This window comes from Methylobacterium sp. Leaf108, assembly GCF_001423265.1.
Classification (GTDB): Bacteria; Pseudomonadota; Alphaproteobacteria; order Rhizobiales; family Beijerinckiaceae; genus Methylobacterium.
In genome coordinates, this window is the sequence record NZ_LMND01000001.1 from 616,587 (window position 1) to 727,115 (window position 110,529).

The 110,529-nt window shown below is 71.2% G+C and carries 111 protein-coding genes and 2 pseudogenes (2 of these 113 running past the window's edge); 60 read left to right on the top strand and 53 right to left on the bottom strand.

The features are described from left to right. The 3 genes from flgF to ASF39_RS02890 all read right to left on the bottom strand — a co-directional run. Window positions 1-102: the start of a flagellar basal-body rod protein FlgF gene (gene flgF, locus ASF39_RS02880; protein ID WP_056280897.1), read on the bottom strand. It extends 636 nt beyond the left edge of the window; 102 of the gene's 738 nt are visible here — the first part of the coding sequence; its start codon is at window positions 100-102; its stop codon lies beyond the left edge, outside the window. Between the two features lie 5 nt (window positions 103-107). Continuing rightward, entirely contained in the window at window positions 108-1,337 is a 1,230-nt protein-coding gene (locus tag ASF39_RS02885; RefSeq protein ID WP_056280899.1) for a DUF1217 domain-containing protein, read from the bottom strand. Between the two features lie 118 nt (window positions 1,338-1,455). Then, window positions 1,456-2,028, bottom strand: coding sequence for a hypothetical protein (locus ASF39_RS02890; RefSeq protein ID WP_082494303.1), 573 nt, complete (start codon window positions 2,026-2,028; stop codon window positions 1,456-1,458). A gap of 247 nt (window positions 2,029-2,275) precedes the next feature. On the opposite strand from ASF39_RS02890, the gene ASF39_RS02895 reads away from it, so the two are divergent. From ASF39_RS02895 to ASF39_RS21600, 4 genes and pseudogenes are all read left to right on the top strand, one after another. Then, window positions 2,276-2,578: a PilZ domain-containing protein gene (locus tag ASF39_RS02895; RefSeq protein WP_056280900.1), complete on the top strand. Its 303-nt coding sequence runs from the start codon at window positions 2,276-2,278 to the stop codon at window positions 2,576-2,578. 350 nt (window positions 2,579-2,928) lie between these two features. Further along, window positions 2,929-3,309: pseudogene (locus tag ASF39_RS20145) on the top strand (flagellin); the annotation flags it as partial. 88 nt (window positions 3,310-3,397) lie between these two features. After that, a pseudogene (locus ASF39_RS20935) lies at window positions 3,398-3,960 on the top strand (flagellin); the annotation flags it as partial. A 566-nt stretch (window positions 3,961-4,526) separates the two neighbouring features. Continuing rightward, window positions 4,527-5,258, top strand: coding sequence for a flagellin (locus ASF39_RS21600; protein ID WP_244472257.1), 732 nt, complete (start codon window positions 4,527-4,529; stop codon window positions 5,256-5,258). A gap of 84 nt (window positions 5,259-5,342) precedes the next feature. Here ASF39_RS21600 and ASF39_RS02910 read toward each other — a convergent pair whose 3' ends face one another. From ASF39_RS02910 to ASF39_RS02920, 3 genes are all read right to left on the bottom strand, one after another. Next, entirely contained in the window at window positions 5,343-7,247 is a 1,905-nt protein-coding gene (locus ASF39_RS02910) for a KUP/HAK/KT family potassium transporter (RefSeq protein ID WP_244472239.1), read from the bottom strand. A gap of 306 nt (window positions 7,248-7,553) precedes the next feature. Further along, complete coding sequence (gene bioD / locus ASF39_RS02915) at window positions 7,554-8,228, bottom strand: dethiobiotin synthase (RefSeq protein ID WP_056280907.1); 675 nt, start codon at window positions 8,226-8,228, stop codon at window positions 7,554-7,556. After that, window positions 8,225-8,998: a ferredoxin--NADP reductase gene (locus ASF39_RS02920; RefSeq protein WP_056280909.1), complete on the bottom strand. Its 774-nt coding sequence runs from the start codon at window positions 8,996-8,998 to the stop codon at window positions 8,225-8,227. Before ASF39_RS02920 ends, bioD begins: the two co-directional genes overlap by 4 nt. A gap of 470 nt (window positions 8,999-9,468) precedes the next feature. Between ASF39_RS02920 and ASF39_RS02925 the strand changes: the two genes are divergently transcribed. The 10 genes from ASF39_RS02925 (at window position 9,469) to hisS (ending at window position 21,536) form a co-directional block, all read left to right on the top strand. After that, window positions 9,469-10,179, top strand: coding sequence for a Tim44/TimA family putative adaptor protein (locus tag ASF39_RS02925; protein WP_055880958.1), 711 nt, complete (start codon window positions 9,469-9,471; stop codon window positions 10,177-10,179). Between the two features lie 42 nt (window positions 10,180-10,221). After that, window positions 10,222-11,388 (top strand): MltA domain-containing protein, encoded by a 1,167-nt coding sequence (locus tag ASF39_RS02930; protein WP_056281141.1) that lies wholly within the window; start codon window positions 10,222-10,224, stop codon window positions 11,386-11,388. Further along, complete coding sequence (locus ASF39_RS02935) at window positions 11,385-12,065, top strand: Smr/MutS family protein (protein ID WP_055880955.1); 681 nt, start codon at window positions 11,385-11,387, stop codon at window positions 12,063-12,065. The genes ASF39_RS02930 and ASF39_RS02935 overlap by 4 nt, the downstream gene beginning before the upstream one ends. Window positions 12,066-12,306: 241 nt before the next feature. Further along, on the top strand, window positions 12,307-13,644 hold the full coding sequence (rho, locus tag ASF39_RS02940; RefSeq protein WP_055880952.1) for a transcription termination factor Rho: 1,338 nt from the start codon (window positions 12,307-12,309) through the stop codon (window positions 13,642-13,644). Between the two features lie 228 nt (window positions 13,645-13,872). Beyond that, the gene (gene mnmE / locus ASF39_RS02945; RefSeq protein ID WP_056280912.1) at window positions 13,873-15,177 is read left to right on the top strand and encodes a tRNA uridine-5-carboxymethylaminomethyl(34) synthesis GTPase MnmE; all 1,305 of its coding nucleotides are present in this window, start codon (window positions 13,873-13,875) and stop codon (window positions 15,175-15,177) included. Between the two features lie 98 nt (window positions 15,178-15,275). Continuing rightward, window positions 15,276-17,156 carry a tRNA uridine-5-carboxymethylaminomethyl(34) synthesis enzyme MnmG gene (gene mnmG / locus ASF39_RS02950; RefSeq protein ID WP_056280913.1) on the top strand — a complete coding sequence of 627 codons (1,881 nt, stop codon included), beginning with the start codon at window positions 15,276-15,278 and terminating at the stop codon, window positions 17,154-17,156. After that, window positions 17,156-17,791 carry a 16S rRNA (guanine(527)-N(7))-methyltransferase RsmG gene (gene rsmG, locus ASF39_RS02955; protein WP_056280915.1) on the top strand — a complete coding sequence of 212 codons (636 nt, stop codon included), beginning with the start codon at window positions 17,156-17,158 and terminating at the stop codon, window positions 17,789-17,791. The genes mnmG and rsmG overlap by 1 nt, the downstream gene beginning before the upstream one ends. Beyond that, window positions 17,788-18,630, top strand: coding sequence for a ParA family protein (locus ASF39_RS02960; protein WP_055880940.1), 843 nt, complete (start codon window positions 17,788-17,790; stop codon window positions 18,628-18,630). The genes rsmG and ASF39_RS02960 overlap by 4 nt, the downstream gene beginning before the upstream one ends. 57 nt (window positions 18,631-18,687) lie before the next feature. Continuing rightward, window positions 18,688-19,578 (top strand): ParB/RepB/Spo0J family partition protein, encoded by an 891-nt coding sequence (locus tag ASF39_RS02965; RefSeq protein ID WP_056280917.1) that lies wholly within the window; start codon window positions 18,688-18,690, stop codon window positions 19,576-19,578. A gap of 434 nt (window positions 19,579-20,012) precedes the next feature. Next, window positions 20,013-21,536, top strand: coding sequence for a histidine--tRNA ligase (gene hisS, locus ASF39_RS02970; protein ID WP_056280918.1), 1,524 nt, complete (start codon window positions 20,013-20,015; stop codon window positions 21,534-21,536). A gap of 21 nt (window positions 21,537-21,557) precedes the next feature. Here hisS and holA read toward each other — a convergent pair whose 3' ends face one another. The 16 genes from holA to ASF39_RS03045 all read right to left on the bottom strand — a co-directional run bounded on the left by holA (window position 21,558) and on the right by ASF39_RS03045 (window position 39,020). Then, a complete protein-coding gene (gene holA / locus ASF39_RS02975) occupies window positions 21,558-22,586 on the bottom strand; it encodes a DNA polymerase III subunit delta (protein WP_056280920.1) in 1,029 nt (342 codons plus the stop codon). Window positions 22,587-22,608: 22 nt separating this feature from the next. Then, window positions 22,609-23,145, bottom strand: coding sequence for an LPS assembly lipoprotein LptE (lptE, locus tag ASF39_RS02980; protein ID WP_056280922.1), 537 nt, complete (start codon window positions 23,143-23,145; stop codon window positions 22,609-22,611). Window positions 23,146-23,406: 261 nt separating this feature from the next. After that, window positions 23,407-25,986: a leucine--tRNA ligase gene (gene leuS / locus ASF39_RS02985; protein ID WP_056280924.1), complete on the bottom strand. Its 2,580-nt coding sequence runs from the start codon at window positions 25,984-25,986 to the stop codon at window positions 23,407-23,409. A gap of 266 nt (window positions 25,987-26,252) precedes the next feature. Then, complete coding sequence (locus tag ASF39_RS02990) at window positions 26,253-27,161, bottom strand: hypothetical protein (RefSeq protein ID WP_056280925.1); 909 nt, start codon at window positions 27,159-27,161, stop codon at window positions 26,253-26,255. Further along, window positions 27,158-29,212 carry a glycosyltransferase gene (locus tag ASF39_RS02995; RefSeq protein WP_055880914.1) on the bottom strand — a complete coding sequence of 685 codons (2,055 nt, stop codon included), beginning with the start codon at window positions 29,210-29,212 and terminating at the stop codon, window positions 27,158-27,160. Before ASF39_RS02995 ends, ASF39_RS02990 begins: the two co-directional genes overlap by 4 nt. Continuing rightward, window positions 29,209-31,233 (bottom strand): glycosyltransferase family 4 protein, encoded by a 2,025-nt coding sequence (locus ASF39_RS03000; RefSeq protein ID WP_056280927.1) that lies wholly within the window; start codon window positions 31,231-31,233, stop codon window positions 29,209-29,211. Before ASF39_RS03000 ends, ASF39_RS02995 begins: the two co-directional genes overlap by 4 nt. Further along, window positions 31,230-31,967 (bottom strand): hypothetical protein, encoded by a 738-nt coding sequence (locus tag ASF39_RS03005; protein ID WP_056280929.1) that lies wholly within the window; start codon window positions 31,965-31,967, stop codon window positions 31,230-31,232. Before ASF39_RS03005 ends, ASF39_RS03000 begins: the two co-directional genes overlap by 4 nt. Window positions 31,968-32,120: 153 nt before the next feature. Beyond that, window positions 32,121-33,017, bottom strand: coding sequence for a diguanylate cyclase (locus ASF39_RS03010; protein WP_056280931.1), 897 nt, complete (start codon window positions 33,015-33,017; stop codon window positions 32,121-32,123). Between the two features lie 102 nt (window positions 33,018-33,119). Then, a complete protein-coding gene (locus ASF39_RS03015; RefSeq protein WP_056280934.1) occupies window positions 33,120-33,533 on the bottom strand; it encodes a hypothetical protein in 414 nt (137 codons plus the stop codon). A gap of 193 nt (window positions 33,534-33,726) precedes the next feature. Then, the gene (locus ASF39_RS03020) at window positions 33,727-33,981 is read right to left on the bottom strand and encodes a hypothetical protein (RefSeq protein ID WP_082494307.1); all 255 of its coding nucleotides are present in this window, start codon (window positions 33,979-33,981) and stop codon (window positions 33,727-33,729) included. 191 nt (window positions 33,982-34,172) lie between these two features. After that, a complete protein-coding gene (locus ASF39_RS03025) occupies window positions 34,173-34,364 on the bottom strand; it encodes a hypothetical protein (RefSeq protein WP_056280936.1) in 192 nt (63 codons plus the stop codon). Window positions 34,365-34,501: 137 nt separating this feature from the next. Beyond that, window positions 34,502-34,825: a hypothetical protein gene (locus ASF39_RS03030; RefSeq protein ID WP_055880893.1), complete on the bottom strand. Its 324-nt coding sequence runs from the start codon at window positions 34,823-34,825 to the stop codon at window positions 34,502-34,504. Then, a complete protein-coding gene (locus tag ASF39_RS20940; RefSeq protein WP_156387536.1) occupies window positions 34,815-34,976 on the bottom strand; it encodes a hypothetical protein in 162 nt (53 codons plus the stop codon). The genes ASF39_RS03030 and ASF39_RS20940 overlap by 11 nt, the downstream gene beginning before the upstream one ends. A 267-nt stretch (window positions 34,977-35,243) precedes the next feature. Continuing rightward, window positions 35,244-37,496 carry a xanthine dehydrogenase family protein molybdopterin-binding subunit gene (locus ASF39_RS03035; protein ID WP_056280938.1) on the bottom strand — a complete coding sequence of 751 codons (2,253 nt, stop codon included), beginning with the start codon at window positions 37,494-37,496 and terminating at the stop codon, window positions 35,244-35,246. Window positions 37,497-37,509: 13 nt separating this feature from the next. Further along, the gene (locus tag ASF39_RS03040) at window positions 37,510-38,517 is read right to left on the bottom strand and encodes a xanthine dehydrogenase family protein subunit M (protein ID WP_056280939.1); all 1,008 of its coding nucleotides are present in this window, start codon (window positions 38,515-38,517) and stop codon (window positions 37,510-37,512) included. Further along, window positions 38,514-39,020, bottom strand: coding sequence for a (2Fe-2S)-binding protein (locus ASF39_RS03045; protein ID WP_055880882.1), 507 nt, complete (start codon window positions 39,018-39,020; stop codon window positions 38,514-38,516). The genes ASF39_RS03040 and ASF39_RS03045 overlap by 4 nt, the downstream gene beginning before the upstream one ends. A gap of 213 nt (window positions 39,021-39,233) precedes the next feature. On the opposite strand from ASF39_RS03045, the gene ASF39_RS03050 reads away from it, so the two are divergent. Continuing rightward, window positions 39,234-40,619, top strand: a complete 1,386-nt coding sequence (locus tag ASF39_RS03050; protein ID WP_056280941.1) for a M20/M25/M40 family metallo-hydrolase — start codon at window positions 39,234-39,236, stop codon at window positions 40,617-40,619. A gap of 248 nt (window positions 40,620-40,867) precedes the next feature. Here the strand turns inward: ASF39_RS03050 and ASF39_RS03055 are convergent, their stop codons facing one another. The 4 genes from ASF39_RS03055 to ASF39_RS20155 all read right to left on the bottom strand — a co-directional run bounded on the left by ASF39_RS03055 (window position 40,868) and on the right by ASF39_RS20155 (window position 47,146). Next, window positions 40,868-44,329 carry a YhaN family protein gene (locus ASF39_RS03055; protein ID WP_056280942.1) on the bottom strand — a complete coding sequence of 1,154 codons (3,462 nt, stop codon included), beginning with the start codon at window positions 44,327-44,329 and terminating at the stop codon, window positions 40,868-40,870. Beyond that, entirely contained in the window at window positions 44,329-45,564 is a 1,236-nt protein-coding gene (locus ASF39_RS03060; RefSeq protein WP_056280944.1) for a DNA repair exonuclease, read from the bottom strand. Before ASF39_RS03060 ends, ASF39_RS03055 begins: the two co-directional genes overlap by 1 nt. 494 nt (window positions 45,565-46,058) lie before the next feature. Further along, window positions 46,059-46,274 (bottom strand): hypothetical protein, encoded by a 216-nt coding sequence (locus tag ASF39_RS22175; protein WP_244472240.1) that lies wholly within the window; start codon window positions 46,272-46,274, stop codon window positions 46,059-46,061. Continuing rightward, window positions 46,274-47,146, bottom strand: coding sequence for a serine dehydrogenasease (locus ASF39_RS20155; RefSeq protein WP_082494308.1), 873 nt, complete (start codon window positions 47,144-47,146; stop codon window positions 46,274-46,276). The genes ASF39_RS22175 and ASF39_RS20155 overlap by 1 nt, the downstream gene beginning before the upstream one ends. Before the next feature lie 984 nt (window positions 47,147-48,130). Between ASF39_RS20155 and ASF39_RS03070 the strand changes: the two genes are divergently transcribed. The 3 genes from ASF39_RS03070 (at window position 48,131) to ASF39_RS03080 (ending at window position 51,174) form a co-directional block, all read left to right on the top strand. Continuing rightward, on the top strand, window positions 48,131-48,658 hold the full coding sequence (locus tag ASF39_RS03070; protein ID WP_056280948.1) for a hypothetical protein: 528 nt from the start codon (window positions 48,131-48,133) through the stop codon (window positions 48,656-48,658). Further along, complete coding sequence (locus tag ASF39_RS03075; protein ID WP_056280949.1) at window positions 48,648-49,883, top strand: terminase family protein; 1,236 nt, start codon at window positions 48,648-48,650, stop codon at window positions 49,881-49,883. The genes ASF39_RS03070 and ASF39_RS03075 overlap by 11 nt, the downstream gene beginning before the upstream one ends. Before the next feature lie 130 nt (window positions 49,884-50,013). Further along, complete coding sequence (locus ASF39_RS03080) at window positions 50,014-51,174, top strand: phage portal protein (RefSeq protein ID WP_056280951.1); 1,161 nt, start codon at window positions 50,014-50,016, stop codon at window positions 51,172-51,174. Here the strand turns inward: ASF39_RS03080 and ASF39_RS03085 are convergent. Together ASF39_RS03085 and ASF39_RS03090 are read right to left on the bottom strand one after the other, a co-directional pair. Beyond that, window positions 51,156-51,566: a type II toxin-antitoxin system VapC family toxin gene (locus tag ASF39_RS03085; protein WP_056280953.1), complete on the bottom strand. Its 411-nt coding sequence runs from the start codon at window positions 51,564-51,566 to the stop codon at window positions 51,156-51,158. The two genes, ASF39_RS03080 and ASF39_RS03085, sit on opposite strands and share 19 nt — an antisense overlap. Then, the gene (locus tag ASF39_RS03090) at window positions 51,563-51,742 is read right to left on the bottom strand and encodes a type II toxin-antitoxin system VapB family antitoxin (protein WP_056280955.1); all 180 of its coding nucleotides are present in this window, start codon (window positions 51,740-51,742) and stop codon (window positions 51,563-51,565) included. Before ASF39_RS03090 ends, ASF39_RS03085 begins: the two co-directional genes overlap by 4 nt. A gap of 83 nt (window positions 51,743-51,825) precedes the next feature. On the opposite strand from ASF39_RS03090, the gene ASF39_RS03095 reads away from it, so the two are divergent. From ASF39_RS03095 to ASF39_RS03110, 4 genes are all read left to right on the top strand, one after another. After that, on the top strand, window positions 51,826-52,344 hold the full coding sequence (locus ASF39_RS03095; protein WP_056280957.1) for an HK97 family phage prohead protease: 519 nt from the start codon (window positions 51,826-51,828) through the stop codon (window positions 52,342-52,344). Continuing rightward, a complete protein-coding gene (locus tag ASF39_RS03100) occupies window positions 52,341-53,606 on the top strand; it encodes a phage major capsid protein (protein ID WP_056280960.1) in 1,266 nt (421 codons plus the stop codon). The genes ASF39_RS03095 and ASF39_RS03100 overlap by 4 nt, the downstream gene beginning before the upstream one ends. Window positions 53,607-53,786: 180 nt before the next feature. Then, the gene (locus tag ASF39_RS03105) at window positions 53,787-54,890 is read left to right on the top strand and encodes a hypothetical protein (RefSeq protein WP_056280962.1); all 1,104 of its coding nucleotides are present in this window, start codon (window positions 53,787-53,789) and stop codon (window positions 54,888-54,890) included. A gap of 2 nt (window positions 54,891-54,892) precedes the next feature. Further along, window positions 54,893-55,138, top strand: coding sequence for a hypothetical protein (locus ASF39_RS03110; protein ID WP_055880845.1), 246 nt, complete (start codon window positions 54,893-54,895; stop codon window positions 55,136-55,138). A 65-nt stretch (window positions 55,139-55,203) separates the two neighbouring features. Here the strand turns inward: ASF39_RS03110 and ASF39_RS03115 are convergent, their stop codons facing one another. Together ASF39_RS03115 and ASF39_RS03120 are read right to left on the bottom strand one after the other, a co-directional pair. Further along, window positions 55,204-55,500 carry a hypothetical protein gene (locus ASF39_RS03115; protein WP_055880842.1) on the bottom strand — a complete coding sequence of 99 codons (297 nt, stop codon included), beginning with the start codon at window positions 55,498-55,500 and terminating at the stop codon, window positions 55,204-55,206. A gap of 2 nt (window positions 55,501-55,502) precedes the next feature. Next, entirely contained in the window at window positions 55,503-56,267 is a 765-nt protein-coding gene (locus tag ASF39_RS03120) for a Crp/Fnr family transcriptional regulator (RefSeq protein ID WP_055880838.1), read from the bottom strand. 233 nt (window positions 56,268-56,500) lie between these two features. Here ASF39_RS03120 and ASF39_RS03125 point away from each other — a divergent pair, with 233 nt between their 5' ends. After that, window positions 56,501-57,187, top strand: coding sequence for a Crp/Fnr family transcriptional regulator (locus ASF39_RS03125; protein ID WP_162240568.1), 687 nt, complete (start codon window positions 56,501-56,503; stop codon window positions 57,185-57,187). A 9-nt stretch (window positions 57,188-57,196) separates the two neighbouring features. On the opposite strand, the gene ASF39_RS03130 is transcribed toward ASF39_RS03125, so the two are convergent. From ASF39_RS03130 to ASF39_RS03140, 3 genes are all read right to left on the bottom strand, one after another. Next, the gene (locus ASF39_RS03130) at window positions 57,197-58,165 is read right to left on the bottom strand and encodes a PAS domain-containing protein (protein ID WP_056280966.1); all 969 of its coding nucleotides are present in this window, start codon (window positions 58,163-58,165) and stop codon (window positions 57,197-57,199) included. A gap of 402 nt (window positions 58,166-58,567) precedes the next feature. Next, window positions 58,568-59,431: a trypsin-like serine protease gene (locus tag ASF39_RS03135; protein WP_055880827.1), complete on the bottom strand. Its 864-nt coding sequence runs from the start codon at window positions 59,429-59,431 to the stop codon at window positions 58,568-58,570. Window positions 59,432-59,559: 128 nt separating this feature from the next. Beyond that, complete coding sequence (locus ASF39_RS03140; protein WP_056280968.1) at window positions 59,560-60,312, bottom strand: trypsin-like serine protease; 753 nt, start codon at window positions 60,310-60,312, stop codon at window positions 59,560-59,562. A 30-nt stretch (window positions 60,313-60,342) separates the two neighbouring features. Here ASF39_RS03140 and ASF39_RS03145 point away from each other — a divergent pair, with 30 nt between their 5' ends. The 8 genes from ASF39_RS03145 to ASF39_RS03180 all read left to right on the top strand — a co-directional run bounded on the left by ASF39_RS03145 (window position 60,343) and on the right by ASF39_RS03180 (window position 64,149). Then, on the top strand, window positions 60,343-60,912 hold the full coding sequence (locus ASF39_RS03145; protein ID WP_056280969.1) for a phage head-tail connector protein: 570 nt from the start codon (window positions 60,343-60,345) through the stop codon (window positions 60,910-60,912). Between the two features lie 26 nt (window positions 60,913-60,938). Then, a complete protein-coding gene (locus ASF39_RS03150) occupies window positions 60,939-61,289 on the top strand; it encodes a head-tail adaptor protein (protein WP_056280971.1) in 351 nt (116 codons plus the stop codon). A gap of 41 nt (window positions 61,290-61,330) precedes the next feature. Beyond that, window positions 61,331-61,804 carry a DUF3168 domain-containing protein gene (locus tag ASF39_RS03155; RefSeq protein ID WP_055881327.1) on the top strand — a complete coding sequence of 158 codons (474 nt, stop codon included), beginning with the start codon at window positions 61,331-61,333 and terminating at the stop codon, window positions 61,802-61,804. A gap of 24 nt (window positions 61,805-61,828) precedes the next feature. Beyond that, on the top strand, window positions 61,829-62,236 hold the full coding sequence (locus ASF39_RS03160; RefSeq protein ID WP_055880815.1) for a phage major tail protein, TP901-1 family: 408 nt from the start codon (window positions 61,829-61,831) through the stop codon (window positions 62,234-62,236). Next, on the top strand, window positions 62,236-62,562 hold the full coding sequence (locus ASF39_RS03165; protein ID WP_055880812.1) for a gene transfer agent family protein: 327 nt from the start codon (window positions 62,236-62,238) through the stop codon (window positions 62,560-62,562). Before ASF39_RS03160 ends, ASF39_RS03165 begins: the two co-directional genes overlap by 1 nt. Next, window positions 62,559-62,780, top strand: a complete 222-nt coding sequence (locus tag ASF39_RS03170; RefSeq protein ID WP_055881324.1) for a phage tail assembly chaperone — start codon at window positions 62,559-62,561, stop codon at window positions 62,778-62,780. The genes ASF39_RS03165 and ASF39_RS03170 overlap by 4 nt, the downstream gene beginning before the upstream one ends. 14 nt (window positions 62,781-62,794) lie before the next feature. Next, on the top strand, window positions 62,795-63,370 hold the full coding sequence (locus tag ASF39_RS03175) for a phage tail tape measure protein (protein ID WP_056280974.1): 576 nt from the start codon (window positions 62,795-62,797) through the stop codon (window positions 63,368-63,370). A gap of 137 nt (window positions 63,371-63,507) precedes the next feature. Continuing rightward, a complete protein-coding gene (locus ASF39_RS03180; RefSeq protein WP_055880806.1) occupies window positions 63,508-64,149 on the top strand; it encodes a DUF2460 domain-containing protein in 642 nt (213 codons plus the stop codon). Here ASF39_RS03180 and ASF39_RS03185 read toward each other — a convergent pair. Together ASF39_RS03185 and ASF39_RS03190 are read right to left on the bottom strand one after the other, a co-directional pair. Continuing rightward, window positions 64,130-65,089 carry a pyridoxamine 5'-phosphate oxidase family protein gene (locus tag ASF39_RS03185; protein ID WP_244472242.1) on the bottom strand — a complete coding sequence of 320 codons (960 nt, stop codon included), beginning with the start codon at window positions 65,087-65,089 and terminating at the stop codon, window positions 64,130-64,132. The two genes, ASF39_RS03180 and ASF39_RS03185, sit on opposite strands and share 20 nt — an antisense overlap. A 27-nt stretch (window positions 65,090-65,116) precedes the next feature. Continuing rightward, window positions 65,117-65,731, bottom strand: coding sequence for a glutathione S-transferase (locus ASF39_RS03190; protein ID WP_056280976.1), 615 nt, complete (start codon window positions 65,729-65,731; stop codon window positions 65,117-65,119). Window positions 65,732-65,870: 139 nt separating this feature from the next. Between ASF39_RS03190 and ASF39_RS03195 the strand changes: the two genes are divergently transcribed. Genes ASF39_RS03195 through ASF39_RS03205 form a run of 3 tightly spaced genes read left to right on the top strand, consistent with a single transcriptional unit; the run spans window position 65,871 to window position 68,127 of the window. Beyond that, complete coding sequence (locus tag ASF39_RS03195; protein WP_055880798.1) at window positions 65,871-66,779, top strand: LysR family transcriptional regulator; 909 nt, start codon at window positions 65,871-65,873, stop codon at window positions 66,777-66,779. An 11-nt stretch (window positions 66,780-66,790) separates the two neighbouring features. Then, complete coding sequence (locus tag ASF39_RS03200; protein WP_056280978.1) at window positions 66,791-67,672, top strand: DUF2163 domain-containing protein; 882 nt, start codon at window positions 66,791-66,793, stop codon at window positions 67,670-67,672. Beyond that, on the top strand, window positions 67,669-68,127 hold the full coding sequence (locus ASF39_RS03205; RefSeq protein WP_055880790.1) for an NlpC/P60 family protein: 459 nt from the start codon (window positions 67,669-67,671) through the stop codon (window positions 68,125-68,127). Before ASF39_RS03200 ends, ASF39_RS03205 begins: the two co-directional genes overlap by 4 nt. A 19-nt stretch (window positions 68,128-68,146) precedes the next feature. Here the strand turns inward: ASF39_RS03205 and ASF39_RS03210 are convergent, their stop codons facing one another. Together ASF39_RS03210 and ASF39_RS03215 are read right to left on the bottom strand one after the other, a co-directional pair. After that, on the bottom strand, window positions 68,147-68,428 hold the full coding sequence (locus tag ASF39_RS03210; RefSeq protein WP_055880788.1) for an XRE family transcriptional regulator: 282 nt from the start codon (window positions 68,426-68,428) through the stop codon (window positions 68,147-68,149). Continuing rightward, window positions 68,425-68,766, bottom strand: a complete 342-nt coding sequence (locus ASF39_RS03215; RefSeq protein WP_055880785.1) for a type II toxin-antitoxin system RelE/ParE family toxin — start codon at window positions 68,764-68,766, stop codon at window positions 68,425-68,427. The genes ASF39_RS03210 and ASF39_RS03215 overlap by 4 nt, the downstream gene beginning before the upstream one ends. A 74-nt stretch (window positions 68,767-68,840) precedes the next feature. Here ASF39_RS03215 and ASF39_RS03220 point away from each other — a divergent pair, with 74 nt between their 5' ends. Next, window positions 68,841-72,749, top strand: coding sequence for a glycoside hydrolase/phage tail family protein (locus ASF39_RS03220; protein WP_056281146.1), 3,909 nt, complete (start codon window positions 68,841-68,843; stop codon window positions 72,747-72,749). Between the two features lie 38 nt (window positions 72,750-72,787). Beyond that, the gene (locus ASF39_RS22180; RefSeq protein WP_056280979.1) at window positions 72,788-74,548 is read left to right on the top strand and encodes a DUF2793 domain-containing protein; all 1,761 of its coding nucleotides are present in this window, start codon (window positions 72,788-72,790) and stop codon (window positions 74,546-74,548) included. 37 nt (window positions 74,549-74,585) lie between these two features. On the opposite strand, the gene ASF39_RS03230 is transcribed toward ASF39_RS22180, so the two are convergent. Next, window positions 74,586-74,777 (bottom strand): hypothetical protein, encoded by a 192-nt coding sequence (locus ASF39_RS03230; RefSeq protein ID WP_056280981.1) that lies wholly within the window; start codon window positions 74,775-74,777, stop codon window positions 74,586-74,588. A gap of 81 nt (window positions 74,778-74,858) precedes the next feature. On the opposite strand from ASF39_RS03230, the gene ASF39_RS03235 reads away from it, so the two are divergent. The 21 genes from ASF39_RS03235 (at window position 74,859) to ASF39_RS03335 (ending at window position 93,390) form a co-directional block, all read left to right on the top strand. Then, entirely contained in the window at window positions 74,859-75,551 is a 693-nt protein-coding gene (locus ASF39_RS03235; RefSeq protein WP_082494313.1) for a lysozyme, read from the top strand. Between the two features lie 36 nt (window positions 75,552-75,587). Continuing rightward, window positions 75,588-76,121, top strand: coding sequence for a hypothetical protein (locus tag ASF39_RS03240; protein WP_055880776.1), 534 nt, complete (start codon window positions 75,588-75,590; stop codon window positions 76,119-76,121). An 18-nt stretch (window positions 76,122-76,139) separates the two neighbouring features. Beyond that, window positions 76,140-76,508 carry a hypothetical protein gene (locus ASF39_RS03245; RefSeq protein WP_244472243.1) on the top strand — a complete coding sequence of 123 codons (369 nt, stop codon included), beginning with the start codon at window positions 76,140-76,142 and terminating at the stop codon, window positions 76,506-76,508. A gap of 40 nt (window positions 76,509-76,548) precedes the next feature. Continuing rightward, window positions 76,549-76,761, top strand: a complete 213-nt coding sequence (locus ASF39_RS03250; protein ID WP_056280983.1) for a hypothetical protein — start codon at window positions 76,549-76,551, stop codon at window positions 76,759-76,761. 87 nt (window positions 76,762-76,848) lie between these two features. Then, window positions 76,849-77,217, top strand: a complete 369-nt coding sequence (locus ASF39_RS03255; protein ID WP_055880770.1) for a PepSY domain-containing protein — start codon at window positions 76,849-76,851, stop codon at window positions 77,215-77,217. A gap of 55 nt (window positions 77,218-77,272) precedes the next feature. Beyond that, the gene (locus ASF39_RS03260) at window positions 77,273-77,950 is read left to right on the top strand and encodes a response regulator transcription factor (protein ID WP_055880767.1); all 678 of its coding nucleotides are present in this window, start codon (window positions 77,273-77,275) and stop codon (window positions 77,948-77,950) included. A gap of 136 nt (window positions 77,951-78,086) precedes the next feature. Continuing rightward, the gene (locus ASF39_RS03265) at window positions 78,087-78,605 is read left to right on the top strand and encodes a hypothetical protein (RefSeq protein WP_055880765.1); all 519 of its coding nucleotides are present in this window, start codon (window positions 78,087-78,089) and stop codon (window positions 78,603-78,605) included. Window positions 78,606-78,945: 340 nt separating this feature from the next. Next, entirely contained in the window at window positions 78,946-79,713 is a 768-nt protein-coding gene (rfbF, locus tag ASF39_RS03270) for a glucose-1-phosphate cytidylyltransferase (protein WP_055880763.1), read from the top strand. A 173-nt stretch (window positions 79,714-79,886) separates the two neighbouring features. Continuing rightward, window positions 79,887-80,993: a CDP-glucose 4,6-dehydratase gene (gene rfbG / locus ASF39_RS03275; RefSeq protein ID WP_056281148.1), complete on the top strand. Its 1,107-nt coding sequence runs from the start codon at window positions 79,887-79,889 to the stop codon at window positions 80,991-80,993. Then, window positions 80,990-82,219: a class I SAM-dependent methyltransferase gene (locus ASF39_RS03280; protein ID WP_055880760.1), complete on the top strand. Its 1,230-nt coding sequence runs from the start codon at window positions 80,990-80,992 to the stop codon at window positions 82,217-82,219. The genes rfbG and ASF39_RS03280 overlap by 4 nt, the downstream gene beginning before the upstream one ends. A 5-nt stretch (window positions 82,220-82,224) precedes the next feature. After that, a complete protein-coding gene (locus tag ASF39_RS03285; protein ID WP_056280986.1) occupies window positions 82,225-82,758 on the top strand; it encodes a dTDP-4-dehydrorhamnose 3,5-epimerase family protein in 534 nt (177 codons plus the stop codon). Then, the gene (locus ASF39_RS03290) at window positions 82,755-83,666 is read left to right on the top strand and encodes an NAD(P)-dependent oxidoreductase (protein ID WP_056280987.1); all 912 of its coding nucleotides are present in this window, start codon (window positions 82,755-82,757) and stop codon (window positions 83,664-83,666) included. The genes ASF39_RS03285 and ASF39_RS03290 overlap by 4 nt, the downstream gene beginning before the upstream one ends. Before the next feature lie 116 nt (window positions 83,667-83,782). Next, window positions 83,783-85,201 (top strand): sensor histidine kinase, encoded by a 1,419-nt coding sequence (locus ASF39_RS03295; protein WP_055880752.1) that lies wholly within the window; start codon window positions 83,783-83,785, stop codon window positions 85,199-85,201. 94 nt (window positions 85,202-85,295) lie between these two features. Continuing rightward, a complete protein-coding gene (gene ccmI, locus ASF39_RS03300; RefSeq protein WP_055880749.1) occupies window positions 85,296-86,861 on the top strand; it encodes a c-type cytochrome biogenesis protein CcmI in 1,566 nt (521 codons plus the stop codon). Window positions 86,862-87,014: 153 nt separating this feature from the next. Further along, window positions 87,015-87,539, top strand: a complete 525-nt coding sequence (gene ccmE, locus ASF39_RS03305) for a cytochrome c maturation protein CcmE (RefSeq protein ID WP_055880747.1) — start codon at window positions 87,015-87,017, stop codon at window positions 87,537-87,539. Between the two features lie 31 nt (window positions 87,540-87,570). Continuing rightward, window positions 87,571-89,574, top strand: a complete 2,004-nt coding sequence (locus ASF39_RS03310) for a heme lyase CcmF/NrfE family subunit (protein WP_056280989.1) — start codon at window positions 87,571-87,573, stop codon at window positions 89,572-89,574. Beyond that, window positions 89,571-90,035: a cytochrome c-type biogenesis protein gene (locus tag ASF39_RS03315; protein ID WP_056280991.1), complete on the top strand. Its 465-nt coding sequence runs from the start codon at window positions 89,571-89,573 to the stop codon at window positions 90,033-90,035. The genes ASF39_RS03310 and ASF39_RS03315 overlap by 4 nt, the downstream gene beginning before the upstream one ends. 184 nt (window positions 90,036-90,219) lie before the next feature. Continuing rightward, the gene (locus ASF39_RS03320) at window positions 90,220-90,576 is read left to right on the top strand and encodes a hypothetical protein (RefSeq protein ID WP_056280993.1); all 357 of its coding nucleotides are present in this window, start codon (window positions 90,220-90,222) and stop codon (window positions 90,574-90,576) included. 204 nt (window positions 90,577-90,780) lie between these two features. Further along, the gene (locus ASF39_RS03325; RefSeq protein ID WP_056280995.1) at window positions 90,781-91,452 is read left to right on the top strand and encodes a DUF1007 family protein; all 672 of its coding nucleotides are present in this window, start codon (window positions 90,781-90,783) and stop codon (window positions 91,450-91,452) included. Continuing rightward, window positions 91,443-92,456 carry a nickel transporter gene (locus ASF39_RS03330; RefSeq protein WP_055880734.1) on the top strand — a complete coding sequence of 338 codons (1,014 nt, stop codon included), beginning with the start codon at window positions 91,443-91,445 and terminating at the stop codon, window positions 92,454-92,456. The genes ASF39_RS03325 and ASF39_RS03330 overlap by 10 nt, the downstream gene beginning before the upstream one ends. Before the next feature lie 184 nt (window positions 92,457-92,640). After that, window positions 92,641-93,390 carry a hypothetical protein gene (locus tag ASF39_RS03335; RefSeq protein WP_056280997.1) on the top strand — a complete coding sequence of 250 codons (750 nt, stop codon included), beginning with the start codon at window positions 92,641-92,643 and terminating at the stop codon, window positions 93,388-93,390. Between the two features lie 8 nt (window positions 93,391-93,398). Here ASF39_RS03335 and ASF39_RS03340 read toward each other — a convergent pair whose 3' ends face one another. Then, a complete protein-coding gene (locus ASF39_RS03340) occupies window positions 93,399-93,983 on the bottom strand; it encodes a histidine phosphatase family protein (protein ID WP_056280999.1) in 585 nt (194 codons plus the stop codon). 242 nt (window positions 93,984-94,225) lie between these two features. On the opposite strand from ASF39_RS03340, the gene ASF39_RS03345 reads away from it, so the two are divergent. Further along, window positions 94,226-95,248 carry a tyrosine recombinase XerC gene (locus tag ASF39_RS03345; RefSeq protein ID WP_056281002.1) on the top strand — a complete coding sequence of 341 codons (1,023 nt, stop codon included), beginning with the start codon at window positions 94,226-94,228 and terminating at the stop codon, window positions 95,246-95,248. Here the strand turns inward: ASF39_RS03345 and ASF39_RS03350 are convergent. From ASF39_RS03350 to gloB, 12 genes are all read right to left on the bottom strand, one after another. After that, a complete protein-coding gene (locus ASF39_RS03350) occupies window positions 95,202-95,924 on the bottom strand; it encodes a glutathione S-transferase (RefSeq protein ID WP_056281004.1) in 723 nt (240 codons plus the stop codon). The two genes, ASF39_RS03345 and ASF39_RS03350, sit on opposite strands and share 47 nt — an antisense overlap. A gap of 63 nt (window positions 95,925-95,987) precedes the next feature. Further along, window positions 95,988-97,388 carry a dihydrolipoyl dehydrogenase gene (lpdA, locus tag ASF39_RS03355; RefSeq protein WP_056281005.1) on the bottom strand — a complete coding sequence of 467 codons (1,401 nt, stop codon included), beginning with the start codon at window positions 97,386-97,388 and terminating at the stop codon, window positions 95,988-95,990. Between the two features lie 117 nt (window positions 97,389-97,505). Further along, window positions 97,506-97,796, bottom strand: coding sequence for a DUF2442 domain-containing protein (locus ASF39_RS03360; protein ID WP_055880718.1), 291 nt, complete (start codon window positions 97,794-97,796; stop codon window positions 97,506-97,508). Next, on the bottom strand, window positions 97,793-98,044 hold the full coding sequence (locus ASF39_RS20165; protein ID WP_082494314.1) for a DUF4160 domain-containing protein: 252 nt from the start codon (window positions 98,042-98,044) through the stop codon (window positions 97,793-97,795). The genes ASF39_RS03360 and ASF39_RS20165 overlap by 4 nt, the downstream gene beginning before the upstream one ends. A gap of 247 nt (window positions 98,045-98,291) precedes the next feature. Further along, window positions 98,292-99,602 carry a 2-oxoglutarate dehydrogenase complex dihydrolipoyllysine-residue succinyltransferase gene (gene odhB, locus ASF39_RS03365; RefSeq protein WP_056281008.1) on the bottom strand — a complete coding sequence of 437 codons (1,311 nt, stop codon included), beginning with the start codon at window positions 99,600-99,602 and terminating at the stop codon, window positions 98,292-98,294. Window positions 99,603-99,667: 65 nt separating this feature from the next. After that, window positions 99,668-102,661 (bottom strand): 2-oxoglutarate dehydrogenase E1 component, encoded by a 2,994-nt coding sequence (locus ASF39_RS03370; RefSeq protein ID WP_056281010.1) that lies wholly within the window; start codon window positions 102,659-102,661, stop codon window positions 99,668-99,670. A gap of 153 nt (window positions 102,662-102,814) precedes the next feature. Then, window positions 102,815-103,699 carry a succinate--CoA ligase subunit alpha gene (gene sucD, locus ASF39_RS03375; RefSeq protein ID WP_056281012.1) on the bottom strand — a complete coding sequence of 295 codons (885 nt, stop codon included), beginning with the start codon at window positions 103,697-103,699 and terminating at the stop codon, window positions 102,815-102,817. Further along, on the bottom strand, window positions 103,700-104,089 hold the full coding sequence (locus ASF39_RS03380; RefSeq protein WP_156648294.1) for a hypothetical protein: 390 nt from the start codon (window positions 104,087-104,089) through the stop codon (window positions 103,700-103,702). Between the two features lie 5 nt (window positions 104,090-104,094). Continuing rightward, window positions 104,095-105,291 carry an ADP-forming succinate--CoA ligase subunit beta gene (gene sucC / locus ASF39_RS03385; RefSeq protein WP_055880707.1) on the bottom strand — a complete coding sequence of 399 codons (1,197 nt, stop codon included), beginning with the start codon at window positions 105,289-105,291 and terminating at the stop codon, window positions 104,095-104,097. Window positions 105,292-105,407: 116 nt separating this feature from the next. Beyond that, window positions 105,408-106,370, bottom strand: a complete 963-nt coding sequence (gene mdh, locus ASF39_RS03390; protein ID WP_055880704.1) for a malate dehydrogenase — start codon at window positions 106,368-106,370, stop codon at window positions 105,408-105,410. Between the two features lie 309 nt (window positions 106,371-106,679). Then, on the bottom strand, window positions 106,680-107,300 hold the full coding sequence (locus ASF39_RS03395; RefSeq protein WP_338011763.1) for a TetR family transcriptional regulator: 621 nt from the start codon (window positions 107,298-107,300) through the stop codon (window positions 106,680-106,682). 287 nt (window positions 107,301-107,587) lie between these two features. Then, window positions 107,588-108,367 carry a hydroxyacylglutathione hydrolase gene (gene gloB / locus ASF39_RS03400; protein WP_056281016.1) on the bottom strand — a complete coding sequence of 260 codons (780 nt, stop codon included), beginning with the start codon at window positions 108,365-108,367 and terminating at the stop codon, window positions 107,588-107,590. A gap of 150 nt (window positions 108,368-108,517) precedes the next feature. Here gloB and ASF39_RS03405 point away from each other — a divergent pair, with 150 nt between their 5' ends. Together ASF39_RS03405 and ASF39_RS03410 are read left to right on the top strand one after the other, a co-directional pair. Then, window positions 108,518-109,252, top strand: coding sequence for a class I SAM-dependent methyltransferase (locus ASF39_RS03405; RefSeq protein WP_055880701.1), 735 nt, complete (start codon window positions 108,518-108,520; stop codon window positions 109,250-109,252). A 4-nt stretch (window positions 109,253-109,256) separates the two neighbouring features. Next, window positions 109,257-109,943 carry a MarC family protein gene (locus ASF39_RS03410; RefSeq protein WP_056281018.1) on the top strand — a complete coding sequence of 229 codons (687 nt, stop codon included), beginning with the start codon at window positions 109,257-109,259 and terminating at the stop codon, window positions 109,941-109,943. Window positions 109,944-109,974: 31 nt separating this feature from the next. Here the strand turns inward: ASF39_RS03410 and ASF39_RS03415 are convergent, their stop codons facing one another. After that, entirely contained in the window at window positions 109,975-110,280 is a 306-nt protein-coding gene (locus ASF39_RS03415; protein ID WP_056281020.1) for a DUF6883 domain-containing protein, read from the bottom strand. A 35-nt stretch (window positions 110,281-110,315) separates the two neighbouring features. Then, on the bottom strand, window positions 110,316-110,529 hold the 3' portion of the coding sequence (locus tag ASF39_RS03420) for a DUF4926 domain-containing protein (protein WP_056281022.1). The gene runs 56 nt beyond the window's last position; 214 of the gene's 270 nt are visible here — the last part of the coding sequence; the start codon falls outside the window, past its right edge — the gene reads right to left on this strand; it ends in the stop codon at window positions 110,316-110,318.

A 110,529-nucleotide genomic window follows, 5' to 3' on the forward strand; every position in this document is an offset into this window, starting at 1 on the left:
GTAGCCGGCGGTGGAGAGGTTGGCCACGTTGTTGGCCACGGCGTTGAGGCGCTTTTCCAGGTTCACCTGGGCCGAGAGCGCGACGTAGAGTCCGTTCTGCACCGCGCTCAGCCCCGCGACCGGTTCTGGAGCGCGCTCAGGAGCAGGTCGGCATCGAGCCCCTGCGAGGCGCTGCTGCCGTCGAAGAGGGCCAGGATGGGATCGCCGGCGGTGTTGTTCTGCGCGTCCCAGATCGCGGTGAACGTTTGGATGAAGCGGTCGAGCTTGACCGGGTCCTTGAAGCTCGCGACGTCGACCTTCTCCTCGATGATCGCCGCCTGGCGGGCGATGGCCTCGGCCGAGCCGCCGTCGGGCAGGCCGAGCACGGTCTTGACCACCTGCGAGAGGGCGTCGTCGCCCAGGATGCCGAAGCCGCTGCTCACGGTCGGCGCGATGCGCGAGAAATAGAGGGCGAGGCGCACGCCGGCGTCCTCGGCGCCCGCGTCGACCTCGAGGCTCTGGCGCAGGTAGGCGTCGGTGACGCTCTTGGCCTTGGCGTCGAGGGGCAGCGCGGTGCCGAAGCCGAGGTCGAAGGCGGTCCGGCCGGGGCCCGAGAGCGCCACGTTGGCCACCGCCACCGTCCGGTTGGCGCCGGCGGGGTAGCTGACGTAGGCCGCCCCCGAGAGATCGTTGGCGGACAGGCTGTTGTAGGCCGTGGTCTCGAAGAACAGGTTGTTGCGCACGCCCAGGCCCGCCTTGACCTTGCCCTTCAGCCCGGCCTCGCCCGAGGCCTCGATCCGGGCGTTGATGGCCTCGACGATCTGCGCGCCCGAGACGGATGCCAGGTCGAGGCCCGGCCTGGCCAGGGTGTCCTTGTTGAGGACGATCGTGATCGAGCGGGTGGTCGACGCGTCGAGCTGGCTGGTGAGCGAGAAGCTGGCCTCCTTGCTGCCGGAGAAGTCGAACACGTCGGAGATGTCGAGGGCGCCGCTCAGCTGCGCCGGCGTGGTGGCGAGGCCGCTGGCCTTGGCGCCCTGCGCGAAGTCGAAGGCGCTGGCGAACGCCTTGTAGCGGCTGTCGTTGAGGCGGTTGGCGAAGCTGGTGGCGCTGGTCACGCCCTCGGTCACCACCTTGCGCATCAACGCCTTGGCGTAGGTCATCTCCTCGAGCCCCATCGCCTTCATGGCGTAGGCATAGAGGCGCTGGTCGCCGAACAGGTCGTCGACGGATTTCACCTTGCCGATGTTGGCCTCGAAGTAGGCGGTCTCGCGGGCGACGTCGGTGGTGGCGGCCTTGCGCGCCAGGGAGAGGTCGAGGTCCCGGGCGATCAGGCGGTAGCTGAAGGAGGTGTTCAGCATCGGACGGCCCCCGCGGACGCGGACGCGCCGGCGTCGGGGTGGTGGAGGGCCATGGTGCGATCCGGGTTGGCGGCAACGCCGACGGTATGATGGGGGAACGGCCGTGCCGGGGAAGGGCTCACAGCGGGGTCGGGCCGATGATGGTCTCGGAGGTCACCACCACCCAGCCCGCGCCGGTCTGGCGGATCGAGATCACGCGGCCGGCGCCGGGCAGGACGGCGCCCGGGACGATCTGCCGGAGGCCGCTGGGACCCTCCACCAGGGCGGTACCGTCGCCGACGCGGCGCAGCACGTACGGGCGCCCGGACACGGCGGCCAGGGGCGTCGCGCCCGCCTCCGCAGCGGCCGGGACGGCGCGGTCGGGCAGCGAGCCGGTGGTGAGGGGGTCGAGGTCCACCGCCGCCGTGCGGACGGGCGAGACACTCTTCTTCCAGGCGAACCCGTTGGCGATCGGCGGCACGATCTCGCGGACGTCGTAGCCGTTGGGGCTTCCGGCGATGGAGACGGCGGCCCATCCGCCGCAGACCGCGGCCAGGACGAGGCAGCCGCCGATGGCGGTGCGCTCCAGGGCCGCGTCGCGGGCCCGGCGCAGGATGGTGGCGCTGGCCGAGGGGCGGCGCACCGCGGCCTCCCTCGCCGTCGTGGCGAGGTGAGCGGCGGCGCCCTTGCGCAATCCTGGTGAGAAGGCCATCGCGGTCGACGTCCCTGTGGTATTTCCGATCATATGATTAACGGTCTCATGGTTAATGGCCCGTTAAGAGGGTGCCCTGCGGCCCATCCGGCGTCGTGGCCCTGTGCGTGCCGGCCGGCCGGCGCCGGCGCGCCTGCCGCGGACCCTATCCCCTTGTCGCCGCATGATGTTTTCGCGCCGCGGGATTCCCCTTTCGCGCCGCCTGCTGTAAGGCGCGCCTCCTGGGGCGGGAACGGAAAGACGGGCGATGACGGACGACCGTGACGGAGCGGGGCAGCACAGGGCGCTCGTCCAGCGCGGGCCCCGGCGCCAGCGGGTGATGCAGCAGGCCCGCGTCCTGTTCGGGCGCGAGACCCTGGCCTTCTGCGTGGTGCGCGACCTCTCGCGGGACGGCGCCAAGATCCGCCTCGTGCGGCCCGTCGCCCTGCCGGCGACGTTCGAGCTGATGATCGCCGCCCACGACCTGCGGGTCTTCGAGGTGGAGCTGCGCTGGCAGCGCGGCGAGTTCGCCGGCGTCGCCTTCCTGCGCCGCCTCGGCGCGGGGGCCTGACGCGATACCGCCCCCCGCCGCCCTGTGGATGGACGCGGCCGTCGCGGCGCCCTTTCGGAGGCGATGTCGCCCGGCTTAACCCGTTGCTAACGCGGACACGCCAATGTGAACACATCGGCGGCCGGTCCTGTTGGCTATAGACAAGATCACGCCGGTGACTTCGCAGTGGATAGGTCGACGAGACCTAAGACATGATGTCGTTCCACTGGTCCGGTGAAAATCCGGGATGTCAAGCGCCCGCCCTCGACTGCGCCGACACCGTTCCGGTGTCGAACGGGACGGCTGCGCTCGTGTAGGCCCGAATTCCGCGCCCTTCCCGCAAATTTCACGCTTCCGGAAAAACCCCCGCCATGACCAGCCTGCTCACCAACAATGCGGCGATGACCGCCCTGACGACCCTGAAGTCCATCAACCAGTCGCTCGACATGACGAGCAACCGGGTCTCCACGGGCCAGCGCGTCTCCACCGCCTCCGACAACGCCGCCTACTGGTCGATCGCCACCACCGTCCGCACCGACAACGCCTCGCTSGGCGCCGTGAAGGACTCCCTCGGCCTCGGCTCCTCGGCCGTSGACACCGCCTACAACGGCCTCAACAGCATCATCGGCGACCTGCAGAACATGCGCGCCAAGCTGCAGACCGCCCTGCAGCCCGGCGTCGACCGCGCCAAGGTCCAGACCGAGATCGTACCCTGGCCATCCGCCGGCAAACCCCCTAAATGCGGGCGAACGNCCGGTGTCGAACGGGACGGCTGCGCTCGTGTAGGCCCGAATTCCGCGCCCTTCCCGCAAATTTCACGCTTCCGGAAAAACCCCCGCCATGACCAGCCTGCTCACCAACAATGCGGCGATGACCGCCCTGACGACCCTGAAGTCCATCAACCAGTCGCTCGACATGACGAGCAACCGGGTCTCCACGGGCCAGCGCGTCTCCACCGCCTCCGACAACGCCGCCTACTGGTCGATCGCCACCACCGTCCGCACCGACAACGCCTCGCTSGGCGCCGTGAAGGACTCCCTCGGCCTCGGCTCCTCGGCCGTSGACACCGCCTACAACGGCCTCAACAGCATCATCGGCGACCTGCAGAACATGCGCGCCAAGCTGCAGACCGCCCTGCAGCCCGGCGTCGACCGCGCCAAGGTCCAGACCGAGATCGACGCCATCCAGGAGAAGATGAAGGCCACCGCCAACTCGTCGAACTCCAGCGGCCAGAACTGGCTCTCGGTGAACTCCGACACCGGCACCAACCCCGCCTACCAGGCCGCCCCGAARGTCATCGCCGGCTTCGCCCGCGCCACGGACGGCACCATCAACTTCTCCGAGATCACCGTCGATGTGAACGCGATCAAGCTCTACGACACCAACTCGGCCAGCGTTCAGACNCGGCTTCGCCCGCGCCACGGACGGCACCATCAACTTCTCCGAGATCACCGTCGATGTGAACGCGATCAAGCTCTACGACACCAACTCGGCCAGCGTTCAGACTGCCGCCACCGCCGCCCGGGTCACCGCCGGCCAGGCCCTCGTCGGAAAAATCGACCTGAGCGGCGGCCAGGGCGTCCGCTTTTCCATCGCCCTCGACGGTGGTGCCGCCCAGGACATCGTCCTCGACCGGGCGAGCATGGCCGCCGCCGTCCCCGACCTCGCCGCCGTCGGGGCGCCGGACATCGTGCGCGGGATCAACAACCAGATCGCGGCCAACGCCGTGCTGCGGGGCCATGTCAGGGCCAGCCTCGACGATGACGGGCGCCTGACCTTCGAGACGACTGCGGCGGGCGGCGCCAGGAGCCTCGCGATCGACCGGGCCGGCGTCGGGACGCCTGGGTCCGGGGGCAACCTCCTCGCCAACGGCGGCTTCGAGAGCGACCTGGCGGATTGGACGCTCGGGGGCAACACGTCGCTCGTCTTCACGAACGGGACGGCGCACAGCGGCGCCAAGGGCCTCGCGATGGGGACGGTCGGTGGCAGCGCCGTCCTGAGCCGGACCCTCGCGACGGTGCCCGGGGAGACCTACGTCATCGATTTCTGGCTCCGCAACGCCGGCGGGACGCCCAACCAGTTCAAGGTCTCCTGGGACAGCACGGTACTCGCCTCGCACGTCGACGTGCCGGCCCAACCCTATACGCACTACCAGTTCACCGTGACGGCGAGCGCCACCACGTCAGCCCTGGCGTTCGAGGCGCGCCAGGACCCCAGCTACTGGTATCTCGACGACATCGCCGTGACGACGTCGGGCGCCGACATCACGCTGGGGTTCGGGACCGGGGCCGCGGATCACCGAACCGGCCGTGGGACCGATGCGGTCGCCGGGGCTCGCAAGGGCATCCTCGACTCCCTCTCGGGCGGCACCTCGATCGACACCATCGACATCGGCGCCCTGCGCGGCACGGCGGGCGATGCCGCACTGAAGGCCGCGATCGCGCAGGTCGAGCGGGCGCTGGCCGAGGTGACGGACGCCGGCGCGAAGCTCGGGGCCGGCAAGACCCGGATCGACGGGCAGAAGGCCTTCGTGGGCTCGCTCATGAAGGCCAACGAGCGCACCCTCGGCATCCTGGTCGATGCCGACATCGAGGAGGAATCGACGAGGCTGAAGGCGCTTCAGACCCAGCAGCAGCTGGGCGTGCAATCCCTCGGCATCGCCAATTCGGCCAGCCAGGCGTTGCTCGCCCTGTTCCGGTGAGCGGGCCAACGCTTCACCCGCCTCGGGATCCAGCGCCGTCAAGGGGGCGCACGACCGCTCGCGTGAGAGCGCAGTGGGCCGCCCTCAGATCTCGATTTCGGTGCCGACCTCCACCAGTTGCCGGGTCGGGATGCAGAACTGCGTACCGGTGCGCTCGGCGTTGCGCAGCAGGAACGCGAACACGTGCTCGCGCCAATGGGCCATGCCGCGGCGGTCGCTCTTGGGGATGATGGTCTCGTGGCCGATGAAGATCGTCAGGTCGTCGAGGAAGGCGGCGTCGAGGTGGCCGCTCTCCACGGCGCAGCGCAGCCCGTCGGGAATCGAGGCCTCCTCCATGAAGCCGTAGCGCAGGACGACGCGGACGATCTCCGGCGACAGTGCCGCGATCTCGGCCCGGCGGGAGCGCGGCACCACCGGCTCCTCCTCGTAGCGGGCGGTGACGATGAGGACGCGCGCATGCAGCGCGTGGCTGCGCTCGACGAAGCGCGAGAGGTGGAGCGGAATCCCGCTCGTGGCCGAGGACAGGAAGGCGGCGTTGCCGGGCAGGGCGATGGGCGGCGCGTGCCGCATGCGTTCGAGGAACGCGGGCTCGGGCTCGCGTAGAACCGTCCGGGCCTCCTCCACGAGGCCGTTGCCCTTGCGCCAGGTCAGCATCAGGAAGGCGACCGCGAAGGCCAGCGCCAGGGGAAACCAGCCACCCTCGAACAGCTTGACGCCGTTGGCGGCCAGGAACACCGCGTCGATGGCGAGGAAGAAGCCGTTGACCGCCAGCACCGCCACCGGGTTGAAGCCCCAGCGCAGGGCGACGAGGGCGGCCAGCAGCGTGGTGATCGCCATCAACGCCGAGACCGCGATGCCGTAGGCGCCCGCCAGCGCGTCCGAGGATTCGAACACCACCACCGCCGTCAGGGTGGCCGCCGCCAGGAGCCAGTTCACCACCGGCACGTAGATCTGGCCGCGCTCCTCGCGGGCGGTGTGGATCACCCGCATCGGCGGCAGGAAGCCGAGCTGAATCGACTGCTGAGTGAGCGAGAACACGCCCGAGATGATCGACTGCGAGGCGATCACCGTGGACACGGTCGCCAGGGCGATGAGCGGGTAGTGCGCCCAGTCCGGCGCGAGGCGGTAGAACGGGTTGGCGATGGCGTCGGGCTCGGCGAGCAGCAGCCCGCCCTGGCCGACGTAGTTGATCGTCAGGGCCGGCAGCACGAAGCCGAACCACGCGATCCGGATCGGCCGGGCGCCGAAATGGCCGAGGTCGGCGTACATCGCCTCGCCGCCGGTGACCGCCAGGAAGGCGGCGCCCAGCATCAGGAAGCTCACCTTCCAGCCCGCGAGCAGGACGTAGTCGATGGCGGCCATCGGGTTGAGGGCGGAGAGAATCTGCGGCGACTGCAGGATGCCGCCGATGCCGAGCAGCGCCAGCACCGAGAACCACACTACCATGACGGGCCCGAAGATGCGGCCGATGAAGGCCACGCCCTTGCTCTGGACGAGGAAGAGCCCGACCAGGATCGCCAGGGTGATCGGCACCACGAAGGGGCTCAGCCCCGGCGCGTCGACCTTGAGGCCCTCCACCGCGCTCAGCACCGAGATCGCCGGCGTGATGGCGCCGTCGCCGTAGAGGAGGGCGGCACCGACGAGGCCGGTGACGAGGATCAGCCCCTGCCAGGAGCCCGGCCTGGCATGGCGGGCGCCCAGCAGCGCCAGCATCGCGACGATGCCGCCCTCGCCGCGGTTGTCGGCGCGCAGGATCAGCACCGCGTACTTGAGGGAGACGATGAGGATCAGCGCCCAGACGATCAGCGAGACCGCGCCGACGACGGCCGCGGCCTGGGGCGGCGCCCCGCCGGAGGCCGCCCGCACCGCCTCCTTGAAGGCGTAGAGCGGGCTCGTGCCGATGTCGCCGTAGACGATGCCGAGGGTGGCGAGCAGCACGGCCGGACCCGCGAGCCGAGGCTTCGCACCGGTGGAGGAGGAGTCGGTCACGGGCAGCGCTCCGGTCGTCGTCGATCCGTGCGGATACAACGCAGGATCGACGACGCCCGGCGAGGAAAATCTGCGCGGCGGAGGGCCGGAGTCACCGATTTTTCGAGCGGCGTCCCTTTCCCCTCGCGGGGAGGGGTTCGCGGTGGGGGTGGCCGGGCGACCCTCGGTCAGGGCCCCGCGGAACCAACCCCGGCCCCGCAAGGGGAAGGGGAAGGGGAAGAGGAAGCGAAGTGCGTTCCGTTCGCAGGCGACGACGCCACTCGTCGGGACATCCGAGCAGGGACGTGGGCCGCCTGGCTGTCGCCGTCACACCAGCGCCAGGAGCCCCGCCGGACATGCCGCACCGCGCGCCAGGGCCAGCACCGGCACGCCGCCGGCATGGCGGGCGATCGACCCGGCCACCGTCTCCACGGGGACCGGCGCCTCCTCGCTCTCGCAGACCACCGCGCAGGCGAGGCGCATGCCGCGCCCGCGCAGGGTCTCGATCGCCGTGAGGGCGTGGCTGATGGCGCCGAGGTAGGAGCCGGCGACGAGGACGGCCGGCAGGTCGAGGGCCGTCAGCCAGTCGAGGCCGGTGGCCTCGGGCGTGACCGGGCTCATCACCCCGCCGACCCCTTCGATCAGCACCGTGGTGCCGTCTGGTGCCTCGGCGATCCGGCCCCGGCACCAGGCGACGAGGTCGTCCAGCGCCAAATGCCGGCCCTCGCGGGCGGCGGCGAGATCGGGGGCGAGGGGAGCCGCGAACCGCCAGGGCGAACAGGCCGCCACCGTCTCGGGCGTCACCGGCAACCCTTGCGCGGCCAGCAGGACGGCGGTGTCGCTCGACGCGAACGCCGGATCGTCGAGGGGCGCGACCCCGCTGGCGACGGGCTTGAGCGTGAGGACGCCGCGTCCCGCGTCCCGCAGGCCCCGCGTGAGGGCGGCGGTGAGATAGGTCTTGCCGATCCCGGTGCCGGCACCGGCGACGAAGACGGCCGTCACTTCTCGACGAAGGCCTTCTCGATCACGTAGTGCCCGGCCTCGCCGTGGTTGCCCTCCTCGTAGCCGCCCTCGGTGAGGAGCGTCCGGGTGTCGCGGATCATGTCCGGCGAGCCGCAGAGCATGAAGCGGTCGGTCTCCACCGACATCGGCGGCAGGCCGATATCGGCGAACAGCTTGCCCGAGGTCATCAGGTCGGTGATGCGGCCGCGGTTGCGGAACGGCTCGCGGGTGACGGTGGGGTAGTAGATCAGCTGCGCCGCGATGGTATCGCCGAGGAATTCGTGGTTGGGCAGCTCCTGCGTGATGGTCTCGCCATAGGCGAGCTCCTGCACCTGCCGGCAGCCGTGGACCAGCACGACCTTCTCGAAGCGGTCGTAGGTCTCGGGGTCCTTGATGATCGACATGAAGGGGGCGAGCCCGGTGCCGGTGCCGAGGAGGTAGAGGTGCCGGCCGGGCATCAGGTTGTCGAGCACCAGGGTGCCGGTGGACTTCTTGCCGACGATGATCGGGTCGCCGACCTTGAGGTGCTGCAGCTTCGAGGTGAGCGGGCCGTTGGGCACCTTGATCGAGAAGAACTCCAGCTCTTCCTCGTAATTGGCCGAGACGACGCTGTAGGCGCGCAGGAGCGGGCGCCCCTCGACCTCGATGCCGATCATCACGAACTCGCCGTTGCGGAAGCGGAAGGCGGGATCGCGCGTGGTGCGGAAGGAGAACAGCGTGTCCGTCCAGTGACGGACACTCAGCACGCGCTCCTCGTTGAACTTGCTCATCGGCAGACCGGTCCCACACCCTATACTGTGTCGTGGCGTCTTTTCGCAGGTGCGAGGGGCACGTCAAGCCGGGCCTGCGTCGCATTCGGGCCAGGCATGTCCGGATCGGTCGCCGTTCCGGGCGGCGAGGGCATCGCCCCGTGCGCCCGCGTCGCTCCGGAGAGTGGACCGGAGGGGCCGGCCACACCATATGCGTGGGAGCCCCGGTCGGGTCGCAGGGCCGGTTCCCGGGGATCGGGGCTGCGGCTCGATCCTTGCGCCCGCCTCGGCTAAGAGCCACAGACGACATCCCCCGCCGTGCTGCCAGCGTCGGTGGGACTTTCCTCGGACGAGGAGCGTTTCGTGAAGGGTCCGGCGCACGCGAGGGTGCGGACGTCGGGGTTCGATCATGGTGCCGGGATCCCGGGGCGGGATCTCGAACGGGCGCGACACGCGCGGGACAACAGCTGACGGCCACGAACGGATCGGTGATGCAGGATTCTCTCGACGCGACGACCCTGATCTTCCTCGCGCTTGCGGTGTTCGTGATCTGGCGCCTGCGCTCGGTGCTGGGCCAGAAGACGGGCACGGAACGCTCGCCGTTCAAGCCGGTGGATCGCAACCAGACGCCCGCCGCCCGCAAGGAGGGCGACAACGTCGTCCGCCTTCCGGGCGCCGACCGGGCGGCTCCCCCGGCGCAGGCGGCGGCCGCGCCGCGGGACTGGCGCGGCATCGCCGAGCCCGGTTCGGCGGTGGCCGGCGGCCTCGAGGCGGTGCTGCAGGTGGAGCCGGGCTTCGACCCACGCGCCTTCCTCGACGGCGCCCGCAGCGCCTACGAGGCCATCGTGATCGCCTTCGCCAAGGGCGACCGCAAGACCCTGCGGATGCTGCTGTCGCGGGAGGTCTGCGAGGGTTTCGAACGGGAGATCACCGAGCGCGAGGCCCGTCGCCACGTCCTGGAGACCACCTTCGTCTCCCTCGACAAGGCAGAGATCGTCGCCGTCGAGGTGAACAACCGCGTCGCCCAGATCACCGTGCGCTTCCTGTCGCACCTGATCACCGCCACCCGCGATGCCGACGGCAAGGTCGTGGACGGCAGCGCCGAGGCGGTGGTCGAGGTTCCCGACGTGTGGACCTTCGCCCGGACGCTCGGCGGGCGCGACCCGAACTGGCAGCTCGTCGCCACGGAAGCGGGCGCCTGACCCTTCCCCGTGGCCGGACCGTCTCAGCCTCTCCTCGCCGGGATCGTCCTCTCCCTGGTCTCCTGCGCCCCCGCCGCCGCGCAGACGCGCGTCGGTGATGCCGTGCTCGAACCCGTGGCCGCATCGAGCCTGCCGGGCTTCCCCGGCACCGACGCGGCACCCGCCCTCGACCATTTCCGCCGCAGCTGCGCCGCCGACCCGGTGCCCGTCGCCGCCACAGTGCAGGGCGACCCCGAGGCCCTCGCCGCCGCCTGCCGCAGGGCGCAGGACGTGGTGCCCGAGGGCGCGGCCGCGTTCTTCTCTGAGGCCTTCGACGCCTACCGCATCCTGCGGACCGACGGGCAGGGCGGTCAGCGCAAGGCCGGTTTCCTCACCGGCTATTTCGAACCCGAACTGACGGGCTCGCTCACGCCGAGCGCCGACTTCCCGACCCCGGTGCTCGCCCGCCCCGACGACCTCGTCAGCCTCCAGCCCGGCGAGACCCTGCCGGGCCTCGACCCGGCCCTGCGGGCCGGGCGGCGGGGCGCGCAGGGGTTCGAGCCCTATCCCGACCGGGCCGCCATCGAGGACGGGGCGCTGGGCGGCCTCGCCCGGCCGCTCCTCTACCTGCGCGACCCCGTCGACCTCTTCGTGCTCCAGGTCCAGGGCTCGGGGCGGGTACGTCTGCCCGACGGCGGCGCCGTGCGGGTGCTCTACGACGGCCGCAACGGCCGGCCCTACACCTCCATCGGCAAGCGCATCGTCGCCGAGGGCCATCTGCCGCTCGAGGGGTTGACGCTCGCCCGCTGGACCGGCTGGCTGCGGGCCAACCCCGAGACGGCACGCCGGCTGATGCGCGCCAACGCCTCCTACATCTTCTTCCGCCTGAGCCCGGTGGCCGACCCCGGCTTCGGCCCGCCCGGAGCGGCGGGCGTGCCGCTGGTGCCGGGCCGCAGCCTGGCGGTGGACGCCACCCTGTGGCGCTACGGATTGCCGTTCTGGCTGGAAGGCCCGCTGCCGGGAGGCACCGCCCCCGGCCGCCTCGTGGTGGCGGCCGACACCGGCTCGGCCATCGTCGGACCGGCGCGGGGCGACCTCTACCTCGGCACCGGGGAGGCCGCGGGCGTCGCCGCCGGCAACCTGCGCGACGCCGTGGGCTTCGTGGTCTTCCTGCCCAAACCTTCGCCCAAACCCTCGTCCGACACCCCGCCGAAGTCCCCTCGGCCATGAGGCCGCCCCGCCGCCCCCGTCCCCTCACCGGCGAGGAGGCCAGCCTGTGGAACGCCGTCGCCCGGCTGATCACGCCGCTGCAGGGCAAGGCCGTGCAGGGCAAGCTGCTTCACGGCAAGATGGTCTCGGGCAAAATGGTCTCGGGCAAGGCGACCCCGGGCAAGACCGTCTCGGGAACAGCGCCTCGCGGCGAGGCCCCGCCGGCCGAGGCGCGGCCGGTGTCCCCGGTGAAGGTCGCGCCGCCCCCGCCCCAGCCGCGGCAGAAGCGCGTCGCGGTGAAGCCGACGCCCCCGCCCGCGGCGCCCGCGCCGGTGGCGAGGCCGATCCCGCCACCGGCCCCCGGCCTGGAGCGGCGCACCCGTCTCGCCCTGCGCCGGGGGGCGCTCCAGGTCGACGCCCGCATCGATCTGCACGGCCTGTACCAGGCCCAGGCCCACGGGGCGCTGGTCGGCTTCCTGATGCGGGCCCAGGCCTCCGGGCACACCCACATCCTCGTGGTCACCGGCAAGGGCGGTCCCTCCTACGACGACGCCTTTTCCGAGCGCGGCGTGCTGCGCCGCTCCGTTCCCCACTGGCTGCGGGCACCGGAGTTGCGCGGCGTCGTCCTCGGCTTCGAGGAGGCCGCCCGCCACCACGGCGGGGCAGGGGCCTTGTACGTCCGGCTGAAACGACGCTGACGGGGACTTGAGCGGCAGCTCGAATCGCGGTACGCACAGCTCCCTCCGGTCTATGCCGAGATGTATCCCGCGAGCCCCAGAGGCCACCGCAGGCGATGCGCGGACCCAGAGTGGTCCGATGAACCGCGCCGAACCGGCGCTCGGCACCTCCCCGAACCATCCTTCTTCCGTGTTGCGCGTAGCCTCTGTCGGTCGTCCCCTCCCAGTCGGGTTTTCCCGTCCCAATCGGCTCTCGATTCCCATGACCTCACACACCGATGCCCTCATTCCCGCGGAACCGCAGGCCGAGGGCGCCGTCATCGCCCTCGACGCCCATCGCGAGGTCAAGCTCCAGGACCTCAAGTCCAAGACGCCCACCGACCTGATCGCCTTCGCCGAGGAGGTCGAGGTCGAGAACGCCTCCACCATGCGCAAGCAGGAGCTGATGTTCTCGATCCTGAAGCAGCTGGCGGCCAAGGAGGTCGAGATCATCGGCGCCGGCACCGTCGAGGTGCTGCAGGACGGGTTCGGCTTCCTGCGCTCGTCGGAGTCGAACTACCTGCCGGGGCCGGACGACATCTACATCTCGCCGACCCAGATCCGCCGCTTCGGCCTACGCACCGGCGACACCGTCGAGGGCCCGATCCGCGGCCCCAAGGACGGCGAGCGCTATTTCGCGCTGCTCAAGGTGAACACGATCAACTTCGAGAACCCGGAGAAGATCAAGCACAAGGTCCACTTCGACAACCTGACGCCGCTGTTCCCGACCCAGCGCTTCAAGCTCGAACTGGACGCTCCGCCCAAGAAGGATTTCAGCCCTCGGATCATCGACATCGTCGCTCCCATCGGCAAGGGCCAGCGTGCCCTGATCGTGGCGCCGCCGCGCACCGGCAAGACCGTGCTGATGCAGAACATCGCGCAGTCGATCACCATCAACCACCCGGAGTGCTACCTCATCGTGCTGCTCATCGACGAGCGCCCGGAGGAGGTCACCGACATGATCCGCTCGGTGAAGGGCGAGGTCATCGCCTCGACCTTCGACGAGCCGGCCACCCGCCACGTCCAGGTCGCCGAGATGGTGATCGAGAAGGCCAAGCGCCTCGTCGAGCACGGCCGCGACGTGGTCATCCTGCTCGATTCGATCACCCGTCTCGGCCGCGCCTACAACACCGTCGTGCCGTCGTCGGGCAAGGTGCTCACCGGCGGCGTCGACGCGAACGCGCTGCAGCGCCCCAAGCGCTTCTTCGGTGCGGCCCGCAACATCGAGGAGGGCGGTTCGCTCTCGATCATCGCCACCGCGCTCATCGACACCGGTTCGCGCATGGACGAGGTGATCTTCGAGGAGTTCAAGGGCACCGGCAACTCGGAGATCATCCTGGACCGCAAGGTCTCGGACAAGCGCATCTTCCCGGCCATCGACATCACCCGCTCGGGCACCCGCAAGGAAGAGCTGCTGGTGGCGCCCGATTCCCTCAAGAAGACCTACGTGCTGCGCCGCATCCTCAACCCGATGGGCGTCACCGATGCCATCGAGTTCCTCATGGACAAGCTGCGCCAGACCAAGAGCAACAACGACTTCTTCGACTCGATGAACACGTAAGATGGACTAAATCCCTGGTGAAATTGAACGCTTTCGCAGGGAAAATAGATCGTTAGCCGGTCGAAGGAGCTCTCCCTCCCATCCGGGGAGGATTAGGGGGTGGGGGTGGTTCGGCCGGCCTGCGCGACAGGGTCGCCTAGCCGCGCCGCCTCCGACGCCTCCCCGCAAGGGGGCAATCGGGGCAGGAGACGAAGCCCGACGGTTCATCCCTCCGACCGAAGCCGCGCCATGGCCGACGCCACCATCTTCGCCCCCGCCAGCGGCCATGGCCGCGCCGCCGTCTGCGTCGTCCGCATCAGCGGCCCTGAAAGCGCGGCCATCCTCGTCGGGTTGATCGGCGACCTGCCGCCCCCTCGCCGCCTGTCCCTGCGCACGCTGCGCGATGCCGCCGGCGATGTCCTCGACCGGGCCATGGTGTGCTGGATGCCGGGGTCGGCGACCTTCACCGGCGAGGACATGGCCGAGCTCCACCTCCACGGCGGTCTGGCGGTGCGCGCCGGCGTGCTGGCGGCCCTGGCCGCCATTCCGGGCTGTCGGCCGGCCGAGCCCGGCGCCTTCACCCGCCGCGCCGTCTACAACGGCCGCATGGATCTGACCGAGGCCGAGGCCGCCGCCGACCTGATCGAGGCGGAGACGGACGGTCAGCGCCGCCAGGCCCTGCGGCAGCTCGATGGCGCCCTCGGCCGCCAGGTCGCGGACTGGCGTGCCCGGACGATCGACCTGCTCGCCTCGACGGAGGCCGCCCTCGACTTCTCTGACGAGGGCGATGTCGACGACGTTGGGCTCGATGCCGCCCTGTTCGGGCAGGCGAGGGCGGTCCGCGATGCGATCCACCGAGCCTTGGCGGATGGACGCCGCGGCGAGCGCCTGCGCGAGGGTTTCGTCGTGGTGCTGGCCGGAGCCCCGAACGCCGGCAAGTCGACCCTGCTCAACGCGCTGGCCCGGCGCGACGTCGCCATCGTGTCGGAGGTGCCAGGCACCACCCGCGATGCCATCGAGGTCCGCTGCGACCTCGGCGGCCTGCCGGTGCTGCTCGTGGACACCGCCGGCCTGCGGGAGACCGCCGACGCCGTCGAAGCCGAAGGCATCCGGCGTACCCGAGGCCGGATCGAGACAGCGGACCTCGTCGTGTTTCTCGCCGCCGCCGACGACGATGCCGCCGGCTTCGAGCCCGCGCCTCCGGCCGCGCTGCGCGTGTGGACGAAAGGCGATCTCGGGATCGGCGATCGGACCGGCCTCGCGGTTTCGGCCCGGACGGGGGAGGGGGTCTCGGACCTGCTCGATGCCATCCAGCAGCGGGCCGCGGCGGCGCTGCTCGGCGGTGAGACGCTGATCACCCGCGAGCGCCACCGCGAGGCCCTGACCCGCTGCCGCGATCACCTCGATAGGCTTTTGGCGGCGGCCGCGCTACCGCCGGAACTCGTCGCCGAGGATCTGCGTCTGGCGGTCAAGGCGCTTGGCGAAGTCGGTGGTCATGTCGGCGTCGAAGACATCCTCGACCGCCTGTTTGCCGGCTTCTGCATCGGGAAGTAAGATGCATCGGGAAGTGAGGCCGCTTCGCATGGCCGATGTTTCACGTGAAACATCGGCCGTCTGTTGACGCCATCGCGCTCGGCCGCGTACTCACCGGCATGTCCCTGAACCGTTCCGATTCCGCCGATGTCATCGTCGTGGGCGGTGGCCATGCCGGCACCGAGGCCGCCGCAGCGGCCGCGCGCACCGGTGCCCGTACGATCCTCGTCACGCATCGAGCCGCCACCATCGGCGCGATGTCGTGCAACCCGGCCATCGGCGGGCTCGGCAAGGGCCACCTCGTGCGCGAGGTCGATGCCCTCGACGGTCTGATGGGCCGGGTCGCGGATGCGTCGGGCATCCAGTTTCGTCTCCTCAACCGGCGTAAGGGACCGGCCGTGCGCGGGCCGCGCACCCAGGCCGACCGCAAGCTCTACGCGGCGGCGATGCAACGGGCCATCGCCGAGACCGCCGACCTCACGGTGATGGAGGCCGAAGTCGCCGACCTGACGGTCGAGGCGGGGAGGGTGGCCGGCGTCGTCCTGGCGGATGGCCGCACCCTCGCTTGCGCCGCCGTCGTCATCACCACCGGCACCTTCCTGCGCGGGCTGATCCACATCGGTGAGGTCCAGATTCCCGCCGGACGGGCCGGCGAGGCGCCGGCGCTGGGGCTCGCCGGTACCCTGGAGCGCCATGGGTTCCGTCTGGGCCGGCTCAAGACCGGGACGCCGCCACGCCTCGACGGCCGCACCATCGATTGGGCCGGCCTGGAGATGCAGGCCGCCGACGCGGACCCCGTGCCGTTCTCCACCCTCACCGAGCGGATCACGGTGCCGCAGATCGCCTGCGGCATCACCCGCACCACCCAGGCGGTCCACGACCTCATCCGCGCCAACCTGCACCGCTCGCCGATGTATTCGGGCGGGATCGCCAGTCGCGGCCCGCGCTATTGCCCGTCCATCGAGGACAAGGTGGTGCGCTTCGGCGACCGCGAGGGCCACCAGATCTTTCTGGAACCCGAGGGGCTCGACGATCCCACCGTCTATCCCAACGGCATCTCCACGGCCCTGCCCGAAGAGGTCCAGCACGCCCTCATCCGGCTGATCCCGGGGCTGGAAGGGGCGGACATCCTGCGGCCCGGCTACGCCATCGAGTACGATTACGTCGACCCGCGCGAACTCGACACCTCCCTGCAGGCGCGGCGCCTGCCCGGCCTGTTCCTGGCCGGGCAGATCAACGGCACCACCGGCTACGAGGAGGCGGCCGGGCAGGGGCTGGTGGCCGGCCTCAACGCGGCGCGCCTTGCCGGCGGATCGACCCCGGCGGTGTTCGACCGGGCCGAATCCTACCTCGGCGTGATGATCGACGACCTCGTCACCCATGGGGTGAGCGAGCCCTACCGGATGTTCACCTCGCGCTCGGAGTACCGGCTGTCCCTCCGGGTCGACAACGCCGACGAACGGCTGACCCCGCGCGGCCTCGCGTTCGGCTGCGTCGGCAACGAGCGGGCCGTGCATTTCGCCCGAAGCCAGACCACCCTGGAGGCGGCCCGCACCCTGCTCGACACCTGCGCGCTGACGCCGTCGCAGGCCCGGGCCCACGGCATCACCCTCAACCAGGACGGCATCCGCCGCAGCGCCTTCCAGCTCCTGTCGCATCCCGACATCGAGTGGTCGCGGCTGGTCGCGGTCTGGCCGGACCTCGCGAGCGTGCCGCCCCGCATCGCCGACCGGTTGTGCACCGACGCGACCTATGCGGTCTATCTCGACCGGCAGCGCGCCGACATCGCCGCGTTCCGGCGCGACGAACAGGTGAGCCTGCCGGCCCGGCTCGACTATGCCGCCATCCCCGGCCTCTCCAACGAGATGCGGGTGAAGCTCGAAGCGGTGCGGCCGGGCACCCTTGGGCAGGCGGCCCGCATCGAGGGGGTGACGCCGGCCGCCCTGACCCTGCTTGCCGCCCACGCCCGGCGCTCCGTCCCAGCCATGGCCGGCGCCTGATGGCCCCGTCCGACCGCGACCGGGTCGTCGCACAGGCCGGTGTTTCACGTGAAACAGCGGCCGCCCTGGACCTGTACGTGGCGCAGCTGCGGCGCTGGCAGGGCGTGAAGAACCTCGTCGGCCCGGCCACCCTCACCGAGGTCTGGACGCGACACGTGGCCGACTCGCTGCAACTGCTCGCCATCGCGCCCGAAGCGAAGACCTGGCTCGACCTCGGCTCCGGGGCCGGCATCCCGGGCCTGCTGCTGGCCATCGCCGGGCGCGAGCGCGACGGGTTCCGGGTCGATCTCGTCGAGAGCAACGCCCGCAAATGCGCCTTCCTGCAGGAGACCGCACGCCTCACCAAAGCCCCGGCCCGCGTCCATGCCGCGCGCATCGAGGCCATCATCGCGGACCATGCCGGCGTGGCGGTGGTCTGCGCCCGCGCGCTGGCTCCGCTGCGCCAGTTGCTCGCTTGGACCGAGCCCCTGTTGACAACCGGCACCACCGGCCTGTTTCCGAAGGGTCGTGACGTCGATGCGGAATTGACCGAGGCCGCGCAAGAGTGGAGATTCGTTTACGATCTTGTGCCGAGCCGAACCGAGTCGGACGCGCGCATCGTGCGCGTCACCGCCCTCTCCCGCGTGGATCCATGACGAATTCCTCGACTCTCCCGTCCGGCACTTCGTCGGAGCGCCCTCTGCGCATCCTCGCCCTCGCCAACCAGAAGGGTGGCGTCGGCAAGACCACGACGGCGATCAACCTCGGCACGGCGCTGGCCGCCATTGGCGAGCGCGTGCTGGTGATCGACCTCGACCCGCAGGGCAACGCCTCCACCGGGCTCGGGATCGACCGGCGCTCGCGCAAGGTCTCGACCTACCATGTGCTCGCCGGGGAGGCCTCGCTGGCCGATGCGGTGGTGGCCACCGCCGTGCCGCGCCTGCTGGTGGCGCCCTCGACGATGGACCTGCTCGGCCTCGAGATGGAGATGGCCAGCGCACCGGACCGGGCGCACCGCCTGCGCCAAGTGCTCAAGAGCGTCGGCGAGCCCGGCGCCACCGAGGGCGTCACCTACGTCCTGATCGACTGCCCGCCCTCCCTCAACCTGCTCACCATCAACGCCCTGGCCGCCTCGGATGCGGTGCTGGTGCCGCTGCAATGCGAGTTCTTCGCGCTCGAAGGGCTCAGCCAGCTGTTGCGGACCGTCGAGCAGGTGCGCGGCGCCCTCAACCCGCGCCTGACCATCCAGGGCATCGTGCTCACGATGTTCGACCCACGCAACAACCTCTCGGCGCAGGTGGTGGCCGACGTGCGCAGTTTCATGGGCGACAAGGTCTACGAGACCATGATCCCCCGCAACGTGCGCGTCTCCGAGGCGCCCTCCCACGGCAAGCCGGTGCTGCTCTACGACCTCAAATGCGCCGGCAGCCAGGCCTACCTCCGCCTCGCCTCGGAGATCATCCAGCGTGAGGGCCGGCTCCCGCAGGCGGCCTGACGACCATCGGTTAAGTGTTTGACAATGTTGCGTAAAGAGGAGCGGAAGCGGGTGGCGATGGCGGATGACGTAGTGCGGCCCCGGCTCGGTCGCGGCCTCGCGGCCCTGATCGGCGATTTCGGCGGCGACGAAGGCGGCAAGTCCCACGAGCAGCGCAAGGTCGCGGTGGAGTTCCTGCGCCCCAATCCGCGCAATCCACGCAGGCGCTTCAACGACCCCGAGCTCGACGAACTCGCGACCTCGATCAAGCTGCGCGGCATTATCCAGCCGATCGTGGTAAGGGCGCTGGCGGGCGTGCCGGACACCTATGAGATCGTGGCCGGGGAGCGCCGCTGGCGGGCGGCCCAGCGCGCCGGGCTGAACGAAGTCCCCGTCGTCACGGTGGAGATCGACGACCGCACCTCCCTCGAATACGCGATCCTCGAGAACGTCCAGCGCGCCGACCTCAACGCCATCGAGGAGGCCGCCGGCTACGAGCGGCTGATGAGCGAGTTCCGCTACAGCCAGACCGAACTCGCCGAGATCCTCGGCAAGAGCCGCAGCCACCTCGCCAACACCCTGCGCCTGCTCCAGCTCTCGGCGGCGATCCAGGAGCGGGTGGTGGCCGGCGAGATCACCGCCGGCCATGCCCGCGCCCTGCTCTCGGTCAAGGACCCGGAGGCGGTGGCCCGCCGGATCGTGGCCGAAGGCCTGTCGGTGCGCGACGTCGAGGCCCTGGCCGCCTCCGAGACCCAGGAGGGCGACACTGTCCGTCCGGGTCGCCCGCGCAAGGCGCCGGAGGCCGAATCGGCCCACCGTTCGCTGGAGGTGGCGATGGCCCGGGCCCTCGGGGTGCGCGTCTCCCTCAAGCCCAAGGGCACCGGCACCGGCGAGATCCGCATCCGCTACGAGTCGGAGGCCGAGCTCGACGACCTGTGCCGGCGGTTCAAGATCTCGGCGGAGGGCTGAGGCGGTCCCACCTACGGTGGGCGATCGCATCCTTCCTTCACGGGGCAGACGGTTCGAGACTGCGCGCGTCCTTCCCCCTCCGCGGGGGAGGGTGGCCCGCGAAGCGGGTCGGGCGAGGGGAGCCACATGTCCGGAGAGGTCGCTTCCCTCTCCCGCAGAGGAAGAGAGACGGCGGGGCGGCGCTTGCCCGCCCAATCGGCGCGCGATAGAGCCGAACACGTCTTTCGACTTGTCGGACTCCGCGTGATCCGAACCGGTCCCTCATCCTGAGGTGCCCGCGGCGGCGGGCCTCGAAGGAGACCTTCAGTGCGCTGCGTGGTCCCTGAAGCCCTCCTTCGAGGCCGCTTCGCGGCACCTCAAGATGAGGGGTGCGGGCTGGGCTGATCGACCACCGTTCCGATGCCTTTCACCCCTCCACAGATGAAGCGACACCCATGGCCCAGGCCGATTCCAAGAAGGTCGACATCCTGAAGCCCCGTCTGCCGCGGGGCCTCGTCGACCGCCGGGCCGACGAGATCGCCGCACAGGGGCGGATGCTGGAGACGATCCGGGCGAGCTTCGAGCTCTACGGCTTCGAGGCGCTGGAGACCCCGTTTATCGAGTACACAGAGGCACTGGGCAAGTTCCTGCCCGACCTCGACCGCCCCAACGAGGGCGTTTTTTCGTTCCAGGACGACGACGAGTCCTGGCTGTCGCTCCGCTACGACCTCACCGCGCCGCTGGCCCGGCACGTGGCCGAGAACTTCGACGCGCTCCCCAAACCCTATCGGAGCTTTCGCAACGGTTACGTCTTCCGCAACGAGAAGCCGGGGCCGGGGCGCTTCCGCCAGTTCATGCAGTTCGACGCCGACATCGTCGGCGCCGGGTCGGTGGCGGCCGACGCCGAGATCTGCATGCTCATGGCCGATACGCTCGACAGGCTCGGGCTCGCCGGCCGTTACGTGGTCAAGGTCAACAACCGCAAGGTGCTCGACGGCGTGATGGAGGCCATCGGCCTCGCCGGCCCCGACAAGGCCGGCCAGCGCCTCACGGTGCTGCGGGCGATCGACAAGCTCGACCGGCTGGGTGCGGACGGCGTGCGCCAGTTACTGGGGCCGGGCCGCAAGGACGAGAGCGGGGATTTCACGAAGGGCGCGGGGCTCGACGAGGCCGGCATCGCCCGGATCCTCGCCTACGTGTCGTTCGAGGCGGCCCCCCATGTCGGCGGCGATCGCATCGCCTTCTGGGACCAGTTCTTCGGGTCGTGGAAGGACGTCGTGGGGACATCGGAGACGGGCCACGAGGGCATCGCCGAACTGCACGCGATGATGCGTCTGTGCGAGGCCGGCGGCTACGGCTCCGACCGCATTCGGGCCGACCCCTCCGTCGTGCGCGGCCTCGAATACTACACCGGCCCGGTCTACGAAGCCGAACTGACCTTCCCCGTCACCAACGAGGCCGGCGAGACCGTGCGCTTCGGCTCGGTGGCGGGCGGTGGGCGCTACGATGGGCTCGTCGGGCGGTTCCGGTCCGAGCCGGTGCCGGCCACCGGCTTCTCCATCGGCGTCTCGCGGCTGTTCTCGGCGTTGCAACTTACCGGGAGCCCGCTGCTGCAGGGCCGGCCCAAGCCCGGTCCGGTGGTGGTCCTCGTGCTGGATCGCGAAAACATCGCCGACTACCAGCGCCTCGTCGCGCGGCTGCGGGGGGACGGCATCCGGGCCGAGCTCTACCTCGGCAGCTCCGGCATGAAGGCGCAGATGAAGTACGCCGACCGGCGCGGCAGCCCCTGCGCCATCATCCAGGGTTCGAACGAGCGCGAGGCCGGCGAGGTCCAGATCAAGGATCTGATCGAGGGCGCCAAGGCGGCGCAGGACATCGCCAGCAACGCCGAATGGAAGGCCGCCCGGCCGGCCCAGTTCTCGGTGAAGGAGGACGAGATGGTGGCCCGGGTGAAGGAAGTCCTGGCCCGGCACTTTTGAGACCGACCCCGGCCCTCTCGATCACCCGCGCCGTGCCGCCTCCGTGGCGATGCGAAGGAGGGTGCCCGAGGCCTGGGCGTGGGCCAGTTCCGCATCCGACCGCCGGCAGGCGAGCACGGCCTCCTGGAGCAGGCGCAGGACGTGCCGCAGGGCGGGGGGCGACCAGCGGGCGAGCTGCGTCTCGACGATGGGCTTGCGCTTGAAATGCAGACCGCGCCAGGTCGCCACCATGGCGCCGGCGCTCTGGCCCTCGTTGGCGAGCCGGGTCGAGAGCAGGGTGAGAGCGTGGCGCAGCGCGCTGCCGAGCATCACCGAGGGGTCCATGCCCTCGTGGCGGAAGCGGCGGTAGTCACGCTCGACCTCGGCGGTGCGGCCGGCGAAGGCGGCATCGATCAGCGTGTTGAGGACGCTGCCGGCGACATCGCTCACCACCGCCTCGACGTCGTCGAGGCTGACCTGGCCCTGGCCCTGGGCGTAGAGGGCAAGCTTTTCGATCTCGCCGAGGCTGGCGCGGCGGTCTCCGCCGAGGCTCGCCGCCAGCACCTCCCGGGCCTCGCGGGCGATGCGCAGGCCGCTCTCCTGCAGGGTGCGGTCGATGAGCTCGGCCAGCGCCCGCTCGTCGTCGGGGTAGCAGGGCAGGGCCAGCGCCCGCGCCGAGCGTTCGCACAGGGTCCGCAGCGGGGCGGTCTTGGCGAGGTCGCCGGCCTCCACCACGATGCGGGTGTCGACGAGGGGGGCGCCGAGCACCGCCTCCACGGCGGGCGCATAGTTCCGGCTGCCCGGCCGCACCCAGATCGTGCGGGCACCGCCGAACAGGCCGACCGTGCCGGCCTCGTCGGCGAGGCGTCCGGCGTCCTGCGCCAGGGTGTCGCCGTCGATCTTGACGAGGGCGAAGGGGTCGGCCGGGTCCGCCACGAAGGCCTCGGCCAGGCGCTTGGCCCGGTCGAACACCATGCCGGTGTCGGGGCCGTAGACCAGGATGACGCCGATGCGCGGATCGAGCCCGCGCCGGATCAGGCCCTCGACCTCGTGGGCCTTGACGATCGTCATGGGAGGGGCGGGGCTCGGCGGATCAGGGTTTCGTCACCAGCACGGAGGCGAGCCGGGTCTTGATCTGCTCGGAGAGCACCTTGGCCAGCCGGATCTCGGCGTCGCGGGCGGCGCGCAGCGAGGCGAAGCGCTGGATCGAGCGGTCATAGGTGGCGGTGCCGGTGGCGACGCCCTCGGTGATGATCTTGGTGCCGTCGAGGTTCTCCAGGGCGTACTTCACCGTGCCGATGATGGTGCCGGCCTCGGCCCGGCCGGTGGTGGAGGAGACGATCGGGGTCTGCACCGACTCGCTGCCCTGCATCTTCAGGCGGTAGCGCTTGGGCGCGGGCGTGCCCGATCCGTCGAGATCGAAGATCAGCTCGCTGCGCAGGTAGTGCCCGATCCGCTCCTGGCCCTGGGCCATGGTGATGTCGTCGACCTGGATCGAGGCCAGCAGCGCCGACATCGACTCGCCGGACGCGGTCGGGCCGTAGAGGGGGCGGAAACAGGCCGACAGGGAAAGGGAGAGGGCGCCGACAAGGGCGATCCGCACCGCCATCCGCTTCGTCACACGCATCATGCTCGCCATCGTCCCGGCTGGAGTCCCGCGACCCCGTCTTACGGCGATCGGCGGCTTCGCGTCACCCGTATAAGGCCCCAAGCTTTACGATTCCCCTGCGGCGGCACGAGGGCGGCAGCCGACCCTGAGGAGCGGCTCCGGGACGATCACGGTCGGTCATCCCATTTCCGGTTGATCACGTCGTGATGCGGACATGGGTTTGGCTCAGGTGCCGTGCGGGCTCGGTAATACGGTTCACGATCGATCTAAGCGAAAACCGTATCACACCACCAGGTTCACGATCCGGCCCGGCACCACGATGACCTTGCGCGGCGTGCGGCCCTCCAAGGCCTTCAGGACCGCCTCGACGGCCAGCACGAGCGCCTCGACCGCCGTGGCGTCAGCGCCCGCCGGCACGGTGACGTCCGCCCGCTTCTTGCCGTTGATCTGGACGGGCAGGGTGATCTCGTCCTCCACCAGCAGCGCGCGGTCCACCACCGGCCAGGGCGCCTGCGCCGCCAGGCCCTCGCCGCCGAGCGCCGACCAGCATTCTTCGGCCAGATGCGGCATCATCGGGGCCACGAGCTGCACCAGGATGCCCGCCGCCTCCCGGGCCGCAGCCTGGGAGATCCCGCTCTTCAGGGCTTCCTCCAGCGCGTTGGCCAGGGTGTAGATATGGGCGACGCAGCGGTTGAAGCGCAGGCGCTCGACATCCTCTTCCACCGCCGCCAGGGCCTTGTGGGCGGCCTTGCGCAGGATGGCGTCGGCCGGGCCAGCGGCGCCCGCGATAACGGCCGCCTGCGAGACGAGGCGCCAGACCTTCTGCACGAAGCGACCGGCGCCCTGCACCCCGTCCTCGGTCCAGATCACGTCGCGCTCAGGGGGCGAATCCGAGAGCATGAACCAGCGCGCGGTGTCGGCACCATAGCTGGCAATGATGTCGTCGGGGTCGACCACGTTCTTCTTCGACTTCGACATCTTCTCGATGGCGCCGATGGCCACCGGCGCCGATGTTTTCACGTGAAACGCCTTGCGCTCCCCGTCGAGCGTCTCGAAGCGGATGTCGGCCGGCGGCACCCAGGCCCCGGCCTCGTCCTTGTAGGTCTCGTGGACGACCATGCCTTGCGTGAACAGCCCGTCGAAGGGCTCCGACACGCCGGACCAGCCGGTGGCCTGCATCGCCCGCATGAAGAAGCGGGCATAGAGCAGGTGTAGGATCGCGTGCTCGATGCCGCCGATGTACTGGTCCACCGGCAGCCAGCGGTCGACCTGCGCCCGGTCGGTGGGGGCGTCCGCCAGCCAGGGGGCGGTGAAGCGGGCGTAGTACCAGGACGAATCGACGAAGGTGTCCATGGTGTCGGTCTCGCGCCGGGCCGCCGCGCCGCAGCGGGGGCAGGGCACGTTGCGCCAGGCGTGGTCGCGCTCCAGCGGGTTGCCGGGCACGTCGAACGAGACCTCCTCGGGCAGGGTCACCGGCAGGTCGGCCACCGGCACGCCGACCGGGCCGCAGGCCTCGCAATGGACGATCGGAATCGGGCAACCCCAGTAGCGCTGGCGCGAGACGCCCCAGTCGCGCAGGCGGAACTGCACCTTTCGCGATGCGACGCCCTGCGCCTCGAGGCGGTCGGCCACGGCCTTGAAGGCGTCGCCGGTGCTCATGCCGTCGAGGAAGGCCGAGTTGATCATCCGGCCGTCGCCGTCGAACGCCGTGTCGGTGATCACGAAGCTGGCGGCGTCCTGTCCCTCGGGGCAGACCACCGGCGTGTTGCCGAGCCCGTATTTGTTGGCGAAGTCGAGGTCGCGCTGGTCGTGGGCCGGGCAGCCGAACACGGCGCCGGTGCCGTAGTCCATCAGCACGAAGTTGGCGACGTAGACCGGCAGCAGCCAGGACGGGTCGAGGGGGTGGCGGACCTTGAGCCCGGTGTCGAACCCGAGCTTTTCGGCGGTGTCGATGGCGGCCTGGGCGGTGCCGGTGCGGCGGCACTGCTCGATGAACGCCTGCAAGTCGGGCGCGCCGGCGGCGACCGCCGCCGCGATCGGATGATCCGCCGCAACCGCCAGGAATTTGGCGCCGAACAGGGTGTCGGGGCGGGTGGTGTAGACCAGGATGCCGCCGTCGCGGCCGTCGAGGTCGAACCGGACCTCCAGCCCCTCGGAGCGGCCGATCCAGTTCTTCTGCATCACCCGGACCTTCTCGGGCCACCGCTCCAGCCCGTCGAGGGCGTCGTAGAGGTCCTGCGCGAAGTCGGTGATCTTGAAGAACCACTGCGTCAGCTCGCGGCTCTCGACCAGCGCGCCCGAGCGCCAGCCGCGCCCGTCGATCACCTGCTCGTTGGCCAGCACCGTGTGGTCGACCGGGTCCCAGTTCACCTTGGCCGTGCGGCGCGTCACCAGCCCCTTGTCGAGGAAGTCGAGGAACATGCGCTGCTGGTGCTTGTAATAGCCGGGCTCGCAGGTGGCGATCTCGCGGCTCCAGTCGAGGGACAGGCCCATCGCCTGCAACTGGGCGCGCATGCTGGCGATATTGGCCAGCGTCCAGTCGCGCGGGTTCACGCCCCGCTCCATCGCCGCGTTCTCGGCCGGCAGGCCGAAGGCGTCCCAGCCCATCGGGTGCAGCACGTTGAAGCCGCGCGCGCGCTTGTAGCGGGCCACCACGTCGCCCATGGCGTAGTTGCGCACGTGGCCCATGTGGATGCGCCCGGACGGGTAGGGGAACATCTCGAGCACGTAATAGGTCGGGCGCGGGTCGTCGTTGCGGGTCCGGTCGATCCCGGCTTGCGCCCAGGCCGCCTGCCAGCGCGGCTCGGCGTCCTTGGCGTTGTAGCGCTCGGGCGGGGCGGGGACGGTCGGGGGAGCGGTCATCGAGACTCGGGCGCCAAGGCGTTGGGAGGGCATGATCGGGGGCGGGATGTCGCGCCGGACTAGCACGGAAGGCCGGGGGGTCAACACGCCGGTGCCGGCGGGGCGCGTCTCGGCACCGGAAACGGCCTCCCGCCGTCGATCCCACCCCGTGCGGCCTCGTCCCGAAGCGGAGCGAACGCCGCTTCGCCGAAAGGGCCCCCGACCTCGATCCGCGTTCCCGCCCCTTCTGTCGAAGGTCTAGGCGTCCCTGGACGAGGTCGCGGGGATCACGCCAACTCGCGCACGGCGAGGCAGCCGGGCGGGAACGAGGCCTTGAGCCGGGGGATGTCCGGGGCGAGGTCCCACAGCCGCGCCTCGGCGTAGCGCACGAGGGTGGTGCCGTCGGCATCCCTGGCGCCGTGGAAGCAGGATTCCAGGGTGAGCGCCAGGGTCGGGTTGGGCGGGTGCAGCCGCAGGCGCATGTCGATCTCGATGGCGAGGCTGTCGAGGGCGGAATCGGCGAAGGCGGCCAGATTGTGCGTCAGGACATCGACCTCGGACCCGTCGAGGGTGAGGAGCAGGCAGATCCGGGCCGCCGCCTGGGTGCAGGCGGCCACCGGCGCGTTGCGCAGGAGGCTCAGGCAGAAGCGCGGGATGCGGGCGTTGGGATAGGCCCACTGCCGTCCCTCGGGCACGCCGCGCAGGAAGACCGCGTCGAGCGGCCGGGCCAGGGACGGGCTGGCGATGCGCCGTTCGGCCCGCCCGTCGGTGCGGAAATGCAGGAGCGGGTTGGCGCCGGCCCTGGCCACGTCGGGATAGCGGGCGAGATAGGCCACCGTGCTGAAGGCCGGGCTCGGATCGAAGCCGGCCTTCACCCCGAGGCTCATGTAGTGCCGCACCGGATCGAGGGCGGTGGGCCCGCTCTGGTCGCGGTAGTAGGCGGTGTCGAAATCCGCGCTCGGGTTGCGGTCGGCCGCAGCACCCGACCGGACGAAATGCAGGTACGGGTCGAGGCCCGAGGCGACGACGTCCTGATAGGTGCGCTCGTAGAACACCGCATCGAACAACCTCGGCACCGGGCCGAGGGTGGCCCGCCGATAGGCGGCGGTGACGAGGCGGATGGCGCGCCGGCGGAGCGAGGCGTCGGTCGTGTGTGGCTCGGTCTTACGGGAGTCGGTCTTAAGGGAGTCGGTCATGCGAATGTCGGCGCCTCGCAGAGCCGTCTCAGGAGGGTGGCGTAGGGGGCGGGCGCGCAGTCGATGCGCAGGCGCTCGAGGCCGGCCCGCTGCACGGCCTCCCAGGTGGCGCGGTCCTCGTGCAGGTGGACCAGGGCATCGGCGAACCCCTCCGGGTCGCGCCAATCGCGCACGCGGTAGCCGGTGCCCTCCGGCCAGCCGATCTGGTCCGCGAGGATCGGCGTGACCACCCCCGGCAGGCCGCGCGAGACCGCCTCGTGGACCTTGTGCGGGATGCCGGCGGCAAAGCGCGTCGGGGCCACCGAGACCCGGGCGGCATCGAACAGCGGGCCGGGATCGGCCACCCGGCCGTGCACGGTCACGCCCGGCCGGGCCAGACGCTCGGCCACGGCGGGCGCCACCTGCCCGACCACGTCGAAACGGGCCTCGGGCAGCCGGCGGCGCAGGCGCGGCCAGACCGCGTCGAGAAGCCAGACCAGGGAATCGACGTTGGGCTCGTGGGCGAAGGCCAGGGACCCGATGAACAGGAATCCGTGCCGCCCCGCGAACCCGGGCGGGTCGGGGCGCGGCGCCAGGGCGTGCCCGAGCACGGCGGCATTGGCGCGTCCGTAGCGGGCGACGAGGCCGGCCTCGGCCTGCGAGACGCAGACGACGTGATCGGCGCGAGGAAAGTTGCGGGTCTCGCGCCTCGCCTCGCGGGCGAGAGTCGCGGCGTTGGCGGCCTCGCCGTTCAAGGCGGCGGTGACGAAGGCGCGCACGGCGAACAGCGCCTCCGAATCGAAGATCACCCGCGAGCGTCCGACCCGGCGCAGGGTCAAGCCGAGGTCGTCGACGATCTGGCACACGAGGTCGATGTTGGCCGGGCGGCTGACCCAGAGCACGTCGTAATAGTCCGGCCGCTCCTGGATCAGCTTGGCGATCCCCTCGGGGCCGCAGGGGTCGATGACCTCGATGCGGGTGGAGAGGTCGCGGCGGCGGGCGGCCGGCTCCTCGCCCGTGCCGAACACCGAGCAGAAGGTCACCGCGTAGCCGAGGTCGGCCATGGCGTTGAGCACGCCGTTGGCCCGGGGCAGGCCGGCCCCGAGGTCCTGGTGCGGGGTGAAGTCGTCGACCACCAGCACGCGCAGGGCGAAGGCGTCCTGGTCGCGGCCGCCGAACCCCCGGCGCTGCGGGCCCTGCTCGAACAGCCAGGCCCCGTGCCGCTCGCGGAACAGGGCGCGGTTGCGGTCGAGCAGGCGTTCGACGTCCTCGCGCCGGGGCGAGGTGGCGTTCTCGACGTGGATGGCGGTGGCGCGGGGCTGGTAGACGACCCGCCGGCCCTTCTGCAGGACCCGCACGCACAGATCGGTGTCCTCGAAATAGGCCGGCGCATAGCGGTCGTCGAAGCCGCCGAGTTCCTCGAACAGCGCCCGCTCGATCAGCAGCACCGCCCCGGAGACGTAGCCGACGTCGCGCGCGAACCCGGCCTCGGCGGCGAAGGGATCGGTCCAGCCGCGACCGTAGGGATGGGTGACCTGCTCGTCGTCGCGAAAATTCGCGCCGGCCTCCTGCAGGATGCCTCCGGGGAAGACGAGGCGTGCGCCGACGATGCCGACCTCGTCGAACTCCTCGAGGGTGTCGACCAGCGCCTTCATCGCCCCCGGCATCAGGTCGATGTCGGGGTTGAGGAACAGGATGTGGGGGGCCCGCGCCAGCGCCGCCCCGGCGTTGCAGGCCGGCCCGAAGCCGACGTTCTCGGCGTTCTGCACCACGCGCGCACCGTCGAGGCGGGAGAACAGCGTGCGCGTCTCGGCATCCGAGGCGTTGTCGACGACGATCACCTCGAAGGCGACCCCGGCGAGGTCCTGCTGCGCGGCGAGGCGGTAGAGGGTCAGCGCCAGGAGCGGGCCGGCCCCGTGCGAGACGATCACCACGCTGACCCGGGGCGCGGCGACATCGCGAAAGCCGATGCGCACGTCGTTGAGCGCCAGGTGGTTCCAGATCAGCGCGGCCTCGACGAGGGCGACGCGGCGGCCGGCGGCGGGATCGACGGTGTCGATGGTGATGGTCATGGCGGGCTTCCGGGCCCGTTGGGGCCGGCGAGGTCAAGCACGCCGATCATGTCATCGGTAAGGACGAGAATGCGGTCGCCGGGGACGGCCTGGGACAGGTCGTGGTCGAGGCGCAGGGTGGCGGGCACCGGGGTCAGCTCGTCGCGGCGCCGGGCGGTGAAGGCAGCGCCCCATCCGGCCGCCGTCTCGGCGAAGGCCGCCCCCATGCGCTCGCCGGCCGACAGCCCGGCCCGGTCGACGGCGAAGACCGCGGCTTCGCGCGGTGCCGTCAGGAAATGGCTCGGGACCACGGTGGCGAGGAGGAGCATGCCGTCGCAGATGCCGACGAGACGGGCCTGTGCCCGCCAGTCCGGCTCCGCCTGCGACAGCAGCAGGGCGAGATCCTCGCGCACGGCCCGCGGCAGCGCCCGGTCGCGGACCCATTCGGGGGAAAGGGCGAGGCGGCGCTCGCAAAAGCCGGCGTCGGAAAGAGCGGCCGCGGTCCGGGGTGCCGTCGCATCGGCGGCCGTCGCGAACCAGCGCCGGCGAGAGGGCGAATAGGCACGGGCGGCGGCATCCGCTCCGGCCGGCACGCGCTCGGTGGCGACGAGGCGGCCGTGGTCGGGATGCTCGCGCAGGGCCGAATCGAGGGAGTCCAGGCCGCTGAGCACCACCGTCCCGAACCGCTGGACCGCCACGGGCTCCGGGGCGGGATCGGCCGGCGGGGCCGGCGGCGGCGGGACGGGTTCGGCGGAGGCCGGCTTCGGCTCCCCGCCGGAGAACATCGCGGCGTAGGGTCTCGTCACGCGATCGGTCATGTCGCCGGCCTTGGCGAGCCAGCCCCGGAGCCGGGTCCGCTCGGGCACCGGCCCGTCGCGGGACGGCGCCCGCCAGTCGCGGATCATCGCCACGAGGTCCGTCTCGGCGGCCTCGGCGCGGGCATTGTAGGTGGCGAAGAGGTCGGCGCAGGCCCGGGCCAGGACCGCGAGGCCGGCCGCGTCCCCGGCGAGGGACAGAACCTGCGCCTTGACGTCCTCCGCCCCCTCGCAGCGATGGGCCGGCACCAGCGGATCGAACCCCTCGAAGCCGACCACGGTGCCCACCACCGGCACACCGAAGGACAGGGCCTCGGCCACCTTCATCTTGAGGCCGGTGCCCATCAGCATCGGCGCCACCACGAGGTCGACCTCCTCGTAGAAGGCCGCGACCGAGGGGACGTAGCCGGCCAGGCGAACCCCGGCCGGGACGGGCCCGGCGAAGCTCGCGCAGATCTCGCCCGCGATCACGAGTTCCGGGCGCGCTGGCGTCCAGCCCTCGGCCCAGGCCTCGACGAAGCGGGTGATCGAGACGCGGTTGGGATCGTTGCCGTGGCCGATGAAGCCGATCCGCGCCAGGCGCGACGGGGTGCGGAAGGGAGCTTCGACGAGGAAGCGCGGCGGCAGCAGGTGCACCCGGCTCGCGGTCAGGGCGCGGAAGTGGGCGGCCTCTTCGGACTGGATCGCCAGCACGATGTCGGCGCGGTCGAGGCCGATCGTCTCGTTGGCGGTATCGGTGTAGAAGAAGTTCGGCTCGGCCCGGAACGGGCGGTATTGCCGCTGCCGGTCGGCGAAGCGGTCGTGGGTGTCGATCAGCGTGAGGACGCCGGGCGGGACGGCGGCGAGCGCGCGCGACAGGAACACGTAGTTGACGAGGACGGTACGGGTCTCGGGGTGGGCCGCCAGGTACCAGGCGACGAAATCGCCGACCGCCTCGGGGCACCAGTCGTCGATGCCGAAGCAGCGCGCACGCGTCTTGAGGGGGATGGTCTCGTCCGCCTCGATCAGGAAGCTGCGCTGGAACGACGCCGCCGTGGCCACCATGTCGGTGGGCGGATGCTGGCCGAACCGCCGGTAGATCTGGTCCTCGTGGGCGACGTAGGCGAGGTCCACGGCAAAGCCGGCCCGCTGCAGGGACTGGCAGGTGGTCACGAGGCGGCGGCGGTTGCCCGCGCTCGTGGGGAAGGGCGGCATCGGCGCCAGGACGAGGATCGTGTCCGCACTCATCGCGGGGCGGGGGCCGCCACGATGCGGGCGGTGGAAAAGCCCGCCTCCGTGAGGAGGATCGCCCGGTCGGGCCGCGTGCGGCACGGCCGCCCCCAGACGGTGTCCAGGGTCAGATCGGTGCGGACGTCGCCGCCCGGCCGCACCCGCGCTGAGGCGACCCGGGCACAGGACAGATCGCCGTCCCCACGCAGGAGGAGGTAGTTCGGCACCGAAAAGCCCGCCAGCGTCACCGTCGAGGCGCCCTCGCCCGACACGGTCAGTTCCGGGGCCGTCTCCGGCACCGGCAGGGCGTCGATCACCGGCCGCAGCATCGGCAGGAGCTTCGATAGCGGCCCCACCGTTTCGGGCACGATCGCCGAGAGGACGGCCACGCACAGCGCCTCGCGCTCGACGGCGGTGAGGGCCTGGGCGGTGCCGGAGCGGGGAACGGCGATGGCGAGATCGTGGAAATGCGTCGCCAGCGCCAGTTCGCCGGCCTCGCGCAGGGCGGTGGCGGCATCGGGACCGGCCAGGACCAGGAGCGCCACCGGTGCCTGCCCCCCGCTCCCGGCCTCGCCCATGCCGGCGAAGGTCCAAGTCACGAGGTCGAGGCCGCCGGGCGCCAGCACCGCCAGCGGGATCGGCAGCGAGGTCGAGACGGGATAGCGGCACACCACGACGTGATCGGTGATCGGCCAGATCTCACCGCCGACACGGCGTGCGGCCTGCGCCGCGGGTTCGGCGAGGCTCGTCATGCATCATCCTCGCGCTGTGCGACGGAACGCCGGGAGATATCGGCGACATCGGCCAGCCGCTTGCACGACCGGGCGGCGCCCCGTCAACCACCTTGGCTCGCGGGCGACTAGGCGTGCCGACCGCAAGGCACACGGGCGGCGGCGTCCGTCCGCTCAGCCGGCCCGCTCGAGGAGGAGATCGGTGGTGGCGGAGACGACGCGGTTGCGCCCGGCCACCTTGGCTTCGTAGACGGCGATGTCGGCCCGCTTGATCATGCCCTCGACGGTGTCGCCCTCCGACCATTCGCTGACGCCGAAGCTGCAGGTGACGCGGATGGGTGTCTTGGCGCCCCGCAGCCGCAGGGACTCGATGACGAGGCGCAGGCGGCCGGCGGCGGCTTCGGCCTCGGCCAGGGTCTTGTTGGGCAGCACGATGGCGAATTCCTCGCCGCCCAGGCGCCCGACGATGCCGTCGGCGGCCAGTTCGCGGGCGACGCTCTGCAGGGCGGTGTCGCCGACGTCGTGGCCGTGCTCGTCGTTGATGCGCTTGAAGAAGTCGATATCGGCGATGATGGCGCTCATTCGGCCGTGGTTGCCGACGCGCTCGGCCGCCTCGTGGACGCGCTTGAGGAAGGCTCGGCGGTTGAGGAGGCTGGTGAGGGGATCGGTGTCGGCGAGCCGGATCAGTTCGCTCTGCATGGTGGTGAGGCGCTCGGCGGCGCGCAGGCGGGCGTGGAGTTCCTCGGCGCCCGGCGGCTTCTCGATGAAGTCGTCGGCCCCGCTGTCCAGCGCCTCGGCCAGATTGCGCGCGTTGCGGGCCGAGGACATGGTGATGACGTAGAGCGGGCGGTTGGCCTCGGCCAGGAGGCGGGCCGACCAGCACAATTCGAGCCCGCTCAGGGGCCGGACCTCGAGGCTGGTGATGAGCACGCGCACCGAGGCGGTCTGGGTGACGTAATCGAGCGCCTCGGCGGAGTTCGTGAACACGCCGACCGTGTGACCGTGCGGTTCCAGCAACCCGGCGACGATCTTGAGCACGACGCGGCTGGAATCGACGATGACGATGTGCATGGCGTCCGGATCTGTCCGAGGGAGACGATTCCCTCTCAGACTAACCGCAACACCTTAATGGGTTGCCAAATCCGCCCGACGACGGTCCCGATGCAGCCCCAATCAGCGCCGGGGCACCGAGACCGAGATCACGCGCGCGCCGCCGCCGTATCCACGACGGGCATCGTATGCGACGCCCGGACGGCTCGTACGGTCGTCGCCGGCAAGGCCGCTCCTGCGGGCGGGCGCATCGATGACGTAGACGGTGGGGACACCGGCGGGCGCGGCACGGATTCCGCTCGCGGTGGGAATGCCGTAGGTGCCGTAGCCCCAGGCGGGCGGAACGATGTCGCTGGGGGACGGAAACCGGGTGAGGGGGGCGCCGATGTAGTCGCCCCGGATCGCCGGCTCAGCGAATCCATGGCCGTAGGACGGGCCGTAGACGACCGAGCGGGAGCCGCCGTAATAGCCCTGCGCCGACACGCTGGCAGTGGCGCTGGCCAGGACCAGAACCGAACCGAGCGCCCTTAGCGACATCCGTTGCGACCACCTCATACGCCGTACTCCTGCCCGCGCGGTAAGGATTGCTTAACCCAATCCATGAACCCTGCGAGGGAGAGAGTCGTTCCAAACGGCACCATAGCGCCAGGGGCGAAGACTGCGTAGGCGAACGTGGTGGGACGGGCTTCGCGGTGGGACGACGCCAGGTCGGCGGACGAAAACGGCCGGCTCAGCGGCAGGTGGTGACGCGGCGCACGATCCAGCCTTCGCCATCGACCCAGAGGCGGCGGCGGGCACGGCTGCAATTGGCGGCGTCGTCACCGGTATCGGGCGAGAGCGCCGGCTGGGTGTCGGCGCTCGACACCTGGGCGACCTTGGTGGTGACCGCCTCGGAGGCGGCCGTGGCGGGCTGAACGCCGGCCAGGGCAAACGCCATAGCGACGCCCGCCGCGAGGGCGGCCAGGCTCGTGTTCTTCGCGCTCATGATCTTCTCGTCCGCCTGCCTTGACCTGGAAACACCGCATTCGGCGCTCCGGCGATGACCCGGCCCGTCACCGGCTCCAGATCGTCCCGACCGTCGGACAAGTAAAGCGCGAAAACCGTATTCAGTTGCAGAACGAACGCGGTTACCGGCGATAAATATCGCGCCGCGTGCGGCACGACACCGGATGCCTGTTATCGCGGCACCGAAACCGGGGTCCGGGGGGTGCCGTCGTGGCCGGCGGTGACGCTCAGCATGGGCAGGACGACGGCGATCTGAAGCGCATCGGTGGTGCCGATCGGCGCGGTCGCCACCCATGCGCCGAGCCCGAGGGCGAGGGACAGCGCCAGGAGCGACGCCTCGACGCCGCGATAGAAACCGTCCATCCGAACTCTCCCCGCGCGGCCCCGGCCCTGACGTCGCGCCACCGGAGAGTCTAGTCGGGGAGGGTTAAGAGGAACCCCACCGACCCGTGCGATGCCGAGGCCGCAGGAACCCACGGTTTCAGCCGAAGGAGACGGCGTCAGGCCTGGCCCATCGTGGCCATCTGGGCGAGATCCTGCGACGGCGGTTGCAGCAGGGCGGCGGCGAGCTGGGCTTCGAGCACCACGAGATCGCCGTCCGGGTCCGGCTCCCAGCCGCAGGCGCAACCGCCGGGGCCGTCGTGAGCCTGCGCCATCTGGCGGTAGAGGGTCCCGATCGTGCGGGCGGCCACCTGCAGGGCGTCCATCGGCGGCAAGGGACCGCGATGCAGCACGGTCCAGAACGCCCGCCGGATCGCCTCGTCGAGGTCGGCCCGGGTCGCGGCGGCGGCGGCACACGGCCGATTCACGCGATCAGCGGCCATGGCGGACCTCCCGCGCGGGCGCCAGCGCGGGGTCGGCGCCGTCGCGGTCGATGAACCCGGCGAGGCGGTGGAGGCGCAGGTCGAGGCAGGAGCCGTCCCACCACGCGATCTGCCCCCACTGACGGATCGTCGTCAGCACCCGTTCCACCATTCCGGCCTCCGTCGATCACCCGTTCCGGCGACCTGAATGAAGACCGATCACAGCAAGATCAAGCAGCGATCGCAATATTGGAATTCCTATAGATTGTAATGCTTATATCGTCGACTGGCGTCGATCGAGAACGATTCCACTCTACCCATAAAATACCTTGCGGCCCTCCACATTCGAAGCGCGGAGCCACGGCGCGCACGAAAAAGGCCGGACCGGACGAGGTGTCCGATCCGGCCGGTGGCAGGGCCGACCCGGTGACGATGGATCTCAGTCGATGAGCTTGTCCACGGTGATGGGCAGATCGCGGATGCGCTTGCCGGTGGCGTGGAACACCGCATTGGCGATGGCGGCGGCCGTGCCGACGATGCCGATCTCGCCCAGGCCCTTCACGCCCATCGGATTGGCCTTGTCCTCCTCCTCGACGAAGATCACGTCGAGGTTCTGGATGTCGGCGTTCACCGGTACGTGATACTCGCCAAGGTTGTGGTTCATGAACCGGCCGATGGTGTGGTCGAGCATCGACTCCTCTTCGAGGGCCGAGCCGATACCCATGACGACGCCGCCCAGGATCTGGCTGCGTGCGGTCTTGGGATTGATGATCTTGCCCGCCGCGATGGCCGAGACCACGCGGGTCACCCGCACCTGGCCGAGGTCCTCGTCGATCTTCACCTCCACGAAGATCGCCGAGTGGGTATAGGCCGCGAACTCCTTGGCGTGGCCGGAGTCCGGCCCGGCGGACTCGGTCGCCTCGACCTTGTCGACGGCACCCGCCGTCATGGCGTCGACGAGCGAGACGCTGCGCGACGGGTCCCCGGCCACCGCGATGCGGCCGCCCTCGAAGACCACGCGGTCGAAGTCGACGTTGGCCAGCGGCGAGTCGTCCATGGCGCGGGCCATGGCGAAGACGTCGGCGGCGATCTTGCGGCAGGCCTTCATCACGGCGGTGCCGGACGAGGCGGCGGTCCAGGAGCCGCCGGCCACGGGCGCCTCGGCCAGATCGGTGTCGCCGAGCTTGGTCGTGACGTCCTCCATCGGCAGGCCCAGCACTTCGGCGGCGATCTGCGTCAGGATGGTGTAGGTGCCGGTGCCGATGTCGCCGGTGGAGTTGCCGACCACGAGCTTGCCGTCCGAGGTCAGGGTCGCCTGGGCGCTCGACTGCTGCATCAGGGCTTCCCACACGCCGGTGGCCATGCCCCAGCCCACCAGCTCGCGCCCCTCCGTCATGGAGCGCGGCTTCGGGTTGCGCCGCTCCCAGCCGAAGCGCTCGGCCCCTTGCGCGTAGCAGGCGCGCAGGGCCTTGGAGCCGAACGGCTTGCCCTCGGTGCGGTCGCGCTCGGAATAATTGGCCAGGCGCAGCGCCACCGGGTCCTGGCCGGTGGCATAGGCCAGCTTGTCCATGGCGATCTCGAGGGCGAGGACGCCGGTCACCGCGCCGGGCGCGCGCATGTCGGCCGGCGTGTAGGTGTCGATCTGCGCGAGCTTGTAGCTCAAGGCGACGTTGTCGCAATCGTAGAGGATGGCCGACCAGTTGACGACGACCTCCTGGTAATCCTCGAAGCGCGAGGTGCCCGAGAGGGCGTCGTGGCGCAGCGACTGGAGATTGCCGGCGGCATCGGCCCCGAGGCTGACGCGCTGGCGCACGTCGGGGCGGTAGCCGAAGGTGAACATCTGGTCGCGGGTCAGGGTCACGCGCACCGAGCGTTCGAGGTCGCGCGCGGCCATCACGGCGAGGAAGAGCTGGTATTGCGGGCGCAGGCCGATGCCGAAGCCGCCGCCGAGGTAGGGATTGAGCACCCGCACCTCGTCTTTCTTCATCCCGAACACCGCCGCGATGTAGCCCTGGCTGTTCGAGACGCCTTGGATCTTGTCGTAGACGGTGATGCGCCCGTTACCGTCCCAGACCACGGTGGAGGCGTGCGGCTCCATCGGGTTGTGGTGCTCGACGGCGAGGCGGTAATCGTTGGAGAGCTTCACCGGCGCGGCCTCGTAGGCCGCCGTCGCGTCACCCCAGGGCTGGGGCGGCGGCTTGATCCCGGCGCGCTTCTTTGGCGGGTCGTAGGCGAATTCGGCCTGGGCATCGACGTCGGTGGCCGGCACCTCGGCGGCATAGGCGACCTTCACCAGCGAGGCGGCATGGCGGGCGGTCTCGAAGTCCTCCGCCACCACCAGGGCGACCGGCTGGCCGCTGTAGTGGATCACGTCGTCGTAGAGCGCCCGGAACGGCGAGCCGGGGGGCGCCACCGCGTCGCGGTAGTTGTAGTCGAGCCAGGCCGTGCGCGGCCGGTTCTCGTGGGTGAAGACCTTGATGACGCCGGGCACCGCCTCGGCCTCGGCCGTCTCGATGGCGGTGATCCTGCCCTTGGCGATGCCGCCGGAGACGACGTAGCCGTGGGCGAGGTCGGGGGCGGCGAACTCGCCGGCGTATTTGGCAAGGCCCGTGACCTTGGCCGGACCGTCGACGCGGCTGTGGGCGGTGCCGACGTAGCGGTCGGTGCCGGTGGAGCTGATGGTGGTGACCATGAGGCTGTGACCTTTACGCGATGCGCTTGTCGGAGATCGACTGGGGCGTGCCGGCGGCGGCCTGGGAGAGGCCGCGCACGATGGCGCGTCGCGCGAGTTCGACCTTGAAGGCGTTGCCCGACTGGGGCTCGGCCTCGGCGACGACGATGGCGGCGGCGGCCTCGAAGGTCTCCGCCGTCGCCGGCTTGCCCCGGAGCGAGGCTTCGGCTTGCGGGTTGCGCCAGGGCTTGTGGGCGACGCCGCCCAGAGCGAAGCGGCCCGCCCGGATGGTATCGCCGTCGAGATCGAGCACGGCCGCCACCGACACGAGCGCGAAGGCGTAGGAGAGCCGGTCGCGCAGCTTGAGGTAGGTGTAATGCGAGGCCGCATCCTGCTCCGGCAGATCCACCGAAAGGACGATCTCGTCGGGTGCCAGGGTGGTGTCGATGTGGGGCGTGTCGCCCGGCAGACGGTGGTAGTCGGCGAACGGGATGCTGCGCTCGCCGCCGGGGCCGGCCACCCGCACCACGGCGTCGAGGGCGGCCAACGCCACGCACATGTCGGACGGGTGCGTGGCGATGCAGGCGTCGCTGGCCCCGAAGATCGCGTGGATGCGGTTGACGCCGCCGATGGCCGGGCAGCCGCTGCCGGGCTCGCGCTTGTTGCAGGGCGTCGCCTCGTCGTAGAAATAATAGCAGCGGGTGCGCTGGTTGAGGTTGCCGCCGGTGGTGGCCGCGTTGCGCAATTGGCCCGACGCACCGGCCAGGATCGCGTTGGCCAGGACGGGGTAGCGCGCCACGATGCGCGCATCGTAGGCGGCCGTGGCGTTGGTGACGAGGGCGCCGAGGCGAAGCCCGCCCTCGTGCTCCTCGATGGCATCCAGCGGCAGGCGAGTGATGTCGACGAGGCGTCCTGGCCGCTCGACGTTGTACTTCATCAGGTCGACGAGGTTGGTGCCCCCGGCGATGAAGCGGCCGCCGCCGGCCACGGCCTGCAAGGCCTCGGCCACGGTGCCGGCGCGGACGTAGTCGAAGCGGTTCATCGGGCGGCTCCCGACTGCATCACGTCCTCGATGGCGTCGACGATGTTGGTGTAGGCGCCGCAGCGGCAGATGTTGCCGCTCATCGCCTCGCGGATCTCGTCCCGCGACCGGGCATGGCCTTCCGCGATCATCCCGGCCGCGGAGCAGATCTGGCCGGGGGTGCAATAGCCGCACTGGAAGGCGTCGTGCTCGACGAAGGCGGCCTGGAGCGGGTGCAGGGTGCCGGCTTCGGTCAGGCCCTCGATGGTGGTGACGGTGGCGCCGTCCTTCATCACGGCCAGCGCCAGGCACGAATTGATGCGCTTGCCGTCCACCAGCACCGTGCAGGCACCGCACTGGCCGTGATCGCAACCCTTCTTGGTACCGGTCAGATCGAGCCGTTCGCGCAGCAGATCGAGCAGCGTCGTCCAGGGGGCGACCTCGAGGGTGCGGACCTCGCCGTTGATCGTCAGGCTGATGCCGACGGTCTCCATGGCCCGGGGTGAGCCGCTGTCGATGAGCATGGGCGATCCGCTGTTTGCTTCGGTCGGATGGTCTGCGCGCGACAAGCGGGCGGACCGGGGTCGTGCGGCGGGGCCCGGTGGCGGGCCGCTCGGCGCAGTCGATAACAGTTCCAGTCTGCGCCCTGTTCCCCCGGGCCGGACGGGGCCACGGTTTACGGCCGGCCCCGGCCTCGGCTACGCCTTCTCGAAACGCACCCCGATCAGGATCCCGCCATGGCCGCGCTCGACCCCGTGCTCAACGACATCGACCACGATCTCGACAACGCCCTCGCGCGGCTGTTCTCGTTCCTGCGCATCCCCTCGATCTCCACCGATCCGGCCTATGCCGGCCATTGCCGCGAGGCCGCCGCCTGGCTGGAGGGCACCCTCGCGGCGATCGGCTTCGAGACCGGCATCCACGAGACCAGCCTGCACCCGGTGGTGCTGGCGCATGCGCCCAAGCCCGGGAAGCCGCACGTGCTGTTCTACGGGCATTACGACGTGCAGCCGGTGGACCCGCTGTCCTTATGGGAGACGCCGCCGTTCGAGCCGCGCATCGCCACCGATGCCGCGGGCGAGAAGCGGATCGTCGCGCGGGGCGCCTCCGACGACAAGGGCCAGGTGATGACCTTCGTCGAGGCCTGCCGCGCCTGGAAGGCGATGGAGGGGGAGCTGCCCTGCGGCGTCACCATCCTGATCGAGGGTGCCGAGGAGAACGGCTCGCAGGGCCTGCCCGAATGGGTGGCGGCGAACCGGGACAAGCTGGCCGCCGACATCGTGCTCGTGTGCGACACCTGCATGTGGAATCCCACGACGCCGGCGATCACCACGTCGCTGCGCGGGCTCGCCTATTTCGAGGTCAAGGTCACCTGCGCCGACCGCGACCTGCATTCGGGCTTCTTCGGCGGGGCCGCCGCGAACCCGATCCACGTGCTCGCCAGGATCATCGCCGACCTGCACGACACCGAGGGCCGGGTGACGCTGCCGGGGTTCTACGAGGGCGTGCGCGAGACCCCGCCCGAGATCCTCGAGCAGTGGCGCGGCCTCGACCTCAGCCCGGAGACGTTCCTGGGGCCGATCGGCCTGAGCCAGCCGTCCGGCGAGCGCGGGCGCATGCTGATCGAGCAGATCCAGTCGCGCCCGGCCTGCGACGCCAACGGCATCATCGGCGGCTACACGGGCGAGGGCACCAAGACGGTGATCGCATCCCAGGCCAGCGCCAAGGTCTCGTTCCGCCTCGTGGACGACCAGGACCCGGAGGTGCTGGCGACCACCTTCGAGGCGTTCGTGCGGGAGCGCATCCCCGCCGACTGCTCGGTGGAGGTGGTCTGCTACAAGGGCTCGCGGGCCATCAGCCTGCCGTTCGACATGCCGGAACTCGACATCGCCAAGGCGGCACTGGCCGCGGAATGGGGGGTGGCCCCCGTCACCATCGGCGCGGGCGGCTCGATCCCGATCGTCGGCGACTTCAAGCGCCTGCTCGACCGCAACACCCTGCTCATCGGCTTCGGCCTCGACGACGACCGCATCCATTCGCCCAACGAGAAGTACGACCTGCGCAGTTTTCACAAGGGCACGCGCTCGTGGGCGCGAATCCTGGGGGCCTTCGGGGGACTCTGAAACCCTCCCCCCGCGGAGCGACCGTATTCGCACATCCCCGAACGCCGTCCTGGCTCGTCCCACCCTCTCCCCTCATCCCGAGGTGCCGGAGCGAAGCGGAGGCCTCGAAGGAGCCCTCCAGATACCGCTGTGCCCTCTGGAAACCTCCTTCGAGGCCCGCTGACGCGGGCACCTCAGGATGAGGTGGCGGGTGGGAGAAATGCGTGCATCCGATAGCCCGTTGAAGGGGGAAGGGTTGGCGCGCCCCCTCACATCGTCACGACATCGACCCCATCGCCCAGCCGCGCGCGGGCGAGGTCGGCGACGTGGGCGTGGTGGGTGAACAGGATCGGCTGGATCGTCCCGCCCACCGCGGCCAGGGCCTCCAGGCCGTGGCCGGTGCGGGCGTCGTCGAAGGTGATAAAGAGGTCGTCGCCGATGAAGGGGGCCGGCTCGCCGCGGGCGGCGTAATCCTGCAGGTAGGCGAGCCGCAGGGCGAGGTAGAGCTGGTCGCGGGTGCCCTCGCTCAGGCCCTCGACCGGGACCGAGCCGCCGTCGGCCCGGCGTCCGGTGAGGCGGGGGGTGTCGGCCTCGTCGTACTCCTGCGCCAGCCCGGCGAAGGCGCCCCCGGTCAGGCCCGAAAACAGGTCGCCGGCCCGCGACAGAAGCGGGTCCTGCTGTCCGGCCCGGTGGCGGCCGATGGCGGTGCCGAGCATGAGGTGGGCGAGCTTGAGCACCGCCCACTGCCGGGCGTGGACCTGCAACTCGGCCTCCGCCGCCTTGCGCTGGGCGACCGCGAGTTCGGCGCCGGTCCCGCCCTCGAGCTCCTGCCGGCGGCGCTCGCCCCGGTCGCGGTCGGCGAACACGACGCGGCCCTCCTGGTCGTGGGCCTCGTCCTCCATGGCGATACGGGCGAGCGCCGCCTCGATGGCGTCGGGCGAGGTCGCCACGAGGTCGTCGCGCAGGCTCGCCTCGGGCAGGCCGTCGGCGGCGCGGGTGAGTTCGGCCCGGCGGGCGGCGAGGTCGGCCCGCAGCCGGGCGCGGGCCAGGAGGCGGCCCTGCAGGATCTCGATCGCGGGGACGGCATCCGCACCGAGATCGGGCCGGTAGCCGGCAAGGTGTCCGGTCAGGGCCACTTCGGCCCGGGCGAGGTCGGCGTTGGCGATCTCCACCCTGCGGGCCGCCTCGTCGCAGTGGCGCGTCAGCGCGGTGCGGCGCGCCTGCGCATCGCGGGCCTGCTGCAGCCGGCCGTGCAGGGAACGGATCGCGGCGCTCGGCGCCATCTCCGACAGGTCGAGGGCGACGGCGGCCAGGAGTTCGGCCACGGTCGCGGCATAGGTCTCGCGGTCGCGGCGGATGCCGGCGACCCGGCGGGCGAGGGTGTCGTGCGCGTCGAGGGCGAGCGGCACCGCCCGCCAGGCCTCAAAGGCGCCCTCGGCCTCGGCGAGGCTGGCGGTCGCTGTGAGACCGACGGCGGCGACGGCCTCACCCCAGCCCGCCGCCCAGGCGGTGCGGCCGGCGTCGGCTTCGCCGAGGGCGTCGCCGAGCCGGGCGCGTTGCGTCGCAGCCGCCCGCAGCCGCGCCTTGGCCTCGCGGCCGGCCTCCCACAGGCCGGCGAGCTCCGTGATGCGGTCGTCGAGCCGCGCCAGGAGGAGCGCCGGCGGCAGGGTATCGAGACCGGACAGGCCGGCGCGGGCGGCCAGATCGACCAGGGGCGTCCGGCACGCCTCGATGCGACGCGAGAGGGCCGCGATTTCGTTTTGCCGGCTCTCCAGGACCTGCTGGCCCTCGATGAGGTTGACCGCCTCGCCGAGCCAGACCGCCATTTCGGCCGGCGGCAGCGGCAGGATGCCGGCCGGGGCCCAGGCGGCGCGCCAGTTGTCCAGCGCCTGGGAGGCCTCCGCGGCGATCTCGTCGAGGCTTGCGCGGGCGCCGGCCTCCTCCTCCTCCTCGGCCGCGAGGCGGCGGTGGTCGGCGGCCTGCTCGGCGACGCGGGCGGCGTCCAGGGCGAGGTCGTCGGCCATGCGGTCGGCGGCCGCGACGGCGCGCTCGTAGCGGGCGATGGGGTCGGCGCCGGCCGTGCCGGCGCGCAGCGGGGCGAACAGGTCGTCGCGCTCCTGGCGCAGGGCGGAGAGATCGACGAGCGAGGGGATCGGCCGGCCGGCCTCGCGGCGCAGGAGCCGGGTGCGGGTCGCCGCCACCGCCTTGCGGGCGGTGGCGAGGGCATCGGAGGCGCGCAGGCGCTCGCGCTCCTTGGCCTCCATCAGGGTGCGGAACCGCGCCACCGTCTCGGGCTGGGGCAGGGGCGCATCGACCAGGGCGGCGGGGTCGGTGACGGCGGGCGAGAGGCGGGCGGCCTGCCCGGCGAGCAGCCGCGCCTCGTGCCGCACCGCCGCATCGAGGGCGTCGCGCCGGGCCAGATCCTCGCGCAAGGGAGCCAGCACCTTGAAGGCGGCGCGCAAGGGGCCCGGATCGACCACCACCCCCTCGGCCTCCACCGCGCGGGCGAGGTCGGCTTCCTCGGCGGTGGCCGCGGCGAGGTCGCGCCGGAGCCGGGTGAGCGTGGCCTCGCGCTCGCGGCCCTCGCGGACCAGGGCGTCGATGCGGGCGCGGGCGGCGTCCGAGGGCTGGCGGGCGGACAGGGCGGCCCGGTCGGGCAGGCCGACCCGGATGGCCAGGCGGTCGAGGTCGGCCGCGGCCCGGTCGGTGTCGGCCTGGATGCGGGTGAGATCGACCCCGTCCTTGTCGAACCGGTCGATGCCGCGGAACCGCTCGAGGATGTCCTGGTCGCGCGCGATCACGCCGGCCTCGACGGTGACCGCGTCGCGGTCGGCGCTGGCATGCGCCAGGGCGGTGCGGGCCCGGGCCTGTTCCGCCCCGGCCGAGCGCAGGGCCGAGAGGGCGTCGCCGAGGCGGTCGATCCAGTCCGGGCTCGCCTCAACGAGGTCGGGGTCGGCCTCCGCCTCGGCCGAGATCGCGTCGATGGCGGCCACCAGGGGGGCGACGCGCTTGAGTCGTTCGAGCCGGGCGCGCTCGCGGGCGATGGCCTCGCGGGCGTCGCGGATCGCGTCGAGGCGGGATGCGGCGGCCTCGATCTCGTCGTTGAGGGCGCGCCAGTCGCCCGCGCGCAGTTCGGTCTCGCGGATCGCCCGGCGGGCGGCCTCGTGCCGGTCGAGGGCCTGGTAGAAGGTGCGGTCCTTCGAGCGGCGCGGGGCGAAGATGGCGTCGGCCTCGGTGCCGAGCCCCTTCTGCAGGTCGTGGTAGCCGCGCAGGCCCGAGGCGGCGGCGAACAGGCTGGCCCCGACCTCCCCGTCGCTGGTGAGCATCTCCCGGCCGCCCTGGCGCAGGCTGGCCGCATCGAGGCCGAAGGCGCGGCAGAACACGTCGCGGGTGAGCCCGCCGAGGAAGGGCACCAGCGCGTCCTCGGGCAGGGCCGCATCGGCGGCGTCGACGAGGGTGCCGCTGTTGCCCTTGCGCCGGCGGAAGGCGAGGCGGCGGCCGTCCGCGGCCTCGATCTCGGCCCCGAGCCGGAGGGTCTTCATCTCGTGCAGGAAGGCGAAGCGGGTGCGCGCCTCGATCCCGAACAGCAGGTCGGTGACGGCGGCCAGCGCCGTGCTCTTGCCGGCCTCGTTGGGGCCGAGCACCACGTGCAGCCGCGCATCCGGCCGGAAGGCGAGGCGGCGGCCGGAAAAGGGGCCGTAGCGTTCGAGATCGAGGCTGAGGAGGCGCATCAGCAGGACCGGCCGGACAGGCGCCCGACGATCACCGCCTCGGCCTCGGCGCAGAGGGCGTCGAGGTCGGACAACTCCTCCCCGCCGGCCCCGGCCGGGAGCTTGCCTCCGATCTCGGCCAGGACCGCCGCGGCGCGGGCCCGGAAATCCGGGTCGCGCTCGACGCTGGCCAGCATCGCGACGGGGTCGATGCCGGAAATATCGATGCGCTGGCCCGACCCCTCGGGCCGGCGAGTGGCGTTGACGAGGCGCTCCAGCCAGATGTCCTCGTGAATGCGCTGGGCCGCGGCCTGGACCTCGGCGGTGAAGGCCTCGCGGTCGGCGGCGATGCGGTCGTGCAGGCCGGTCTGCCCGGTCAGGCGCAGGCGCAGGGCCAGGAGCCGGCCGCCGGCCTCCTGCGCCAGGGGCCGCAGGGCCGCCTCGATCGCCGACAGCGCCTCGCCCTCCTCGGCGATCCCGGCGAGGGCGACGTCGAGGGTCGCGAACCGGGCCTGGTCGACGATGAGCCGGCTCACCCCCGTCACGCGGCCGTCGGCGACCTCCACCACAACGGCGCCCTTCGCCCCGCATTCGCGCACCGAGCGGCCCTGGAGGTTGCCGGGAAACACGATCCACGGGTCGCGGGCGAGCTCGGCATGCTCGTGGATGTGGCCGAGCGCCCAATAGTCGTAGCCGCGTCCCGCGAGGTCGGCGATCGAGCAGGGCGCGTAGGTGTCGTGCAGCGACGAGCCGGTGCAGGAGGTGTGGAGCACGCCGATGTTGAACCAGCCCGGCACCGGGGCCGGATAGGTCAGGGCGTAGTTCTCCTCCACCGCCCGGTTGGGGAAGCTGCGCCCGTGCAGGGCCACCCGCAGGTGGTCGAGGCGGTGGGTCTCGGCCCGGTTGGCAGGGTAGCCGCGCACGCAGGGCGGCAGCGTGATCGCCTTGGTGATGACGCTCTCGGCATCGTGGTTGCCCCGCACCAGCACCACCGGAATGCCGGCCCGGTCGAGCCGCGCCACCTGCCGGGCGAAGAACAGCCCGATGGTGTTGTCGGCCCAATCGCCATCGTAGACGTCCCCGGCCACGATCAGGAACGCCACCTTCAGGGCGATGGCCCGGTCCACCAGCTCCTCGAACGCCCGCCGCCCGGCCGAGGCGAACCGCCGGGCGATCTCGGCATCCTTGAGCGCGAGCCCTGTCAAAGGGCTGCCCAGATGCAGGTCGGCGGCATGGATGAAGGTGAAGGCGGCCATCGGGCTGGCGTAACGCGGATCGCGCGTGAGTGTCACCGGGTTAGGGGATTGGGCTGTGGAGGGGGATTTTGTGGGAGGTTGGCGTTTCACGTGAAACGGGCGGAATGGGGTGTGCGAGGCCAGTGGACGCAGAGCGCGGCTTGCAGCCATCTCTCGGGGCATCATTCCTGGCACGGTCGTCGATGCCGAGAAGGCTTCTCGCTGGGGGCGCCTGCAAAACCGTTTACTGACGAAACGGGTCGATCTGTGCCAGAGCTATTCCGACGATGCTTGCACCAACCAAGTGGAGTCGTTCTTCCAACGTCTCCGCCGCGCCGAGATGGATGCTCACCACCGCACCAGCAGACCTATCTCGCTTCCTACGCTGGCGAGATGGAGTGGCGCGAGGATCATAGCCGGAAAAACAACGGCGTTCAGCAGGTTAGGACGACGAACGCTACGCTTACGCACTCCGTGCCGCGCCAGTGGTAAAGTATACTGGCAGCCGGAACGATTCAGTCGCGGGCTGATTGCTGACTCAGTCTGGAAACAGGGAAGCCAGCAAGTGCGTCGATTGGAAGAAAATCTTCCTGTGGGTTTACGTCAGAAAAAATGTCAGCAAGCCTGATTGCGTCCAGAACAGCTGGCGAAAAAGCGGTTGAGCCTGGTTGTTTTTCCGCCCGGTCCAGAGCTTCTGCCACGCTTTCTGCGATATTAGACGCCTGGGTCATCAAACTTTTTCCGTCAGGTGGCTGTGCAGATAGAATGGCAACCCAGCCCGATCTGTGTACGCTGTCAAGAGGTCGTTGTAGCTACGGATCGCTTCTCTAAGATTTTCGTCCGCTGAGTAATCATCGATTTCCAGCCGCAACTCTTTTAAGCGCTCAACGCCAAGAGACCGGCCGTGAGAGAACCACCTTTTATGATCTGATAGCGCCGTAGCTACCTCCTGGGCACGAGTCGATTTGTCATCATCTGTAACGGGTGTTCCTGGGTTTGTAGTTCTATGAACAGTCCAGTCTTTAAACTTGTATTGTATTAGCCATTTCTTAAGCAAGTCTATCGATAGATTTTTTGCCTGCTCAAAGAGAGCCAGCTTCGCTAAGTCCATACTCTTTAGAAGCACCACGTCTGCGGGCGTGAGATTACCTTTCTGAGTAATCTCGTCGACCTTGTCTAAGTATCCCAAAGCTGCGACATATCCGCTACCGTCTGGAGCCATGACTTGAGGGTCAATCGGACCCAGAGTCGATGAGTAGTCCATATAGATTTTATCACCAGACATACAGAAGATCGTTCCAGCAGACATAGCTATGTCAGGAACAATAAAATTTACAATGTCGTAGTGGTAGCGAATTACGTTGACAAATCTTTCTACTGTTTCCGCGGAACCTCCAGGAGTTCGCAATACAAGACTTAGGGTGCGATTAGGTCGAGCGGATTTCTGTTTGACATCTTCGACAAAATTTCTAAAAAGCCTGAAGTATTGCGGATTAATTTGCCCAAAATAACAAATTACATCTGATTCAAGCTGATCTTTAAGGGCTTTACCTTTTTCATTTATGTGATGTAGGATCGTATGGTCTAAATCTGCCGGATTCATGCGTTTTCCTACTGCGTCCTTCGGGATACAATTAACAGTAGACGGGTTCGCCGACAACCCTGAGTTACACGTCTATTTTGTGAGCTTTTTAGCTGCTCGCCCAAACTCAAGTCGCCAGCCTTGTATACGAGGAGTCGGGCAGGGCCGTTCAATTTGAGACACCACAGCGCCTTCGACACTCGCCAGTATGCTCTGTCGTCAGCGTACAGCCCCGCGCCCCACTCGCATCTTTTGCAGGGCGCCCCCTCAGCGCCGCGTCACGTCCGTGAGCAGCCGTCGGTCTCGGTGGTCCTTCCCCTCGCACTGGCACACGAGGTAGGCCAGTTGTCGCGACGTGAGCGGGCCGTCTGCTTTGCAAGGCGCGGCCACGAGGTAGTTCCGCAGCTCCTCCCGGTAGACCTTCCAATGTAACAGGATAATGCGGACTACTTGAGCAAAGAGTTGGTCAGTTCCGCCACGGTGGCGACAGACGGCGAGAATCATCCCACCCATCGCCCTCATCCTGAGGTGCCACTGCTCTCGCAAGAGGCCTCGAAGGAGACCTCCAGAAGCCGAAGCGATCCCTGGAGACCTCCTTCGAGGCCGCTGCGCGGCACCTCAGGATGAGGGCGTGGGTGAGACGAAGGGGCCGAACGGGCGCTCGGCGACCACCGATGGCGGATACTGCCGGATAACGCGCCGTCTTTTCCCGGATTCCCGGATCGATGAGTAGGGTGATCCGGTACGACGACGTGCCGCGAGGCGGAGCAATATCCAACCGTCACCATGATGGGGGCGCCCCGGCATCCCGGACCGCTGTCCGCCAGTGGTTCGGGTGTCCGGGAAAGGTGCGTCACTGGACGCCTCAGCCCGGTGCCATCGGAGTGGCACATCAACGACCAAATCATAAATTCCTTTCATAGGAATTTATGTTGACACCGCGACGCTCCTGGGCTATCACTCCTCCACGCTCAAGAAGTGTGACGAGAGACGGCGGGGGCGGCGATGACGGGTTCGCCTCAGGAGGGGCGTCGGCGCGTCGAGGCGCTGGTGCGCGGCACCTCCAAGACATTTGGGCAGATCGCCGCGGAGACCGGCGTCGCCCACCCGTCGACCATCGCGAAATGGAGCCAGCGTCATGGCTGGCGCCCGTCGGCGGCGTCGGGCGAAAAGAACGACCTGCGGGCAACCCTGCGCCGCCACATCGCCCGCCAGATTTCGCGGTTCGACAAGGCGCTGCGGCAAGTACCCAAGACCCCCGCGGCCAAGACCCTCGCACCCAAGCCCCTCGATTCGGCGAAGGTGCTGCGCGATCTCGGCGGCCTCAAGAAGCTCCTGGACGAGATCGACGCGGACGGACGGCGGGAGGCGGGCGATGGCAAGGATGCTGGCGGCGACCCCGGCGGCGGCCTCGACCTGCCCGCCCTGCGCGCGCAGATCGCGGACCGCTATGCGGCATTCGCAGGCGACGGGGCGGCTGCCGGCCTTCCTGGCGAGCCTGCCGCCGGCCCTGATCCTGAAGATGTCGCGTGACTGGCTCCATTGCGCCCGTCCCGACCAGCTGCCGCCCTGCGAGTGGCGAACCCCCTGGACGACCTGGGCGGTGATCGGCGGGCGCGGCTCGGGCAAGACCCGCACGGGGGCCGAGTGGGTGCGGGCGCTGGCGCTGGGCGACCCCGCCTTCACGGCGAGCCCCGTCGGGCGCATCGCGCTCGTCGGCGAGACCTTCGCGGACGTGCGCGACGTGATGATCGAGGGGCCGTCCGGCCTAATGGCGCTGGCCGGGCCGCGCCCGGTGTGGTCGCCCTCCCGGCGGCGGGTCGATTATCCCAACGGCGCGGTGGCGCTGGCCTTCTCGGCCGAGGAGCCGGATTCCCTGCGCGGGCCGCAGTTCGGCGCCGCCTGGTCGGACGAACTCGCCAAGTGGCGCCAGGCGGAGGCCGCCTACGACATGATCCAGTTCGGGCTGCGGCTGGGGGCGCGGCCGCGCAGCCTCGTCACCACGACGCCGCGCCCCACCGCGCTGATCCGCCGGCTCCTCACCGACCCGTCCGTGGTGTTGAGCCGCTCGCGCACCGCCGACAACGCCATGAACCTGGCGCCGTCCTTCCTCGAGGGCATCGTCGGGCGCTACGCCGGCACCCGGCTCGGGCGCCAGGAACTCGACGGGGAGCTGATCGAGGACCGGCCGGACGCCCTGTGGAACCGGGCCGGGATCGAGGCGGCCCGCGTGGCCAGGGCGCCGGACGCGCTCAGGCGCATCGTGGTGGCGGTGGACCCGCCGGCCTCGTCGCGGGCCGGGGCCGACGCCTGCGGGATCGTGGCGGCGGGGTTGGCGGATTCGGGCCACGCCTACGTGCTGGCCGACGCCACGCTGAGCCGGGCGACGCCGCAGGTGTGGGCGCTGGCCGCCCTCACCCTCTACCACCGGCTCGAGGCCGACGCCCTCGTGGTCGAGGTCAACCAGGGCGGCGAGATGGCCTCGGCCGTCATCGCCCAGATCGACCCCGCCGTGCCGGTGACCCCGGTGCGGGCCAGCCGCGGCAAGTACCTGCGGGCCGAGCCGGTCTCGGTGCTCTACGCCCGCGGCCTCGTCCACCACGTCGGCGCCTTGGCCGCCCTGGAGGACGAACTGTGCGACCTCGGCCCCGACGGCCTCTCCACCGGCGCCTCGCCGGACCGCCTCGACGCGCTGGTGTGGGCGCTGACCCACCTCATGCTGGGGGCCAGGGCGGAGCCGCGGATCCGGGGGTTGTAGAGCCCGCTCTCCCCTTGTGGGGAGGGGCCGGGGGTCGGGGTGGTTCCGCCAGCCTCCGGCCAGGGTCGCCCCACCACCCCCACCTCCAACGCCTCTCCACAAGGGGGAGGAGAGACCCGCGAGAGCCCCCATGCCCAATCTTCTCACCCGTCTCACCCGGGCGATCGCCCGCGCGCCGGCCACCAAGGCAGCCCCCCTCTCGGCCACCCGCGTCGCCTTCTACGGCGAGGGCCGGGCCGCCTGGACGCCGCGCGACGGCGGGGCGCTGGCCCGCGAGGGGTTCCAGCGCAACGCCGTGGTCCACCGGGCGGTGCGCCTCGTGGCGGAGGCCGCCGCCGCGGTGCCGCTGAGCCTCACGGACGAGGCCGCAGGGCATCCGCTGACGGCGCTCCTCGACCGTCCGAACCCGCGCGAGGGCGGGGCGCGGCTGCGCGAGACGCTCTACGGGCACCTGATGGTGTCGGGGAACGCCTATCTCGAATGCGTCGCCCTCGACGGCGTCCCGCGCGAGCTCCACGCCTTGCGCCCCGACCGGATGCGGGTGGTGCCCGGCCCGGACGGATGGCCGGCGGCCTACGACTACACGGTCGGCGGGCGCGTCCTGCGCTACCACCGCGGCGACGAGGGGATGAGCCCGATCCTCCACCTCACCCTGTTCCACCCCACCGACGACCACTACGGCCTCTCGCCGATGGAGGCGGCGGCGGTGGCGCTCGACATCCACAACGCGGCCGGCGCCTGGAACAAGGCGCTCCTCGACAACGCCGCCCGGCCGTCCGGCGCGCTGGTGTTCGCCGCCGCCGCCGGCAATGGCTTGAGCGACACGCAGTTCACCCGGCTCAAGGGCGAGTTGGAGACCAACTACCAGGGCGCCGGCAACGCCGGGCGGCCGTTGCTCCTGGAGGGCGGGCTCGACTGGAAGCCGCTGTCGCTCTCGCCCAAGGACATGGATTTCGTGGAGGCCAAGAACGGGGCCGCCCGCGAGATCGCCCTGGCCTTCGGCGTGCCGCCGCTCCTCCTGGGCCTGCCCGGCGACAACACCCACGCCAACTATGCCGAGGCCAACCGCGCCTTCTACCGCCAGACCGTGATCCCGCTGGTGCGCCGCACCGCCGAGAGCCTCGCGCAATGGCTCGAACCCGCCTTCGGCCCCGCCCGCCTGGAACCCGACCTCGACGCCATCGAGGCGCTGGCGCCGGAACGGGAATCCCTCTGGCGCCGGGTGCAGGGGGCGGACTTTTTGAGCGAGGACGAGAAGCGCGAGGCGGTGGGTTACGGGGCGCGGGGGTGACGAACGTCGGTCTTGGAGACGTCGTCGCCCTCGAACGGCAGCGCGGCCCGATGCGCCTTGGCGCAGGCATGGGCGTGGCAGTCGCCCATGGTGAGCGCGGCCGGATGCCGGCCCTCGCCGAAGCGGGCATGGGCCTCGATGGCGAGTTCGGATTCGGCTTCGCCGATCGGGATCGGACGTAGTCCCAAGGCCTCCCGATAGAGGCGCACGCGTTCACGGGCTGTCTCGACGGTGAGGGAAGAGCTGCGGACGAGACCGGCTACGGTTTCCCACACCGACACAGCAGAACACAGGCCATCGGCGTCGGCATCGATGATGTCGCGGAAGACATCGGCCTCTGCTTCGCCGGCGATGATGGCGATCAACGCCGGCGCATCGACTAAAAGTGTCATTCGCCGCTCAACTCATCGAAGAACGCCTTGTCCGCCAGCTGTCCGGTGGGCGCCGGCAGCGGGTGGAGCGCACGACGTTCGGCCTGCCGCACCGCCTCGGACTTCGTCGTGCCGGTGGCCTTGGCGAGCTGCGCCACGAGATCCGCCGTCGCGTCGTCCTCGATGGTGAGCGGCATCCGCCCCTCCGCGAATATCCTCGACGCACCACAAGGATGTTCGCGGCCTTCACCCCTGTCATCCCTCACCGATCGGATCATCCATGGATGGCCATGTCACCGGCTACGCCAGCCTGTTCGGCGTGCCCGACCTCGGGCGCGACGTGGTCGCGCCGGGCGCCTTCGCCGCCAGCCTCGCGCAGCGCGGGGCTGCGGGGGTGCGCATGCTCTGGCAGCACGATCCGGCCGAGCCGATCGGGCGCTGGCTGGCGCTCACCGAGGACGCCCGCGGCCTCAGGGTCGAGGGCCGGCTCAACCTCGCCGTCCAGCGGGCCCGCGAGGTCGACGCGCTGATGCGCGAGGGCGGCCTCGACGGGCTTTCGATCGGGTTTCGCACCCTGCGCGCGGCGCCCGAGCGCAACGGCCTGCGCCGCCTCCAGGCGATCGACCTGTGGGAGATCTCCCTGGTGACCTTCCCGCTCCAGCCGGGCGCGCGCATCGGCGCACCGGCCCGTGCGGCAGCCGACATGCCCGCGCAGCTGCGGGCGCTCGCCCGCCGCATCGCCCCCCTTTCCACCCGGCCCCGCGCCGCCCCTTCCGCCCCCACCCGAGGTACACGATGAGCGTCCACGCCCCCTTCGAGACCGCATCCTCCCCCCTCCTCGAGAACAAGGCGGCGCCGGCCGACGCCGGCACGGCCCTGGCCGAGCTCGCCCAGGCCTTCTCGGCCTTCAAGGAGACCAACGACGCCCGCCTGGCGCAGCTCGACGCGCGCCTGGGCACCGACGTGGTGACCGAGGAAAAGCTCGCCCGCATCGACGCGGCCCTCGACGGCGCCCGCCAGCGCCTCGACCGCCTCGCCCTCGACGGACGCCGGCCGCCCATGGCCAACGGGCCGGTCCCGCGCGACGCCGCCGCCACGGAGCACAAGGCCGCCTTCGACCTCTACGTCAGGGCCGGCGAGAGCGGCGGCCTCAAGCGCCTGGAGGAGAAGGCGCTCTCGGCCGGCTCCGGGCCGGACGGCGGCTACCTCGTGCCCGCCACGGTGGAGCGCGAAGTGCTCGTGCGCCTCGCCCGCCTCTCGCCGATCCGGGCGCTGGCCAGCGTGCGGACGATCTCGGGCGGGCAGTACAAGCGCGCGGTCTCGGTGAGCGAGGCCGTCTCCGGCTGGGTCGCCGAGACCGCGCCGCGGCCGCAGACGGCGAGCCCGACCCTGTCCGAGCTGAGCTTTCCGGCGATGGAGCTCTATGCCATGCCGGCCGCGACCCAGACGCTGCTCGACGACGCCGTCGTCGACATCGACGCCTGGCTCGCCGACGAGGTCGAGACCGCCTTCGCCGAGCAGGAGGGCACCGCCTTCGTTACCGGCAACGGTATCAGCCGCCCGCGCGGCCTGCTCGCCTACGACACGGTCGCCAACGCGTCGCTGGTGCCGGGCAAGCTCGGGACGATTGCCACCGGGGCGGCCGGTGCCTTCCCGGCGGCCAACGCGGCCGACGTGCTGTTCGACCTCGTCTATGCCCTGCGCGCCGGCTACCGCCAGAACGCCGCCTTCGTGATGAACCGCAAGGTCCAGAGCACGATCCGCAAGATGAAGGATGCCGACGGCAACTACCTCTGGCAGCCGCCCACCGCCGCCGACCGCGGCGCCACCCTGCTCGGCTTCCCGGTGGCCGAGGCCGAGGCGATGCCGGATGCGAGCGCGGGCAGCCTCTCGATCGCCTTCGGCGACTTCAAGCGCGGCTACCTGGTGGTGGACCGCACCGGCCTGCGGGTGCTGCGCGACCCTTATTCGGCCAAGCCCTACGTGCTGTTCTACACCACCAAGCGCGTCGGCGGCGGCGTGCAGGACTTCGATGCGATCAAGCTGCTGTCGTTCGCTTGAACACCCCGGCCTCCGCCGACGCCGGGCGGAGGCCGGCCGTCCGGACGATGCGCCCTCGCGATCCCCACCCGCGATCCCCACCGTTCTGTAACCGGTGGCTGCATTTTTCCCGTCGTACCGCTTCCTTAACCGTTTGGTCATGTCCATAACGCTACCTCAGGTTAATCGAGGAGCATCGTAATGAACCTTGACGGAGCGGAGAACGCCAAAGCCGAGGTGTTCAAGCGCGCCTTCCGCTACGCGGAGGTGGCGACGGCCGCGACCGACGGCGGTGGGCCGATCTTCGCGCCGGCCCCCGACACGGCCGCCCATGCCGACATCGCGCGGGCGAGGCGGGCCGGGGAGATCGATCCCAAGGAAAAGATCGCGGTCGGCATCCTGCGACGGGGTCGGGGGGACGACCGCGGGCAGGGACTCAAGCTGGGGCTGTTCGTCCAGCACAAGAAGCTGCTCCACCATCCCGTCGTCGAGGCGGCGTTGCGTGTCGCGCCCACGGAAGCGGAGGTCATCGTGACCGGCCGGATCCGCAGCCAGGGCAGGCGGAAGGTCAGGACCTGCCGCCCCCTGCGCATGGGCGAGTCGGTCGGCCATCACCGCATCACCGCCGGCACGATCGGCTGCTTCGGCGTCGATGCGGACGGCCGCGTCGGGTTGATCTCGAACAACCACGTCCTGGCCATGAACAACAAAGCCCGAGTGGGCGACATCATCCTCCAGCCGGGCAGGGCCGACGGCGGGGACGCGCGGCAGGCCGCGCACGTGGTCGCCAAGCTCGGCACCTATGTGCCGCTCGATTTCGACCCGACCTCCTTCAACCTCGTCGACTGCGCCTTCGCACCGCTCGAAGACGGGCATGCCCGTCCCGAGCCCTTCCTGGTCGGCGACGGAGAGATCGGTTCGGACGGCTGGAGCATCGGCGATATCGAAGACGTGCTCATCGACGGCGACCCGGTGAAGAAGGTCGGCCGCACCACCCGCTTCAGCACGGGCGTCGTGGACGCGATCGCGATCGACAACGTCCGGGTCCAGATGGTCAGCGGCGCCGCACCCCGCTTTGCGATATTCAATCGCCAGATCGCGATCAGCGGCACGGAGAAGACCTTCTCCAAGGGCGGCGACAGCGGTTCGCTGATCTGCACGATGGACGGCCGGCCGATCGCCCTGTTGTTCGCCGGAACCGAGACCGGTGGCCGCAACGACCGCGGCATCACTTTTGCAAATCCGATCCGGGCCGTTCTTGATGCACTCGCCGTCGATCTCTACAGTCCCGCGACAGGAGTCTGACCATGGGTGAGCAGCGGGAGAAGTTGCTGGCGTCGCGGTCGGCGGCCCTGGCTGCGAAGGAGGCGTTCACCTCTCAATACGCGGCGGGACGGCCGGACCGGGCCGTCGGCCTCGGCGTCAACCGGAGCGGCGACGACTGGGCCGTGAAGGTGTTCGCGCAGACGCCCTCGGCGGCCGAGGAATTGCCCGATCATTTCGGCGCGTTCGACGTCGAGGTGGAGATCACCGGGCAAGTCAAGATCCGCTAGATCCAAGCTCCGCCAGATCCAAGCTCCGCTAGATCCAAGCTCCGCTAGATCCAAGATCTGCTAGATCATGGGGGCGGGCGCCACGACGTCCCGGCTTGGCTGCGCTTGAGGTTGGTCCGGAACCAGCGTGTCGCGTCGTCGAGGGTGTCGAACGGCTGGACGCGTACGCCCTTCAGGTGGCCGAAGGCGGCTTCGACGAACCAGGCGCCGCTATGCTCGTGACCCGGGGTCACGAGGCGCACGAGAACCCCGACCAGCATTCCGTTGGCCATCACCAGCATGCCGTCGCGGTCGAGGCTCGCGGTGTCGACGGCGACCGGCTGCAGCACCACCAACGTCTCGACGTTGTGCTGCGCGTCCACGGTCAAGCTCCTTCGGTTCGACCGAGCCAGGTCGCGCGCCGACGTTCGACCCAGCGCGTGTTCTTGAGGTGGAGGTAGTTGGCGTTGAAGCCGCAGTAGGCCTTCAGCCGGTCGACGTCGAGAATCGTCAGGACCCGATGCTTGAGCGTGACGAGGCCGAGCTCGCGCAGTTCGCGCAGGGTGCGGTTCACGTGAACGTTCGAGAGCCCCATCGTGTCGGCGATGTCGGTCTGGGTGAAGGGAAACTGATAGCTGTTGTCGCGCACGCGACCGACGGCGTCGAGGCGCATCAGGATCTCGCACATGATGTGGGCGATGCGTTGATTTGCCTCGCGCGCTCCCAGATTCACCAGCCACTCGCGCAGGATGGCTTCATCGACCAGCGCACACCACCAGAAGGCGCGGGTGACGCGGGGATGACTGGCGGTGATCTCGTCGATGGCCGCGCGCGGGATGTCCACGATCTGGCACGCCGAGATCGTGCCGATGCTGTGGTCCATCTGGTCGAGGATGAAGACGTTGAGGTCGCAGAAATCGCCCGGCAGGAAGTAGGCCATGATCTGCCGCTGGCCGTCGGCCAGGACCTTGTAGCGACAGGCGAAACCGTCGAGGACGAGGTGGACGTTCTCGGGTACCTCGCCCTCCCGGATGAGGTCGACGCGAGCGCCGACCTGCCGCACCTTCGGCACCAGCGCATCGAGGGCGCTGCGGTCGTCGTCCGACAGTGACTCGAAACTTTCGAGCTTCTTGATCAAGGCATGGTGCATCTATCACGCCATGTGTGTGGCCTTCACGGCCTCAGCACTATGTTGAAAATACAACCTCCGTGCCATCATATGATAATGATTGCGTCGATCCCGACATGCACGTAAGTCATAAGCATCGTTTGCCGTAGTCACTGGGCGCAGACGACTGAGGGTTTTTGCTCCCGCCCCCGATGCGGACGGGACCATTGCCACACCCACTTCAGACTGCTTGCGCGAACCGGCTTCTCAGCTTCATGGCGCCGGACGACTTCTCGACGATACAGCCGTATCTCGAGACGACGCCGCTCCGGACCGGTGACGTCCTGATCCGGGCCGACACCCCGATCCCGACGGCCCACTTCATCGAAGACGGGATCGTCTCCTGCATCGCCGTCGCGGCGGACGGCCAGCAGATCGAACTCGGCCTCGTCGGCCGCGAAGGCATGGTCGGCGTGCCGATCCTGCTCGATGCCGAGCGCACGCCCAACGAGGCGCGGGTCCAGGTCGCGGGGACGGCCTGGTCGATCCCGGCCGCGGCCCTGCGCGAGGCGTTGCGGCAGCGGCCCAGCCTGCACGATTTCCTGCTGCGCTACGCCCAGGCCGTGGCGGTGGAGGTGGCCGCGACCGCGCTCGCCAACGGCCTCTACAAGATCGAGCGGCGGCTCGCCCGATGGCTGCTGATGTGCCACGACCGGATCGACGGCGATGTCCTGCCCACGACGCACCGGTTCCTGTCCTTGATGCTCGGGGTCAACCGCACCGGCCTGACCACGGTGGTGGCCGGCCTCGAACGGGCCGGCATCATCGAGACCAGCCGCGGCTCCATCACCATCCGCGACCGCGACGCGCTGCTGGCCCTCGCGGGCGCCGCCTATGGGGCGCCGGAGGCGGAATACCTCCGGCTCATCGGCGCAGGCGCCGAGCCCATCCGGCCCGAGTGAACGGCAGCGTCAGCGCGCCAGGCAGTCCAGCGGGATCGCGATGCGCACGCTCAGTCCTTCGGGCTCCCACTCCTGGGCGATCGTTCCGCCGAGCTGTCCGGTGACGCTGCGCTGAACCAGGGCGGAGCCGAACCCCGGCGCGGCCGGTGCGCCCGCCACCGCGGGGCCGCCCCGCTCGATCCAGGCGAGTTGCATCGCGGCCCCGTCGCGCCGGCAGGTGACGCGGACGTGCCCGGCCTCCCCGGCCAGGGCGCCGTGCCTGACGGCGTTGGTGGCGAGTTCGTGGACGACGAGGGTCAGGCTCGTGGCGGCGGTGTATCCCACCGGCCCGTCACCGACGGAGTCGACGACGATCCGGGCCCCGCCGTCCGGATCGCCGTAGGGCGCGAGCAGGGCGCCCAGGAGAGCCCCCAGCGTCCGGCCCGGCCCGTCCTCGGGCAGGGCGTGGGCGCGGTCGAGGGCGGTGAACCGGTCCCGCAGGGCCTTGGCGAAGGGCTGCACCGCCGGCAGGCTGCGGGCCGACGAACCGATGAGCCCGTTGACGAGGGCGAAGACGTTTTTCAGGCGGTGGTTCAGTTCGCGCCGGCGCAGGTCCTGGTCGGCGCCGATCCGGCGCAGGGCCGTCGCGTCCCGCGAGACGGCGAGGAACCCGCGCAGGGCTCCGCGCTCGTCGGTCATCCGCGTCAGGACCACGTCCCAGTCGCGGCTGTCGCCCTGGGCGGTGGGGCGCTTCAGGAAGAACCGCGACGCGATGCCGGACCGGGCGACCGACAGGCTGGCGAGGATCGCCATCCGGGCCTCCGCGGGCCAGAGGTCGCTCCAGCGACCGGCTTCGCCCGGCACCATACCGGCATCGTAGAGCGTCTCGGCGGCGGCGGGATTGGCAAAGCGCAGGTGCCCCTCGCCGTCCAGGACCTCGATGCAGTCGGGCGTGGCCTCGACGATGCCGGCCCCGAGCCGCGCGCCGGACCAGAGCATGCGGGACAGGGTGGCCGACGCCTCGTTCGGGCTCGGGGCGGAGGGGGCTCGCTGAGCCTCGCCAGACGGTCCCCGTCGGCTCCACCACGGCTGGCCTTCCTGCACGGAACGGTCACCGTCTCCGCCCTGTGTCATCGCGCTTCCTTGCTGGGCCCCGCAAGGCTTCGGGAAAGGTGTCGACCGCCCGAACCGTAACCGTATCGTGTTGTCAGGCCACCAACATATGTTGGAAATCGTACAGACGCCCTATCGGGAAGATGTCGCGAAGTGCCGATATCTCGCCCGCCCTCGAAGACAGGACCCTCGCAGTAACGCCGTTCCGCAGCGGCGAGCTATGGTGCACGGGAGCTGTCGTCGCCGCCCCGTCGCGGAGGGATGAGCGGCGCTGGACTGGGCGATGCGCTACCGGCGCGCGGGCCGGGCCATCCAGTCGGAGCGGTTGCCGCGGCCGGCGGGCAGGGCCTCGCCGGGCTGGATGCGGGCGAGTTCGGCCGAGCGCGAGGCGATCCAGCCGGCGTGCTCGCCGGTGGGCGTCACCGCGGTGAAACCGCCGCAGGCGGTGCGGGCGCGGGCGTTCTGGCGCATGGCGCCGCTCGACCAGCTCACCACGCCGACGATCTGGTAGCCGCCGCGGCCGCCGCGCAGGATCGGGCCGCCGGAATCGCCCAGGCAGGCGCCCGAGCCGGTGGTCTCGGCAAAGCGGCGGCGGTCGGTGACCATGGTGACCCTGTTGGCCACCTCGAGCGAGCCGATGGAGACGAGCTGCGCCGAGCGCAGGGTGCCGGCGGTGTTGCGACGGTTCTCGGCCACGACGCCGAAGCCGGCGATGTCCACCGCCTCGCCGGTGGTGATGGCGCCGCCGCGCGGGTCGAGGGGCTGGAACTCGGGGCCCAGGGGCCGCTCCAGCTTGATCAGCGCCAGGTCGATGCCGGGCTGGTCCTCCGGCGTGGTGCCGGGCACGAAGTCGGGGTGCATCGAGGCGGCGACGGCCAGGACGCGCTGCTGGCGGAACCGCCGGTCGACGGCCACCACGCTGTAGCCGGCCCGGTGCATCACGCAATGGGCGGCGGTGAGGACGAGGTCCGGACCGATCAGGGTGCCCGAGCAGATCTCGCCCCGGGTGCTCTCGATGCGCACCACCGAGGCGCGCAGGCCGTCGGGATCGCGCGAGACCGCGCCGTTGATGACCGCCATCGCCGGGCCGGCGCTCGTCAGCGCGACCAGGGCAGCGCCGAGACGGGCCACGCGCAGGGCATTTACGAGCATCGATCTCTCCGGAGTCCGGGGACGCGTGTCCCAGGGCGGGTCAAGCCTAGCCGAAGGAAGGGTCGTGGCCAAGGCGTGGTTCCATCGCGAGGGCGGCGGCGGTGCGACCCCTCCGGCGGCATGGGTCGTCAGGGCGCCGTCCAGGTCGCCGTCGTGCCCCAGCCGGCCAGGGTCCGGTCGATCCAGTCGCGCTGCGGCCCCAGCAGCACGCCCTGGGAGACGCCGCCGCAACCGCCGCCGATCCAGGCCGAGACCGCGAGCACGGCGGCGGTGCCCTCGGGCCCGATCGGCCCGCCGGAATCGCCCTGGCAGCCGCCCGCACCCGCGCTCTTCAGCCAGACCAGGATGCGGCTCTGGCCGTAGGGCTCCACCACCGGCAGCGCGACGCTGCGGAAGGTGCCGGTGGAGCGCGCGTCACCCGCCTTGCCGGCACCGTAGCCCGAGAGGGCGAGGCGCTCGCCGGCCCTCGGCATCGCCGCGCTCAAGGGGGCGACGGAGAAGCGGGGCGGCAGCGCGGACGCCGTGCGCACCAGGGCGAGGTCGATGGAGCGGCGGCGTCCGGCGATCGCCCCGGCATCGTAGCCCGGATGCACCACCCGGCTCGCGAGATCGAGGAGGACGGGCGCCCCGGCGGCGTCGCGAAAATGCACCCGGTGCTCGGCGCGGCCCGACACGCAGTGGGCGGCGGTGAGGACGGCGTCGCGGGCCACCACGACGCCGGTGCAGACCCCGCCGTTCGACGACAGCACCATCACGCTCGACCCGGCCGCCTCCGGCGCCTCGCGGCCGCCGACCACGGCGGGCGCAGGGCCGGCCAGGACGACCCACGCGACCGCCGCCGCGACCGTCCGCCCACCCGCCCGCGTGCCTTTTCCCCGCATGCCTGCTCCCCGCGCGCCCCGGAGACGCCGATGACCCCGATACGCCTGGACGAGGACATCGTCGAGCCGGTCAGCCTCGCCGAGATGCGCCTCCACCTGCGCCTCGACCCCGACGACGGCGGGGCCGAGGACGGCCTCGTCGCCGCCCTGATCGCGGCGGCCCGCGCGAGCGTGGAGGCCGAGACCCGCCGCGTCCTCGCCCCCGGCCGCTACCGGGTGATGCTCACCGCCTGGCCGCCCGACGGCCGGGTGCCGCTGCCGCTGAGCCCCCTCGTCGCCCTGGCGCGGGCGGGCACCGTCGACGGCGACGGGACGGTCACCCCCCTCGCGCCCGGCCTCGTGCGCCTCGGCGACGACCTGGTCGAGGCGCCCGGCCTCGTGGTCTCGGCCGCGGTGCCGGAGCTGTCCCGGCGGGTCGCGCTGATCGAGGTCGAGGCCGGCCACGGCGGCGCCGGCCCGCCGGTGCCCGCTCCGCTGACCCAGGCGATCCGCCTGCTCGTGGCCCACGCCTTCGAGCGGCGCGGCGACGAGGCCGGCCAGGAGCCCCGGCCGCCGGCCGTCGCCGCCCTGATCGCCCCCTGGCGGCGGCTGCGCCTGTGACGCCCTCCCTTCCCGGAGCCTTCGCGATGAATTCTTCCCCCATCGGCGCGCGCCGGCGCCGGTTCGTGCTCGAACGCCCGATCGAGGAGCCCGACGGCTTCGGCGGCAGCTTGCGCCGCTACGTCGCCGGGCCGCTCCTGTGGGGGGCGATCACGCCGCTCGGCGCCACGGAGCGGGCCGGGGGCGGACGCGCCGACCGGCGCGCCACCCACCGCATCCGCCTCGCCTACCGCGACGGGGTCGCGCCGCCGATGCGGCTCAGCGCCGGCCCGCGCCGCTTCGCGATCCGCCTCGCCGGCGATCCCGACGGACGCCGCCGCGACCTCCTCTGCGAGGTCGAGGAGCTCGTCGAGGCAACCTCGGAGCCCCGGCCATGACCGCCGCGACCACGAGCGCCGCGACCACGAGCGCCCCGACCATGACCGCCGTGTCCACCGGCCCGCTCCTCGCCTTGCGGGGAGCGATCCTGGCGCGTCTGGCCGCCGACGCCACCCTCGCCGGGCTGACGGGCGGGCGCTTTCGCCTCCACGACGAGCCGCCGCGCGGGGCGAGCCCGGTCTACGCCCTGTTCGGCGACACCACGGTCCGGGCCGATCCCGTCGACGGCGCCAGCCGCCACCTCCACGAGCTGGCGCTGGTCGTGGTCGGGAAACCGGGCTCGACCCGCAGCGCCGTCGAGGCCGCCGCCCGCATCGGCGACCTGCTCGCCGACGCCCCCCTGTCGCTGACCGGCCACGCCCTGGTGCTCCTGCGCGTCCAGTCCCTCTCCACCGTCCGCGATCCGCGCAGCGGCGAGGCCAGCGCCACCCTGACGCTGGCCGCCGTCACCGAAGCCCTTCTCCCCGAAGCTCTTTCTTCCGAAGCCCTTTCCCCAGAAGCCGTTCCGACCTGATCCCCCACCAATCCGGAGCCCGCCATGACCGCCCAGAAAGGCAAGGACCTCCTCCTGCGCATCGCGGAGGGCGCCGGTTTCACCGCCGTCGCCGGCCTGCGCGCCCGCCAGATCGCCTTCAACGCCGAGACCGTGGACATCACCTGCGCCGAATCCACCGGGCGCTGGCGCGAGCTGCTGGCCGGAGCCGGCGTGCGCCGGGCCGCGATCTCGGGCTCGGGCGTGTTTCGCGACGGGGCCTCGGACGCGCGGCTGCGCCAGGTGTTCTTCGAGGGCACCATCGAGGCCTGGCAGATCGTGGTGCCGGACTTCGGCACCGTCACCGGCCCGTTCCAGATCACCGCCCTCGAATACCGCGGCGACCATGCCGGCGAGGTGACCTTCGACATCGCCCTCGATTCGGGCGGTGCCCTCGCCTTCGTGGCCGCGTGATGGCCAACCGCCGCCGCGGCGAGGTGCCCCTCGTCATCGCCGACACGCGCTACACCCTGTGCCTCACCCTCGGGGCCCTGGCCGACCTCGAGGACGCTCTCCAGGCCGGCGACCTCGCCGGCCTGGCCGACCGCTTCGCGGGCGGGCGCCTGGCCAGCCGCGACCTCATCGCGCTCCTGGGCGCGGCTCTGCGCGGGGGCGGCCACCCCCTCGACGACGCGGCGGTGGCCGCCCTGCCCCTGGCCGGCGGCCTCGAACCCATCGTCACGGCGCTGGGCGACGTGCTCGCGGCCGCCTTCGGGGCCGAACCGCCGGACCCTCCCTGACCACGGGCGGGCAGGGGCCGGAGGGTACGCCACCCTCCGCCTTCCCGTGGGACGACGTGCTGGCCCTGGCCCTCCACGACCTGCGCTGGCGCCCCGCCGACGTCTGGGCCGCGACCCCGCGCGAACTCGCCGCCGCCGCCGGGTTTTCCCGCCGCGCGAGCCCCATGAGCCGGGCCGACCTCGACAGGCTCATCGCCGCCCATCCCGACCCGAGCTGATCCGGAAAGCCGCCATGCCCGAGACCGACACCGACCGCAGCCTGGCCGGCCGCGCCAGGCAGCTGGAAACCCTCGACAAACTCTCCCAAAAATTCGGCCAGAGCCTCGCCAGGGCCCTGTCGGTCAACGTCAGCGGCGGGCGCCAGCTCGACGGGGTGCTCGCCACCATCGGCGCCAGGCTCGCGGGCCTCGCCGGCCGGGCGATCGCGGCACCGGTGAAGGCGGGCGTGACCGGCCTCGTGAAGAGCCTCATCAACGCCGGGGCCGCCCAGGAGACCACGGCGCTCGCCCGAGGCGGGGTGATCGCGCAGGGGCGGGTGCGGCCCTTCGCGAGCGGCGGGATCGTGGCCGCGCCCACCTACTTCCCGATGCAGGGCGGCACCGGCCTGATGGGCGAGGCCGGGCCGGAGGCGATCCTGCCCCTGCGCCGGGGCGGCGACGGCCGCCTCGGGGTCGCGGCGGCACCGGGCGGGGGGCCGAGCGTAACCGTCAACATCACGACGCCGGACGTGGCCGGCTTCCGCCGCTCGGAGGCGCAGGTCGCCGCCACCCTGGCGCGGGCGGTGGCGCGGGGCCGGCGCGGGCTCTGATACGGTTTGCCGCTTGAATCGAGCGGGAACCGTATCACCAAGCCCGCGCGGCGCCTGAGCGAAGCCCATGTCCGCATCACGAAGTGATCAGCCGGAAATGGGATGAGGCGAGCCTCGTCCATCACGGAGACCGACCGATGCCGAGCGACTTCCACGAGGTCCGTTTTCCCCTTGACGTGGCCCTGCGCGGCAGCGGCGGCCCGCGCCGGCTCACCGAGATCGTCACCCTGGCCTCGGGCGCCGAGCACCGCAACGGCCGCTGGGCCGATTCGCGCCGGCGCTACGACGCGGGCTTAGGCATCCGCAGCCTCGATGCGCTGCATGCGGTGCTGGGCTTCTTCGAGGAGCGGCGCGGGCGCCTCTACGGCTTCCGCTACCGCGACCGGGTCGACCACCTCTCCGGGCCACCCTCGAAGGCGGTCTCGGCCACCGACCAGCCGCTGGGCACCGGCGACGGGACGACGCGGGTGTTCCAGCTCGCCAAGACCTACGGCACCGGCCCGCTGCCCTACCGCCGTGTCATCGCCAAGCCGGTGGCGGAGAGCGTGCGCGTCGCGGTGGCGGGGGTGACGGTGCCCGCCGCGAAGGTCACTTGCGACGCCGCCACCGGCCGGCTCACCTTCGCCGCCGACGCGGTGCCGGCGGCGGGCGCGGCGGTGACGGCGGGATTCGCCTTCGACGTGCCCGTCCGCTTCGACACCGACGACCTCACGGTCGACCTCTCGGCCTTCACGGCCGGCGAGATCCCGCGGGTGCCGCTCATCGAGATCGTGCCGTAGAGGAGACGGCCGGCTCGTCGAACCGCAGCGGCCATGCGCCGGCGCGTCGGATCACCGTGCGGGGCTCGAAGCGCCAAAGCCGCTCGGCGCCCGGGAAATCCGCGATCTCCTCGGCGTCGAGGGCCACCGTCGCGCGCCCCGTCATCTGCAAGAGGTCGCCGCCGGCAAAATCGATGACGACGAGCCCGGCGCGCGGATTGGCGAGCATGTTTCCCAGCGTGTTGAAGAACCGGTTGCCGGAATAGTCGGGGACCGTGAGCGCGCCATCGGCACCGACCCGGACGAAGCCGGCGGGCCCGCCGCGATGCGAGACGTCGACCTGCCGGGTCCCGTCGCCGCCCTCGGCGTAGCTGGCGACGAAGACGGTCTCGGCCTGCGCGACGAGCGCGCGGGCGCGCTCGTCGAGGCGATCCGACACCTCGGGAACGGCCGGCGCCGACACCGCGATCGGGTGCGGGTTGGCGCGCACGCGGATATACTGCGGGCAATTGCCGAAGCTCTGCTGCACGCGGATGGCGAAGCCGTCCGGTCCGGTCCGCTCCACGAGGCCGTTGAGGCGATTGCGCCGCCGCGTGGCGAGATCGATCCCGAGGAGACCGATCGCGGCGCCGTCCGACAGACCCGCCTCGGCGGGATCGCCGGGCTCGGCAGCCGCCCGCACCCGCAGATGGGCCGGATCGGTCGCCTCGAGGAAGCCCGGTCGCCCGGTCCGAAGGGTCGCCCAGACATCGCCGGCCGGATCGACCGCCCCCAGCACCACGAACGGCAAGTGGGCGTAGAATGCGCGATGCTGGTCGATCAGGTGGTCGCGGATCACGCGGGGGCCGATCTCGGCCATCCGTTCGGCGACGCCGAGGTTCGCCTGGAGGGCGACTTCGCCCGGATGCCAGGGCGAGGCGGGCGGATGTTCTGAGAGAGGCATGTATTCTGAGAAGGACATGGGGAACTCCCGGACGAGGCCTGAGCGTCAGGCGGCACGCAGGCCGGCGCGCGTTCGCGCAAACGGCACGAAGCCGGGCAGGGCCTCGATGCGGGCGAGCCAGGTGCGGACCGCGCCATAGGGTGCGAGGTCGACGTTCCCCTCGGGCGCGGCGGCGATGTAGCTGTAGAGGGCGACGTCCGCGATGGTGGGACGGTCGGCGGCGATCCAGGACCGGCTGGCGAGTTCGGCCTCGATGCGGCCCAGGATCAGGTGAGCCCGGGCGATGACCTCCGCCGCATCGAAGGATGCGCCGAACACGGTGACGAGGCGGGCGGCCGCCGGCCCGAAGGCGATGGGGCCGGCCGCCACGGAGAGCCAGCGCTGCACCTGCGCCGCGCCGGACGCATCCTCCGGCAGCCAGTCGGTACGGCCGAGGCGCTTGGCCACGTAGACCAGGATGGCGTTGGAATCGGGTACCACGTTCGCCCCGTCCACCAGGACCGGGACCTGGCCGAACGCATTGAGCTTGAGGAAGTCCGGCGCCTTGTGCTCGCCCTTCGCCAGATCGACCTCGACGATCTCGCAGGGCGCCCCGACCAGGGACAGGAACAGGCGGGCCCGGTGGGCATGCCCGGACAGGGCGACATGAAAGAGCTTCATCGGATGTCTCCTCGGTAACCGGCCAAGAGCGCCGGCCGCATCCGTATCGAACCCCTTTCCCGGGCAGGCGAGAACCGGCTTTCCTCGCAATCGACTATTGCGCAAATTGGAACAATCGAGACGGTGGGGAGGTGCCGGTATGGACCGGTGGCAGGCGATGCGGGTGTTCGTCCGCGTGGCGGAATGCGGCGGCTTTTCGGGCGCCGCGCGTCAGCTCCACATGAGCCCGCCCGCCGTGACCCGGGCGGTGGCCGCCCTCGAGGACCGGATCGGGACGCGTCTTCTGGCGCGGACCACCCGCTCGGTGAAACTCACCGAGGCGGGCGGGCGCTATCTGGAGGATTGCCGGCGCATCCTGGCGGACATCGAGGAGGCGGAGGCCGCCGCATCCGGGTCCTACGCCACACCCTCGGGCACCCTGACCGTCACCGCTCCGGTGCAGTTCGGCCGCCTCTACGTGCTGCCCGTCATCACCGATTACCTCGCGCGCCATCCCGCCGTCAGCGCCCGCGCCCTGTTCCTCGACCGCGTCATCACCATGCTCGACGAGGGCGCGGATGTGGGGGTCCGCATCGGTCACCTCGCCGATTCCGGTCTGGCGGCGATCCGGGTCGGCAGCGTGCGCCGGATCCTGTGCGCGTCGCCGGACTACCTCGACCGGCACGGGACCCCCGAGACCGCCCGCGACCTGCAGCACCACGCCCTGATCGGCTCGGCGAGTTCCGGCCTGGGAGAGGACGGGCGCTTCGGTCTCGGCCGGGGCGTTCCGGCCACGGCGCGCCCGCGGCTGGTCTGCAACACCATCGATTCGGCCCTCGCGGCCGCGCTCGCCGGCCACGGCATCGCGCAGCTCCTGTCCTATCAGGTCGCGCCCGCGATCGCGGACGGCCGCCTGCGCCTCGTCCTCGACGACCCCGAGGCTGGACCGATGCCGGTCCACGTCGTGAGTGTCGAGGGGCGGCGCGCGCCCGCGAAGGTGCGCGCCTTCATCGATCTGGCCGTGACGCGACTTCAGGCCGATCCGAGGGTCAATCCGAATCGTTCCTGAGGGTCACGACCATGCGCGTGCTTCCCCCCGCCCTCGCCGCGCATCTCGCCGGCGGGGCCACCACCCTGTGCCGGTGCTGGTCGCTCACCCGCCGCGACGGCGCGACCCTCGGTTTCACCGACCACGACCGCGACCTCGTGCTCGGTGGATTGGTCCATGCCGCCCATTCCGGGCTCGAGGCGGCCGAGGCCAGCGCCGAGCTCGGTTTCGCGGTGGGCGGCGGCGAGGTCGCCGGGGCCTTGCGCTCCTCGGGCATCGCCGAGGCCGACATCGCCGCCGGGCTCTACGACGGGGCCGGGGTCGAGACTTGGCTGGTGGACTGGAGCGATCCGCAGACGCGCCTCCTCCTCGACGTCGGCACGGTCGGCGAAATCCGCCGCAGCGGGGCCGCCTTCGTGGCCGAGCTGCGCGGCCTGATGCACGCGCTGGACGTCGAGCGCGGCCGGACCTACCGGGCCACCTGCGGCGCCGACCTCGGCGATCGCCGCTGCCGGATCGACCTCGCCGATCCGCGCTGGCGCACCACCGGAACCGTGACCGGGCCGGCCACCGCGGGGGGCCTCGGCGTCGCCCTCGCCACCCCTGCCGACGACGGCCGCTTCGACGGCGGCCGCCTCGCCTGGCGTTCGGGGTCCAATGCCGGCGCCTCGGCGGACGTGCGCGGCCTCCTCAGCGACCGGATCTGGCTGTGGGAGGTTCCGGCCAGGGCGGTCGCCACGGGCGACGCCTTCGTCCTCACCGCCGGCTGCGACAAGCGCCTGTCGACCTGCCGCGACCGCTTCGCCAACGTCCCGAATTTCCAGGGCTTTCCACACATGCCGGGCAACGACTTCGTGCTGCGCCACGCGCCGGGCTCGGGCCCCGGCCTCGACGGCGGCAGCCTGTTCCGATGATCGCCCTGCCACAGGCCGGCCTGCCGGACCGCGTCGTCGCGCGGGCCCGGGCCTGGATCGGCACGCCCTATCGGCATCAGGCCTCCCTGATCGGGGTCGGCTGCGACTGCCTCGGGCTGGTGCGCGGGGTCTGGCGCGAGGTCCACGGCCCCGAGCCCGAGGTCGCCCCGCCCTACGGCGCGAGCTGGGCCGAGTCGGCGCCCCGCGGCAGCGATCCCCTCGCGGAGGCGGCCGGGCGCCACCTCGTGCCCCTGCCGCGACCGGATGCGGGGACCGAGCCGGAAGCCGGCGCGGTGCTGCTGTTTGCCTTCCGCGCCCACCTGCCCGCCCGGCACTGCGCCATCGCCACCGGTGCGGGCACGATGATCCACGCCCACGACGGCGCCGCGGTGACGGAGGTCGCCCTCACCCGCTGGTGGCGCCGGCACCTGACGCATGGGTTCCGGTTTCCCTGAAACCCCACCAACGACGGTCTTACGCCGCCTTGCAGACCGTCATCTCCACCTGCAATCCGGCGGCGCTCAGCATGGTCACGAGGGTGTCGATCGCGAACAGATCGATCTTGCCGCGCAGGAGATCCGACACCCGCGGCTGCGTCACGCCCAGAATTCTGGCCGCCTGCACCTGACTCCATCCTTCGCCGGCTATGTGATCCTTGAGCGCCGTCATCAGCGCCGCGCGTAGCTTCATGTTTTCGGCCTGCGCCGGGGTGTCCTCGATCGCGTCCCAGACGCTCGCATAGCGGTTGGCGGTCATGGGGTGGCTCCTTTGATGGCCTCGCCGTATCGGCGTGTCGCGAGCGCCAGATCCTCGCGACTGGTCTTCTGTGTCGTCTTTCGAAAACAGTGCAGGACGAAGATCGCATCGGCAAACTTCGCAACGTAGACGACGCGAAACGCGCCGCTCGCCTCGCGAATCCGTAGCTCTCGGGCACCAGGGCCGATCGACGTCATAGGCTTCCAGTCGTCCGGGTCACGGCCCGACTGCACCCGGTCGATTTGATAACCGGCCTCACGGCGAGCGGTCAGCGGAAACGCGCGCAGGTCGTCGAGCGCAGTACCCACGAAGACGACGCTTTTCGATCGGTCGGTCACCCGCCATCCATACAAAATTTTGTATGGATGGCCAAGGCGTCGGCTCGCATCTGGCCCACCCCCCGGAGCCCGCCATGGCCACGCTGATCCTGCAGACGGCCGGGGCGGCGGCGGGCACCGCGCTCGGCGGGCCGATCGGCGCCATCGTCGGCAGCGCCGTCGGGTCGGCGGCCGGGTCGGCCCTCGAGGGGGCGCTGTTCGGCGCGCGGGCGGGGCCGCGCTTCGTCGAGGGGCCGCGCCTGTCGGAGGTGGCCGGGCTCGGCTCCACCGAGGGCGCGCCGATCCCGCGGGTCTATGGCCGCGCCAGGATCGGCGGCACCCTGATCTGGGCGACGCGCCCGGTCGAGGTCCCCAACACCACGGTGGCGCGCGCCTCGGCCGGCGCCAAGGGCGGTGGCGGCGGGCAGAAGACCGTGTCCACCACCTATGCCTATTACGCCAACCTCGCCGTCGGCCTGTGCGAGGGCGAGATCGCGGGCCTGCGCCGGGTCTGGGCCGACGGCAGCGAGATCGACCTCGCCACGCTGACCCACCGCCTGCACACGGGCGGACCGGACCAGGCGCCCGACCCGCTGATCGCGGCCAAGGAGGGGGGAGACGCGCCGGCCTATCGCGGCCTCGCCTACGTCGTGTTCGAGCGCCTGGATCTGGCCCCCTTCGGCAACCGGGTGCCGCAGTTCGCCTTCGAGGTGGTCCGCCCCGTCGATGGCCTGGCCGGCATGATCCGCGCGGTCTGCCTCATCCCCGGCTCCACCGAGTTCGGCCTCGATCCCGCCCTCGTCACCGAGGACGCGGGCTACGGCGCAAGCCGCCCGGCCAACCGCTTCCAGTTCCAGGGCGCCACCGACGTCGTCGCCTCCCTCGACGCCCTCCAGGCCCTGTGCCCGCGCCTGGAGCGGGTCTCGGTGGTGGCGAGCTGGTTCGGCGACGACCTGCGCGCCGGCCATTGCACGGTGCGCCCCAAGGTCGACAACCCGGGCAAGGCCACTCTTGGCGACGTCTGGCGGGTCGCGGGCCTGACCCGCGGCGCGGTCGGGACGGTCTCGACCGCACCCACCGGCGGCCCGGCCTACGGCGGCACCCCCTCGGACGCGGGGCTGACCCGCCTCGTGGCCGAACTCGGACGGCGCGGGCTCGACGTGGTGCTCTACCCCTTCGTGATGATGGACGTGCCCGCCGGCAACGCCCTGCCGGACCCGCGCGACCCCGCCGCACCCGGCCAGCCGCCCTACCCCTGGCGCGGGCGCATCACCTGCGCGCCCGCCCCCGATCTGACCGGAAGCCCCGACGGCACGGCGGCGGCCGGCACCGAGGTCGCGGCCTTCTTCGAGCGGGCGGACGGCTACCGCCGGTTCCTCCTGCATTACGCGGATCTGGCCGCCACCTGGCTGCGCGACGGCATCGCCCTGCACGGCTTCGTCGTCGGCAGCGAGTTCGTCGGCCTCACCCGCGTGCGGGCGCAGGCCGGGCGCTACCCGGCGGTGGAGGGGTTCCGGGCACTGGCGGGCGCGGTCCGCACCCGCCTCGGCGCGGGCGTCAGGCTCGTCTACGCCGCCGACTGGACCGAGTACGGTGCCCACGTCCGGGAGGGGGGCGCGATCGTGCGCTTTCCCCTCGACGCGCTGTTCGCCGACCCGGCCATCGACGCCGTCGGGATCGACTACTATCCGCCCCTGTCCGACTGGCGCGACGGCGACGGCCATGCCGATCTGGCGCAGGCGGGCACGATCTACGATCCGGCCTACCTCAAGCGCGGGCTCGGCTCGGGCGAGGCCTTCGACTGGTTCTATGCCGACGCGGCAGCCCGGAATGCGCAGGCGCGCACGCCGATCACCGACGGCGCATATGGAAAACCCTGGATCTACCGCGCCAAGGACCTCGTCGCGTGGTGGTCGAACGATCACATCGAGCGCGACGGCGGTCTCGAGACCCGGGCCACCGCCTGGGTGGCGCGCTCCAAACCGATCTGGCTCACCGAGATCGGGGTGCCGGCGGTGGACAAGGGCAGCAACGGCCCCAACGTCTTCCCCGACCCGAAATCCTCCGAGAACGCCGCCCCGCCGTTCTCGTCGGGCGCGCGAGACGACCTCGTCCAGGCCCGCGGCCTCACCGCGATCCTGAGCCGGTTCGACCCCGCCCTGCCGGGCTTCGACCCCGCCGACAACCCGGTCTCGCCCCTCTACGGCGGGCGGATGGTGGACCCGGCCGGGGTGTTCGTGTGGTGCTGGGACGCCCGGCCCTACCCGGCCTTCCCGGATTTCGACGCGGTGTGGGCGGATGCGGTCAACTGGCGGGTCGGCCACTGGATCACCGGGCGGATCGAGGGGCTGGAACTCGACCGGCTGATCGGCGCCGTCCTCGACGACCTCGGCGTGGCGGTGCCCCACCGGATCGCGGCCGACGCCTTCCTCGACGGCTACGTCCTCGACCGGCCGCTGTCGGCCCGCGCCGCGCTCGAACCCCTGGCCCAGGTCTACGGCCTCGACGTCTCGGCGGTGGCCGGCATCCTGACGATCCGCGGGCCGCGTCGGGAGAGCCCGCTGGCGCTGTCGGAGGCGGACCTCGTCCGCGACGAGCCGGAGGCCGCGCCCCTGTCCCTGGTGCGGGCCGAGGAGAGCGAGTTGCCGCGCTCGGTCGAGGTGAGTTTCTGCGACGCCGAGAGCGCCGAGTACCGCACCGCCACCGCCGCGGCGGTCCGGCCCGCCGGCGGCCGGCGGCGCGAGACGCGGGTGGAAGCCCCCGTCGTCACCCGGCGGGAGGCGGTCGAGCGGCTCGCCGAGGCGGCCCTCGACACCGCCATCGCAGGCCGCGAGACCGCCCGCTTCGGGGTGAGCCCGCGCCTGGTGACGTTGGAGCCCGGCGACCTCCTCGCCCTGCCCGGAGCGGCGGCGCGCCACCGCATCGTGCGGATCACCGACGATCCGGGCGGGCGGCGCATCGAGACCCGCGCCGTGCCGGCGGGTGGCCTCGCCGCCCCGCTGCGCGACCGCGCCGAGGTCAGGCCGCACCGGCCGCCCCCGCTCCTGGCCGGACGGCCCTATGCGGCGATCCTCGACCTGCCCGTCGACCGGGGCGGCCCGACGCCGCTGCAGGACCTGGCGGTGGCCGCCGACCCGTGGCCCGGCGCGGTCGCGGTCTGGCGCGCCTCGGGCGAAGGCGCCCCTCTCGTGCTGCACGGCCAGGTCGACTACCCGGCCTGCCTCGGCGAAACCTTGGGCGTGCTGCCGCCCGGACCGCTCTGGCGCTTCGACCGGCACGCCGTCCTCGAGGTGACCCTGTGCCACGCCGGCGCACTCTCGGCGATCGCCGAGGAGGCGGCCATGGCGGGCGGCAACCTGTTCGCCCTGCGCGGTCCCGACGGGGCCATCGAGATCCTGGCGGCGGCCGGGGTCGCGCTCGTGGGGCAGGGCCGCTACCGCCTGACCCGGCTCCTGCGCGGGCTCGCCGGGAGCGAGGCGCAGGCGGCCCGCCCGCTGGCCGCCGGGAGCCTGATCGTGCGCCTCGACGACGGCGCGGTGGTGCCCCTGGTCGAGCGCCTCGACGAGGCCGGCCGCCCGTTCCGCTACCGGATCGGCCCGGCCGCGCGCGATCCGGCCGATCCGTCGTTCGTGGAGGCGACCGCGACGGCGGGGCTGGGCGCCCTGCGGCCGCTGGCCCCGGTCCACCTGCGGGCGCGGCGGACGCCGCAGGGGGTGCGGCTGACCTGGCTGCGCCGAGCCCGGCGCGACGCGGACGCCTGGGAGCCGGCCGAGATCCCCTTCGACGAGCCGGGCGAGAGCTACGTCGTCGACCTCCACGGGCCGGAGGGCACCCTCCTGCGTAGCCTCGGCGCGACGACGGCGAGCCTTCTCTACGACGCCGCCGCCGAGGCCGCCGACTTCGGAGGCCCCCAGACGCGCCTCGACGTGGCCGTGGCGCAGGTCGGCACCGTCGCCGGGCGGGGGCCGGCGACCCGGACGCTGGTGCCGGTCAGGGCCGGCTGACGAAGCCCACCCTTCGCAATCCTGTCAGGAGACCACCGATGTCCCAGGCCACGGCCAACCTCGCGCTGCCGCTGATCGCGGCGGCGCAGGCCTCCAAGCACGTCACCCACAACGAGGCGCTCACCGCCCTCGACAGCCTCGTGCAGCTCGCCTGCCTCGACAAGGACCTGGCCGCGCCGCCCGCCGGCCCGCGCGAGGGCGACCGCTACCTCGTCGTCACCCCGAGCCCGGCGGGACCTTGGGCGGGGCTGTCGGGCCAGGTCGTGCGCTACCACGACGGCTCCTGGATCGGCTTCGCGCCCAAGGCCGGCTGGTTCTGCTGGGTCGTCGACGAGGGCGACCTCTATACCTTCGACGGCACCGCCTGGATCGGGTTTCGCGCGACCCTGACCGCGTTCCAGAACCTGGCCCGCCTCGGGGTCGGCACCACGGCGGACGCGGGCAACCCGTTCGCGGCCAAGCTCAACGCCGCGCTGTGGACGGCGCTCGGCACCGGCGAGGGCGGGACGGGGGACCTGCGCTACACCCTCAAAAAGGAGGCCGCCGCCCGAACGCTGTCGCTCCTGATGCAGACCGGCTTCTCCGGCCGGGCCGAGATCGGGCTGACCGGCGACGACGACCTCCACGTGAAGGTCTCGGCCAACGGCTCCGCGTTCCTGGAGGCCCTGAGGGTCAACCGGTCGAACGGCACCCTGGCGCATGTGGCGGGCACCGCCGCCGCCCCGGCGCTCGCCCCGGCCGGGGACGCCAACACCGGCGTCTTTTCCCCCGGCGCGGATGCCTGGGCGGTGGCGACGGGCGGCATCGAGCGCCTGCGGGTGGGCAGCGACGGGCGCCTCGGGCTCGGGACGGCGACGCCGCGCTCGACCCTGGACACCGGGCTCGGCACCCTCACGGGTGCGGCCAACGACTACGGCCAGGCACAGACCACGTTGTCCGGCGGCGGAAGCGTCTCGTGGGGCGGGGCGGGCGGGCGCCTGCGCTGGACGGGGCGGTTCCTGGCCATGCCCATGAGCAGGCCCACCGCCCAGAACGGCTACATCGCCATCACGCAGCCCACCACCGACATCCCGGCGGCGCAGTGCTGGGACAACCTCGCGCGGACGGCCGACCCGACGGGGATCGTCCTCACCCCGTGGGACGCGCTCTATGCGGTGCATCCGCCCGGGGGCACCGCCTCGAGCGTGACGCTCTGGGTCGTCAACTATGCGTCGGCCTTCGTCGCGCCGAGCAACTGGCTGCTCGTGGCGGCGCACAACGGCGACGACAACACGATCAAGCTCGGCACCGGCGCCATCCTCAGGGCCGGCGGCACCGCCACGGCGGGCACGGATGCGCACTACGCCCCGCGGCTGCCGAGCCCCGACAACACGCTCAGCCTCGGCGGACCCGCCAACCGCTACGCCACGCTATATGCGGCCACCGGCGCCATCAACACCTCCGACGCCCGCGAGAAATCACCCCTGGCGCCGCTGTCCGCGGCGGAGATCGCGGCCTCGGTGGCGCTGGGCAGGCGGATCGGCACCTTCCGCTTCCTCGAGGCGGTCCGCCGCAAGGGAGCGGCCGCGCGGCTCCACGTCGGGCTGACCGTCCAGGAGGCGATCGGCGTCCTCGAGGCCCACGGGCTCGACCCCTTCGCGTTCGGCTTCATCTGCCACGACGTGCTCGACCCCGACCCGGAGGCATCGGCCGGGACAGGGGCGGGGGCCGGCGACCGCTACGGCTTTCGCAGCGACGAGCTGGTGCTGTTCCTGGCCCGGGGCTTCGAGGCGCGGCTCACGGCCCTCGAGGCGGCGTGAGCGACCGCACCGGGTGCGGGCCCGGGATCCGGGACCGCTAGAACCCCATCCGCTCCACCAGCCACCAGGTCGAGCCGGCGATCACCGCGCACCACACCAGGGTCAGGCCCGCCCCCAGGCAGAGGCCGAGCGCGATGAGGCGGTCCTTCCACGCCTCGTCGTCCCGTTCCCGGCCATCGCCCGCCGGCTCGTCCCGTTTCCGGCCAAGCCTCATCCCGAATCGCGCCATCGGCCCCTCTCATTCCGTCCGTTCCGGTGGACCGCGCAAGCCGCGCACCGCCGCCCCCGATCCCTCGACAGGAGACGATCCATGGACCTCAGCGCCATCGGCCGCGCCGCGCTCATCGCCCGGGAAGGGCGCCGGCTCTCCGCCTACCGCGATTCCGTCGGGATCTGGACGATCGGGGTCGGGCACACCAGCGCGGCCGGGCCACCCCTGGTGACGCCGGGCCTCAGGCTGAGTGCGGCCGAATGCGACGCGCTCTTTGCCCGCGACGTCGCCCGCTACGCCGACACCGTGCGCGGCGCGGTGCCAGCGGACCTGCCCGCGGACTTGCCCGAGCACGCCTTCGACGCCCTCGTCTCCCTCTGCTTCAACATCGGGCAGCCGGCCTTCCTGCGCTCCACCGTGATCCGGCGCCTCAGGGCCGGCGACCGCGAGGGAGCGGCCGAGGCCATCCTGATGTGGAACCGGCCGGCCTCCATCGTCACCCGCCGCCAGGCCGAGCACGACCAGTTCCGCACGCCCTACGCGCTCGCCCTGCCGTCGGCCCGCCGGGGCGAGGCGCCCGTCGCGGCCCCGCCCGCCGCCGTGCCGCCCGCGCGCCGGCCGATCCCCCGCGCCCCGCACCTCGTCCCCGCACGCCCGCAGACACGGCCGGCGGCGCCTCTCGAGGAACCCACACGTCCCGAGGAACCCACACGTCCCGAGGAACCCACACGTCCCGAGGAACCCAAGGGCCTGTGGGGCCGCCTCCTCGCCCGCCTGCACCCCGGCGCCTGACCCCGCTTCCCCTCACCCTCTCGAAGGACCGACGCCATGCTGCGATACCGTGCGCCACACGCCCTCCTCGGAACGGCCCTGCTCGCCCTCGTCCTCGACACCGGTTCCGCCCGGGCGGACCCGGCGACGAGCCTCGCCCTGCCCTGGGGCGACGCCGTCGTCGCCCTGGCGCAGGGCCTCACGAGCCTGCTCCTGCCCCTGGCGATCGCCGCCGCCACGGCTGCCGCGGCGCGGATCGCCGGCCCCTTGCGCCTCCTCGTCACCGCGGCCCTGGTCGAGCGCCTCGTGACCAACGTCGCCGACTACGCGGTGAACGCCGTGGCCGGGGCCGCGCGCGGGCGCACCCTCGACGTGCCGATCGGCACGGCGGTGATCGCGCGGGCGGTCCGGCGCGGCCACGACGAGGCCCCGGCCTGGCTGATGGGTGCGGCCGGCGGCCCGGCCGGCCTCGCCGAGAAGGTGTTTCGCAGCCTGCCCCTCGATGCGCGGGCCACCGCGGCCAACACCCTCGTGCCGGCCCTTGACGAGGCCCTGGCGAAGCGCACGCGGCCGGCCGACCCGATGCCCTGACGACACGGGGAGGCCGGCGTGGACAAGATCGCCCTCGGCAAGGCCGCCCTCGACGCCGCCCGCCTGCTCCTGAGCGAGGGCGGGGCCGGCTGGCTCGTGGCGTTCCTCCTCGGCCTCGCCTGCCTCCACCTCCATCGCGAGGTCCAGCGCGTCCACGAGGCGCGGATCGGCGAGACCGGCACCACCGCCGCCGCCCTCGAACGGGCCTCGCAGACCAATGCCGCCGTGGCCGCCGCCCTGGAGAGCCGCAGCCGGGTGGTCGAGGACCTGTCGCGGCTGGCCGGCGAGATCGCCCGCGGGGTCGACCGCAGCGACGAGCGCGCCCGCGACCGCTTCGACGAGATCCTGCGCCGGATCGGCGACCTCCAGCAGCGCACCCGCCCTTAGATCCGCGCGACCCGCGGACCCGCCTCGAAGGACACCTGCCATGCGCGACCTCCTCCGTCGTTCCCGCCCCGAGACCGCACGGGGCCGTCGCCGGGCCGCGGTGCTCCGCTTCGGGCTCGCGCAGCGGCGCTTCGAGCGCTCCATCGCCGCCCTGCGCGAGGCGGCCCTCGACGAGGTCGACCGGCAGGTGGCGGTGAGCACCACCCTGCGTGCCGCCGCCGACCGGCTCGCCTCGGAGGCCGGGCGCCTTTGACGGGCGACCCGGAACCTGGGACGCTGCGTCCCCCGGCTCCATTCGCATTCAGGGCGCATTCAGTGCCCGGGGGGCACTGCCATCGCCATGCGTTACGTCCTCGCCCTGTTGTTCGCCGGCCTGACCGTCGCGGTTCTCGCGACGGAACCCGGCGAGACGTGGGCCGAGGAATCCGCCGCGCCGGTGGTCGGCACCATCCCTGTCCAGGCGATGCCGCGCACCGAATCCTGCCTCAGCCCGGCCGACATGCGCGAGGCGCTCGCCGACAAGCGGGTGATCGAGCCCGTCGCCGCGATCCGCGCCGCCAGGCAGGTGATCCCGCGCGCCGAGATCCAGCGCGCCCGCCTGTGCCGTCACGACGACGGCCTCGTCTACCTGCTCACGGCCTTGCGCCGGGACGGGCAGTTCGTGCACGTGATGGTCGACGCCACGACCGGACAGATCACCGGGCGTTGACGGACCGGACATGACATGACGGACTTGACATGACGGACTCGGGGAGGACTTCGCGGTGAGACTGCTCGTCGTCGAGGACGATCGCGACATCAACCGGCAGGTGGTGAACGCCCTGGAGGAGGCCGGCTACGTCGCCGACAAGGCCTTCGACGGCGAGGAGGGCGGCTATCTCGGCGAGAGCGAGCCCTACGACGCCATCATCCTCGACATGGGCCTGCCCAAGGCCGACGGCGTCAGCGTCCTGCAGAAGTGGCGCCGGGCCGGCATCAAGACGCCCGTCATCATCCTCACCGCCCGCGACCGCTGGAGCGACAAGGTCGACGGCTTCGACGCGGGCGCCGACGACTACGTCACCAAGCCCTTCCACATGGAGGAGCTGATGGCGCGGGTCCGCGCCCTGCTGCGGCGGGCGGCCGGGCACGCCACCAGCCAGATCGCCTGCGGCCCGGTGGTCCTCGACACCCGGTCCGGCCGGGTGTTCGTCGACGGCAACCCGGTCAAGCTCACGAGCCACGAATACCGGCTGCTGTCCTACCTGATGCACCACACCGGCCGGGTGGTCTCGCGGGCGGAACTGACCGAGCACCTCTACGACCAGGACTTCGACCGCGATTCCAACACCATCGAGGTCTTCGTCGGCCGCCTGCGCAAGAAGCTGGCGGTGGACCTGATCCAGACCGTGCGGGGGCTCGGCTACCTCGTCGACCCCAACCATCCCGCCCAGCGGGTCTGACGCGCGGCCAGCCCCCGTCGGGGCCCCCTTGCGGGGGCGCCGTCGACTTTTGGAACGTTCGGACAAGACAATCGGGATGCGCCCGGCGGCGTCCTCCCTTAGACAGGCCGGCATCGCCGACGGGGGAGTGAAGCACATGAGATCGACATGGCCGATGCGGGCGGCCGCCGCCGCCCTCCTGACGATCCTCGCCGGGCTCCCGGCGGACGCCAAGCCGGTGACGGTGACGCCCGGCAATCCGCCCGTGACCGTCGACGTCCCCGCCGCCTGGAAGGCCTCGAAGATCGACCGCGGCATCCAGGCCAAGACCGCCGACGACGAGGTCTTCGTCTGGTTCGAGAGCTACCGTCCGGCGCAGTTCAAGACGCTGCTCGACGAGCACAACGCCTACTTCAAGAAGCAGGGCGTCGCGATCACCGGCCAGGGCGCCTCCCAGGAGAAGGATTTCCCGACCTACGTCGTCAAGACGACGGACTATCCGGCCACCTACGAGGGCAAGCGGACGATCCTGCGCTACATCTCCGTGGCCCCCAAGGACACGACCAAGCGCGAGTTGCTGGTGAGCATCTGGGCCTCGCCCGAAGGCGAGACGACCTATGCGGCCGACCTCGACACGATCTTCAAGAGCTTCAGGGCCTCCGTCGAGGGGCTGTGACCGGCGCGCCGGCGCGAACGGAACGATCGGTGCCGGCCAGGGTTCGCCACAGCGTTGACGAATCCCGCCCGAAGCAATCAAACAGGCAGGCGATGCATTCGATGCGGCAAGGAGCGTCGAATCGGCCGCGCGAGGAGAGCGAGCCACTGTACAACGCCTCACACGGGACCTGGCCGATACCGGCCGTGTCCTCGACAACCCCTTCGCACCCGGCGTTCGACGGGCGGCCATCGGGGCATCCCGACCCGACATCTCGCTCAGACGACGGAGTTTCGCCTTTGAACCGCTCGACGACCGCGTCCTTGGACACCGACAGGCTGGCAGCCCGGGAGGCGGCATCGTGAAGGCCGTCATCCTCGCGGGCGGTCTCGGGACGCGGCTGTCCGAGGAGACGGTGGTGCGGCCCAAGCCCATGGTCGAGATCGGGGGACGGCCGATCCTCTGGCACATCATGCAGATCTTCGCGGCCCACGGCACGACCGACTTCGTGATCTGCCTGGGTTACAAGGGCTACATGATCAAGGAATTTTTTCTTAACTACCGCCTCCACCTGAGCGACGTCACCATCGACATCGGCCGCGGGAAGATCGATTTCCATCGCTCGAAGGCCGAGAACTGGCGCATCTCGCTGATCGAGACGGGCCCGGAGACGATGACCGGCGGCCGCCTCAAACGGGTGCGGGACTACCTCGGCGACGAGGACTTCTTCATGACCTACGGCGACGGGGTCTCCGACGTGGACCTCACGGCGCTCGCCGCCTATCACAGGGAGCGCGGGCGGCTGGCGACGCTGACGGCGGTGCTGCCGCCGGGCCGTTTCGGCGCCCTGGAGCTCGACCGGGGCGGCGTGCGCCGGTTCCGCGAGAAGCCGGTGGGCGACGGTGTGGCGATCAACGGCGGCTTCTTCGTGCTCTCGCCCAAGGTGATCGACCTCATCGAGGGCGACACCACCGTCTGGGAGAAGGGCCCGCTGGAGACCCTGGCGCGGGAGGACCAGTTGTCGGCCTACGTCCATGACGGGTTCTGGCACGCGATGGACACCCTGCGCGACAAGAACCACCTCGAAGCGTTGTGGACCCAGGGTGCGGCCCCCTGGAAGCTTTGGTAGCCCCTCACGAAGTCTTGAACGTCTCGGCGCCGCCGTCGGCGCCGGTCTTTTTCGGCACCGCAGCGAGAACCGGGCTCCTCTTTTCGAGCCGATGCTCTAGAGGTCGATTTTTGGAGACCGGCTCTGCGAGGCGGGTCGGACGAACCAGCCGGAGCATCGTGCGGTTGCCAGTGATCCACCGTCCCGCCGCCTCGAACCCCGACCCCGCCTTTTGGTCCGGGCGCCGCGTGGTCCTGACCGGTCATACCGGCTTCAAGGGCGCCTGGCTCAGCGTGTGGCTCGCCCGTCTCGGGGCCCGGGTGACCGGGCTCGCCCTCGCCCCCGAGCCGACGCCCCATCTCTTCGAGGCGATCGGCTTCCCCCCGGCCGCGTCCCACCTCGTCGACATCCGCGACCGCGCGGCGGTGGCGGCCTGCCTCGAGGCGGCGCGGCCCGAGGTCGTCCTCCACATGGCGGCCCAGGCCCTGGTGCGGCCCTCCTACGGCGACCCGGTCGGCACCTTCGCCACCAACGTGATGGGGACCGTCAACCTCCTCGACGCCGTCCGGAGCTGTCCGACCGTGCGGGCCGTGGTGGTGGTGACGAGCGACAAGGCCTACGAGAACCGCGAGTGGCCCCATGCCTATCGCGAGACGGACTCCTTGGGCGGTCACGACCCCTACAGCGCCTCGAAGGCCTGCGCCGAACTGGTCACGGCCGCCTACCGCGCCTCGTTCTTCGCGAACGGCGCCCACCCGGCCCGGATCGGCACCGCGCGGGCGGGCAACGTCATCGGCGGCGGCGACCGCTCCCCCGACCGCCTGATCCCGGACATCATGCGCGGCTTTGCGCGGGGCGCATCGGTGGAGATCCGCTCGCCCCGGGCGATCCGCCCCTGGCAGCACGTCCTCGAACCCTTGAGCGGCTACCTGCGCCTCGCCGAGGCGCTCGCCGGCGACGAGGGCGGGCGCTTTGCGCAAGCCTGGAACTTCGGGCCGGCGGACGAGGATTGCCGCCCGGTCTCGGCCATCGCCGACCGGTTGGCCGCGAGCTGGGGCGAGGGCGCGGCCTGGCACGTGTCGACGGCCGGGCACCCCCACGAGGCCGGCACCCTCAAGGTCGATTCCGCCAAGGCGCGGGCCGGGCTCGGCTGGGACCGGCGCCTGTCGCTGGACACGGCCCTGGACTGGACCGCGCGCTGGTATCGGGAGGACGCCGGCGGGCGGGCGGCCCTCGATCTGATGCAGGGCCAGATCGCCGATTACGAGGCGCTCGGCGCTCCCGCCGGAGCCGGCGCATGAGCGGCCTCCACTGCCGCGGCTGCGGCGCACCCCTGACCCGGACCGTGGTCGACCTCGGCCTGTCGCCGCTCGCCAACGCCTACGTGCCGGCCGATGCGGCGGGGCGCGGCGAGAGGGTGCATCCCCTGCGGGCCTACCTGTGCGAGGCCTGCTTCCTCGTCCAGCTCGAGGAGTTCGAGACGCCCGAGGCGATCTTCTCCGACTACGCCTATTTCTCGGGGTTCTCCGCCGGCTGGCTCGCCCATGCCGAGCGCTACGCCCGGGCGATGCAGGCCCGCCTGGGCCTGACCGCCCGGTCCAAGGTTGTCGAGGTCGCCAGCAACGACGGCTACCTGCTGCAATACTTCGTCGCCGCCGGCATCCCGGTGCTCGGCGTCGAGCCCGCCGCCAACGTCGCCAGGGCGGCGGTGGACCGCGGCGTGCCCACCGAGGTCGCCTTCTTCGGGCAGGCGACCGCCGCGCGCCTGAAGGCGGCCGGCCACGAGGCGGACCTCATCGCCGCCAACAACGTGCTGGCGCATGTGCCCGACCTCCACGGCTTCCTCACCGGGTTCCGGACACTCCTGAAGCCCGACGGCGTGGCGACCTTCGAGTTCCCGCACCTCCTGCGGATGATCGCCGAGCGCCAGTTCGACACGATCTACCACGAGCACTTCTCGTACCTGTCGCTGGGCGTCGTGGCGGATCTGGCCGCGCGCAGCGGCCTGCGGGTGTTCGACGTGGAGGAATGGCCGACCCACGGCGGCTCGCTGCGGGTCTTCGCCTGCCATGCGGCCGCGGCCCATCCGGCGAGCCCCGCGGTCGCGCGCGTCCTGGCCGACGAGCGCGCGGCCGGCCTGTTCGACGCCTCGGGCTACGACGCCTTCGCCGAGGCGGTGATCGACATCAAATGCGAGACCCTGACCTTCCTCGCCACCGCGCGGCGCGAGGGCAAGACCGTGCTGGGCTACGGCGCGGCGGCAAAGGGCAACACCTTCCTCAACTACTGCGGCATCGGCCCCGAACTGGTGGGCGCGGTCGCCGACCGCTCGCCGCACAAGCAGGGCATGCTGCTGCCGGGCAGCCGTATCCCGATCGTCTCGCCGGAGGCGCTGCTGGCGCGGCGGCCGGACTACGTCCTGATCCTGCCCTGGAACCTGCGCGACGAGGTGATGGAGCAGATGGCCGCCATCCGGGCCTGGGGCGGTCGCTTCGTGACCGCGATCCCGCGCCTGAGCGTGACCTGAGCCGCATGCGGATCGAGGCACTGTCCCTGGCGGGGGCATATCGCATCGTGCCCGAGCCGGCGACCGACGAGCGCGGGTTCTTCGCGCGCACCGCCTGCGCCGAGACCTTTGCCGCCCACGGGCTGGTCGGCGCCTTCGCCCAGTCGAGCGTGTCCTACAACGCCAGGCGCGGGACGGTGCGCGGCCTGCACTACGCGGTCCCGCCCCATGCCGAGACCAAGCTCGTGCGCTGCACGGCGGGCGCGATCCACGACGTGATCGTCGACCTGCGGCCCGGTTCGCCGACCTATCTCGGGAGCGTCGGCCTCGAGCTGACGGCGAGCAACCGCCACGCCCTCTACATCCCCCCCGGCCTCGCCCACGGTTTCCAGGCCCTGCGCGACGAAACCGAGGTCCTCTACATGATCGACGTGCCTTACGTCGCCGCCAGCGCCCGGGGCCTGCGCTGGAACGACCCGTCGATCCGCGTGACCTGGCCCGAGCCCGTGAGCGTCATCTCCCCCCGCGACCTCGCCTACCCCGACTGGGTGGCCCCGTGACCGGGCGCGTCCTCGTCACGGGCGGATCGGGCTTCGTCGGCCGGTCGGTGCTGCCGCTGCTGGTGCGGCGCGGCTTTACCGTCCATGCGGCCGGGCCGGATCCGGTCGATCTTGCCGGCGTCGTCGGCCATCGGGTCGATCTCCTCGATGCCGCCCAGCGCCGGGCGGTGGTGGCCGACATCCGCCCGACCCACCTTCTGCACCTCGCCTGGTACGCCGAGCCGGGGGCGTATTGGACCTCGCCGAAGAACCTCGACTGGGTCGGGGCCAGCCTCGACCTCGCCCAGGCCTTCGCCGAGGCCGGCGGCCGTCGCCTCGTGGCGGCGGGCACCTGCGCCGAATACGAATGGGGGTCCGAGCGCCTGTCTGAGAGCCGAACCCCGTGCCGGCCGGCCACCCTCTACGGGGCGGCCAAGGACGGCCTGCGCCGCGTCCTGGCGGCCTATGCGCGGGAGGCCGGCCTGTCCTTCGCCTGGGGGCGGCTGTTCTATCTCTACGGCCCCGGCGAGCAGCCCGGCCGCCTCGTCGGCGACACCATCCGCCGGCTCCTGGCCGGCGAGCGCATCCCCACCACCGAGGGCCTGCAGCGGCGCGACTTCCTGCACGTCGACGACGCCGCCGAGGCGCTGGCCGCCCTCCTCGCCGCCGCCCTCGAAGGCCCGGTCAACGTCGGATCGGGCCGCGCCGTGCCGGTGCGCGAGATCCTGGCGCGCATCGGGGCGCTGACCGGCCGGGCCGACCTCATCGGGTTCGGCGAACGCACCCTGCCGCCGGGCGACCCCGCCGTGATCGAGGCCGACGTCGCGCGGTTGCACGGCGAACTCGGGGTGGCGCCGGGCCGCGACCTCGACGAGGGACTGGCACAGATGGTCGAACGGTATCGCGCGCTGCCGCCCGGCGCAGCCTGAGGGCCCATCCGGGCTCGTCGGTGCGGGATCGTTCCGCTATGGGTGCGCACCACGCACGGGTCCAGGCGACACCGGACGATGCAGCACCGGCCGCTGGGAGGCCCTGGGAAGACCGGATGGCCCTGTCGCTCACCCTTTTCTCGCTCAAGCGGCGCTCCATCGCGGTGCGCCTGGCCACCTCGGCGCTGCTGGCGAGTTCGGCGATCCTGCTGATCGCCGCCTGGATTCTCACGACCCTCTATCGCGAAAACACCGAGCGCGCCTTCGACAGCCGGCTCCTGGTCTATGCCAACAACCTCGCCACCGACCTCGTGGCGCCGAGCGACCCCGAGAGCCGCTCCTTCACGCTGAGCGACCCGCGCTTCGACCTGCCGCTGTCGGGCTGGTACTGGCAGATCGGGCGGCCGGACGCCAAGCCGCGCGACCTGCGCACCTCGCGCTCCCTGGTCGGCGTGCCCCTGAAGCCCGCCGGCCGGCCCGATTCCACCGCCGGCGTCGGCCAGATCCGCCAGGGCTACGGCCGGGCCCAGGACGAGCGCGCCCTGCGCATCATCGAGCGCGACGTCGATCTCGGCGAGGAGGGGCGCTACACCGTGCGGGTGGCCGGCCCCGCCGACGAGATCGAGAACGACGTCGGCCGCTTCCGCTTCTCCCTGGTCGTCACCTTCGGCCTGCTCGGCCTGTCGCTGGCGCTCACCACCCTCCTGCAGATCCGGTTCGGCCTCGCCCCCCTGGCCAAGCTGCGCCATGCGCTCGGCGCGATCCGCCGGGGCGAGTCCGACCGCATCGGCGGCGAGTACCCACGCGACATCGCCCCGCTCACGGGGGAGGTGAACCTGCTCATCGAGACGAACCGCGAGATCCTCGAGCGCGCCCGCACCCAGGTCGGCAACCTGGCGCACGCCCTGAAGACGCCGCTCTCGATCATCGTCAACGAGGTCGGCTCGAGCGAGGCGCCCGACGACATCGCCGCCAAGATCCGCGAGCAGGCCGCGATCATGCGCGACCAGGTCAACTACCACCTCGACCGCGCCCGCGCCGCGGCGCTCGCCGGCACGCTCGGCACCTCCACCGAGGTCGAGCCGGCGCTGGCGGCCCTGGTGCGCACCTTCGGCAAGATCTACCGCGACAAGGACATCGCCTACGAGGTCAGCGTGCCGCCGGGCCTGCGCTTTCGCGGCGAGCGCCAGGATTTCGAGGAGATGGTGGGCAACCTCGTCGACAACGCCTCGAAGTGGGCGGAAGGCCGGGTCTCGATCCGCGCCGAGGCGGTGGACCAGGACGCCTATCCCCACCTCCTCGTGGCGGTGGAGGACGACGGCCCCGGTCTGTCGCCCGACGATCGCAAGGCGGTGATCGGGCGCGGCCGGCGCCTCGACGAGACCAAGCCCGGATCGGGCCTCGGCCTCTCGATCGTGGCCGACCTCGCCACCCTCTACCGGGGCCGCTTCCGCCTGGAGGAGGCGGGGCTCGGCGGCCTGAGGGCGGTGATCGAGGTGCCCGGCGACGCGCCGGCCTCGTCGAGCCATGCTTGACCGTTGGCGGTTACGTGACACCGTGTCACCGTGCGGTCAGGTCGTGCGGACCGGCGCCTTTATCTAGTTTAGTCTCGCGAACGACCGGGGTGTGATGACGGCGATTTGGTTCATTCTGGCGTTCATGACGGGACTTGCCGTGCTTAGCCTGCTCTGGCCGATGTCCCGCCGAACGAGGGCGGTCGCCGGCTCTCCCGAGGGAGACGCCCTGGCGACGCAGACCGGCTTCTACGAGGACCAGCTGCGCGAGATCGACCGCGACCTCGCACGCGGCCTGATCGCACCGGCCGAAGCCGAGGCCGCCCGCACCGAGGCGGCGCGCCGGCTGCTGCGCGCCAACCGCGACGGAGGCCCCAAGGCCGCCGGCGGCATCGCCGAACCGGCCCTGCGCCAGCGCCGGGCGGCCTCCGCCTTCGCGCTCTCGACCATTCCTCTGGTGGCGCTGATCGCCTACGGCATCTACGGGTCGCCGCACCTGCCGGCTCAGACCGCCGCCGAGCGCCAGGCCGGGCGGACCGGCGACCAGGACCTCCTGAAGGCCGTCGGCCAGATCGAGGCGCGCCTCGCCAGCGATCCCAAGGACGGCCGCGGCTGGCAGGTGCTCGCCCCGGTCTACATGCGCATGGGCCGGTTCGACGACGCGGTGCGCGCCTACGAGATGGCCAACCGCATCCTCGGCGAGACGCCCGACCGGCTCTCCGACCTTGGCGAGGCCATGGTGGCCGCCGGCAACGGTGCGATCTCGCCCGAGTCCCGCGCCGTCTTCGAACGGGCGGCCGGCCTCGACCCCGCCGCCCCCAAGCCCCGGTTCTACCTCGCCCGCGCGGCCGAGCTGAGCGGCGACGTGCCCGGCGCCGTCGACCGGCTCACCCAGATGATCGAGAGCGCGCCGGCCGACGCCTCGTGGCTGCCCCTGGTGCGCGAGAACCTCGCCCGCCTGAAGGGCGAGCCGGCTCCGTCGTCCCCCGCCGCGACGGCGGCGGTTCCCCCGTCGACCTCACCGCCGGCGGCCTCGCCCCAGGCGATGCCGCCCGAGGCCCGGGACGCGGCCATCCGCGGCATGGTCGACGGCCTCGACCAGCGCCTCGCCGCCAAGGGCGGCACCGCCGAGGAATGGGTGCGGCTGCTGCGCTCCTACGGGGTGCTGGGCGAGCGCGAGAAGGCGGTGGCCGCCCTGGCCCGCGCCCGCGCCGGCCTGGCGCAGGACGCCGACGGCCTCGCCCGGGTCGAAGCCCTGGCGAACGAACTCGACCTTGCCAAACCCGCACCGCCGGGCAGACCCTCGCCGGAGAAGGCGTCGCCCGCCAACGGCGCTCCCGGCAAGGCCTCGCAGGCCCCCGGCGCACCCGCGGCCAATGCCGACACGGAGGCCGCCATCGCCGCGGTCAAGGCGATGCCGGCGGCCGAGCGCGACGCGGCCATCCGCGGCATGGTCGCCGCCCTCGATCGGCGCCTCGCGGCCAAGGGCGGCAGCCTCGACGACTGGTTGCGGCTGGTGCGCTCCTACGCGGCGCTGGGCGAGCGCAAGCAGGCCGCCCAGGCCCTCGACCGCGCGCGCATGGCGCTGAGCCCCGATCCGTCCTCGGTGGGACGCCTCGATCTCCTCGCCAAGGAGCTCGAGTTGCACGGGTCCGAGCCGCGTCAGGCCACCACCCCCTGACAATCGGTCCCGCCCACGGGCCTTGACCCTCGCGGCCCGGCGGTCGACATCGGTGTTACGCCAAAGACAAAGATGGATGGGGCGCGGCGGCGACGCTCCGCAGCGCTCCGGCAAGATCGACCAGGCGAGCCTGAAACAGCACGGGACGACAACGTGACCCGAAAGAGCCGCCGCCTGATCATGATTGCCGTGTGCGGCGGCGTGCTCGCCCTCGCGCTGGGCCTGATCCTGTCGGCCATGAGCGGGTCGATCGTGTTCTTCCGCTCGCCCACCGAGGTCGCGCAGAACGGCGTCGCCCCCGGCACCCGGTTCCGCCTCGGCGGCCTCGTGCAGGACGGGACCCTGAAGCGCGGGCCGGACCAGACCGTCGACTTCACGGTCACCGACACCAACGCCACGGTGGCGGTGCAGTATCGCGGCCTGCTCCCGGACCTGTTCCGCGAGGGCCAGGGCGTCGTCGCCGAGGGAACGCTGATCCCCGGCGGCATCTTCAAGGCCGACACCGTGCTCGCCAAGCACGACGAATCCTACATGCCGCGCGAGGTCGCCGACGCCCTCAAGGCGCAGGGACGCTGGCAGGAGGGCGGCGCCAAGCCGGCCTCCGGCAACGGCCCGGCTTCCGCCACCAAGGCCGCACCGGCCGGCGAAGCCACCCTCGGCCCGCGCACCGAACGATGACGCAGTCCCTTCCGCGAAAGGAGAGGCACCCTTGCTGATCGAGGTCGGCCATTTCGCGCTGGCGCTGGCGCTGGCGCTCTCCCTCGTCCAGATCGTGATCCCGATCTGGGCCGCCCGTTCGGGCGACGCGGCCATGCGCGCCGTGGCGACGCCGGCCGCCCTCGGGGCGTTCGGCTGCATCCTGTTCTCGTTCGCGGCGCTCACCTACGCCCACGCGACCTCGGACTTCTCCGTCCAGAACGTGGTCGAGAACTCGCACACGACCAAGCCCTTCCTCTACAAGATCTCCGGCGTCTGGGGGAACCACGAGGGCTCGATGCTGCTCTGGGTCCTCATCCTCGCCCTGTTCGGGGCGCTGGTGGCGGTGGCTAAGGAGTCGGTGCCGGCGGTGCTGCGCGCCAACACGCTCGCCGTCCAGGGCCTCGTGACCTTCGTGTTCGTGCTGTTCATCATCACGACCTCGAATCCGTTCAACCGGGTCAACCCGGCCCCCCTCGAGGGCAACGACCTCAACCCGCTGCTGCAGGACTTCGGCCTCGCGGTGCATCCGCCGCTGCTCTACGTCGGCTACGTCGGGTTCTCGATCACCTTCGCCTTCGCCATCGCCGCGCTCATCGACGGGCGCATCGACGCGGTCTGGGCACGGGCGGTGCGGCCCTGGACGCTCACCGCCTGGAGCTTCCTGACGCTCGGCATCGCGATGGGCTCGTACTGGGCCTATTACGAGCTCGGCTGGGGCGGCTGGTGGTTCTGGGACCCGGTCGAGAACGCCTCGCTGATGCCCTGGCTCGCCGGCACCGCGCTCCTGCACTCCACCGTGGTGATGGAGAAGCGCGACGCCCTCAAGGTCTGGACGGTGCTGCTGGCCATCCTCACCTTCTCGCTGTCGCTGCTGGGCACCTTCATCGTGCGCTCGGGCGTGCTGACCTCGGTGCATACCTTCGCCACCGACCCGACCCGGGGCGTGTTCATCCTCGCCATCCTGATCCTGTTCGTGGGGGGTTCGCTGGCGCTGTTCGCCTGGCGGGCGCCGATGCTGCGCCAGGGCGGCCTGTTCGCACCGATTTCCCGCGAGGGCGCCCTGGTGATGAACAACCTGTTCCTGGCCGCCGGCTGCGCCACCGTGTTCGTGGGCACGCTCTATCCGCTGCTCCTGGAGATGCTGACCGGCGAGAAGATCTCGGTGGGACCGCCCTTCTTCAACTACACCTTCGTGCCGATCGCGATCCCGCTGCTGCTGATCGTGCCCTTCGGCCAGACCCTCGCGTGGAAGCGCGGCGACGTCCACGCCGCCAGCCAGCGCCTGTTCGCGGCGCTGGGCCTCGCCCTCGTGGTCGGCCTCGCCGCCATGGCGCTGACCTGGGGCGGACCGGTGATGGCCCCCATCGGCATCGGACTCGGCGCCTACCTCGTGCTGGGCTCGATCATGGAGATCGTGTCGCGGGCCCGCGGCTACGGCAACTCGCGCTCCTCTAAGCCGGCCGACGTGATGCGCCGGGCGATCGGCCTGCCGCGCTCGGCCTGGGGAACGGCCCTGGCCCATGCCGGCGTCGGCATCGTCGTGCTCGGCATCGCCGCCCAGGGCTGGGCGACGGAAGGCCTCTCGGTGGTCAAGCCGGGCCAGTCCCTGGCCTCGGGCCCCTACAGCGCCACCCTCGATCGGGTCGGGCCGAGGCCGGGCGAGAACTACGAGGAGACGGCCGCCTTCCTCACCATCCGCACCCTGAACGGGGACAAGGTCGGCACCCTCGAGACCGGCAAGCGGTTCTACCCGAGCCGCAAGATGACGGTGACGGAGTCCGGCCTGCTGACGGTGGGCGCCAGCCAGGTCTACGCCAGCATCGGCGAGGTCATGGCAGACGGCAGCATCGGCCTGCGCCTCTACTACAAGCCCCTCGTGCTGTTGATCTGGCTCGGCGCGGTCGTGATGGCGCTGGGCGGTGCCGTCTCCATCACCGACCGGCGGATGCGGGTGGGGGCTCCGGCCAAGGCCAAGGCGCGGCCGCTGCCCCCGACGGCGGTGCCGGCGGAATGAGGACGCTGCGCCTCCCCGTTCTCGCCCTCGGCCTTGCGCTGCTCGCGGGCGGCGCCCATGCCGTCCAGCCCGACGAGGTGCTGAGCGACCCGCGGATGGAATCGCGGGCCCGCGACATCTCCTCGGGCCTGCGCTGCCTCGTCTGCCAGAACCAGTCGATCGACGATTCCGATGCGCCGCTGGCCCGCGACCTGCGCCTCATCGTGCGCGAGCGCCTCAAGGCCGGCGACGACGACACCCAGGTGCGCGACTACGTGGTCGGCCGCTACGGCGAATATGTGCTGCTGCGCCCGGTCCTCGCCCTCCACACCCTGCTCCTGTGGCTGACCCCGATCCTCGTGCTCGGGCTCGGCGCCTTCGGGATCTGGCGCCTGGCGAGGCGACGGGCGGTGGCGGCAACCCCCGAGCGCTTGACCGCGCTCGAGGAGGCGGAGATCGCCGCCCTGACCAAGCGCGAGTGATCCACCCCGTTACCTCACGCATGGCTTCGTGATTTTTCAAACGAGCTATGCAAGGAGGGCATTTTTGCGTTGCGATATTTCGCTCTTCGCAACGCACCATTTCGTCGGCATCTTGCGGTCTCCCGGTGCTACCGGCTCCCGTTCGGGCACTCCCGGCGGCAGTAACCGCACAGGTTTCACGACGATGCGCACGCTCCCCACGCTTCTGGCCGCCGCCACCCTCGCCCTCGTCTCCGGCACCGCATTCGCGGCCGAGCTGCAGGCGAACCGGTCCAGCACGATCGACCTCGGCACCTTCCGCGGCTCCGCCTATTACACCGCCGAGAAGGGCGGATACCGGGTGGTCGCCACCCTCGCCGCCGTCAACTCCGGCTCGGACATCCCGCAGGTGGTCCGCATGGTCACCACCCTCAACCCCGACCAGACGGTGCACCTCTCGGTGCCGGGCGCGCTCGGTGCCGACGGCCGCGACGCCACGGTGGCGTTCTCCCGGCGCGGCGACCGGGTCGAGGTGGCCGCGGCCGACATCGCGAACGATTGACGCGCCTCCGGCGCGGGCCGCCCGCCGCGATGCCCGAAGAAGAGCCCGACCGCCGACGCGGCCGGGCTTTTGTCGTCGACGACCCTGCGGCCACGGCGACGCCTCGCTTTCGCCCCAGTCAAACGAGACCACGGGGTTGCCGGCCAGCCGTGTGGCCCGGCGATAACGATGCGTTAACCACGAGCCGCGAGCGTGCCGAGCGACATGAAGCCCAACGCCTCGCTCCCCCTCCTCGCGCTCGCCCTCGCGCTCGCCCTGCCCGGCACCGCGCAGGCCCATCCCCATGTCTGGATCACCGCCAAGGCGCAGGTCGCCTACGGCCCCGGCGGTCGCGTCACCGGCATCCGCCATGCCTGGACCTTCGATGCGTCCTACTCGGCCTTCGTGACGCAGGGGCTCGACACCAACGGCGACGGCAAGCTCAGCCCGGAGGAACTGGCCGGGCTCGCCACCGAGAACACCACCAACCTCGCCGAGTTCGGCTACTTCACCAAGCTCAAGGTGGCGGGCAAGGACCAGCCCTTCGCCGAGCCCGCCGAACCGCGGATGGCGATGGAGGGCGACACGCTCACCCTGAGCTTCCTCCTGCCGCTCAAGAGCCCCGTGGCGCAGGGGCGCGGCGTCGCGGCGCTGGAGGTCTACGACCCCACCTACTTCGTGGCCTTCAGCCTGTCGGATGCCGCCGACGTCGCCAGGCTCGCCGATGCGCCGAGCGGCTGCGCCATCACCGTCACCCGCGCGAAATCCGATGCCGCGCCACCGGCGCAGGCCAATGCCGCCAAGCCCGGCATGTCGGAGGCCTTCTTCGAGGCACTCACCAACGCCTCCACCTATGGCGAGCAGTTCGCCAACCGGATCCTGGTGGCATGTCCGTAGGGGTCGCGTCGGGCACCGTGCCGGAGCCCTCCCGGCTCGGCGCGCGGCTGCTGGTCGCCGCCGGAGCGATCCTGCTCGCGGGCCTCGTCCTCGCCGGCCTGTCGCTCCTGCTCGCACCCGTCGCCGCCCCCGCGCCGGCCCGCTCGCCCTTCGGCATGGGACTGCGCGAGGCCGCACCGGCCGCGACCGGGCTCGGCGGCTGGATCCTCGCCCTGCAGGCCAGTTTCTCCCGCAGCCTCCAGACCGCGCTCGCCGCGATCCGGGCGGGCGGCGGCTACGGCCCCATGCTGGCCCTCGGCTTCGGCTACGGCGTCTTCCATGCCGCCGGGCCGGGCCACGGCAAGGCGGTGATCGCCGGCTATCTCCTGGCGGGCGAGCGGGCGCTCCTGCGCGGCTTCACCCTGAGTGCGGCCGCCGCCCTGCTCCAGGCCCTCGTCGCCATCGCCATCGTCGGGATCGGGACCCTGCTTCTCGGCGCCACCGCCGCGACCCTGACCCGGGCCGGCACCGCCATCGAGACCGTGAGCTTCGCCCTCGTGGCCCTGCTCGGCCTCGCCATGACCTGGCGCAAGGCCGGGCGCCTCGCCGCCGTGGTCCGGGGAGGGTCCCCCGCCGCCTGCGCCCCGGATTGCGGACACGTGCATCTCAACGATGCCGCCGCCGTCGGCCGCCTCGACGGCTGGTCGGCGCGCGTGGGCGTCGTCCTGGCCGCAGGCTCGCGCCCCTGCGCAGGCGCCATCCTCATCCTGGTGTTCTCGGCCTCGCAGGGCATGCTGGCGGCCGGCATCGCGGCGACCTTCGCCATGGCCCTGGGCACCGCCCTGACCACCGGCGTCCTGGCCAGCCTCGCGGTCTTCGCCAAGGCCTTCGCCCTGCGCCTCGCCGGCGGGCGGGGCACCACCGGCGCCATGGTCATCGCCGGCCTCGAGGTGGTGGCAGGAGCCTTCGTGCTGGTGCTGGGCCTCGCCATGCTCGCGGGCCTGTCGGTCGGCGTCGGCGGCTGAGCGGGTTTCGGGTCGGCGGTCGCCGGAATCCCGACGAAAACCTGCTTCCCCGCCAAGACCCTAAGCGGACCTGGCGTGGGCCCGCCGATGCCGGGTCCGCTGAAGAACGCCCCCTCGCCAGCCCACCCGCGACGTGGCAGGCTGCGGAGCGATCAGGGACGGGACGGCTCAGGAACGGGACGGCATGGCGGCGAGCTTCGACCACATCCTCGACTGGCGGCTGCTGGCCGGCTCGCACGATTTTCCGGGGCCCGATGGCGGCACCTGCATCAACGAGGCGGCGGTGGTGGCGGCCGGGCTGCCCTACCGCGCCATCCGCTCGTCCGCCGATTGCCCGCCCTGCTTCTCGCCGCCGCTGGCCGCCTATGCCCTGGGCCTCAACGACACCATGCCCGACGCGGAGCGGCCCCGGCTGATGGCCTTCGTGCTGCGGCTGTCGGGATCGGCGGACGGGGCGGACGTCGAGGCCAAACGCACCGCCTTCCTGGCGCTGGAGGGCATCCGCCGCATCCTGCCGCCGCTCCTCGACCGGGCGGGCTTTTCGGATCTGGCCGCCCGCTGCGACGACCTGCGGGATCTCGACGCCGCCGTCTCGGCGGCCCGCACGGCCGAATGGCGCGGCGGTGCGGCGGCACAAGGCGACTCGGAACGGGGCGAGTGGCGGCGCGGTGCGCTGGCCTCGGCGGTGGCCCGCGCCGCCGCCGCGGCGGTGCGGTCGGCTGGCGATGCGCGCTGTGCCGCCGATGTCGCCGCGGCTGCGGCTCCCTTCTCGCCAGGCACCTGGACGAGTGCCATGACGATCCTCGACGAGGCCCTGCTCATCGGTCGGCAGGCGGGCGACATCGACCCGTTGCGCGCGCGCGAACGGCTCGATGCGGCCAGGATCGCGGGCAGGATCGCGGGCAGGATCGCGGGCAGGATCGCGGCCGGCTGACGCCGGCCTCAGGACAGGGCGGGGGCGCTCGCCAGGTCCAGTTCGACGGTCTCGCAGTTGTCGAGCCAGACCCCGGTGAGGTGGAAGAAGAACGTCCCGTGCCCGACCACCGCGATCGTGCGCTCCGGCCGAGCGGCGAGCCAGTCCCGGAATGCGGCGACGCGGGCGTCGAAGACGGTGCGCGGCTCGATGTGGAACCCGCTGGGATGCGGCTCGCCCTCCGCGTACCACCAGGTCTCCGGCAGGTGGTCGACCCGGATGTCGGGAAATTCGGCGGCGATCAGCGAGGCGGCGCGGCCGACGTCGCAGCTGCTCTCCTGGCACTCGCGGTGCAGCACCTCCACCAGGATCTCGGGCCGGGCCGGATGCTCGGCGAACAGGCCCACGGTGGTCTGGATGGCGCGGGTGAGGGGCGAGGTCACCACCACCTCGAAGGGCACGTCGCGCAGGGCCCGGCGCGCCGCCGCGACCTGCGACAGGCCGCGCGTCGTGAGCGGCGCATCGATGTGCCCTGGGTCGCGCCCGGTGGCGCGATGGGCGGCGTTGAAGGTGGATTCGCCGTGGCGGATGCAGACGATGCGCTGAAGGGTCATGCGGTCCAGTGCTGACGTACCGTGTCGGTGTCGACGGTTTTTTGACCCGCTGTCCATAGCCGGAGCGATACGGCGTGAGAAGCGCGTCGTGCGCCCGGTCAGACGACGATGCGGGTGCGCCGGTCGACGGCAGTGCCATAGGGACCGTAGCCGGACACCCGATGTAAACCCGCCCGACCGTAGCGTGCCGCGGCGGGGCCGCCGGTCTCGACCGATGTGGTTCCTCGCCCGGCAGGGTCTCCATGGTCCCGACGACGCTCTCCCCGAGGACCGACGCGTTGGGATGGCCGGGCGACGCCGGCGTGCGGACGGCGGCACAGGCCTGGCAGGATTGCCTGGCGCGGGAACGCCGCATGGCCGGCAACACCGTCGAGGCCTACGGCCGCGACCTGCGCCAGTTCCTCCACCATCTCCAGGGGCGGCAAGGCCCTCCGGGGATCGCCGACCTCGTCGCCCTGAAACCCCGCGACCTGCGCGCCTTCATGGCCGCGCGGCGCGCCGAGGGCGTCGGCGGGCGCTCGCTGATGCGGGCCCTGGCGGGCTTGCGCTCGTTCGCGCGACATCTGGAACGCGACGGTCACGGCACCGTGGCGGCGCTCGGTGCCGTGCGGTCGCCCAAGGTCGAGCGGCGCCTGCCCCGGCCGATCCCGATCGCGGCGGCCCGCGCCATGACCGGAGCCGATGTGCGGGCCGGCGAGACCCGCGAGCCCTGGATCCTCGCCCGCGACGCCGCCGTGCTGGCGCTCCTCTACGGCTCGGGTCTTCGCATCTCCGAGGCCCTCGGCCTGGCGCGGCGCGATGCGCCGGTGCCCGGCATCGACGCCGTGACGGTGACCGGCAAGGGCGACAAGCAGCGGATGGTGCCGGTGCTGCCGGTGGTGGCCGAGGCGGTGGCCGCCTACCTCGCCGCCTGCCCGCACCCGCTGCCGGGCGAGGGGCCGCTGTTCGTGGGGGCCAGGGGCGGGCCGCTGTCGCCGCGGATCATCCAATATGCGGTGGCCGCGATGCGGGCCGGCCTCGGCCTGCCCGACAGCGCCACGCCGCACGCCCTGCGCCACTCCTTCGCGACACACCTGCTCGGCCGCCGGGGCGAGTTGCGGGCGATCCAGGAGTTGCTCGGCCACGCCTCGCTCTCGACGACCCAGCTCTACACGCGGGTCGATGCCGCCCGCCTGATGGAGGCGTTCGACGCGGCGCACCCGCGGGCCGGCACGGCGCCTATCCGTCCAGCTCCGGGTAGCGCCGAAAGATCCCGTCCTCGTTGAACGGAATCCGACGCGGTCCGGCGAGATAAGCGGCGATCCGCGGGCGCGCGGGAACCGCGGCGTGGAGCGCGCTCAGGTGCGGGCTCTCGCGGAGTTCGGCGCGGGCGGCGCGAGGGAAGGCGTAGAGCAGGCCCTCCACCAGCTGGAACAGCGACAGGTCGGCATAGGTGAGCGCGCGTCCGACGAGGTGACGGCCGCCGTTGCGGGCGAGCAGGTGCTCGAACCAGGCGAAGAATTCCGGGATGCGCTCGCGGCGGAAGTGTTCGGCCCGCCGCAGGGCCTCCAGCCTCTGGTCCTCGTAGGCGAGGCCGACGGCGATGGGGTGATGGGTGTCGTGGGCCTCCGTCACCATGTCGGCGACGGTGAGCTGGATCTGGTGCGTCCAGAGTCGGTCGGCCTCCGACTGCGGCACCAGCCCGAGGCGGGGCCCGAGATAGAGCAGGATCGCCGCGGTCTGGCCGATGGTCACCGTCCCGTCCTTCAGGACGGGGAGGGCGAAGGACGGGCGTGCGGCCGTGGGGTCCTGCAGCCGCGCCACCAACGCGCCGAGCCCGCCGCCTTCCGCCTCGTCGCAGCGGGCGACGTCCACATAGGCGGCACCGGCCTCCTCCAGGGCGAGGCGGACGAACTCGCCGCGCCCCAGGATGGTGGGCCAGTCATGCAGCTCGTAGGGCACGATGCGGGTTCCGCGAGGGTGGCCGGCGGTCCTGCGACGGAAACCGGCGGTCGAGCGGCGCTCTCAGATGTGGATCGCCCGCTTGCCCACCGCCAGGGCCGCTTCCTTGACCGCCTCGGTGAGCGTCGGGTGGGCGTGGCAGGTGCGGGCCACGTCCTCGGCGCTCGCCCCGAACTCCATCGCCACCGCCACCTCGGCGATGAGGTTGCCGGCGTCCGCCCCGACGATGTGGACGCCCAGCACCCGGTCGGTCCTGGCGTCGGCCAGGATCTTCACGAAGCCGTCGGTGGTGTGGTTGACCTTGGCGCGGCCGTTGGCCGTGAAGGGGAACTTGCCGGTGTTGTAGCCGATCCCGTCCTTCTTCAGCTCCTCCTCGGTCTTCCCCACCGAGGCGACCTCCGGATAGGTGTAGACCACGTTGGGGATGACGCCGTAGTTCACGTGGCCCGATTGGCCGGCGAGGAGTTCGGCCACCGCCACGCCTTCGTCCTCGGCCTTGTGGGCCAGCATCGGCCCACTGATGACGTCGCCGATGGCGTAGATGCCGGTGACGTTGGTGGCGTAGTGGCTGTCGGTCTGGATACGGCCCTTGTTGTCGAGGCCGACCCCCACCGTGTCGAGGCCGAGGCCCTCGGTGTAGGGCACCCGCCCCACCGCCACCAGCACCACGTCGGCCGCCAGGGTCTCGGGCTCGCCGCCGGCGGCCGGCTCCACGGTGACCGCCGCCGCCCCGGCCGCGACCTCGACGCCGGTGACCTTCGAGGACAGCTTGAAGGCGATGCCCTGCTTGCCCAGGATGCGCTGGAACTGCTTGGCGGTTTCGCCGTCCATGCCCGGCAGGATCCGGTCGAGGTATTCGACCACCGTGACGTCGGAGCCCAGCCGCCGCCAGACCGAGCCGAGTTCGAGGCCGATGACGCCGGCGCCGATGATGAGGAGCTTGCCCGGCACGCTCTTCAGATCGAGGGCGCCGGTGGAGGAGACCACCACCGTCTCGTCGATGGTGACGCCGGGCAGCCGCGTCACGTCCGAGCCCGTGGCGATGACCACGTTCTTGGTCTCCAGCATCCGGTTGCCGCCGTCCTCCGACAGCACCTCGACCCGGCCGGCACCCGCCAACCGGCCGGTGCCGCGATAGGTGTCGATGCCGTTCTTCTTGAGCAGGTATTCGACGCCCTTGGTGTTGCCGTCGACGCCGTCCTGCTTGAACGCCATCATCTTGGCGAGGTCGAGCTTGGGGGCATTCACGATCACGCCCATGTCGGCGAAATGCGTGCCCGCCTCCTCGAACGCCTCCGAGGCGTGGAGCAGAGCCTTGGACGGGATGCAGCCGACGTTGAGGCAGGTGCCGCCATGCGTCGCCCGCTTTTCCACCACCGCCGTCTTCAGGCCGAGCTGCGCGGCGCGAATGGCGCAGACGTAACCGCCGGGGCCGGTGCCGATGACGACGAGATCGTAGGACATGGTCTTCCTTCAACAGCTGTCGCGACATCGGGCGACCACCGCGTTTTGCAGCCCGGCATCACGGTTCGGCAGAATCGGTATGGCTCGTGGACGAACCATTCGGCAGCACGGTCGGGATCACCCGACCATCAGCTTGTGGATCTCGGCCTGACGCTCGCAGTCTCGCCTCAGCGAGTCGGCTCCGAAGTCGAGGGTGTAACCGCTCTCGTCCGTCCACGAGATGGAGTGCCCGTACTCGTCGACGCGCACGCCCGAGAAATTCTCAGGGTCCTGCAGCCAGGTGAACACCTTGCCGCGGGCGATGAGCGGACGAAGATCGATGACGCCTTCATAGCCGTCCAGGAAGATCAGCTTGAGCACACCATGGATGACGGGCTCGGCGGTTGCGACCCGAGGCAGCTTCTTCATGCGATCGGCTCAACTTTCTCATGTGCTGTCGCCCGAAGGAAAGCGAGGCTCAGGTGGCGTTGTCGCGACGCAGCCCAGTCCAGAATTGTCCGTCGTTTTGCAATCGGAAGAAACCCTTCTGTCACCGTGAGGCTTGCGATGTCGATGACGGCCCGATGCTCGGCGATTTCGGCATGAAAATGAGGCGGCGGGTGTTCGTTCGCGCAGAACATGATGCGGACACCATCCACCTTCGCAACGACCGGCATCCGTCATGCCCCTCGTACGGCTCGGGATGGACGAACGAACCTCTCGGCTGACACACACACGCCTCATCCCGCGGAGCGGCGAAGTGTTTGGACGATCGACTGCGAGAAGAGAAAAACAGGGGAAACGAGGGTAGCTATCGCGGCTGAATCGAGAATGAGCACGATAATCAATGTTGCGGGAGGAAAATCCGTGTCGGCGGCCATGGCCGGTGAGATTGCCATTGCAACAGCCGCCGACATCGTCGTGTCACAGGTCCAGCACGAGCCGGGCCGGGTCCTCCAGCGCCTCCTTCACCCGCACCAGGAAGGTCACCGCCTCCTTCCCGTCAACGATGCGGTGGTCGTAGGAGAGGGCGAGATACATCATCGGCCGCGCCTCGATCTTGCCGGCTCGCACGACCGGGCGCTCCTCGATGCGGTGCATGCCCAGGATGCCCGACTGCGGGGCGTTGAGGATCGGGGTCGACATCAGCGAGCCGTAGATGCCGCCGTTGGTGATGGTGAAGGTGCCGCCCTGCATCTCGTCGATGGAGAGCTTTCCGTCGCGCGCCTTTTTCCCGTAGCCGGCAATCGTCTTCTCGATCCCGGCGATGGAGAGGTCGTCGGCGTCGCGCACCACCGGCACCACGAGGCCCTTGTCGGTCCCGACCGCGATGCCGATGTGGTAGTAGTTCTTGTAGACGAGGTCGGTCCCGTCGATCTCGGCGTTCACCGCCGGCACGTCCTTGAGCGCGCCGATCACCGCCTTGGTGAAGAAGCCCATGAAGCCGAGCTTGGTGCCGTGCTTCTTCTCGAACATGTCCTTGTACTGGGCGCGCAGGGCCATCACGGCGCCCATGTCGACGTCGTTGAACGTCGTCAGCATCGCCGCCGTGTCCTGGGCGTCCTTGAGGCGCCGGGCGATGGTCTGGCGGAGCTTGGACATCTTCACGCGCTCTTCGCGCGCGGCGTCGTCGGGCTTCGAGGCCGGACGCGGCGCCGGAGGAGCCTTGGCCTCGCGGGCCGGCGCCGCGGCGGGGGTCGGCCCCTTGGCCGTGGCATCGATCATGTCGCCCTTGGTCACGCGGCCGTCCTTGCCGGTGCCGGCGAGGGTGGCGGGATCGATGCCGGTTTCACGCGCCATCTTGGCCACCGCCGGGCCGTTGTCGCCTGAGGGGCGCGCGGCGGGCGATGCGCCCTCGCCGTGGTTGCCGTAGCCGGCCGAGGACTCGGTGGCGGGCCCGGAATCGGCCGGCTTCGCGCCTTCGGACCGGGCCTCCGGCTTGGTCTCCGTCGCCTTCGCCTCGGCTTTCTTCGGCGCGGGCTTGGCCCCGCCCGCCCCCGCCTCGACGATCGAGCCGAGCAGGGCGCCGGGCTCCACCGTCTCGCCGTCCTTGGCGACGATCTCGCCGAGTTCACCGGCGGCCGGCGCGTTGACCTCGAGGGTGACCTTGTCGGTCTCGAGTTCCACCAGCGGCTCGTCGGCCGCCACGATGTCGCCCGGCTTCTTGAACCAGCGGCCGATCGTGGCCTCGCTCACGGATTCGCCGAGCGTCGGGACGAGGATGTCGGTTGCCATGTGGTTTCGTCCCCGGAGGGTTGGGGCCGCGGCGGGCGCGGCCTGACAAGGAGAGGGCGCGGCCGTCAGACGGCCAGCGCCTCGTTGAGGAAGGCCGCGAGCTGCGCCTGGTGCTTGGAGAGCAGGCCCACCGCGGTGGAGGCCGAGGCCGGGCGGCCGACGTAGCGGGCGCGCTTCACCGAGGCGCCGGCCTGGCCGAGCACCCATTCGAGGTAGGGCTCGACGAAGGCCCAGGGACCCATGTTCTTGGGTTCCTCCTGGCACCACACCACCTCGGCGTTGCGGAAGCGGGCCATCTCCGTGGCCAGCGCCTTCAGGGGGAACGGGTAGAGCTGCTCGACGCGCATCAGGTAGACGTCGCTGAGCCCGCGCTTCTCGCGCTCGTCGAACAGGTCGTAATAGACCTTGCCCGAGCACAGCACGACGCGGCGGATCTTCTCGTCGCGCACCAGCTTGATGCCGTCCGGCTCGTGCTGGGCGTCGTCCCACAGGATGCGGTGGAAGGTCGAGCCCTCCGCCAGCATGTCGAGGTTCGACACCGCCTTCTTGTGGCGCAGCAGGGACTTGGGCGTCATCAGCACCAGCGGCTTGCGGAACTCGCGGTTGAGCTGGCGCCGCAGGATGTGGAAGTAGTTCGAGGGCGTGGTCACGTTGGCGACCTGCATGTTGTCCTCGGCGCACATCTGCAGGAAGCGCTCCAGGCGGGCGGAGGAATGCTCCGGCCCCTGGCCCTCGTAGCCGTGCGGCAGCAGCAGGGTCAGGCCCGACATGCGCAGCCACTTGCGCTCGCCGCTCGAGATGAACTGGTCGATCACCACCTGCGCGCCGTTGGCGAAGTCGCCGAACTGCGCCTCCCACAGCACCAGGGCGTTGGGCTCGGCCAGGGAGTAGCCGTACTCGAACCCGAGCACCGCCTCCTCGGAGAGCATCGAGTTGATGACCTCGAGGCTGGCCTGGCCCTCGCGGATCGAGTTCAGCGAGGTGTAGCGCTGCTCGTTCTCCTGGTCGATCACCACGGCGTGGCGCTGCGAGAAGGTGCCGCGCTCGACGTCCTGCCCCGAGAGGCGGACGCGGTGGCCCTCAATCAGCATCGAGCCGAAGGCCAGCGCCTCGGCGGTGGCCCAGTCGATCCCCTTGCCGGTCTCCACCGCCTTGGCGCGGTTGTCGAAGAACCGCTGGATGGTGCGGTGGAGGTGGAAGCCCGGCGGCGGCGTGGTGATGCGCTGGGCGATCTCGCGCAGCGTCTCGGCCGGCACGCTGGTCTTGCCCCGGCGGGGATCGTCCACGTCCTCGCGCACCGCCTTGAAGCCGGACCAGCGGCCGTCGAGCCAATCGGCCTTGTTGGCCTTGTAGTTGCCGGCGACCTCGAGCTCGCCGTCGAGGATGGCGCGGAACGCCGCCTTGCGCTCGGCCAGCTGCTCCTCGGTGATCACGCCGTCGGCGACGAGGCGCTTGCCGTAGGTCTCCAGCGCGGTCGGATGCTTGCGGATGCGCTGGTACATCTTGGGCTGGGTGAAGGCCGGCTCGTCGCCCTCGTTGTGGCCGAAGCGCCGGTAGCACAGCATGTCGATGACCACCGGCTTGCCGAACTTCTGGCGGTACTCGGTGGCGATCTTGGCGGCGAAAGTCACCGCCTCGGGGTCGTCGCCGTTGCAGTGGAAGATCGGCGCCTCCACCATCTTGGCGACGTCCGACGGATAGGGCGAGGAGCGCGAGAACCGCGGGTCGGTGGTGAAGCCGATCTGGTTGTTGATGATGAAGTGGATCGAGCCGCCGGTGCGGTGGCCCTTGAGGCCCGACAGGCCGAGGCACTCGGCCACCACGCCCTGGCCCGCGAAGGCGGCGTCGCCGTGGATGAGGAGCGGCATCACGCTGGTGCGCTGCACGTTCGGCTTGGCGCGCTGGTCCTGCTTGGCGCGCACCTTCCCCAGCACCACAGGATCGACGATCTCGAGGTGGGACGGGTTGGCGGTGAGCGAGAGGTGGACGTTGTTGTCGTCGAAGGTGCGGTCGGACGAGGCACCGAGGTGGTACTTCACGTCGCCCGAGCCCTCGACCTCGGCCGGGTTCGCCGAGCCGCCCTTGAACTCGTTGAACACCGCCCGGAAGGGCTTGGCCATCACGTTGGTGAGCACGTTCAGCCGGCCGCGGTGGGCCATGCCGAGGACGATCTCCTTCACGCCGAGCGCGCCGCCGCGCTTGATGATCTGCTCCAGGGCCGGGATCATCGATTCCGAGCCGTCGAGGCCGAAGCGCTTGGTGCCGGTGTACTTGAGGTCCAGGAACTTCTCGAAGCCCTCGGCCTCGATCAGCTTGTTGAGGATCGCGCGCTTGCCCTCGGGCGTGAACGAGATCTCCTTGCCCCGGCCCTCGATGCGCTCCTGGATCCACGCCTTCTCGGTGGGATCGGAGATGTGCATGAACTCGACGCCGAGCGTCTGGCAGTAGGTCCGCTCCAGGATCTCGACGATCTCGCGGATGGTCGCGTATTCGAGGCCGAGCACGTTGTCGAGGAAGATCGGGCGGTCCCAATCCGCCTCCTCGAAACCGTAGTGCTGGGGGTGCAGCTCGGCCTGGTCGCCGCGCTGGGCGAGGCCGAGGGGGTCGAGCTTGGCGTGGAGATGGCCACGCATGCGGTAGGCGCGGATCAGCATGATCGCGCGCACGGAATCCTTGGTCGCCTGCTCGATGGAGGCGGCGCTGGCGGCCGGGGCCGCGGCCCCGTCGGCGGCCTTGGGCTCCACCTTCGCCGTGTCGGATTTGGCGCGGATCTTGTCGCCGATCGCCTTCTCGACCGTGGCCCAGTTACCGTCCAGCGCCGAGACGATCTCGCCGTTGGCCTGCACCGGCCAGTGCGGCTTCTCCCAGGACGCGCCGGCGGCGTTCTTCTCGGCCAGCGCCCTGTCGTCGCCCAGCGACTTGAAGAACGCGGCCCAGGCCGGATCCACCGAGGTCGGATCGCGGAAATAGTCCGCCTGCAGGGCCTCGATGTAGGCGGCGTTGCCGCCGGTGAGGAAGGAAGTCCCGAGCGCCGTGTCGTTCGCGTCCATCCGTGCCATCGGTCGTTCATCCTGCCGCTGGAGAGCCCGCCCCTCGGGCCCTCGTCCGGGTCGGCCCCGACCCGGGTTGTCGATCGATGCGGGGCTCAACCCAGCATCGCCATCTTCATATAGGTGCGGCGCACCGGAATGCACCGCACCGCAAACGCGGCCTCAACCCTTCAGCACCTCGACGAGGGTCGAACCGAGGCGGGCCGGCGAGGGCGAGACCCGGATGCCGGCCGCTTCCATGGCGGCGATCTTGTCCTCGGCGCCGCCCTTGCCGCCGGAGATGATGGCGCCGGCGTGCCCCATGCGCCGGCCCGGAGGCGCGGTGCGCCCGGCGATGAAGCCGACCATCGGTTTCTTGCGGCCGCGCTTGGCTTCGTCGGCGAGGAACTGCGCCGCTTCTTCCTCGGCCGAGCCGCCGATCTCGCCGATCATCACGATCGACTCGGTCCTGTCGTCGGCAAGGAACAGCTCGAGCATGGAGATGAACTCGGTGCCCTTGACCGGGTCGCCGCCGATACCCACCGCCGTGGTCTGGCCGAGCCCCGCGTTCGAGGTCTGGAACACGGCCTCGTAGGTCAGGGTGCCCGAGCGCGAGACGATGCCCACCGAGCCGCGCTTGAAGATGTTGGCCGGCATGATGCCGATCTTGCACTCGCCCGCCGTGACGATGCCGGGACAGTTCGGCCCGACGAGGCGGGACTTCGAGCCTTCCAGCGCGCGCTTGACCCGCACCATGTCGAGCACCGGGATGCCCTCCGTGATGCAGACGATCAGCGGGATCTCGGCCTGGATCGCCTCGCAGATGGCGTCGGCCGCGCCCGGCGGCGGCACGTAGACGACAGAGGCATCCGCACCCGTAGCCTCGCGGGCCTCGGCCACCGTGTCGAAGACCGGCAGGTTGAGGTGCTTGGAACCCCCTTTGCCGGGCGAGGTGCCGCCGACCATCTTGGTGCCGTAGGCGATGGCCTGCTCGGAGTGGAAGGTCCCGTTCTTGCCGGTGAAGCCCTGGCAGATGACTTTTGTCGATGCGTCAATGAGGATGGACATTTAGGTCGGCGCTCCAGAGTAGACGCGGGGCATCTGCTTCACAAAAGATCGGATCGAGAGCCACACGAAGAACATGCTGGCGACTGATCCCGGCACCGCGGCAATGGTGAAAAGGAACAGCCCTCGAACGGTCGCATCGTTATCCGTCATTGCGTCTCCGATGATGATAGGAGGACGGTCGGCTTCGACTGAACATTGGTACACGCTGAATATTGGGACGAGAGTTAGAACGGCGAGCATGATCTGCCCGGTGAGCACGCCTGCTTGAAGTCCAAACAATCCACGGATGCTCCAAACCGCAGCGCAAGCGGGCGTAGCGATAACTCCTATGCCTCCAAGGATAAAAATGCCAAGGAGCAGCGGAATTTCCATTTCGACCGGAATGTGCAAGCCGCTCAGCCCTTCTTGACCGCAGCCACGATCTTCTGCGCAGCATCATCGAGGTCGTCGGCCGAAATCACGTTCAGCCCGGAATTTCGAATAATGTCCTTGCCCTGCTCGACGTTGGTGCCCTCCAGGCGCACCACCAGCGGCACCTGCAGGCCCACCGCTTTCACCGCAGCGATGACGCCGCGGGCGATGACGTCGCACTTCATGATCCCGCCGAAGATGTTGACGAGGATGCCCTTCACCTGCGGGTCGGCGGTGATGATCTTGAAGGCCGCGGTGACCTTCTCCTCGCTCGCGCCGCCGCCGACGTCGAGGAAGTTGGCCGGCTCCTCGCCGTAGAGCTTGATGATGTCGAGGGTTGCCATGGCCAGACCCGCGCCGTTGACCATGCAGCCGATTGTGCCGTCGAGGGCGATGTAGGCGAGGTCGTATTTCGAGGCCTCGATCTCCTTGGCGTCCTCCTCGGTCTCGTCGCGCAGGGCCACGATGTCGGGGTGGCGGTAGAGGGCGTTGGAATCGAACGAGATCTTGGCGTCCAGGCATTTGAGATGGCCGTCGCCGGTGAGCACCAGCGGGTTGATCTCGAGCATGCTCATGTCCTTGGCGGTGAACGCCGTATAGAGCCTGGTGACGAGATCGCCCGCTTCCTTGGCCTGCGGGCCGGTGAGCCCGAGGGTCTTGGCGACGAGGCGGCCGTGGTGGGGCATCACGCCGGTGGCCGGATCGACCGAGAAGGTGACGATCTTCTCCGGCGTCTCGTGGGCCACCGTCTCGATGTCCATGCCGCCTTCGGTGGAGACCACGAAGGCGACCTTGCCGGTCTCGCGGTCCACCAGCATCGAGAGGTAGAACTCCGCCTCGATCTGGGCGCCCTCCTCGATGTAGAGGCGGTTGACCTGCTTGCCGGCCTCGCCGGTCTGAATCGTCACCAGGGTCTCGCCGAGCATTTCGCCGGCAAACTGCTTGACCTCGTCGATGGACTTGGTGACGCGCACGCCGCCCTTGGCCCCGGCCGGCGCGCCCTTGAACGTGCCCTTGCCGCGCCCGCCCGCATGGATCTGCGACTTCACCACCCAGACCGGGCCGCCCAGTTCCCTGGCGGCGGCCTCGGCCTCCTCGGCCTTGAAGATCGGAACGCCGCGCGAGACCGGCAGGCCGAATTCCTTGAGCACCGCCTTGGCCTGGTATTCGTGGATGTTCATCGCAACCTCTTTGGCGAATGGGGAGTGGCGAATGGCGAGTAGGGGGCGTCGATGTCACGGCGACCGGAAGGCTGACCTTCCATTCGCCATTCGCCACTCCCCATTCGCCCGAGCCGTCAGGCGAGCGCGGGATTGATGCCCTTGCACGCCTCGAGCAGCGTCTTTACCGCGCCCACCGACTTGTCGAACATCGCCTTCTCGTCGGGCGTGAACTCCACCTCGAGGATGCGCTCGACGCCGTTTGCGCCGATGACGATCGGCACGCCGACGTACATGCCGTCGATGCCGTATTCGCCGGAGAGATGGGCGGCGCAGGGCAGCACCCGGCGCTTGTCGCGCAGGTAGCTCTCGGCCATGGCGATGGCCGACGCCGCCGGGGCGTAGAAGGCCGAGCCGGTCTTGAGGAGGTTGACGATCTCGCCGCCCCCTTTGCGGGTGCGCTCGACCATGGCGTCGAGCTTCTCCTGGGTCGTCCAGCCGAGCTTGACCAGGTCGGGCAGCGGCACGCCGGCCACGGTGGAGTAGCGCACCAGCGGCACCATGTCGTCGCCGTGGCCGCCGAGCACGAAGGCGGTGACGTCCTCCACCGAGACCTTGAACTCGTCCGCGAGGAAGTGGCGGAAGCGGGCGGAATCGAGGACGCCGGCCATGCCGACCACCTTGTTCGTGGGCAGGCCCGAGAACTTCTGCAGCGCCCAGACCATGGCATCGAGCGGGTTGGTGATGCAGATCACGAACGCGTCCGGCGCGTGGTTCTTGATGCCGGTGCCGACGGCCTCCATCACCTTGAGGTTGATGCCGATGAGGTCGTCGCGGCTCATGCCGGGCTTCCTCGGCACGCCGGCGGTGACGATCACCACGTCGGCGCCGCTGATCGCGGCGTAATCGCTGGCGCCGGAGTAATGGGCGTCGAAGCCGTCGACGGGAGCCGATTCGGCGATGTCGAGGCCTTTGCCCTGGGGCACGCCGTCGGCGATGTCGAACAGGACGACGTCGCCGAGTTCCTTCAGGCCCGCCAGATGCGCGAGGGTTCCGCCGATCTGCCCGGCGCCGATGAGCGCGATCTTGCTGCGTGCCATGAAAAACGACCTCCGATGGTGATGGCTGCCCACGGTTGCGATGCCGAGCCGTCGGTCGTCGAACCGCGGACCGGGCTTCCCGCCCGCTCTCGTTGCGCCGGGGTGTGGCGGAAAAGGCGCGCCGCTTCAAGCCGACGGGAGGCGAGGGAAAGCAGGGTTCGGGCCAGCCGGCGCCCGGCCGGCTTTTCGATGCCCCTAAGAACGCGAGGCTTCCCAGTCTCTTAGGGCGAGGACGGCGATATCGCTTCGGCGGCGAAGCAGTCGTGACAGCGGGTCGGATCTGTCACTTCGGCAGCGGCGGGCCGGAGGTCAGAGCTGGCCGGAACGCAGGCTGCGCTGAATCGCCTGGATCACCACGCCGAAGCGCAGATCGACGAGGTCGCGCGGCAGGTCGGCGTCGTTCTGGATCGCGAGGGGGTGGGTGAAGCGGTAGCTCGCATCGAAGATGTAGGCGATGGCCCGCTCGCGGTCGCGGGCGACGAAGGCCCCGGCGCCGATGCCTTCCTCGACCACCCGCTCGACCAGGTTGCGCAGGCGGACCCGGTGCCGGCGGGCGATCGGCCGTGCCGCCACCGCGGCATCGAGGTGGACCGCGAAGAGATGGGGCGCCTGCGACAGGGTCTCGCGCTGGGCCGCGGCCAGGGCGGTGAGGAGCCGCTCGATCTTGTCGTCGGCGGGGTCCGGCGCGTCGGCGATCCGGGCGAGCTCGGCCTCGACGTCGCGCAGCCAGCGCCCGACCACGGCGTCGAGGAGCGCGTCCTTCGAGGGGAAGTAGCGATAGACGTTGGCGTGGGTCATGCCGGCCTCGGCGGCCACCGCGACGACGGTGACGCGCTTGGGGCCCAGCCGGGCGAGATGGTCCGAGGCGATGGCGAGCAGGCGCACGTCGGCCGAGACCGTGGCCGGGCGCGACCGGAGGGCGACCCGCAGCGGCCGGACCGCAGGGGGGACGGACGCCTCCGGTGCCGACTCGGCCGGGGCGGGGACGGGCTCGCCCAAGACGGCCAGCTCCTGGGCCGGCTCTTGGACCGGCCCCTGCGGCACCGCCGCGACCACGGCGACGGGCGTCGCGGGTCGCTTGGTGAAGGCATCCCGTCCGCGGGCCGCCGCGTTCCGGTGGGCGCGCGCCCGCATCGGCACCATGTCCTCTTCGAAAGGCGGCCGGCACGCAGACCGTGTATCCGCGCCCGGCAGCCCTGAGTCAGTCGCATAGCCTGTCAGAACCGGTTCTTCCAGGCCCGCAGGGCGGTGAAAACCTCCACCGGTGCCGCCTGCGCGGAAAGATTCACGGCTTTGGCGAGGGTCGCCTGGTCGGATCGCAGGAACGGGTTGGTGGCGCGCTCCATCCCGATGGTGGTCGGGATCAGGAACCGGCCTTCGCCGGCCGCCGCCTCGGCCTCGGCCATGCGCGCGGCGAGGGCGGCATTGTCGGGCTCGGCGGCCAGCGCGAAGCGCGCGTTGGCCAGCACGTAGTCGTGGCCGCTGTAGACCTGGGTCGCGTCGGGCAGGGCCAGGAACCGGCTCAGGGAGTGCCACAGCACCTCCGGCGGCCCTTCGAGAATGCGGCCGCAGCCCAGGGTGAACAGGGTGTCGCCGGCGAAGGCGACCCCGGCCTGCCCGAACACGTAGGAGACGTGGTCGTCGCAATGGCCCGGCGTCTCCCAGACCTCGGCGGCGAGCTCGCCGATCCGCACGACGTCGCCCTCCTTCACGGTCCGGTCGACCTCAGGCACCGCGCCACCCGCCTTGAGCGGCGCCGTGACCTTGGCGCCGGTGCGCCGCTTGACCTCGGGGATGCCCTCGACGTGGTCGCCGTGGCGGTGGGTGACCAGGATGTCGGTCAGCGTCCAGCCGGTCTCGTCGAGGGCGGCCAGCACCGCGGCGGCCTCGGGCACGTCGATGGCGGCGCAGGCCCCGGTGGCGGGATCGCGCAGGAGCACGCCGATGTTGTCGCTGCGGCAGGGGAAGGTGCGGATCTCGGGGCGAGGGTCGGTCATGGTGGGGTTCACTCCATCGTTCGGCGGTCGAAGAACATGAGGTAGAGCAGGCGGTTCCGTGCGCAGCGCGGGTTGCCGGGCGCGCCCGCGATCCCCATTGATGGCCCTCGTCGGGCTTCCACGGCCCGGACGGGCCGGAACCGCAACGCCATGCGTCTCGACGTCACCGATCTGCGCGCCTTCTACGCCACGCCGCTCGGCAGCGTGACCCACCGCATCGTCGGCCGCGCGGTCCACGGCTTCCTCGGCTCCGTCTCCGGCCTGAGGGTGCTCGGGCTCGGCTACGCGACCCCCTACCTCACCACCGTGCATTGCATCGCCGAGCGCACGCTGGCCTTCATGCCCGCCACGCAGGGCGTGGTGAACTGGCCGGGCAGCGGCCGCTCGGCCTCGGCGCTCGCTGACCTGACGATGATGCCCCTGCCGGAGGCGGCGGTGGACCGCGTCATCCTGGTCCATGCCCTCGAATCGGTGGAGAGCCCCACCGAACTGCTGCAGGAGGTCTGGCGGGTGTTGACGCCGGGGGGGCGCATGATCCTCGTCGTGCCCAACCGCCGTGGCGTCTGGGCCCGGCGCGAGGCGACGCCGTTCGGCCACGGCCAGCCCTACAGCCGCTCGCAGCTCGGCCGGCTGATGCGCAGCACCCTGTTCTCGCCGGAGGGCTGGGCCGAGACCCTGTACATGCCACCGGTGGAGAGCCGCCTGTGGCTGCGCACCGCCGGGGCCTGGGAGCGGTTCGGCACCGGCCTGTCGCTGCCCTTCGCCGGGCTGCACGTGGTCGACGCGACCAAGCAGCTGTATCGCCCGATTCCCGTGCATCAGGTCCGGCGCAGCACCCTGCGCGCGCCCGCCCGGGTCCTGGTCCCCGCTCCCTCACCGGGCTGACGCGATGACCGACGCCATCAGCCTGGAAGCCGGGGTCGCGAGCTTCCTCCTGGCGCTCTCGACCCTGTTCTCCATCGTCAACCCGGTGGGGGCCGCCCTCATCTTCGCCCAGGTGACGGCGCAGAACAGCCATGCCGAGCGCCTCGAACTCGCCCGGCGGATCGGCTTCTACGCGGCGCTGATCATGCTGGCCGCGCTCTGGGCCGGGGCGCCGATCCTCAACTTCTTCGGCGTCTCGCTGGCGGCCCTGCGGATCGCCGGCGGCCTCGTGGTCGGCGCCTCGGCGTGGACGCTGCTGCGCGCACCCGAGGCCCGCGAGGCGCGCAAGCACGCCGAGGCGCAGGAGCCGGCCGGCAACCTCGCCGAGATCGCCTTCTTCCCCCTCACCCTGCCCTTCACCACCGGCCCCGGCACCATCGCGGTGGCGATCGCGCTGGGCTCGAACCGGCCGCCGGCCGGGCCGGAATCCGTCGGCTTCTTCGTGGGCGTGTCGCTCGCCGCCCTCGTCATCGCCGCGATGGTACGCATCGCCTACGGCTCGGCCGACCGGGTCGTCTCGCTGATCGGCCCGGGCCGGGCGCGGGTGCTCGGCCGGCTCTCGGCCTTCCTGCTCCTGTGCGTCGGCACCCAGATCTTCCTCAACGGTGTCGTCGACGTGCTCGGGCCGCTGGTGGCGGGGCGGAAGTCGTGACGGACCGTCGACGGAGGACCCTCGCGTGGCGTCACCGGTCGGGATAGGCCGTGATGAAGCGAGCGGTGTTGTGCGCTTCGGCGAGCCAGACGGTCCTGATCCGAGGATTTCGACCGTCGGGAGTCCTGATCGGGCCTGCGTAGACGAGTCGGATGTCGCCAGCCTTCCCGACGACGCGTCCGGCGAAATGGTCGGGCACGGCATGGTCGAGGATGGCCCGGCCCAGCGTCTCGGGGTCGCTGACGCTGAACCCGAAAGCTAGGAAGAACCGCGCCTTGGGTCCGCCCAATGCATGGTGGAGGTTGAGGAGGTACCCGACGATCTTGGCAGGGTTCACGACAAAATGTGTGGGCCGATCGCTGGTCGGTGCCCTCACGCTCGGGCGGCACCCGCTCGCACAAGCTCATCCGCCATGACGGTGGCGAGCGTTCCGGGAGGCTCGCTGAACTCGACGATGTAGGCGATCCCGTCGCGAACGACGGCCACGACCGTGCCGTCCGTGCCCGCCGTCAGGACGGCGCCATCGTCGGCGGACACGTCGCTCAGGAGCACCACCTCGTCAAGATCCTTCAGATCCGTCCGCGGC

Excerpts from the sequence above, each read along its gene's own strand:
- ASF39_RS02935 (WP_055880955.1), top strand. The coding sequence starts at position 11,385 with ATGAGGCCGCCCCGCCGCCCCCGTCCCCTCACCGGCGAGGAGGCCAGC.
- ASF39_RS02885 (WP_056280899.1), bottom strand. The coding sequence starts at position 1,337 with ATGCTGAACACCTCCTTCAGCTACCGCCTGATCGCCCGGGACCTCGAC.
- ASF39_RS03190 (WP_056280976.1), bottom strand. The coding sequence starts at position 65,731 with ATGAAGCTCTTTCATGTCGCCCTGTCCGGGCATGCCCACCGGGCCCGC.
- ASF39_RS02960 (WP_055880940.1), top strand. The coding sequence starts at position 17,788 with ATGACGAATTCCTCGACTCTCCCGTCCGGCACTTCGTCGGAGCGCCCT.
- ASF39_RS03000 (WP_056280927.1), bottom strand. The coding sequence starts at position 31,233 with ATGAGTGCGGACACGATCCTCGTCCTGGCGCCGATGCCGCCCTTCCCC.
- ASF39_RS03330 (WP_055880734.1), top strand. The coding sequence starts at position 91,443 with ATGTCCGTAGGGGTCGCGTCGGGCACCGTGCCGGAGCCCTCCCGGCTC.
- ASF39_RS03070 (WP_056280948.1), top strand. The coding sequence starts at position 48,131 with ATGACGGGTTCGCCTCAGGAGGGGCGTCGGCGCGTCGAGGCGCTGGTG.
- ASF39_RS03145 (WP_056280969.1), top strand. The coding sequence starts at position 60,343 with ATGACCCCGATACGCCTGGACGAGGACATCGTCGAGCCGGTCAGCCTC.
- ASF39_RS03370 (WP_056281010.1), bottom strand. The coding sequence starts at position 102,661 with ATGGCACGGATGGACGCGAACGACACGGCGCTCGGGACTTCCTTCCTC.
- ASF39_RS03105 (WP_056280962.1), top strand. The coding sequence starts at position 53,787 with ATGAACCTTGACGGAGCGGAGAACGCCAAAGCCGAGGTGTTCAAGCGC.
- ASF39_RS03035 (WP_056280938.1), bottom strand. The coding sequence starts at position 37,496 with ATGGTCACCACCATCAGCTCCACCGGCACCGACCGCTACGTCGGCACC.
- ASF39_RS03210 (WP_055880788.1), bottom strand. The coding sequence starts at position 68,428 with ATGACCGCCAACCGCTATGCGAGCGTCTGGGACGCGATCGAGGACACC.
- ASF39_RS20940 (WP_156387536.1), bottom strand. The coding sequence starts at position 34,976 with ATGGTGGAACGGGTGCTGACGACGATCCGTCAGTGGGGGCAGATCGCG.
- ASF39_RS03125 (WP_162240568.1), top strand. The coding sequence starts at position 56,501 with ATGGCGCCGGACGACTTCTCGACGATACAGCCGTATCTCGAGACGACG.
- mnmG (WP_056280913.1), top strand. The coding sequence starts at position 15,276 with ATGTCCCTGAACCGTTCCGATTCCGCCGATGTCATCGTCGTGGGCGGT.
- ASF39_RS03080 (WP_056280951.1), top strand. The coding sequence starts at position 50,014 with ATGCCCAATCTTCTCACCCGTCTCACCCGGGCGATCGCCCGCGCGCCG.
- ASF39_RS03130 (WP_056280966.1), bottom strand. The coding sequence starts at position 58,165 with ATGCTCTGGTCCGGCGCGCGGCTCGGGGCCGGCATCGTCGAGGCCACG.
- ASF39_RS03185 (WP_244472242.1), bottom strand. The coding sequence starts at position 65,089 with ATGTCCTTCTCAGAATACATGCCTCTCTCAGAACATCCGCCCGCCTCG.
- ASF39_RS03220 (WP_056281146.1), top strand. The coding sequence starts at position 68,841 with ATGGCCACGCTGATCCTGCAGACGGCCGGGGCGGCGGCGGGCACCGCG.
- hisS (WP_056280918.1), top strand. The coding sequence starts at position 20,013 with ATGGCCCAGGCCGATTCCAAGAAGGTCGACATCCTGAAGCCCCGTCTG.
- ASF39_RS21600 (WP_244472257.1), top strand. The coding sequence starts at position 4,527 with ATGGGGACGGTCGGTGGCAGCGCCGTCCTGAGCCGGACCCTCGCGACG.
- ASF39_RS03155 (WP_055881327.1), top strand. The coding sequence starts at position 61,331 with ATGACCGCCGTGTCCACCGGCCCGCTCCTCGCCTTGCGGGGAGCGATC.
- ASF39_RS03030 (WP_055880893.1), bottom strand. The coding sequence starts at position 34,825 with ATGGCCGCTGATCGCGTGAATCGGCCGTGTGCCGCCGCCGCCGCGACC.
- ASF39_RS02990 (WP_056280925.1), bottom strand. The coding sequence starts at position 27,161 with ATGACCGACTCCCTTAAGACCGACTCCCGTAAGACCGAGCCACACACG.
- ASF39_RS03340 (WP_056280999.1), bottom strand. The coding sequence starts at position 93,983 with ATGACCCTTCAGCGCATCGTCTGCATCCGCCACGGCGAATCCACCTTC.
- ASF39_RS03200 (WP_056280978.1), top strand. The coding sequence starts at position 66,791 with ATGCGCGTGCTTCCCCCCGCCCTCGCCGCGCATCTCGCCGGCGGGGCC.
- ASF39_RS02965 (WP_056280917.1), top strand. The coding sequence starts at position 18,688 with ATGGCGGATGACGTAGTGCGGCCCCGGCTCGGTCGCGGCCTCGCGGCC.
- ASF39_RS20165 (WP_082494314.1), bottom strand. The coding sequence starts at position 98,044 with ATGCCGGTCGTTGCGAAGGTGGATGGTGTCCGCATCATGTTCTGCGCG.
- ASF39_RS03255 (WP_055880770.1), top strand. The coding sequence starts at position 76,849 with ATGCGTTACGTCCTCGCCCTGTTGTTCGCCGGCCTGACCGTCGCGGTT.
- ASF39_RS03405 (WP_055880701.1), top strand. The coding sequence starts at position 108,518 with ATGCGTCTCGACGTCACCGATCTGCGCGCCTTCTACGCCACGCCGCTC.
- ASF39_RS03025 (WP_056280936.1), bottom strand. The coding sequence starts at position 34,364 with ATGGACGGTTTCTATCGCGGCGTCGAGGCGTCGCTCCTGGCGCTGTCC.
- ASF39_RS03315 (WP_056280991.1), top strand. The coding sequence starts at position 89,571 with ATGAGGACGCTGCGCCTCCCCGTTCTCGCCCTCGGCCTTGCGCTGCTC.
- ASF39_RS03005 (WP_056280929.1), bottom strand. The coding sequence starts at position 31,967 with ATGACGAGCCTCGCCGAACCCGCGGCGCAGGCCGCACGCCGTGTCGGC.
- ASF39_RS03020 (WP_082494307.1), bottom strand. The coding sequence starts at position 33,981 with ATGAGCGCGAAGAACACGAGCCTGGCCGCCCTCGCGGCGGGCGTCGCT.
- ASF39_RS03165 (WP_055880812.1), top strand. The coding sequence starts at position 62,236 with ATGGCCAACCGCCGCCGCGGCGAGGTGCCCCTCGTCATCGCCGACACG.
- ASF39_RS03090 (WP_056280955.1), bottom strand. The coding sequence starts at position 51,742 with ATGCCGCTCACCATCGAGGACGACGCGACGGCGGATCTCGTGGCGCAG.
- ASF39_RS03250 (WP_056280983.1), top strand. The coding sequence starts at position 76,549 with ATGCGCGACCTCCTCCGTCGTTCCCGCCCCGAGACCGCACGGGGCCGT.
- ASF39_RS02925 (WP_055880958.1), top strand. The coding sequence starts at position 9,469 with ATGCAGGATTCTCTCGACGCGACGACCCTGATCTTCCTCGCGCTTGCG.
- ASF39_RS03110 (WP_055880845.1), top strand. The coding sequence starts at position 54,893 with ATGGGTGAGCAGCGGGAGAAGTTGCTGGCGTCGCGGTCGGCGGCCCTG.
- ASF39_RS03045 (WP_055880882.1), bottom strand. The coding sequence starts at position 39,020 with ATGCTCATCGACAGCGGCTCACCCCGGGCCATGGAGACCGTCGGCATC.
- ASF39_RS03335 (WP_056280997.1), top strand. The coding sequence starts at position 92,641 with ATGGCGGCGAGCTTCGACCACATCCTCGACTGGCGGCTGCTGGCCGGC.
- mdh (WP_055880704.1), bottom strand. The coding sequence starts at position 106,370 with ATGGCACGCAGCAAGATCGCGCTCATCGGCGCCGGGCAGATCGGCGGA.
- gloB (WP_056281016.1), bottom strand. The coding sequence starts at position 108,367 with ATGACCGACCCTCGCCCCGAGATCCGCACCTTCCCCTGCCGCAGCGAC.
- ASF39_RS03050 (WP_056280941.1), top strand. The coding sequence starts at position 39,234 with ATGGCCGCGCTCGACCCCGTGCTCAACGACATCGACCACGATCTCGAC.
- ASF39_RS03345 (WP_056281002.1), top strand. The coding sequence starts at position 94,226 with ATGGTCCCGACGACGCTCTCCCCGAGGACCGACGCGTTGGGATGGCCG.
- ASF39_RS03015 (WP_056280934.1), bottom strand. The coding sequence starts at position 33,533 with ATGTCGCTAAGGGCGCTCGGTTCGGTTCTGGTCCTGGCCAGCGCCACT.
- ASF39_RS03075 (WP_056280949.1), top strand. The coding sequence starts at position 48,648 with ATGTCGCGTGACTGGCTCCATTGCGCCCGTCCCGACCAGCTGCCGCCC.
- ASF39_RS02995 (WP_055880914.1), bottom strand. The coding sequence starts at position 29,212 with ATGACCATCACCATCGACACCGTCGATCCCGCCGCCGGCCGCCGCGTC.
- ASF39_RS03265 (WP_055880765.1), top strand. The coding sequence starts at position 78,087 with ATGAGATCGACATGGCCGATGCGGGCGGCCGCCGCCGCCCTCCTGACG.
- holA (WP_056280920.1), bottom strand. The coding sequence starts at position 22,586 with ATGACGATCGTCAAGGCCCACGAGGTCGAGGGCCTGATCCGGCGCGGG.
- lptE (WP_056280922.1), bottom strand. The coding sequence starts at position 23,145 with ATGATGCGTGTGACGAAGCGGATGGCGGTGCGGATCGCCCTTGTCGGC.
- rho (WP_055880952.1), top strand. The coding sequence starts at position 12,307 with ATGACCTCACACACCGATGCCCTCATTCCCGCGGAACCGCAGGCCGAG.
- ASF39_RS03295 (WP_055880752.1), top strand. The coding sequence starts at position 83,783 with ATGGCCCTGTCGCTCACCCTTTTCTCGCTCAAGCGGCGCTCCATCGCG.
- leuS (WP_056280924.1), bottom strand. The coding sequence starts at position 25,986 with ATGACCGCTCCCCCGACCGTCCCCGCCCCGCCCGAGCGCTACAACGCC.
- ASF39_RS03205 (WP_055880790.1), top strand. The coding sequence starts at position 67,669 with ATGATCGCCCTGCCACAGGCCGGCCTGCCGGACCGCGTCGTCGCGCGG.
- ASF39_RS03095 (WP_056280957.1), top strand. The coding sequence starts at position 51,826 with ATGGATGGCCATGTCACCGGCTACGCCAGCCTGTTCGGCGTGCCCGAC.
- ASF39_RS03160 (WP_055880815.1), top strand. The coding sequence starts at position 61,829 with ATGACCGCCCAGAAAGGCAAGGACCTCCTCCTGCGCATCGCGGAGGGC.
- ASF39_RS22180 (WP_056280979.1), top strand. The coding sequence starts at position 72,788 with ATGTCCCAGGCCACGGCCAACCTCGCGCTGCCGCTGATCGCGGCGGCG.
- ASF39_RS03060 (WP_056280944.1), bottom strand. The coding sequence starts at position 45,564 with ATGGCCGCCTTCACCTTCATCCATGCCGCCGACCTGCATCTGGGCAGC.
- sucD (WP_056281012.1), bottom strand. The coding sequence starts at position 103,699 with ATGTCCATCCTCATTGACGCATCGACAAAAGTCATCTGCCAGGGCTTC.
- ASF39_RS03120 (WP_055880838.1), bottom strand. The coding sequence starts at position 56,267 with ATGCACCATGCCTTGATCAAGAAGCTCGAAAGTTTCGAGTCACTGTCG.
- ASF39_RS03140 (WP_056280968.1), bottom strand. The coding sequence starts at position 60,312 with ATGCGGGGAAAAGGCACGCGGGCGGGTGGGCGGACGGTCGCGGCGGCG.
- ASF39_RS03100 (WP_056280960.1), top strand. The coding sequence starts at position 52,341 with ATGAGCGTCCACGCCCCCTTCGAGACCGCATCCTCCCCCCTCCTCGAG.
- ASF39_RS03085 (WP_056280953.1), bottom strand. The coding sequence starts at position 51,566 with ATGACACTTTTAGTCGATGCGCCGGCGTTGATCGCCATCATCGCCGGC.
- ASF39_RS03135 (WP_055880827.1), bottom strand. The coding sequence starts at position 59,431 with ATGCTCGTAAATGCCCTGCGCGTGGCCCGTCTCGGCGCTGCCCTGGTC.
- ASF39_RS03240 (WP_055880776.1), top strand. The coding sequence starts at position 75,588 with ATGCTGCGATACCGTGCGCCACACGCCCTCCTCGGAACGGCCCTGCTC.
- ASF39_RS03195 (WP_055880798.1), top strand. The coding sequence starts at position 65,871 with ATGGACCGGTGGCAGGCGATGCGGGTGTTCGTCCGCGTGGCGGAATGC.
- ASF39_RS03150 (WP_056280971.1), top strand. The coding sequence starts at position 60,939 with ATGAATTCTTCCCCCATCGGCGCGCGCCGGCGCCGGTTCGTGCTCGAA.
- ASF39_RS03360 (WP_055880718.1), bottom strand. The coding sequence starts at position 97,796 with ATGAAGAAGCTGCCTCGGGTCGCAACCGCCGAGCCCGTCATCCATGGT.
- rsmG (WP_056280915.1), top strand. The coding sequence starts at position 17,156 with ATGGCCCCGTCCGACCGCGACCGGGTCGTCGCACAGGCCGGTGTTTCA.
- lpdA (WP_056281005.1), bottom strand. The coding sequence starts at position 97,388 with ATGTCCTACGATCTCGTCGTCATCGGCACCGGCCCCGGCGGTTACGTC.
- ASF39_RS20155 (WP_082494308.1), bottom strand. The coding sequence starts at position 47,146 with ATGAATCCGGCAGATTTAGACCATACGATCCTACATCACATAAATGAA.
- ASF39_RS03320 (WP_056280993.1), top strand. The coding sequence starts at position 90,220 with ATGCGCACGCTCCCCACGCTTCTGGCCGCCGCCACCCTCGCCCTCGTC.
- ASF39_RS02890 (WP_082494303.1), bottom strand. The coding sequence starts at position 2,028 with ATGGCCTTCTCACCAGGATTGCGCAAGGGCGCCGCCGCTCACCTCGCC.
- ASF39_RS03180 (WP_055880806.1), top strand. The coding sequence starts at position 63,508 with ATGCCGAGCGACTTCCACGAGGTCCGTTTTCCCCTTGACGTGGCCCTG.
- mnmE (WP_056280912.1), top strand. The coding sequence starts at position 13,873 with ATGGCCGACGCCACCATCTTCGCCCCCGCCAGCGGCCATGGCCGCGCC.
- ASF39_RS03175 (WP_056280974.1), top strand. The coding sequence starts at position 62,795 with ATGCCCGAGACCGACACCGACCGCAGCCTGGCCGGCCGCGCCAGGCAG.
- ASF39_RS03280 (WP_055880760.1), top strand. The coding sequence starts at position 80,990 with ATGAGCGGCCTCCACTGCCGCGGCTGCGGCGCACCCCTGACCCGGACC.
- ASF39_RS02920 (WP_056280909.1), bottom strand. The coding sequence starts at position 8,998 with ATGAGCAAGTTCAACGAGGAGCGCGTGCTGAGTGTCCGTCACTGGACG.
- ASF39_RS22175 (WP_244472240.1), bottom strand. The coding sequence starts at position 46,274 with ATGACCCAGGCGTCTAATATCGCAGAAAGCGTGGCAGAAGCTCTGGAC.
- ASF39_RS03285 (WP_056280986.1), top strand. The coding sequence starts at position 82,225 with ATGCGGATCGAGGCACTGTCCCTGGCGGGGGCATATCGCATCGTGCCC.
- ASF39_RS02895 (WP_056280900.1), top strand. The coding sequence starts at position 2,276 with ATGACGGACGACCGTGACGGAGCGGGGCAGCACAGGGCGCTCGTCCAG.
- ASF39_RS03040 (WP_056280939.1), bottom strand. The coding sequence starts at position 38,517 with ATGAACCGCTTCGACTACGTCCGCGCCGGCACCGTGGCCGAGGCCTTG.
- ASF39_RS03230 (WP_056280981.1), bottom strand. The coding sequence starts at position 74,777 with ATGGCGCGATTCGGGATGAGGCTTGGCCGGAAACGGGACGAGCCGGCG.
- odhB (WP_056281008.1), bottom strand. The coding sequence starts at position 99,602 with ATGGCAACCGACATCCTCGTCCCGACGCTCGGCGAATCCGTGAGCGAG.
- ASF39_RS03235 (WP_082494313.1), top strand. The coding sequence starts at position 74,859 with ATGGACCTCAGCGCCATCGGCCGCGCCGCGCTCATCGCCCGGGAAGGG.
- sucC (WP_055880707.1), bottom strand. The coding sequence starts at position 105,291 with ATGAACATCCACGAATACCAGGCCAAGGCGGTGCTCAAGGAATTCGGC.
- ccmI (WP_055880749.1), top strand. The coding sequence starts at position 85,296 with ATGACGGCGATTTGGTTCATTCTGGCGTTCATGACGGGACTTGCCGTG.
- ASF39_RS03410 (WP_056281018.1), top strand. The coding sequence starts at position 109,257 with ATGACCGACGCCATCAGCCTGGAAGCCGGGGTCGCGAGCTTCCTCCTG.
- ASF39_RS03010 (WP_056280931.1), bottom strand. The coding sequence starts at position 33,017 with ATGCACATCGTCATCGTCGATTCCAGCCGCGTCGTGCTCAAGATCGTC.
- ASF39_RS03055 (WP_056280942.1), bottom strand. The coding sequence starts at position 44,329 with ATGCGCCTCCTCAGCCTCGATCTCGAACGCTACGGCCCCTTTTCCGGC.
- ASF39_RS03325 (WP_056280995.1), top strand. The coding sequence starts at position 90,781 with ATGAAGCCCAACGCCTCGCTCCCCCTCCTCGCGCTCGCCCTCGCGCTC.